Origin of the sequence: Pseudomonas sp. B37(2017) (assembly GCF_002112885.1) — a bacterium.
Taxonomy (GTDB): domain Bacteria; phylum Pseudomonadota; class Gammaproteobacteria; order Pseudomonadales; family Pseudomonadaceae; genus Aquipseudomonas; species Aquipseudomonas paraglycinae.
The window spans coordinates 57672-173014 of record NZ_NEIX01000007.1 but is presented as its reverse complement, the minus strand read 5'-3'; the positions used below and the strand labels follow the sequence as shown (position 1 = coordinate 173014).

The following is a 115343-nucleotide window of genomic DNA, read 5'->3' as shown; positions in this document are numbered from 1 at the left end:
ATCGACAAACCGGCGATCATCAAGGCGGTTTACCAAAGTGCCGGGCAGCTGGCGCAAAACGCTTTGCCGCCAGCGCAATGGTCGTTCGATCCGAACATAAAAGACGCGCCGCACGACCCGGTAAAAGCCAAGGCGCTACTCAAGGAAGCCGGGGTTGCACCCGGTACAACCATCAACCTCTGGGCCATGACCGTGCAACGCGCCTCGAACCCGAATGCGCGAATGTCGGCACAGATGATCCAGCAGGATTGGGAGAAGATCGGCATCAAGGCCAACATCGTCAGCTATGAATGGGGCGAGTACATCAAGCGCGCCAAAAACGGCGAACACGACGCGATGATCTACGGCTGGACCGGCGACAACGGCGACCCGGACAACTGGCTGGGCGTGCTTTACAGCTGCGCGGCGGTGAACGGCAGCAACTACGCCAAATGGTGCGACCCGGCCTACGACAAGCTGATACAGCAGGCCAAGGTGTCCACCGATAAATCGCAACGGGTAAAACTGTATCAACAGGCGCAACTGATCCTTAAACAGCAGGTGCCAATCACGCCGATCGCCAACTCCACGGTGTTCCAGCCGCTGCGCAAGGAAGTCACCGACTTCAAGATCAGCCCGTTCGGTCTAACCCCCTTCTATGGCGTGGGTATAAATAAGTAACACCCGGCCCCAATCCGGCGCGTACAACGTGACCAATGCACCGTTTTGGGGCTTCGTTTGCACCGTAAAAACCGTCCGCAAACGGTCAAATGCGTCAGAAGTTATACGGATGCGACATTAAGGTACGTTCGTGCCACGCTTTGACGCCGCCGAGCGCTCTGGATCTTGCATTGGGTATGGGCCCTGCATAAGTATCCGCAGGCACGACTCACGAGGTCGTACCTCACAACTAAAAAATGACAACAAATCATGAGGCCAACATGCTTAAACACGCGGTCATTCCGTTTTTAGTCGGCGCAGGCTTGTTAGCCTCCGCACCTTTCGCCACCGCTGCGACTAACCTGGTGTTCTGCTCCGAAGGCAGCCCGGCCGGTTTCGATCCAGGCCAATACACCACCGGAACCGACTTCGACGCCTCAGCCGAAACCATGTTCAACCGTCTGACCCAGTTCGAGCGTGGCGGTACCGCCGTGATTCCTGGTCTGGCGACCAAGTGGGACATCTCGGATGACGGCCTGACTTACACCTTCCACCTGCGTGAAGGCGTCAAGTTCCACACCACCCCGTATTTCAAGCCGACTCGTGAGTTCAACGCCGACGACGTGCTGTTCACCTTTAATCGCATGATTAACAAGGATGACCCGTTCCGTAAGGCGTACCCGACCGAATTCCCGTACTTCACCGACATGGGGATGGATACCAACATCACCAAGATCGATAAAGTCGACGACCACACCGTCAAGTTCACCCTGAAAGAAGTCGACGCCGCGTTCATCCAGAACATGGCCATGAGCTTCGCTTCGGTACAGTCCGCCGAGTACGCAGCCCAGCTGCTGAAGCAAGGCAAGGCTGCCGACATCAACCAGAAGCCGATCGGCACTGGTCCGTTCGTGTTCAAGAGCTACCAGAAAGACTCCAACATCCGCTACACCGGGAACAAGGACTACTGGAAGCCTGAAGACGTGAAGATCGACAACCTGATCTTCGCCATCACCACCGACCCGTCGGTACGTATCCAGAAGCTGAAAAAGAACGAATGCCAGGTCACCCTGTTCCCTCGTCCGGCCGACCTCGCGGCACTGAAAGCCGATCCTACGCTGAAGATGCCTGACCAGGCTGGTTTCAACCTGGGCTACATCGCCTACAACGTGATGGACAAGGTCAAGGGCAGCAACGAGCCTAACCCGTTGGCCGACCTGCGCGTTCGCCAGGCGCTGGACATGGCTGTGAACAAACCACAGATCATCGACTCGGTTTACCAGGGCGCAGGCCAACTGGCTGTCAACGCCATGCCGCCGACCCAGTGGTCCTACGACACCACCATCAAGGACGCCAAGTACGATCCTGAGAAAGCCAAGCAGCTGCTCAAGGAAGCCGGCGTCAAGGAAGGTACCGAGATCGTCCTGTGGGCGATGCCGGTTCAACGTCCGTACAACCCGAACGCCAAACTGATGGCTGAAATGCTTCAGTCCGACTGGGCGAAGATCGGCCTGAAAGTGAAGATTCAAAGCTACGAATGGGGCGAGTACATCAAGCGCTCCAAAGGTGGCGAGAACCAGGGCATGCTGATTGGCTGGAGCGGTGACAATGGTGATCCGGACAACTGGCTCAACGTGTTGTTTGGTTGCGACTCCCTGAGTGGCAACAACTTCTCCAAATGGTGCGACAAGAAATTCGACGGCCTCGTGAAAGAAGCCAAGCGCACCACTGACCAGGCCAAGCGCACCGAACTCTACAAAGAGGCGCAACACGTCCTCAAAGATGCAGTCCCTATGACACCTATCGCTCACTCGACGGTGTATCAACCCATGCGCGCCAACGTGCAGGACTTCAAGATCAGCCCATTCGGCTTGAACTCCTTCTACGGCGTCAGCGTCAGCAAATAAAGAAGCAGCGGCGACGTTTTCAGCGTCGCCGCTGTTTTTTTGCCGAGAAGTCAGGAATTTGCCTACAGCCTTTTCCAACCGGTCTTACCAGGTTGGTTTAGGACGTGTTGCCTTTTCCTACGAGTCTTTAGGACTCAGCGCATTTACTGCCAGACCCACGGCCCCTACCGTCGGGTTCTGACCAGTGACTGCGTGGGCTATCGGTTTTGCTGCCGTATTGGTTTGAGCTCAATGTCGCCACAACTTCCCTGGACGGGATCGCGGCGCATTGAAAAACACTAAGAAAAGAGGGAGCGTCATGCGCCATACCTTGGTTTTTTCCGCATTGCTGGGCGCCGGCCTGTTGGCCGCCACGTCCGCCAGTTACGCCGCCAGCAACAGCCTGGTGTTCTGCTCCGAAGGCAGTCCGGCCGGTTTCGATACCGCGCAGTACACGACGGCGACCGATAACGACGCCGCCGAGCCGCTGTACAACCGACTGGCCGAGTTCGAAAAAGGCGCGACCAATGTCGTACCGGGCCTGGCAACCAGCTGGGATATTTCCGAGGATGGTCTCAAGTACACCTTTCACCTGCGTGAAGGTGTGAAGTTTCATACCACGCCGTACTTCAAACCTACGCGCGATCTCAACGCCGACGACGTGCTGTTCACGTTTAACCGCATGCTCGATCCGCAACAGCCTTTCCGTAAGGCTTACCCGACCGAGTTTCCGTATTTCAACGGGATGAGCCTCAACAAGAACATCGCCAAGGTCGAAAAGACCGGGCCGCTGACCGTGCAGTTCACGCTCAACAGCGTCGACGCCGCGTTCATCCAGAACATCGCCATGAGCTTCGCCGCCATCCTGTCTGCCGAATACGCCGACAAGCTGCTGGCCGAAGGCAAGCCGAGCGACATCAACCAGAAGCCGATCGGCACTGGTCCGTTCGTGTTCAAGAGCTACCAGAAAGACTCGAACATCCGTTACACCGGCAACCCGCACTACTGGGATCAGAGCCGGGTGAAGCTGAAGAACCTGATTTTCGCGATCAATACCGACGCTTCGGTACGTGTGCAGAAGCTCAAGGCCGGCGAATGCCAGATCACCCTGCACCCGCGCCCTGCCGATGTGCCGGCACTGAAGAACGATCCGACACTGCAATTGATCGAGAAGCCGGGCTTCAACCTCGGCTACATCGCCTACAACGTGCGCCACAAGCCGTTCGATCAGCTCGAAGTGCGTCAGGCGCTGGACATGGCAGTGAATAAACAGGGGATTCTCAACGCTGTTTATCAAGGCGCCGGCCAACTGGCCGTCAACGCCATGCCGCCAACCCAATGGTCCTACGACGACACGATCAAGGACGCCGCCTACAACCCGGAAAAAGCCAAAGAGCTGCTCAAGGCTGCCGGCGTCAAGGAAGGCACCGAGATCACCCTGTGGGCGATGCCGGTACAACGGCCGTACAACCCGAACGCCAAACTGATGGCCGAGATGCTCCAGGCGGACTGGGCCAAGATCGGTCTGAAAGTGAAGATCGTCAGCTACGAATGGGGCGAGTACATCAAGCGCACCAAAAATGGCGAGCACGACATCAGCCTGATCGGCTGGACCGGTGACAACGGGGATCCGGACAACTGGCTCGGCACGCTGTACAGCTGCGACGCCATCGGCGGCAACAACTACTCCATGTGGTGCGATCCGGCTTACGACAAGCTGATCAAACAGGCCAAGGTCGTCACCGACCGTGACCAGCGCACCGTGCTCTACAAACAGGCCCAGCAACTGCTCAAGCAGCAAGTGCCGATCACGCCTGTCGCTCACTCGACGGTCAACCAGCCACTGAGCACCAAAGTCGAAGGGTTCAAAGTGAGCCCGTTTGGTCGCAACGTGTTTTCGGGTGTCAGCATCGATTAAACACAAAACCGATTAGCCGCAATGCTGAGGGGGCCGTCTACCCCCTCACGCAAGCGCTTTGCCGAAATTCGCCAATCAGGCCTTTTGCAAACGTTTGCGATGTGTGAATGAGTTCTAAACCAATAACCGGCCAACCCAAAAAAGCCGGCATAAAAAGAAAGTAAAGGAGCTTCACCCATGAAACTGAGCAATACCGCGATATTGGCCTTGGCCATCAGCAGCATCACCGCCACGGCTTACGCGGAAACCCAAAGCCAGGCGTTCACCCCGGTGACCGTCAACGAGAAGAGCGCCCAGGCTGAAGCCACCGGCTTCCTCGAAGGTCAGTCGATCAGCGGCTCGACCCGTAACTGGTACGCCAACGAACAACTGAAACGCGGCGGCAAGTTCACCTATCGCAAGGATGGCGTGGCCACCCCGACCGACCGCCGTATCAACTGGGTGCAAGGCACCATCGTCAAGTACAACTCGGGCTTCACCGAAGGCACCGTCGGTTTCAGCACCGAAGTGGCGGCGTACAATGCCATCGCGCTGGAGCGTGATCGCGAGAACCTGGCGTCCAACAACGGTGGCGCACCGGGCACCCGTCCAGGCGCGGGCAACAACCGTACCCTGACCCGTGAAGGCGGCGAAGCCCAGGGCCAGTGGAGCAAAGTCGGCTTGGCCAACGTCAAGGCGCGCATCTCCAACACCACCCTGACCGCCGGCCGCATGAACTTCAGCAGCCCGCAGGTCGACGTGATCGGCAACCGTCCGCTGCCATCGAGCTTCGAAGGTGTTGCGATCCACAGCGAAGAGCTGAACAACCTGTCCTTCGACCTGGCCTCGTTCGACCGCGTTTCGCCGCGTACCGAAGAAAGCCTGAGCAAGTTCCGCTCCGAATACGGCGCGATCGATGCCGAAGCCGACCACGTCCACACCGGCGGCATCTCGTACCAGCCGTTCGCCAGCCTGACCACCAGCCTGTGGGGCACCCAGGCCGAAGACCTGTGGAACCAGTACTACTTCGGCGCCACCCACGTGCTGGGTGACAGCTCGGTTCTGGCTCTGACCACCGGTCTGAACTACTACAAGACCGTGGACGAAGGTAAGAAAAAACTGGGTGAAATCGACAACGATACCTACTCCCTGTCGTTCGGTCTGACCCACCAGGCTCACACCCTGACCTTCTCCTACCAGGAAGTGAACGGTAACGAGTACTTCGACTACCTGCACGAAACCAACGGTATCTACCTGGCCAACTCCCTGCTGTCGGACTTCAACGGCCCGAACGAGAAATCCTTCCAGGTGGCCTACGGTCTGAACATGGCCGAATACGGCGTGCCAGGCCTGAAGTTCAACATCTACCAGGCCCGCGGCTGGGGCATCGACGGCACTCACTACAAGGGTGGCGGCTACGACGGCGTGCAGTCGATGGACGGCGAGCACCACTATGAATACGGCATCGGTGCCGCTTATGCGGTACAGAGCGGTCCTCTGAAAGCCACCACCGTTCGTGCGACCTACACCGCGCACCGTGCGAGCGAGAACCAGGCTGACGGCAGCATCAACGAGTTCCGTCTCGTAACCACCGTTCCATTCAACATCCTGTAAAAACGCCAGCCGACGGCTGACTCAGTGACGAGTCGGCCGTTCGGCTTTTTGTCTTCAACCGATTGCAGAGGGTTCTTGATGAAAATGCTTCCCCTACGTGCGGCCATCGCGGCTGCGTTGCTGAGTGTCGCTGTCGGCGTCTCGGCCAAACCCTTGGTGGTCTGCACCGAAGCCAGCCCGGAAGGCTTCGATATGGTCCAGTACACGACTGCAGTCACTGCCGACGCGGTGGCCGAAACCATCTTCAACCGTCTGGCGGACTTCAAGCCCGGCACCACCGAAGTGATTCCGGCGCTGGCCGAGTCCTGGGACATCAGCGAAGACGGCCTGACCTACACGTTCCACCTGCGCAAAGGCGTCAAGTTTCACACCACCGAATATTTCAAGCCGACCCGCGACATGAATGCCGACGACGTGGTCTGGAGTTTCCAGCGTCAGCTGGACCCGAATCACCCGTGGCACAAGCTGTCGAGCGTGGGCTTCCCGTACTTTGAAAGCATGGGCTTCAAGGAACTGCTGAAAAGCGTCGAGAAAGTCGACGACAATACCGTCAAGTTCACCCTGACCCGTCGCGAAGCTCCGTTCCTGGCCGACATCGCCATGGCGTTCTCCTCGATCTACCCGGCCGAATACGCCGACCAGTTGCTCAAGGCCAACAAGACCGGCGACCTGAACAACAAACCGGTCGGCACCGGCCCGTTCATCTTCCAGCGTTACGCCAAGGACGCCCAGGTACGCTTCAAGGCCAACCCGGACTACTTCCGTGGCAAGGCGCCAGCTGACGCGCTGATCCTGGCGATAGCCACCGACAACAACGTGCGTTTGCAGAAGCTCAAGGCCAATGAGTGCCAGATCGCGTTGTATCCGAAACCGGATGACATCCCGAGCATCAAGAAAGACAGCAACCTGAAAGTCGATGAAATGGACGCAATGACCGTCTCGTACATCGCCATGAACACCACGCACAAGTACATCAGCGACGTGCGGGTGCGCAAAGCGATCGACATCGCCTTCGACAAGGAAGCCTACGTCAACGCCCTGTTCGGCAAAGGCAACGCCTCGGTCGCGGTCAACCCGTACCCGCCGACCCTGCTGGGCTACAACCACGACCTGAAGAACCCGCCACGTGACCTCGACGCCGCCCGCAAGCTGCTCAAGGAAGCCGGCGTACCGGAAGGCACCGTGTTTACCCTGTTTACCCGCAACGGCGGCGGCCCGACCAACCCGAACCCGATGCTCGGCGCGCAGATGATGCAGGCTGACCTGGCGAAAGTCGGGATCAAGATCGACATCCGCGTCATGGAATGGGGCGAGATGCTTAAACGCGCCAAGGCCGGCGAACACGACATGGTTTCGGCCGGATGGGCGGGCGACAACGGCGACCCGGATAACTTCCTGACGCCTATGCTCAGTTGCGAAGCCGCCAAGAACGGCGAAAACTACGCTCGCTGGTGCAACGAGAAATTCCAGGCCCTGCTCGACGAAGCACGGGCTAAAGTAGATCCGGCCGAACGCGCCAAACTGTATGAAGAAGCGCAAGTCATCTTCAATCAGGACCAACCGTGGATCAGCATGGCCCACACCCGCATGTTCACCGCAATGCGCAACAACGTAGAGGGTTATCACATCAGCCCTCTGACAACCAATAACTTCGCCACCACCCAGGTGAAGTAGATAAGAAACTCCCGGCGCCCCTGACCCCAGGGTCGCCGGGCACGCCTAACCGGCTGATGAGGTACCACACACGATGTTTAGTTTTATTGCCCGCCGACTGGGGTTATTGATCCCCACGTTTTTCGGCATCACCTTGCTGACTTTCGCGTTGATTCGCATGATTCCCGGCGACCCCGTGGAAGTGATGATGGGCGAACGTCGGGTCGACCCCGAAATGCACGCTCAGGCAATGGAACGCCTCGGTCTGAACAAACCGCTGTACGCCCAGTACCTGGACTACATCGGCAAACTGGCCCATGGCGACCTCGGCGAATCCCTGCGCACCCGTGAGAGCGTATGGACCGAGTTCACCTCCCTCTTCCCGGCGACCCTGGAACTGTCCATGGCCGCCCTGCTGTTCGCCGGCATCCTGGGCCTTCTGGCCGGGGTGATCGCGGCACTCAAGCGAGGATCCCTGTTCGACCACGGGGTGATGGGCATCTCCCTCGCGGGTTATTCGATGCCGATCTTCTGGTGGGGCCTGATCCTCATCATGTTCTTCTCGGTGAGCCTGGGCTGGACCCCGGTGTCCGGGCGGATCGACCTGCTTTACGACATCGAGCCGCGCACCGGCTTCATGCTGATCGACACCCTGCTGGCCGATGACATGGGCGCGTTCCTCGATGCCCTGCACCACCTGATCCTGCCGGCCATCGTGCTCGGCACCATCCCGCTGGCGGTGATCGCGCGGATGACCCGGTCGTCGATGCTCGAAGTACTGCGTGAAGACTACATCCGCACCGCCAAGGCCAAAGGCCTGTCGCCGTCGCGCGTGGTGTTCGTACACGGCCTGCGCAACGCGCTGATCCCGGTACTGACCGTGGTCGGCCTGCAAGTCGGCACCCTGCTGGCCGGTGCGGTCCTGACCGAAACCATCTTCTCCTGGCCCGGCATCGGTAAATGGCTGATCGAAGCCATTGGCGCCCGGGACTACCCGGTTGTGCAAAACGGCATCCTGTTAATCGCCTGCCTGGTGATTCTGGTCAACTTCGTGGTGGATATCCTCTACGGCTTTGCCAACCCACGCATCCGTCATCAGCGCTGAGGTCAATACCCATGAGCACTCCAACTTCCTCAGTAGTCACCGCCGCCACCGCCGTGGATCAAAGTCTGCTGTACCCGTCACCGTACAAAGAGTTCTGGCAGGCTTTCGCCAAGAACAAGGGCGCCGTCGCCGGCCTGCTGTTCATGCTGCTGGTAATTTTCTGCGCGATCTTCGCGCCGTGGGTCGCCCCGCATAACCCGAGCGAGCAATACCGCGACTTCCTGCTGACGCCGCCGGCGTGGCTCGAAGGCGGGCAGATGCAATTCCTGCTCGGCACCGATGAACTGGGTCGCGACCTGCTGTCGCGTCTGATCCAGGGTTCGCGCCTGTCGCTGCTGATCGGTCTGTCGTCGGTGGTGATGTCGCTGATCCCGGGGATCCTGCTGGGTCTGTTTGCCGGTTTCTTCCCGAAAATGGTCGGCCCGACCATCATGCGTCTGATGGACATCATGCTGGCCCTGCCATCGCTGCTGCTGGCCGTGGCGATCGTCGCCATCCTCGGCCCTGGCCTGATCAACACCGTGATCGCGATTGCCGTGGTTTCGCTGCCGTCCTACGTGCGTCTGACCCGTGCCGCCGTGATGGGTGAGCTGAACCGCGACTACGTGACCGCCGCGCGCCTGGCCGGTGCCGGTCTGCCGCGCCTGATGTTCATCACCGTGCTGCCGAACTGCATGGCACCGCTGATCGTTCAGGCGACCCTGAGCTTCTCCTCGGCGATCCTCGATGCCGCCGCCCTGGGCTTCCTCGGCCTCGGCGTCCAGCCGCCAACCCCTGAGTGGGGCACCATGCTGGCTTCGGCCCGCGACTACATCGAACGCGCCTGGTGGGTGGTGAGTCTGCCTGGTTTGACCATTTTGCTCAGCGTGCTGGCAATCAACTTGATGGGCGACGGCCTGCGCGATGCGCTGGACCCGAAACTCAAGAACGCCGCCTGAGGAGATTCCCATGTCACTGTTAGAAATCAAGAATCTCAACGTTCGCTTCGGCGACAAGAACGCCACCCCGGTCGTCGACGGCCTCGACCTGAAAGTCGACAAGGGCGAAGTTCTGGCGATCGTGGGCGAGTCGGGTTCCGGCAAGTCCGTGACCATGATGGCGCTGATGGGCCTGATCGAGCACCCGGGGATCGTCACCGCCGACTCGCTGAGCTTCGACGGCAAGAACATGCTCAAGCTGAACAACCGCCAGCGTCGGCAGATCGTCGGCAAAGACCTGGCGATGGTGTTCCAGGACCCGATGACCGCGCTGAACCCGAGCTACACCGTCGGCTTCCAGATCGAAGAAGTGCTGCGCCTGCACCTGAAAATGTCCGGCAAGCAAGCGCGCAAGCGTGCAATCGAACTGCTGGAAAAAGTCGAAATCCCGGGCGCCGCCAGCCGTATGGACGCCTACCCGCACCAACTGTCCGGCGGCATGAGCCAGCGTGTGGCGATTGCCATGGCGATTGCCGGCGAACCGAAACTGCTGATCGCGGACGAGCCGACCACTGCACTCGACGTGACGATTCAGGCACAGATCATGGACCTGCTGCTGGCGTTGCAGAAAGAGCAGAACATGGGCCTGGTGCTGATCACCCACGACCTCGCCGTCGTGGCCGAAACCGCCCAGCGCGTGTGCGTGATGTACGCAGGTCAAGCCGTTGAAGTCGGTCAGGTGCCGCAACTGTTCGACATCCCGGCCCACCCGTACAGCGAAGCGCTGCTCAAGGCGATTCCGGAACACAGCCAGGGTGCCGAGCGTCTGGCCACTCTGCCGGGCATCGTTCCCGGCCGTTACGACCGCCCGCAAGGCTGTCTGCTGTCGCCGCGCTGCCCGTACGTGCAGGACAGCTGCCGCGCGCAGCGTCCGACCCTTGACCCGAAAAGCAACAGCCTCGCCCGCTGCTTCTATCCGTTGAACCAGGAGGTGGCGTAATGGCCGTCGTACTTACCGCCCGCGACCTGACCCGTCACTACGAAGTCTCCCGTGGCCTGTTCAAGGGCCATGCGACCGTACGCGCCCTGAACGGCGTGTCGTTCGAGCTGGAAGCCGGCAAGACCCTCGCCGTCGTCGGTGAATCGGGCTGCGGCAAATCCACCCTCGCCCGCGCCCTGACCCTGATCGAGGAGCCATCGTCCGGTTCCCTGAAAATCGCAGGCCAGGAAGTGGCCGGCGCCGACAAGGCTCAGCGCAAACAACTGCGCAAAGACGTGCAGATGGTGTTCCAGAGCCCGTACGCTTCGTTGAACCCACGGCAGAAAATCGGCGATCAACTGGCCGAACCGCTGTTGATCAACACCAACCTGTCGGCCGCCGAGCGTCGCGAGAAAGTCCAGGCGATGATGAAGCAGGTCGGCTTGCGTCCCGAGCACTACCAGCGTTATCCGCACATGTTCTCCGGCGGTCAGCGTCAGCGTATCGCGCTGGCCCGCGCCATGATGTTGCAACCGAAAGTGCTGGTGGCGGACGAACCTACTTCCGCACTGGACGTGTCGATCCAGGCGCAGGTGCTGAACCTGTTCATGGACATGCAGCAGGAGTTCAACACCGGTTACGTGTTCATCTCGCACAACCTGGCGGTGGTGCAGCACGTGGCGGATGACGTGATGGTGATGTACCTCGGTCGCCCGGTAGAAATCGGTCCGAAGCACGACATCTACGCCCGTCCTCTGCACCCGTACACCCAGGCGCTGCTGTCGGCGACTCCGACCATCCATCCGGATCCGGACAAGCCGAAAATCAAGATCGTCGGCGAGCTGCCCAACCCGCTGAACCCGCCGCCTGGCTGCGCGTTCCACAAGCGCTGCCCGTACGCCACCGCGCGTTGCAGCAGCGAAGAGCCGGCCCTGCGCCAGCTCGATACGCGTCAGGTCGCGTGCCACTACGCCGAGCAGTTCCTCGACGGCGCGGCATGAAAAAACCCGCCCCGTTTCCCGGGGCGGGTTGTTGATGAGTTGACCAAACCCCTTCTGCCCCGATTGCGCATCGATCGGGAAAGAAGGGGTTTTCTTTTGCCCGGAATCTACGTCTGGCTGTCGCCTTCGTCCGCATCGTCGGAGTCCGGCTCATCGGTGGTCGAATCGTCATCGTCGGCGCTGCCACCCTGGCCCTGATCGCCGGGCTCGGATTCGGACTTGGCCAGCATCAGCGCGCTGTGCCCCACCTGCCCGCTGGAGGCCTGGGTATCGTGATCCTCGCACTCGGCCCAGGCCGTCGCGGTGCCGAGGGACAGCATCACCATCACTTTCAACAGCAGCAAAACGCGTAGCAACCTGTTTTTCATAGCCGAGTCCATCCTGTTCCAGGTGAGAAATTCATGCTGACCTGACGCTGATTGAAATCTAGTTCCGATCCGCCGGGTTCACCAGATAGGACGCTAACCAATGCCCGGAAATGCCATGCGTGGACAGACCGCTTTCGAATAACGCTCATAACCGGATCGGCTAAGCGAGGTCGTCTATCTGGAGCGCTTGATGAGCAGCCACTAAAAAGCCCCCGAGGCTTACGCAACGGGGGCTTTGGAGGGAACAGCTCAATGCTTAGTGATGCTCACGGGTCGCACGGAATTTCACGTCCGGCCAGCGCTCTTCCATCAGGGCCAGGTTGACCCGGGTTGGCGCGAGGTAGGTCAGGTGACCGCCGCCGTCCAGTGCCAGGTTTTCCACGGCCTTGTTGGAGAATTCCTCGAGCTTCTTCTTGTCGCTGCATTCGATCCAGCGCGCGGAGTACACGGTGATCGGCTCGTAGGAGCACTCGACCTTGTATTCCTCTTTCAGGCGGCTGGCGACCACATCGAACTGCAGCACACCGACGGCGCCGAGGATGATGTCGTTGCTGCGCTCCGGGAAGAACACCTGGGTCGCGCCTTCTTCGGCCAGCTGTTGCAGGCCCTGGCGCAGTTGCTTGGATTTCAGCGGATCGCGCAGGCGTACGCGGCGGAACAGCTCCGGGGCGAAGTGCGGGATACCGGTGAAGCCCAGGGTTTCGCCTTCGCTGAAGGTGTCGCCGATCTGGATCGTGCCGTGGTTGTGCAGACCGATGATGTCGCCGGCGTACGCCTCTTCCAGCTGTTCACGCTCGGAGGAGAAGAACGTCAGGGCGTCGCCGATGCGCACGTCCTTGCCGGTACGTACGTGGCGCATCTTCATGCCTTTCTCGTACTTGCCGGAGCAGATACGCATGAAGGCGATGCGGTCGCGGTGTTTCGGGTCCATGTTCGCCTGGATCTTGAAGATGAAGCCCGAGAACTTCTCTTCCACCGGCTCCACGGTGCGCTCGTTGGCTACGCGCGGCAGCGGGCGCGGGGCCCAGTCGACCACGGCGTCGAGTACGTGATCGACACCGAAGTTGCCCAGTGCCGTACCGAAGAACACCGGAGTCAGTTGACCGTCGATGAATTCCTGCTGGTTGAACTCGTGGCAGGCGCCCTGCACCAGTTCCAGCTGCTCGAGGAATCGGTCGTACTCGTCACCCAGGTGGGCGCGGGCTTCATCGGAATCGAGCTTCTCGATGATCTTGGTTTCGGTGCGTTCGTGACCGTGACCGGCGGTGTAGACAATGATGTAGTCGTCGGCCAGGTGGTACACGCCCTTGAAGTCGCGGTAGCAACCGATCGGCCAGGTGATCGGCGCAGCCTTGATCTTCAAGACGGCTTCGATTTCGTCGAGCAGTTCGATCGGGTCGCGGATGTCACGGTCGAGTTTGTTGATGAAGCTGACGATCGGCGTATCACGCAGACGGCAGACGTCCATCAGCGCGATGGTACGTGGCTCAACACCTTTACCGCCGTCGAGAACCATCAATGCCGAGTCCACCGCCGTCAGGGTGCGATAGGTATCTTCGGAGAAGTCTTCGTGGCCCGGGGTGTCGAGCAGGTTGATCATGTGTTCGCGATACGGGAACTGCATGACCGACGTTGTAATCGAGATGCCCCGCTGCTTTTCCATCTCCATCCAGTCGGATGTCGCGTGGCGGTCGGATTTACGGGATTTCACCGTACCGGCCACGGCAATCGCCTTGCCCATCAGCAAGAGCTTTTCGGTGATGGTGGTTTTACCGGCATCGGGGTGGGAAATAATGGCGAAAGTGCGGCGTTTCGCGACTTCGGCGGCCTGTCTGGTCATGGGAAATCGCCTGGCGGTGATTCAAAAAAGGGCGGCGATTATAGCCCAACTCGATTCAATAACCGAACCGTTGAGCACATTAAGGGTGGCCAAATGCTGCCTCAGATGGGAACCTTTTAAAGCACGGAGACGTCCATCCCCTGTTACGACAATTCGTCAGGGGCTGAAAAATCAGCAAGTTAGCCTGACGAGGCTGCGCTCATGGCTCGCTTTCAGACCGCTTTTGCCGGGCTGAAAAAAAGCTGCTTCTCGCGAACGCTGACTTCGGCAGCCAGGAATGGCCTTGCCACACGGAGCAGCGCTCGCCGACTAAAAAAAAGGAGTCCGCCTGTGGCTATCCGCTATGGCAAAGGGCTGTTGGGAGGTGCGGTGGTGATCGCGCTCCTGGCCCTGCTGGTCCACTGGATCGGCATCAACACGATCGAACACTACCGCGACGATTTGTTGTTTTACCTGCAAGCTCATCTGATTCTCGTCCTCGCTTCAATGCTGGCCGCCCTGGTCGTGGGCATTCCCGCCGGTATCTTCCTGAGCCGTCCGACCATGGTCGGCCGCGCCGAACGCTTCATGCAGATCTTCAACATCGGCAACACTGTGCCGCCGCTGGCCGTGCTCGCAATTGCCCTGGGGATTCTCGGCATCGGCAGCGGTCCGGCGATCTTCGCTTTGTTCCTCGCCTCGCTTTTGCCGATTGTGCGCAACACCTATGAAGGCCTGAAAAACGTCCAGGGTTCGCTGAAAGAAGCCGCCGTCGGCATCGGCATGACCCCGCGTCAGGTGCTGTGGAAAGTCGAATTGCCCAACGCCGTGCCGATCATCGTCGGCGGTGTGCGGGTGGCGCTGGCGATCAACGTCGGTACGGCGCCGCTGGCCTTCCTGATCGGCGCCAACAGCCTCGGCAGCCTGATTTTCCCCGGCATCGCCCTGAACAATCAGCCGCAACTGCTGCTCGGCGCCGCGTGCACCGCGCTGCTGGCCCTGCTGCTCGATGGCGTGGTCACCCTCGCCAGCCGCCTCTGGCTGGAACGCGGTTTGCGCCCGTCTTAAGGCTTTTGCGAAGGAATGAACATGAAACGACTTAGCTTGATCTTAGGCTGCGCCCTGCTTTTCGCAGGATTGGCCCAGGCGGCGGAAAAGCCGCTCATTCGTCTCGGCGCCCGGGTGTTCACCGAGCAGACCCTGCTCGCGGAAATTACCGCGCAATACCTGCGCAGCAAAGGCTACGACGCGCAAATCACCGGCGGTCTGGGCAGCAACCTGGCCCGCAGCGCCCACGAAAGCGGGCAGCTGGACATGCTCTGGGAATACACCGGCGTGTCGCTGGTGGCCTACAACCATGTCACTGAAAAACTCGACAGCGAACAGTCCTACGCCCGGGTGAAAGAACTCGACGCGAAAAAAGGCCTGGTCTGGCTCACACCGTCGAAATTCAGCAACACCTACGCCCTCGCCCTGCCGAAAAAAGTGGCCGAGGAATATCCGCAGATCAGCAACATCAGCCAGTTGAACGACGTGCTGAAGGCTGAAGCCAAGACCAATCACCTGGTGGCGCTGGACACCGAGTTCGCCAACCGCTCCGACGGCCTGGACGGCATGGTCAAGCTCTACGACATGAACCTGACCCGCAAGAACATCCGGCAGATGGACGCAGGTTTGGTCTACACCGCCCTGCGCAACGGTCAGGTGTTTGCCGGTCTGGTCTACACCACCGACGGTCGCCTCAACGCGTTCGGGCTGAAGCTGCTGCAAGACGACAAGCATTACTTCCCGGACTACACCGCCGCGCCGGTGGTGCGTCAGGCCTATCTCGACGCGCACCCGCAACTGGCGGAGCAACTCAAGCCACTGGCCGAACTGTTCGACGACGAAACCATGCGCCAGCTCAACGCGCGGGTCGATGTCGATCACGAAAGCCCGTCGAAAGTCGCTGCCGATTTCCTGCGCCAGCATCCACTGAATTAAAGGAGGAAAAGTCATGGAATTTTTGAACGCCTTTTCCCACCTCGACTGGCAGCAGGTGATGCACCTGACCTGGCAGCACATCACGCTGGTCGGCATTGCCGTCAGCCTGGCGATTCTCATCGGCGTGCCGCTGGGCATCCTGATGACGCGCTTCCCGAGCCTCGCCGGTCCCTTGCAGGCCAGTGCCACGGTGCTGCTGACCGTGCCGTCGATTGCGCTGTTCGGCCTGCTGCTGCCGTTCTACTCGAAATTCGGCCAGGGCCTCGGCCCGATGCCGGCGATCACCGCCGTGTTCCTTTATTCACTGCTGCCGATCATGCGTAACACCTACCTCGCCCTGACCGGCGTCGAACCGGGCATCCGTGAAGCCGCACGCGGCATCGGCATGACCTTCGGCCAGCGCCTGCGCATGGTCGAGTTGCCGATTGCAGTGCCGGTGATCCTCGCCGGCGTGCGCACCGCCGTGGTGATGAACATCGGCGTGATGACCATCGCCGCGACCATCGGCGCCGGCGGCCTCGGTGTGCTGATCCTCGCCTCCATCAGCCGCAGTGACATGTCGATGCTCATTGTCGGCGCGCTGCTGGTCAGTCTTCTGGCGATCTTCGCCGACCTCATTTTGCAGTGGCTGCAACGTTCGCTGACTCCAAAAGGACTCCTCAAATGATCGAACTTCAAAACCTCAGCAAGACCTTCCAAAGCAACGGCAAAGATGTGAAAGCCGTGGACTCGGTAAGCCTGACCGTCAATGAAGGCGAAATCTGTGTGTTCCTCGGGCCATCGGGTTGCGGCAAAAGCACCACGCTGAAAATGATCAACCGCCTGATCAAGCCGACCTCGGGCAAGATCCTGATCAACGGCGAAGACACCACCGACCTCGACGAAGTGACCCTGCGCCGCAACATCGGTTACGTGATCCAGCAGATCGGTCTGTTCCCGAACATGACCATCGAAGAAAACATCGTCGTGGTGCCGAAACTGCTCGGCTGGGACAAACAGAAATGCCACGACCGCGCCCGCGAACTGATGAGCATGATCAAGCTTGAACCCAAGCAGTATCTGCATCGTTACCCGCGTGAACTGTCCGGCGGCCAGCAGCAACGGATCGGCGTGATCCGCGCGCTGGCGGCAGATGCACCGCTGCTGCTGATGGACGAGCCGTTCGGCGCGGTCGACCCGATCAACCGCGAGATGATCCAGAACGAATTCTTCGAGATGCAGCGTGCGCTGAACAAGACCGTGATCATGGTCAGCCACGACATCGACGAAGCGATCAAGCTGGGCGACAAGATCGCAATCTTCCGCGCCGGCAAACTGTTGCAGATCGACCATCCGGACACCCTGCTCGCCCATCCGGCGGACGATTTTGTCAGCAACTTCGTCGGCCAGGACAGCACCCTCAAACGCCTGTTGCTGGTAAAAGCCGAAGACGCCGCGGACAACGCGCCGTCGGTGAGCCCGGAAACCCCGGTGGCCGATGCGCTGGAGTTGATGGACGAGCATGACCGCCGTTATGTCGTGGTGACTGACGCTGAGAACAAGGCACTGGGTTATGTGCGCCGTCGTGACCTGCATCGTCAGACCGGCACCTGTGCGCAATTCCTGCGCGAGTTCAACGCCACGGCGGCGTACGACGAGCATTTGCGCATTCTGTTGTCGCGCATGTACGAGTTCAATCGGGCATGGTTGCCGGTGATGGATGCCGAGCGAGTGTTCCTCGGCGAGGTCACGCAAGAGTCGATTGCGGCGTACCTGAGTTCGGGTCGTTCACGCGGAATGAAGACCAATATTGTGTCGCCAGCCGAGGCGGTGGCCTGATCAAAAGCAAAAGGGCTGTTCGACAGCCCTTTTTTTCGACCGCCGGAACCTGAAAGTCGTGATTTTTTTGCCGACGATGAGCCGGCAAGAAATATCAACACATCAGAAGGCTGAATCCGTCCGAAGATATCAGCCTTGACCGGCAACTTCCCCCTCACCTCCCCTTCTCGCCGCCAACGTCGCCGATGTTGAAGTGATCGTACTTATCTGAGACTTGGCACACATCAGCGTCGAACGTGCAGGTATTTTTAACACCTGAAAATTATTGCGGAACATCTGACCGTCATCTCGGTCGGCTACAAAGAGTGATATCCGCGACGCACGTCAGAAGCGTGCAAAAACGCGACATTTTTAGTTGATCTCAGGCCCCTCACGCCCTAAAGTTCGCGCCGAACGTCCATGCTGGAAACGATCCATCCGGCTCAAGTACTGACGACGAGACAGCAAGGCCAAGGGAAAGAAAGCTTCATTTCCCATGGCCTTTTTGCTTTCGGCGACATGCCTTGGGAAGTAGGCGAACCAAAGTGGGGATACGGAGGGCGTTCAGGAGGGTGTGTCATCAATGAATTCACGAGTGCGCCGGGTCTGCTTTTGCGCAGGGCAAGGCGCGAGGCCCGCAGTTTGGTTGTTCCAAATAAGGGACGAGCAACGCAGCCCTGCGCAAAAGCAGGCCCGGCCCTTCGGGTTGTGCCTGAGCGCGCGCCATGCTGCGTTGCAGGCCTTGCGAAGGGAGCGACCATTAGCGGCGGCCTGCGCCTTGCCTGGCACGCGCTCAGGCGCAACGCACTCGCGAATTCATTGATGACACACCCTCGCACCCATTGATTTCACGAGTTTGCCCATAGGAGCTCCCAGCATGTCGATCCAGGTCGAAGACTATTTCGCGCGCGAAACCTTTCAGAAAATGAAGGCGTTCGCCGACAAACAGGAAACCCCGTTCGTGGTGATCGACACCGCGATGATCGCCCAGGCCTACGATGACCTGCGCGCCGGTTTCGAATTCGCCAAGGTCTACTACGCGGTCAAGGCCAACCCGGCCGTCGAGATCATCGACCTGCTCAAAGAGAAAGGTTCGAGCTTCGACATCGCCTCGATCTATGAGCTGGACAAAGTGCTGAGCCGTGGCGTCAGCGCGGACCAGATCAGCTACGGCAACACCATCAAGAAATCCAAGGACATTCGCTACTTCTACGAGAAGGGCGTGCGTCTGTTTGCCACCGACTCGGAAGCCGACCTGCGCAACATCGCCAAGGCCGCACCGGGCGCCAAAGTCTATGTGCGCATCCTGACCGAAGGCTCGACCACGGCCGACTGGCCACTGTCGCGCAAATTTGGCTGCCAGACCGACATGGCCATGGACCTGCTGATCCTCGCCCGCGACCTGGGCCTGGTGCCATACGGCATCTCGTTCCACGTCGGGTCGCAACAGCGCGACATCAGTGTCTGGGACGCGGCGATCGCCAAGGTCAAAGTGATTTTCGAACGTCTGAAGGAAGAAGACGGCATCCACCTCAAGCTGATCAACATGGGCGGTGGCTTCCCGGCCAACTACATCACCCGTACCAACAGCCTGGAAACTTACGCCGAAGAAATCATCCGCTTCCTGAAGGAAGACTTCGGTGATGACCTGCCGGAAATCATTCTGGAGCCGGGCCGTTCGCTGATCGCCAATGCCGGCATCCTGGTCAGTGAAGTGGTGCTGGTTGCGCGTAAATCCCGCACCGCCGTCGAGCGTTGGGTTTATACCGATGTGGGCAAATTCTCGGGCCTGATCGAAACCATGGACGAAGCGATCAAGTTCCCGATCTGGACCGAGAAGAAAGGCGAGATGGAAGAAGTCGTGATCGCCGGCCCGACCTGCGACAGCGCCGACATCATGTACGAAAACTACAAGTACGGCCTGCCGCTGAACCTGGCGATCGGTGATCGTCTGTACTGGCTGTCGACCGGTGCGTACACCACCAGTTACAGCGCCGTAGAGTTCAACGGCTTCCCGCCGCTGAAATCGTTCTACGTGTAAGCGACGCTTCAACTGAAAAGGCCCATGCGTGCATGGGCCTTTTTTATTTGCGCAGCCAGATCTCAAGATGGTTGAGCATTGTCATGAATTCATCGGCGCCCTCTTGCGTGGCGGCCAGGTGGAAATTCAACTCGCCGAGTTTCGACGCGCGCTCTGCCCTCAATAAGTCATTGAACAGCACGTCGATGCGCAAGCCGGTTTCTTCGAGAAACACGCTGATGGACGAACTCACGGAAGCCAATCCGCTAAACAACCCGGCAATATCAACTTTGTATTCTGCGGCTCTGACAAGCGGATCCGCTGACGAATAAGCCACGTCCCAAACCGGCGTCGTGCGCACTTCACGAAACAACTCCTCGACCACCGTCGGCTGGGTATGACACTGGCACGAGCGATGATCCATTGCTCTGCCAAATACCGACTTGAGACCGAACGACTCGTCATGCACCTCGGCGATGGTGTATTTCAATTGGCGAACCACCGCCCTCAGCGAGGAAAAACGAAGCGCCAGTTCGTGAACGAGGTCCGGGACATCGGTTGGGGGAAACAACTTCCAGGTCGGCGACCTGGATAAGCTGTACAACTTGAAATCCACCTGACTGAGAGGCTCGTTCCTTGAAGTATTGCGGGTGATTTCCAGCGTTTCGGCGGTGAACGTAGCGAGATCCGCGACGTAAGTACTGCACAGGCGCCGAGCCTCTTCGGTGCGCTGCCAGAACGCCTGCAAGTAGCGTGCATTGAAACTGGCGTTGTTCAAACGCGAATCACTGGCCAGTACCGCCAATTGATGACCGCTGGCTCTGCGACGCTCAAACACCAAAGGAATATTGTTGAAGGTGGGGTGAAGAGAACCAAGGAAACTTGTGTATCGATCCAGCACGCGTCGTTGCGCTGTGGAGAATTCATAGGCAAGTGTTTTCATGAGTGGCAGGGAAGCGGTGGACATGTCGTCCACCGCCTCGACTCCTTATTGCTGAACAGTTTTCAGGTACTGCCTGAAGTCGGCAATTCGGGTGATTGCTTCAGCTGTTCGCTGCTCGACCGGCTGCGACATGTCTTGCTTGAAGTCCCGGGCGAGAGACTCAATCCGGGTTACCAGATTCGAGAACTCATTCACGTATCCCCAGCGCTCGTCGTCGAGTTGGTCGAGGACTCGCACCAGCTGAATCTTTCCATCGATCTGTTCAATCTCGTTGATGAGCTTCTTCAACTGCGCCCTTAGATCAGCCGCTTTTTCCTTGAGCTTGTTGTAAGCCGCCAGCATGTTCAGATAGGAAATGGCCTCACCGATGCCAGAGATCATTTTTTTCAAGGTATCAATGGCGAACAGTGCAATCTGGACCTGCGGTGGCGCCAGCCCCAGGGCTTTCAGGTTATCCAGGGTCAATCGGGCCTCCTGACCGATTTTCTCTACCCCGGCTTTCGCGATCAGCTCAAGCGCTTCAGACACCGATTTCATCTGCTTCTCGAAATCGACGACTTTTTCTTCAGACTTTACCTTCAGTGCCTCCGTGAAAGCCCGATCCTGTTGCAGGGTTACGATCCATTGCGCCGAAGCCGACCGGTCATAGGCGGTACTCAAGCCGTTGTGGGTCATCTTCAAATCGGCCGAGTATTCGGCGACTTTCATCGAAACATTCTTGAGGTCGCTTTCCATTTCCTCGTGGATTTCATTCGCGTCTTCCGGGTAATCGATCAGTTCGATTTGAGCTGTCTTCAGTTTGTTCTGCGCACGTTCCAGATTGATCCCTGTCGTCTGGGCCTGATTACGAATTTCAAATGTGGCTTTCTGGATAGCGACTGTCAGCCCATTCATTGTGCGGACGGTACCCGGCAGATAATTGAACTGTTCGCCCAGCATTTGAGCAGTGACATTACTTGTTTGAACAGCCGCAGCGTAAGCGCGTAACGCAGCGCCATCAAAATCCGAAACGGCTGGATTATTATTTAGCGAGAACATCACTGCTTTACTCCTGAACATCGTGAAACTGCTTCCATACTCTTTATCTGCCGCCGCGAACACGCCCAGCAGTTGATCGGAACTCGCCCTGATCTGCTCCCACGGATCAATAATGCCGAGAATCTGGTTCTTGAACCTCCTCAGGGACGTTGCCTCCTGAAGCAGATCAACTTCTTTGACAGAGGCATATATATAGGTGCTCAGCGCATTCCATACCAGCATCAGGTTTTGCGTAGCGACTTCAGCCTCGATCGCTACATAGCTGAGGTTCTGCAAATCATCGCGCACTTTGTTCAGGGAACTCAGCGTCTGGTTTTTGCTGGCCATTACCTGGTTGGAGGTCTGTTGTTCCGCCTTCAACCGGTTTCGCTCCTTACGGATCTTTTCAGCCTTGACTCCCTGATAAATACCGAGAATCAAACCACCGATATTCAGGGTCGCTGCCGACCTGATCGCTTCTTGAACCAACTGATCATATTGTTTGTTCAGTTCATCGATTTCTTTCGAGCGCTGATCGATTTCGCCCTGCAGGACCTGGATGTCTGCCTGATAGGTATTGCGCGACACGAACTCCAGTCGCAGCTTGATTTCCGGCAACACGATCTCGCGCATGTCAGCGCCGAAACTGTCGATTTCTGACCTGACATCCTCGGCCTTCGCGTGGCACTTCATGACTTTGTCCAGCATGTCATTGAGGTAGGCCTTGATTTCCGGAACATCGCCGGACGGCAAGCCCAGGTCGGGAAGCCCCGGAATCGTGCGCTTCAGCTGCAGATACTCTTCCGGCGTATTGATATCGAATTCTTCCAGGTATCTGGAGGCTTTCAGGTCATCGTAGATTGCTACGATGCCCTTACCCGTACGAATGATGTTGCCGGCAAAAATCTTCAGATCGGTACCCGTGAGCATGATTTTTTCACGCAGCGGGGACCAGCGCTTCGCGTGGTCGTAGGTGTAGGTGAATGTCCGCAGGAAGTCTGTTGCCTTGAGACCAACGCCCCCTGCATCCCCGGCGCCATAGTTCAGATAAGCAACGACGTCCGCCAGCCGAACCGGAAGCGACAGCCCCAGAACCTCATACTTGCGCAGGCTGATAATCTGCTCTTTGGTTAATTGAATACCGGTTTCCCGATTGTATTCTTCACCCTCGCCGAGCGAAGCACTTACAAACATCCGAGGCGCTTTTGCGGCGGCCTCGACAATCTTGCTGTCCATCCTGAATTCCATAAGAGACTCCTTGTCTTCTTCGGATATTTAATAAAAGTCATTTTAGATACGACATCATCGTTCGACTCATTTCAACTTGAGCGCCGACATCGCAAAACAACCTTAGGACAGCAAGACAACAATCAACAAGCATTCAAATATTAGCAATCAAGACAAACAAGCCACTCACCCGAATACTTATCCGAGAACAGCCATATCAACTTGATAAAACCAACTAACCGCAGAATAAATAATTACAAAGCAACTAACTCTGCCAGTCGAAATTTATAAGCGTCGGCCATGGCGCGGATTTGCGGATGTTGTGCATTCAACAAGGACACACTGGCGACTCGCAGGAAATTCACATTGCCCGCGTCCAGTGCCTTGCGTAGCCAGCCAAGTGCGTCATCGATGCGCCCCTCGTCGGCAAGCACCGCGGCGTGGCTGAACTGCCCCCGGAAATCGCCGCCCTCGGCCGAGCGACGATACCAGTCACGTGCCGTTGGCAGATCTTGCGGACAGTGACGCCCCTCTTCCAGATACCGGCCCAACAGGTTCATCGACTTGGCATGTCCCGACTCGGCAGCGCGGCGGTACAGGGCGAGGGCCTGCGCCTGATTCTCGGGTATTCCACGCCCGGTGGCATGCAGGTTTGCCAGGTTGTACATCGCCCAATCCAGCCCTGCTTCGGCGGCCGTCTGGTAATGGCGCGCAGCAAGTTCGGCGCTGGCCACACAGCCCCATCCGTGCTCATGGCAGCGACCGAGCATGTTGCGCGCCATCAGATGACCTTGCCCTGCGGCGATTTCAAACCAGCGCAATGCCAACGGCTGATCCTGAGCGATCCCGTGACCATCGAGCAGGATCTGCCCGAGCAGCGCCTGCGCTTCCAGCACGCCCTCACCCGCTGCCAGCAGAATTGCCTGAGCCGCGCGAGCCGGGCTTTCTTCGAGCATGGCGGTGAGGCGTTCACCGTCGAGGACTTCTTCGCGGCGTAACCGAAAGTCCGCCACTTACACCTCGACCCAGCGACGCAACAAGTTGTGATAGGTGCCGGTGAGGCGGATCAGCGACGAGTGATCGGGCATGTCGTGGGTGAGTTGCTGGATCGCACCGTCCATCTCGAACAGCAAGGCACGCTGGCTGTCTTCGCGCACCAGACTTTGCGTCCAGAAGAACGAGGCATAACGCGCCCCGCGAGTGACCGCATTGACCTTGTGCAGGCTGGTGCCGGGGTACAGCACCATGTCGCCGGCGGGCAGTTTCACCCGTTGGGTGCCGAAGGTGTCCTGGATTTCCAACTCGCCGCCGTCGTAGTCCTCCGGCTCGCTGAAAAACAGCGTGGCCGACAGATCCGTACGTACGCGCTCGATGCTGCCCTTTGGCTGGCGCACCGCGTTGTCGATGTGGAAATCGAAACTGCCGCCCGCCGTGTAGCAGTTGAGTAACGGCGGGAACACTTTGTGTGGCAGCGCGGCCGACATGAACAGCGGATTTTTCCACAGGCGTTCAAGCATCGCGGCGCCGATTTCCTTGGCCAGCGGATGGCCTTCCGGAAGCTGCAGATTGTGCTTGGCCTTGGCCGATTGATAGCCGGCGGTGATCTTGCCATCGGCCCAGTCAGCCTGTTCCAGAGCCTCGCGGATGCGCTGCACTTCTTCTTTCGCGAACAGCCCGGGGATGTGCAGCAGCATGGCAATGTCACCTGATGGCAAAGAGGCGGCAATGGTATTGATTCTTATTGGCTGTGTAAAACCCGCTAGACGAATGAACTGGCAAAAACCGTAAGGTTAAATTGTAAAGAATGTAAATTCAGTGCGAATAACAATGTTTCGCAATTGATACGAATACCTGTTTACCCTATATTCCGCCGCCTCAAATCCTTGGGGAGGGGAATAAAAATGGCACGTCAACAAGCACAATTACCGGTCAGCTCACCACGTCTGCTCGCTTCCGCCATCGGCGTGGCAATCACCGCCGGCTCCGCAGGCCACATGGTGTTCGCCGCCGAAAAAACCGACAGCAAAGCCACCGGCAATGCCATCGCCCTGGACGCCACCGCCATCACCGGCGAAGCCCAGGACTCGACGTCCTACCAGGTCGAGAAAGCCTCCTCGCCCAAGTACACCGCACCGCTGGTTGATACGCCGCGCTCGGTCACCGTTATCCCGCAACAAGTTCTGAAAGACACCGGCGCCCTGAACATGCAGGACGCGCTGCGCACCGTACCGGGCATCACCTTCGGTGCCGGTGAAGGCGGCAACCCGCAGGGCGACCGTCCGTTCATCCGTGGTTTCGACGCCCAGGGCGACACCTACCTCGACGGCGTGCGCGACACCGGTTCGCAGAGCCGCGAAATCTTCGCCGTGGAAAACATCGAAGTCAGCAAGGGCCCGAACTCCGCCATCGGCGGTCGCGGCGCGGCTGGCGGCAGCATCAACCTGGTGAGCAAGAAAGCCCACCTGGGCAACTCCTTCGACGGTGGCTTCACCTGGGGCTCCGACCAGACCCAGCGCTACACCATGGATGGCAACTACCAGTTCAGCGACACCGCTGCCGGCCGTCTGAACCTGATGAGCCACGAGAGCAACGTCGCCGGTCGCGACAAGGTTGATTACGACCGTTGGGGCATCGCGCCGTCCCTGGCCTTCGGCCTGGGCACCGACACCCGCGTCAACCTCGACTACTACCATCTCGAAAGCAACGACACCCCGGATTCGGGCATCCCTTACACCATTCCGGCCGGTGGCTCGGCGGCGCGTACCAAGTCCAACCCGGACAAGCCGTACGCCGGCGGCGATCACAGCAACTTCTACGGTCTGGACCGCGACTTCCGCAAGGGCCGCACCGACACCGCGACCTTCGCCATCGAGCATGACCTGAGCGACTCGCTGACGATCAAGAACACCCTGCGTCACGGCACCAGCATGCAGGATTACATCCTGACCCAGCCGGACGACAGCAAGGGCAACGTGAACAACGGCAGCGTCTGGCGTCGTGCGAACACTCGCGTGAGCAACACCGAGACCACCACCAACCAGACCGACCTGTTCGGCAACTTCTACGTCGCCGGCTTCAAGAACAGCTTCTCCACCGGTGTCGAATACACCCGTGAGGAAAGCAGCAAATCCTCGTACAACGTCAACACCGACACCACGCCGCGTACCTCGGCCGTGACCACCAACTGCAACCCGGGCCTGATCGGCGCCGCCAGCGGCTACAACTGCACCTCGCTGTCGAACCCGACCCCGAACGATCCGTGGAACGGTGCGATTTCGCGCAACTACGCCGGCACCGACACCCAGTCCGATACCTACGCGCTGTATGCTTTCGACACCCTGGAGCTGTCCGAGCAATGGCTGGTGAACATGGGCCTGCGTTACGACCACTTCGAAACCGGCTACAAGACGTACACCAACGCTGGCCGCACCACCTCCAAGGGTTCGGACACCAGCGAGTTCGTCACCGGCCAGTTCGGCGTCGTCTACAAACCGGCAGAGAACGGCAGCATCTATGCGTCCTACGCCACCTCCGCCACACCGCCGGGCAACACCCTGGGTGAAGGTCAGGAAGGCAACCCGCTGGGCGGCACGCCAGATCGTAACGGCAACCTGCTCAAGAGCGACATGGAGCCGGAAACCACCAAGAACTACGAAATCGGTACCAAGTGGGATCTGCTGAACGATCGCCTGTCGCTGACCGCCGATATCTTCCGCACCGAGAAAGAAAACGCGCGTGTCCAGGTTGATACCACCTCGTACGAAAACGCCGGCAAGACTCGTGTACAAGGTATCGAGTTGTCCGCCAGCGGCAAGATCACCGACAAGTGGCAAGTGTTCGCCGGTTACGCCTACATGGACAGCGAACAGGTTGACGGCGGTGACCTGCCGGCCAACAAGGCCAACAACGGCAACGAGCTGCCTAACACGCCGAAAAACAGCGCCAGCCTGTGGACCACTTACCAGGTCACGCCGAAGCTGACCATCGGTGGCGGTGCGTTCTACGTGGATGACGTGTTCGGCAGCGTGGCCAACACCACCATGGTCGATTCCTATGTTCGCTACGACGCGATGGCGGCGTACAAGCTGAGCAAGAACGTCGACCTGCAACTGAACGTGCAGAACCTGACCAACGAGACCTACTACGACAAGGCCTTCTCGACTCACTTCGCCAACCAGGCGGCGGGCCGTACGGCATTGCTGAGCACCAACTTCCACTTCTGACAGAAGCCGGAAGCACCGGGCCCCGTTCATTCATTTGAGCGGGGCTTTTGTGCGTAATAAAGAACGTTTCTCGATAAGCCACGGCATAATGCACGCCGTGAACACAATTTCCGAACGGACAAGGCAAGCGACGTGTTGAAGAAAACCCTGTTCCAGTTGCACTGGTTTTTTGGCATCACTGCCGGGCTGGTGCTGGCCCTGATGGGCATCACCGGCGCTGCCTATTCGTTTCAGGACGAAATTCTCAAAGCCCTCAACCCCTCCGTGTTGCAGGTGGAGAAACAGGTCGCCGGCGTCCTGCCGCCCGCCGATCTGGTGGCGCAGATCGAAGCAGCCTCGGGCAAGAAAGTCTCGATGCTCTCGGTCGAGACCGAAAGCGGCAGCGCCGGGCGCGTCTGGTTCACCCCACCGAAAGGTGAACGCCGTGGCGAGATGCGCTACTTCGATCCCTACACCGCCGAGTTCAAGGGCGACGCTACCGGCCAGGACTTCTTCGGCCTGATGCTGCAACTGCACCGGTTCCTCGCCATGGGCGATACCGGCCGCAACATCACCGGTGCCTGCACCCTGATGCTGCTGTTCTTCTGCCTGTCCGGCCTGTACCTGCGCTGGCCACGTCAGTGGAACAGCTGGCGCGTATGGCTGACCCTCGACTGGAAGAAAAAGGGCCGCAGCTTCAACTGGGACCTGCACTCGGTGTTCGGCACCTGGTGCATGCTGGTTTACCTGCTGCTGGCACTGACCGGACTGTCCTGGTCCTACGAGTGGTACAACAAGGGCCTGACCAGATTGCTTTCCGATGCGCCGCAAAACGAACGCGTGCGCGGCGGTCGCGGCCCGGCCCCTGAAGGTCCGGCGCCGACCGCCGATTACGCCGCCATGTGGGTCAGCATCTACAGCGCCGCAGGCCCGGGCCTCGCCTCCTACAACATTCGCATGCCGCCAGTGGCCGGCCAACCGGCGACCGTGTTCTATCTGCTCGACAGCTCGCCCCACGACCGCGCGCTGAACCAGATCACCCTCGACCCGGCCACCGGCGTCGTCAAACGCGTCGACCGCTACGCCGACAAAAGCTTCAAGGCGCAATTGCTGACCAGCATTTATGCGTTGCACGTAGGCAGCTATTTCGGACTGGTCGGGCGGATCATCGTCACCGTCGCGGCCGTCTTGATGCCGCTGTTCTTCATCACCGGCTGGTTGCTGTACCTGGATCGCCGACGCAAGAAAAAGCAGATCAAGGATGCCCGCAAAGGCCTCGACCAACCGGCCGGCGATACACCGGCGTGGCTGATTGGTTTCGCCAGTCAGAGCGGTTTTGCCGAGCAACTGGCGTGGCAGACCGCCGGCCAGTTGCAGGCAGCCGGATTGCCGGTGAAGGTGCAGCCGCTGGCGAATGTCAGCGAGCAGGATCTGCGCGAATCGAACAACGCGTTGTTCGTGGTCAGCACCTTCGGCGACGGCGAAGCGCCGGACAGCGCTCGCGGTTTCGAGCGCAAGGTATTGAAGAACGCGTCGACCCTCGACAGCCTCAACTACGCCGTACTCGGCCTCGGCGATCGTCAGTATCAACACTTCTGCGGTTTCGCCCGACGCCTGCATCAATGGCTGGGCGAGCACGGCGGCAAAACCCTGTTCGCCCCGGTGGAAGTCGACAGCGGCGATCCTTACGCCCTGCGTCACTGGCAGACCCAACTCGGCCTGATCACCGGGCAAGCGCCGGTCGATACCTGGCAGGCGCCGAGCTACGAGAACTGGACACTGGTGCGCCGCGAGCTGATGAACCCGGAAAGCAGCGGCTCTCCGGTCTTCCTGCTCGGCCTGACCGCGCCGACCTCCCGCAGCTGGCTGGCCGGCGATCTGGTGGAAGTGCTGCCACGCAACTGCCCGTGGGCGATCGAGCATTTCCTCGACGGCCTCGGCATCCGTGGCGAAACCAGCGTCAAGGTCAACGGCCTGGAAGAGTCGCTGGAAGTCGCCCTCGCCACCCGCCAGTTGCCCGAGCATCGCGCCCATCTGGTGGGCCTGCACGCCCAGGCGCTGGTCGATGCGATGGTGCCGCTGGCGATGCGCGAATACTCGATCGCCTCGATTGCCGCCGACGGCGTGCTGGAGCTGATCGTGCGTCAGGAACAGCATGCCGACGGTAGCCTCGGCATCGGCTCCGGCTGGCTGACCGAGCATGCTCCGGTCGGCGGCAGCATCAGCCTGCGGGTCCGCCGCAACAGCGGTTTCCATCTGCCGAACGCGCCGGTGCCGATGATCCTGCTGGGCAACGGCACCGGCCTCGCCGGGCTGCGCAGCTTGCTCAAGGCACGGATCGCCGACAATCAACAGCGTCACTGGCTGCTGTTTGGCGAACGCAATCGCGAGCACGATTTCCTCTGCCGTGCGGAGCTGGAAGAGTGGTTGATCAATGGCGATCTGGAACGCCTCGATCTGGCGTTCTCACGGGATCAGGCCGAGAAGATTTACGTGCAGGATCGCCTGCGCGAATCGGCCGGCGAGTTGAAGAAATGGCTGGCGGACGGTGCGGTAATCTACATCTGCGGCAGCCTTCAAGGCATGGCGTCAGGGGTGGATCAGGTGCTCAATGAAGTGCTGGGCGCCGCTGAAGTCGAACGCTTGATCGAACAGGGTCGCTATCGCCGCGACGTTTACTGACATCACAATCCCTGTAGGAGCGAGCCTGCTCGCGATTCGGTTTTACATTCAACACAATTGTTGCCTGTGACACCGTCATCGCGAGCAGGCTCGCTCCCACCGTTTGTTTCGCGGTGAACTCAAGTCGGTTGCAGCTTTTGCTCGAAAACCGCAACCCCCTCCAGATCCCGCAACACCACGCTCATCTCCCCGCTCTGCCCGTCAATGTTCACCTCACCGAAAAACTGAAACCCGGCAAACGGCGAGGCGTTCTGTACCGCCGGCGCCTTCTCGAATACCACCTGCGGGCCAAAGGTCTTGTCCAGCGGATTGGGGCCGAAACTGCCGGCGTTCAACGGCCCCGCGACAAACTCCCAGAACGGTTCGAAATCCTGGAACGCCGCGCGATCAGGGTGATAGTGATGCGCCGCGCAGTAATGCACGTCCGCCGTCAGGAACACGAAATTGCGCACCTGCTGCGCGCGCAAAAAGCCCAGCAGTTCGGCGATTTCCAGTTCACGTCCCTGCGCCGGGCCTGGGTCGCCGTTGGCCACCGCTTCCCAGCGCGCAACACCGGGACTGACCTCGCCATCCGGCACGCCGAGACCGATCGGCATGTCGGCGGCGATGACTTTCCACTGGGCTTTCGAGGCCTTCAATCCGCGCTTGAGCCAGTTCAATTGCTCCCGCCCGAGGAACGGTTTTTCCGCCCCGAGATTGTCGTCGTTGGCGCCGCGATAACTGCGCATGTCGAGCACGAACACGTCGAGCATCGGCCCGTAGCTCAGCTTGCGATAGATGCGCCCGCCGCCATCGGCGGCCTGCAAACGCATCGGCGAATATTCGAGCCAGGCCTGACGCGCTCGGCCGACCAGGGTGTGGATATTTTTTTCCTGATAGCGCTCGTCGAGCTGCTTGCCCGGCGACCAGTTGTTGACCACCTCATGGTCGTCCCACTGCCAGATCTGCGGCACTTCGGCGTTGAAGCGGCGGACGTTTTCGTCCATCAGGTTGTAGCGATAATTGCCGCGATAATCGTCGAGGGTCTGGGCGACCTTGCTCTTGGCTTCGGTGGTGAGGTTGCGCCAGATCCGGCCACCTTCCGTGGTCAGTTGCGCCGGCACTGGGCCGTCGGCGTAGATGGTGTCGCCGCTGTGGATAAAGAAGTCCGGCAGGCGCATGCGCATGGCTTCATAGATGCGCATGCCGCCGATATCGGGGTTGATGCCGAAGCCCTGGCCGACGGTGTCACCGCTCCACACGAAGCGGATATTGCGCCGCGCCGTCGGTGCGCTGCGCAAATGGCCAAGCCACGGTTCACTGGCGACACCGGTGCGGGCGTCCTTGAAATACACACGGTAGAAAATCGCCTGATCGGCGGGCAAACCAGTGAGTTCGACGCGGGCGGTGAAATCGCTGCGGGCATCGGCCAGCGCCGAGACGACCCGGCGCGGATGGCGGAACTGACTGCGGGTGTCCCACTCCACCACCATCTGCGCCGGGCGGTCGGCACGGCTCCAGATCATCGCGCGGTCGCCCTGCAAGTCGCCGGATTGCACGCCGTCAGTCAGTTGCGGTCGATCCTTGACCGACGCGATCACGGCCGGCGCCAGCCCCGGCATCAGCAGTCCGGCGCCGACGGCTTGCATCACGCGCCGGCGACCGGGATTGAAATCGCTCATGGTGTTCTCCCTGAAAAAAGGAAAACTTAAGCACGGGATCATGAATTGGGGATGACAACCTGTTTCCTGTGGGAGCGGGCTTGCTCGCGAAAGCGTCGTGTCAGCCGACATCGACTGCGCAGATACACCGCATTCGCGAGCAAGCTCGCTCCCACAAGTTTTCGCAGTGTCACGCTTTCGCGGGCTCCAACGCCAGTTCCACGGCCTCCGGCCGCTTGACCAGCGCATACGCCACCGCGGTCAGCAGACTGCCCGCGACAATCGCCAGCAGGTACAACAGCGCATGGTTGATCGCGTTCGGAATCGCCAGCACGAACAGCCCACCGTGCGGCGCCATCAGCTTGCAGCCGAAGTACATCGACAACGCACCGGTCAGCGCACCGCCGGCAATGCTTGCCGGGATCACCCGCAACGGGTCTTTCGCAGCAAACGGAATCGCCCCTTCAGAGATGAAGCACAACCCGAGCACCAGCGCCGCTTTACCCGCCTCGCGTTCAGTCTGGGCGAACTTGCGTCGCGCGATGAACGTGGCGATGCCCAGACCAATCGGCGGCACCATGCCGGCGGCCATGGTCGCGGCCATCGGTGCATAACTCTGCGAGGCCAGCAGCCCCACCGAGAACGCATAAGCAGCCTTGTTGATCGGCCCGCCGAGGTCGACGCACATCATGCCGCCCAGCAGCACACCGAGCAGGATCGCGTTGGTGGTCCCCATGCTGTCGAGGAAATGCGTCAGCGCCGCAAGCATCCCGGCCACCGGTTTGCCGACCACGTAAATCATCACCAGCCCGGTGAACAGACTGGCGAACAACGGAATGATCAGAATCGGTTTCAGTGCTTCCAGACTTTGCGGCAGCGCCACATACCGACTGATCGCCTTGGCCGCGTAGCCTGCGATAAAACCGGCAACGATCCCGCCGATGAAGCCGGCGCCCAGGGTGCTCGCCAGCAAACCGCCGATCATGCCCGGCGCGAGTCCGGGGCGGTCGGCAATCGACCAGGCGATGTAACCGGCCAGCAGCGGCACCATCAATTTGAACGCAGTCTCGCCACCGATCTGCATCAGCGCCGCCGCCAGCGTGCCTTCTTCCTTGAACGCAGTGATACCGAACACGAACGACAAGGCGATCATCAGACCGCCCGCCACCACCATCGGCAGCATGAACGACACACCGGTCAGCAGGTGTTTGTAGACGCCGCTTTTCTCCTGCTTGGCCGGCGCTTTGCCGTCGCTCGCAGCACTTTCCTGCTTGCCTTCGGCCAGGGCTTTTTTCAGCGTGGCTTCGGACTGTTTCAACGCAATCCCGGTGCCGCAGCGGTAGATTTTCTTGCCGGCGAAACGCTCGGTGGCGACTTCGATATCGGCCGCCAGCAGCACCACGTCAGCTTCGGCGATGGCTGCCGCACTCAGCGGATTTCGCGCGCCGACCGAGCCCTGGGTTTCGACTTGCAGGTCGTAGCCCAGCCGCTTGGCAGCTTGCTGCAACGCTTCGGCGGCCATGAAGGTGTGGGCGACACCGGTCGGGCAGGCGGTGACCGCGACCAGTCGCGGCGCTTGAGCACTGGCAACCACGGGCGGCGTTTCGTCAGCGACGTAAACTTCCGCCTCGACGGCGCCACGCCGCAGTACTTCTTCGACATCCTGAAGGGCTTGCGCCGGCGCGATCCGAAAGACTTTCTTGCCGATGAACCGGGTCATGTCCACAGATCCAGTGGCGACCAGCAATACCCACTCGGCGGCCTCGATGGTGGCTGCCGACAACTCGCGTTCCGGGTGCGCCGCATCCACCACTTCGACGCTGGTGCTCCAGCCCTGACGCTGGGCCGCGGCATCCAGCAGCCGGGCGCACAGCACACTGGTGACCATGCCGTTCGGGCAGGCCGTGACAATGGCTAACTTCATGACAAACCCTCTTATTGTTCTGTCAGGGGGCGCACGCGCACGCCCTGTTCGAGCTGCGCCAGTTGCGCGGCATCGTGAATACCGAAACCGATCTGGGTCACCGCCTGCGCCGCAATCGCGGTGGCCGTGCGCAGGGTTTGTTCCGGCGTGTCGGCGCTGAGCAGACCGTGCAGCATGCCGGCCAGCAACGAATCGCCGGCACCGACCGTGCTGGCGACGCTGACCTTCGGCGGCGTCGCATGCAGCGCCGAGCCGACGCTGAACCAGTTCACACCGTCGGCACCGTGGGAGATCACCACATGCTCGATGCCTTGGGCGTGCAGCCGATTGGCTGCCTCGGCCTGAGACGCATGGGACACCACTTCACAGCCCAGCGCATCGGCCAGCTCTTCGGTATTCGGCTTGATCAGCCACGGGCCGGCCTTGAGCGCCGCGCGCAAGGCGTCGCCGCTGGTGTCCAGGGCGACTTTCAGGCCCAACGCCTTCAAGCGCTCGACCAGTTCGCGCAACCACTGTGCAGTGACTCCGCGCGGCAAACTGCCGGCGACCACCACCGCGTCATGCCCCGGCGCGATCTGCACCAGACGCTCCAGCAACGCCTGTTGCGCCACCGCGCCGACCACCGGCCCCGGGCCGTTGATGTCGGTGATGCGTCCATCCTGTTCCGCAACCTTGATGTTGCTGCGGGTCTCGCCGGGCACCCGGATAAACGCATCGGTGAAGCCACGTTTGGCGAACAGGGTTTGGAAGGCTTGCAGATTGTCTTCGCCGAGAAAGCCGCTGACCGTCAGTTGATGACCGAGGTCGGCCAGCACCTGTGCGACGTTGACGCCCTTGCCGGCGGCGTGGGTGTGCATTTCGTCGCTGCGGTTGACCTGACCGGCCTCAAGACGTGGCAACTGCACCGTAAGGTCCAGCGCCGGGTTGAGGGTCAGGGTGAGAATCTTGGCCATTACAGGGCCTCCACTAATGCGCGCACTTCGTTGGCGCTGCCCACGGCCAGGGCTTGTTGAGCAAGGTTTTGCGTTTGCGTCAGGCTGAGTTCGCGGATGCGCGCCTTGACCTCGGCGATGCTGCGCCCGGAGACGCTCAGTTCATCCACACCAAGGCCAACCAGCACCGGCACCGCCAGCGGATCCGCCGCCAGCTCGCCGCACACACCGACCCATTTGCCATGGGCATGGGCCGCGCGCACGGTGATGTCGATCAGTTGCAGCACTGCCGGGTGCAGGCCGTCAGCCTGGGCGGACAGGGTCGGATGACCACGGTCGATCGCCAGCGTGTACTGGGTCAGGTCGTTGGTGCCGACGCTGAAGAAGTCGACTTCCTTGGCCAGCACTGGCGCCAGCAAGGCAGCGGACGGCACTTCGATCATGATCCCCAGTTGCAGATCGGCCACCGGGATTTCCAGGCGCAGCCGTTCGGTCATGTCGCGAGCCTGACGCCACTCTTCGACGCTGCCGACCATCGGGAACATGATCCGCAATGGACGGTTGTCCGCCGAACGCAGCAAGGCGCGCAACTGCGCTTCCATGATCTGCGGTCTCTGCAAGGTTAAGCGAATGCCGCGCACGCCGAGGAACGGGTTTTCTTCCTTGGCGATCGGCCAATACGGCAGAGGTTTGTCGCCGCCGACATCGAGGGTGCGCACCACCAGCGGCCGACCGGCGAGGCCGTCGAGGACGCGGCGGTATTCGGCTTCCTGAGTCGCCTCGTCCGGCGCTTGCGGATGGGCCATGAAAATCAGTTCGGTGCGCAGCAGGCCGATGCCTTCGGCGCCCTGCTCCACCGCGCTGATCACACCGGCGCTTTCGCCGATGTTGGCGAACACTTCCACCGCGTGGCCGTCGGTGGTGTGCGCCGGTTGATGGCGTTGTTCGGCGGCGGCTTTCAGGCGTTGTTCGCGGGTGTCACGTTCTTCGCTGGCGCGTTGCAGGGTCGCGGCATCCGCGTCCACATGCAGGCGACCGCGCTGGCCGTCAAGCAGCAACGGCGTGCCCGGTTTCAGCATCAACACCGCAGCGCCCGCGCCGACCAGCGCCGGAATCCCCAGTGCGCGAGCCACAATTGCGCTGTGTGCGGTGGCGCCACCACGGGCGGTGAGAATCCCCGCGACCCGCGCCGGATCCAGCCGCGCCACGTCGGACGGACCGACCTCGTCCATCACCAGAATGTACGGTTGCTCAGGCTCGGCGGGCGTCTGCACGCCACACAGTTGCGCCAGCACCCGACGACCGATGTCGCGCAGGTCGGCGGCACGTTCAGCGAGCAACGCGTCCTGCAACGATTCCTGTTGTTTTGCGGCGGCTTCGATCACGGCCATCCAGGCTGCTTCGGCGCTTTCGCCCTGCTTGAGACGGGTATCGACTTCGTCGGTGAGTTCCGGGTCGTCGAGCATTTCCTGGTGAGTGATGAAAATCTCGCGGATCGCCTTGGCCTTGCTGCGTTCGATCAGGCCCTGAATGTCCTGACGCACGTCGGCCAGCGCTTGCTTGAGACGCTCGCGCTCGATGGCGGCAGACTCGCCGCGCAACGGGTAATCGATGGCTTGCTGGACCTGAATGTGCGCCGGGCCGATGGCGATGCCGGGGGCAGCGGGAATCGCTTGCAGCAGGCTGCCGGAGGCCGGCGCGGTCAGCACTTCGGCGATGTCGGCGATCACTTCACGCTGCTGACTGACTGCTGGCAGCGGCTCGACTTCTTCGCCAAGGCCTTCTTCGATGGCGGCCAGCAAGGCCGGCAACGCATCGGCGGCGATGCTCGGTTCGGCGATGATTTCCAGCACCTGGCCGCGACGGGCGCCGAGGCTCAGCAGTTTGCTCAGGCTCTTCACCGATACGGCGCTGTCCTGACCGTCGACGATGCGCACACGGATTTCACCGTCAAAACTTTTCGCCAGTTGCGCGAGGATTTTCGCCGGCCGCGCGTGCAGACCATGGGCGTTGGCCAATGCGATACGTGCGCTTGGCCAGTCGGCCGGCAACTCACCGCCAAGCACTTCGAGGACTTTGCGGCTGCTGGTGGCGCGGCCCAGTTCATTGCCGCGACCTTCGATCAGCAACGCGCACAAACGCTCGAGCAGCGCCTGATGCGCTTCACCGAGGCTGGCCAGACAGAACAGACCGCTGAGCGGCTGGCCGAGGTAGCGCATCGGTTTGTCCGGCGTGACGAACGCCAGGCCCGGACGCTTCACGGTCTGCTCGCTGTGCAGCCACCACAGGCCATCGCCCAGCGGCAGCGCTTCGACCTGCTGCAATACACCGGCGAAACCATTGCTCACGCAATCGGCCTGGCGCAGCAGACGCGCACCGCGCCAGACCAGCTCTTCGAAATCGTCGGCGGAAACCCCGAGGCCGATCATCTGCGCATCCAGCGCCAGCTCTTGCGGCGCACCTTGCAGCAGTTTCAGCAGCGCTTCGGGCGAACTCGCGCGGCGCAGGGCCTGGCCCAGATCGGTCTCGCCGAGGGCGCGGGTCAGCAGTTGCAGCAGGCGCAAATGTTCGTCGGATTTGGCGGCGATGCCGATGGCCAGATAAACGATCTGGCCGTCGCCCCAGTCCACGCCGTCGGGAAACTGCATCAGGCGCACGCCGGTGGCGAACACCTGATCGCGGGTTTCGGGCGTGCCGTGGGGGATCGCAATGCCTTGCCCGAGGAAGGTCGAGCCCTGAGCCTCCCGGGCCTGCAGGCCAGCGAGGTAGCCGTCGGCGACCAGACCATCGGCGACCAGATGACTGGCCAGCAATTGCAAAGCGGCGGGTTTATCCACAGCCGACTGGCCCATGGATATCTGCTCTACAGTGAGCTCGAGCATGCGATCTCCTTTTTGGCGCGGTGGCGCGCCAGGTATTGTTTTGAATGGTTGCAGCTTAGGCGCTATGGGCCATCCTTTTCAGGAGGCAGTTTTGGCGGTTTCACGGCAGAACCGGCCAAAGGCGTCTAAAGCGTAGAAAATACGCTTGCTGAAACGTTTAATCTAGATTGATCGGCACGTTACTCGATAATGTCCCATCCTTGAAGTCCAACTTGTCGGATGCGCTGAGACAATGGTCGCCTGCCTGAATCGGGTAGGATTGGCGAAAATGTCGCGGCAAGCTCGAAAAAACAAGGAAATCCCGGGTTGAAACTCAGTGATATCGCGCGGTTGGCCGGAGTGTCCGTGACCACCGCCAGCTACGTCATCAACGGCAAGGCCGAACAGCAACGCATCAGCACCGCGACCGTCGAGCGAGTGCGGGCGGTGGTTGATCTGCACGGCTTTACCCCCAATCCACAGGCGGCCGGGCTGCGCAGTCGGCACACCCGGACCCTGGGTTTTATCCTGCCGGATCTGGAAAACCCCAGTTACGCGCGGATCGCAAAACTGCTGGAGCAAGGCGCCCGGGCACGCGGCTATCAATTGCTGATCGCCAGCTCCGACGATGCACCGGACAGCGAGCGGCAACTGCTGCAACTGTTCCGCGCCCGGCGCTGCGATGCGTTGATCGTCGCCAGTTGCCTGCCGGCCGGCGACGACAGTTATCGTCAGTTGCAGGCCAAGGGTTTGCCGATCATTGCCATCGACCGGGTGATGGATGCCGAGCATTTCTGCTCGGTGGTCAGCGACGACCGCGAAGCCAGCCTGCACCTGACCGAAAGCCTGCTCGACCCGCAGCCGAAACAGATCGTGCTGCTGGGCGCCCGCCCGGAACTGAGCATCAGCCAGGAACGTGCGGCCGGTTTCAAGCAGGCCTTGGCCGGGTTCAAGGGCGAAGTGCTGATCGAGCACGCCGAGTCCTTCAGCCGCGAGTGCGGCAAGCAGTTGATGGAAGAACTCCTGCAACGCCTCGGACATTTACCGGACGCGCTGGTGACCACGTCCTACGTGCTGTTGCAGGGCGTGTTTGACGCGCTGCATGACTTCCCGCTCAAAAACCGCCCGTTGCGCCTCGGCACATTCGGCGACACCCAGTTGCTGGACTTCCTGCCGCTGCCGGTCAACGCCATGGCCCAGCAGCACCAGTTGATCGCCGACAAGGCGCTGGAACTGGCGCTGGCCGCGGTCGAACAATCGGATTACCAGCCTGGCGTGCAGGCCATCGCCCGTACCTTCAAGCAGCGTATTCACCGGGACTGAGCCGTGGAGCTGATCGACAGCCACACCCATCTGGACTTCCCCGACTTCGACGCCGACCGCGCGGCGCTGCTGAGCGAAAGCCGCGCCCTCGGGGTGCGGCGAATGGTGGTGCTCGGGGTCTACGAGGGGAACTGGCAACGGGTGTGGGATCTGGTGCAAAGCGACGCCGATCTGTACGCGGCGTTCGGTTTGCACCCGGTCTACCTCGATCAGCATCGGCCTGAAGACCTGAATGCACTGGGCGATTGGCTGACACGGCTAAAAGGTCATCGGCAGCTGTGCGCGGTCGGCGAAATCGGCCTGGATTACTTCATCGAAACCCTCGACCGCGAGCGCCAGCAAGCGCTGTTCGAAGCGCAACTGCAACTGGCGGCGGACTTCCAGTTGCCGGCGCTGATCCACGTGCGGCGCAGCCATGCGGCGGTGATTGCCACGCTCAAGCGCTTCAAGCTCAAGCGTGCCGGGATCATCCATGCGTTCGCCGGCAGCCGTGAAGAAGCGCGGGAATACATCAAGCTCGGTTTCAAACTGGGTCTTGGCGGTGCGCCAACCTGGCCGCAGGCGTTGCGCATGCACCGGGTGCTGGCCGATTTGCCGCTGGACGCGGTGGTGCTGGAAACCGACTCTCCGGACATGGCGCCCGCCATGTACCCCGGCATTCGCAATACGCCGGCGCATCTGCCGGCGATTTGCACATCACTCGCCGCATTGATGAACATCGATCAGGAACAACTGGCCGCCGCCAGTACCGCTAACGCTTGCCAACTGTTTCACTGGTAAACAGTCGGCAGGACACGTCAAACCCGGAACGCGCTGATCAACTGCTTCAACTCGACCACCTGCGCCGACAACGCGCGACTGGCATCTTCGGTCTGATGCGCGCCTTCTGCGGTGCGCTCGCCGGCACGGTTGATCTCGACGATGTTCTGGTCGATATCGTGGGCGACGGCGGTCTGCTGCTCGACGGCGGCGGCAATCTGCTGGTTCTGGTCGACGATCATGCCGACAGCACCGAGGATGTTTTCCAGCGCCTGCTGGACTTTTTCCGACTGCCCCACCGTGCCGTTGGCCATCTGATGGCTGACGCCCATGGCCTTCACTGCCGCGCCGACGCCACCGTGGAGTTTGGCGATCATCTGCTCGATTTCTTCGGTCGATTGCTGAGTGCGTTTGGCTAGCGTGCGGACTTCGTCAGCGACCACGGCAAAACCACGCCCCTGCTCACCGGCCCGCGCGGCCTCGATCGCGGCGTTGAGCGCCAGCAGATTGGTCTGTTCGGCAATGCTCTTGATCACTTCCAGAACGCGGCTGATCGACTGGCTGTCACTGGCCAACTGGTTGATCACCAGCACCGATTGATCAATTTCGCTCGCCAGCGCCGCGATGCTGCCCTGCTGCGATTCCACCAGTCCGCGACCACTGATGGTTTCGTCGTTCACGCTGTGGGCGCTGCTGACCGCTGCCGCTGCACTGCGTGCCACCTCCAGTGAGGTCGCCGACATCTGGTTCATCGCGGTGGCCACTTGCTCGATCTGCGTACGTTGCCCGGCGACCGCCTGATTGCTTTGCGCCGAGACGTTTTCCACCTGCCCCGCCTGCCGCTCGACCTCGCCAACGGTGTGGCCGACCCGCTCGATCAGATCATGGATTTTCCTCACCGTACCGTTGAACACTTCGCCCAACTCGCCGAGTTCATCACGGCTGTTGGCTCGGAAATTCACCGTCATGTCGCCCGCCGCGACTTTATCCATCATGGCGCCGAGGTTTTTCAGGGTGGCGCGGGTCGACGCGTAGAAGCCGCCGTAGAGATAGAAAATCAACACGAACACCACCGACAACGCCACGGCTTGCAGCACCATGTGCGTGCGGTTTTGCCCCAGACGCTGCTGCAACTGGGTGTCGAGGAATTTCAGGGTGGCGTCGTTGAGCTGATAGGTCTGGTCCATCAGCCCGGTGACCTGGTCATAAAACGCCTGCCACGGGGCGTCGAGCGTTTCGGCCATCACCACTTGTTCTTCGATCAGGGTGCTGGCCTGTTTCAGCGTGGCCTTGCTGGCCTCCGCCGGGGTGCTCAGGGAGTCACGGGCAGCTTTGCTGGAGCCCAGCGCATCCTGCAATTTCAGGCCATATTCGGCCTGAAGTTTTTCGATCTGCACCAACAACTCGTCGAAGCGGGTGCTCGACGAACTGTTGAGAAAGCCCTGGCCCAATGAATACGAGCCCATCGCCCGACCTTCGCCCAAGGCCTGGGTGACGGCCGGCGTAGTCGCAGTGATCAGCTCGCTGAGCTGGCGTATGTCGCCCTGATTGTCGCGACTCAACCCGGCCTGGCTGGCCACGATCTGGCTGAAAACCTGCGCATTGCCCAGCAGTTTGCCGATCAGCGCACTTTTGCTTTGCAGGGAGTTTTCCGCTTGCTGGTTCTTGAACGCAGCGATCATTTCATCGCGCTTGGTCTCGAAGAATTTGATCTGCTCAGGATCCTCGGTCATGGGCGTCAGCCCTTGCAGGCGGGCCAGGACGTTTTGCTCAAGGCTGGTGATCTGCGCCTCGACATTGCCGGCCTTGCCGGACTGACCGAGGGTGACGTTGATCTGCACCAGATTGTTGAGGGTTTCCAGATCCCGGCGCAGGGTCAGGCTGCTGCCCAGCAGGTCGAGGCTCTGCAGCTCCACCCGGGTGCCCTGGAATTCGCGATAGGAATCGCGCACCAGGTAGAAATTGGTCACCAGCATCGGCACCAGGAACAGCACGCTGATCAGGCTGAACTTCATGCCGAAGCTCAAGCGGTTCATCAGCGAGACGGCGGGATAGAGCAAGCTCTTCACTGGAAGTCTCCCTTGGTTTTTTCTTGTTTTTATTGGCAGGCGCGGGGCGACAGCAGATAGCCACTATCGGGCGCCATCTCTGTATAGCTCAAATCGAAGGGAGGTTTTGTAACTTAAGGTTAACGAGGGGGATTGCCCCCCTCGTCACGCGTTCGGCCTATGCGAGTACCGTCCACAGGGCAAAGCCGGCATACCACAGCACCGCCGCCCGCAGCAGCAATTCCCAGAGGCAGTCGAGGGTGTTGATGCCTTCGGGACCGACAGCGGCCGGCGGGATTTCCCCGGCAGCCAGCCCGACCTTGTTGATCAGTTGCGCAGCGCTGATGTTCCAGTTCAGCAGCTCGTGCAGCATCACCCGGCTGACCGCGACGAAATTGCCGACCAGGGCAAGGCTCGCCGCCAGCAGCCGCACCGGCACCCAGTCGAAGGCATGACGCAATTGCCCGGCGCGTTCGGCCACCGCCGGGTTCTGGGCGTTTTCTTCCGCCAGCGCCAGCAGGCGATAGCTCAGCGCCGCGACCGGGCCGAGCAGGAAGTACCAGAAAATCACCGCAAAGAAACTCTGGTAGGCCTGCCACAACAGATGCCGTTGCACTTGCTCCAGCAATTGTTCGCCGCTTTCAGCGCAGATGTTCAGATCACGCTTGGCCACATGGGCGGCGGCCTGTAGATCCTCACGGCGCCAGGCGTCGCGAAACGGCCCGAGTTCGCCGAGCAGATCACCGCGCCCCAGGCTGTAAATCACCACCAGCAAATGCACCGGCAACGCCAGCAGACCGTAGGCCACCGGGTCCAGCACCACCAGCAGCAATCCCAGCAGCGCCACCGGAAGCAACACCAGGACGGTCAGCACCAGCCACGGCTGTTTGGCCAGCCCGCCGGTTTCCAGCTTGTGCAGTTCGCGGATCCATCCGCCATCGCGTTGAACCCGTTGGCGCAGGGCCGAGAACTTCTCGATCCATACCGCCAGCAGTAACACCAGAAAACTCATTGTCCTTCCTCTTGTGCCAGGGCGGCGCGGTAGCGTGCCCAGTCGAATGCGGGTCCGGGGTCGGTCTTGCGTCCGGGGGCGATGTCGCTGTGCCCGCAGATGCGCTCGACAGTGATCGCCGGAAACGCTTTTTGCAAATGGCGGGTCAGCAGGATCAACGCCTGATACTGCGCATCGGTGAACGGCAGATCATCGGTGCCTTCCAGCTCGATGCCCACGGAAAAATCGTTACAGGTTTCCCGTCCCTCGAACACCGAAACACCGGCATGCCAGGCACGCTCAAGACAGGAGACAAACTGGGTGACCTTGCCGTCACGTTCGATCAGAAAATGCGCAGACACGCGCAGGTCGGCGATCCCGGCAAAGTAGGGATGTTCCGTGACATCCAGACGATTCTGGAAAAATTCCTGCACCTTGCCGGTGGCGAACTGCGCCGGTGGCAGGCTGATGTTGTGGATGACCAACAGGGAGACTTCGCCCGCCGGGCGTTCATTGAAGTTGGGCGAAGGGCAGACCTGCACCCCATGACACCACCCGCTTGCGGGATCCAACTGCATACCGATTCCTTCAACGCCGACTGTGTTGGCGACCAGTATGCCGTGATCGGCCCCCGGCGCGCGATCACTTGCCGCGATTGAGCCGTCGCAGATTGCCGATTACCGACTCCAGCGCACGGTCGAACAGCAAGGTGTCGTCCAGCGTCCGCACCGCGCCGCGACGGAACGCCAGGGCCAGTTCCGTGCGGTCGCGCTCCAGCACTTTCATCCCGGTGCGGTCGACAAACACGTACTTGTTGGTGGCCTCGATGATCGCCGCCAGTTTGCAGCGCAGCGTGTGTTCTTCGTCTTCTTCGAACGCCACCCAACTGCCCAGGCGCAGCTGATCGACCTGACGCAAACCTGCGTCGTCGGCCGGCAAACGCGCCGGCGTGCGAGACTGAAGGCCGTCGTCGGCCATCTGCAAGACAATCGCCTGCGATACTTCGATCATTTCCGGCAGCGCGGTCTGATCCGGCTCGCTGGACGGTTCGAGCAGGCGCACATGCAGCGCTTCCAGCTCACTGAAAAAGCCGCTGGTGGCAAACGGATCGAAGGCCGAACTGCTCAGGCCGTCGCGCAATGACTTGAGCAACCCCGGCACCAGCGCCAGCAGACGCAGGCCGGCTTCTGCGTCGTCGTGGCGCTGCACGCTCCAGATCAATTGCTCCATGGTCTGCACGTCGGCCTGCCATTCGGCAGACTGATCGCCGTGCTTGAGGCAGGTCAGCAGCAACACCTTGCTCCAGGCCTCCTGCACGAACGTCACCACCGACGGTGGCAGGACTTTGCCCAGCAACGCCTGATTCAGCGCCTGCTCGACCCGCTGGCGGGCCAGTTCGGTTTTCGCCCGACCCTCTTCGGCATCGCGCAAACGCTGTTCAAGCAATTCGCTGCGACGGCGCTCGTCACTGGTGAACGCGAGAAAGTCCGCCAGCAATTCGGAAAAAATCGCCGGGTCATCGACGAAGTCTGTCAGCAGGCGCTGCACCACTTGCTCGATGCGCAAGTACAGGCTGTCGCGTGCATTGCCGTCGCACTCGCCCCAGCCCATCGCCGCTTCGGCGATTTCATTGAGCAGGCGACGCGCCGGGTGGCTGCTGCGGCTGAAGAAGCTTTTGTCGATCACCGCGACCTTCAACATCGGGATCTGCAACCGGGCGATCAGCGCCTTGAGCGAATCCGGCAGGTTGCGATCATCGAGGATGCAGTCGAAGACCATGGCCACCAGATTGATCACGTCCTCGTCGGCCCCGCCGACGATTCGTGATTTGCCGCTGCGCACGCTCACTCGGGTCAACAGCTGTTCAAGTTGATGGCGCAGATCGAAGTCGTCCTGCACCGCCAGCGCCGGTACATATTGCTGCAAGTGCGAGAGCAGGCGCAGCAAGTCGCGGGTGGAAATCGGCTGCGCCGGGGCGCTGGGTTCAAGGGTCGGCGCAACGGTGCCGCGCACGTGCAGCAGCAACTCCTGCAACGCGGCGAAGACCTCCTGCACGCCGGCATCGGTCTGGGTTTTGTCGACGCCCTCGAATTCGCTCTGCACGCTGGCCACGGCCTGATCGATGGCGCGACGGGCCGGTGCCGGCTTGAGCTCGGGCAACACGCCCGTGGCGATCAGCAGTTGATTGGCTTCGGCGTAGAGTTGATCGGTATCGGCCAGCACATAGCGCTCGAACAGTTTGAGCAGGATCAGTTTGACCTTGATCTCCACCCCCAGATTGCGCCCCGCCTGCAGGAAGTATTCGCAAAGCATCGCCGGGCCCAGCGGGTTGTATTGATCGTCCAGGGTCTTGCCCAACAGCGCATTGAATCGCGCGGTCAGTTGGTCGAGGGCGAACCCGTCGCGATTCAGCACGCGGCCGACCATGGTTTCGACCGCGACATTGCGCTCCATGTCATCGGTTCGCGCGGTTGTGTCCTCATGCTGCAAGGCGTGAGAAAGCACGGTGGGGACGGGATCGAATTGAGTGAGGCCGACAAAGGCTTCAAAGAATTGCTCGAGAAACCCGCGCTCGATGTTCTTGCGCTTGAGGCGCAGGTCGCGCATGGCTTCGAAAAAGATGTTCTGCTCGACGTCGTTACGCGCCCGGTCGGCCATTTCGAACAGGGTGTCGTCGGCGTTATCGAACAGCTCCTGCAAACCGTTGCGCAGGCGCTGGGCAGCCTTGTCGCGAACCTGAAGCAGAATCACAGGCAGGCGGGCGAGCGGCGAGTGAGTCGCCTGATCGGTAGTGGCCTTGTGCAGAGGCACTACATTCCCGTCGTTGTGCATCCAAGCCTCCTGAAACGGTGATTTGCCGACGTCAAACTCATGGCGTCAAATGCAAGGCGGATTATCTTGCAAAAGATGTCCCCGGCGCCAGAGCCGTCAGGGTTTCCCCTATGCGCCGACACCTTGCAGTGACCACGACAGAAACGGGTTTGCTCAAAGAAAATCGACCGGATGCAGCGCTGCGTGGCTGTTCTCGCCTTGGGTTGGCCGACGCCATGCCCCTATAATCGGGCCACTTAGTTTGTGGAGCCCGTTATGCCGAATCTACGTCTCGCCGATTTGACCGCCGAAATCGAAGCCAACGTGCGCCGTGCGTTGCTCGAAGACATCGGCAGCGGCGACATCACCGCGCAACTGATCCCGGCCGAACGCCTGGCCAAAGCCACCATCATCACCCGCGACGCCGCCGTCATCAGTGGCACGGCGTGGGTCGATGCGGTGTTCCGCCAGCTCGATCCACGGGTGGCGGTGCATTGGCAGGTGCGCGATGGCGAACGGGTTTCGCCGAACCAGCCGCTGTTTCATCTGGAAGGCCCTGCCCGTTCACTGCTGACCGGTGAACGCAGCGCACTGAACTTCCTGCAATTGCTGTCGGGCGTGGCGACCCGCGCGCAGTACCTGGCGGACTTCGTTGCCGAGACTTCGGTGAAACTGCTCGACACCCGCAAGACCCTGCCGGGCCTGCGTCTGGCGCAGAAATACGCGGTCACCTGCGGCGGTTGCCATAACCATCGCATCGGTCTCTACGACGCGTTCCTGATCAAGGAAAACCACATCGCTGCCAGCGGCGGCATCCCGCAGGCCATTGCCGCTGCACACAAGATCGCCCCGGGCAAACCGGTGGAAATCGAAGTGGAAAGTCTGGAGGAGTTGAAAGAAGCGCTGGCCGCCGGTGCCGACATCATCATGCTCGACGAACTGAGCCTCGATGACATGCGCGAAGCCGTACGCCTGAACGGCGGCAAGGCGAAACTGGAAGCCAGTGGTGGCATCAACGAAAGCACGCTGCTGCCGATCGCCCAGACCGGGGTGGATTACATCTCGATCGGCGCGATGACCAAGGATGTGAAAGCCGTGGACCTGTCGATGCGCCTGAGCATCTGAGTCGTCCACACAATAAAAAACGCCAGCCCTTTCGAGGCTGGCGTTTTTGTTTCAGACCACCAGATTGTTCATCTCGCAGTATTCATCCCACTCGACGCCCAACACTTCGGCCGCTTCCTTGTGCAGATCCAGGCGCTTGGCCTCGAACTCCTCAGGCGTGCTGGTGTACTTGAGGGTCAACTCCCAAGGTTGCAGGCCCTGGGCTTCGGCTTCGTCTTCGAACGCCCACTGGATCTGGTCTTTCTGATCATCGGGACTCAGGTCCTTGATCTCTTCCTTCAGATCCGGAACATCCAGGATGTATTTTCTAAGCGCTTCTTCGTGACGTTGCTCTTGAGTTAATTCGGTCATGGCGTTCTCGCTGATCATAGGAATGGAGGATGGATCTGGATCATCAAGGATCTCTCTGACGCGGACTGTCCGGCCTTCGGAACCATTCGGGATCATCTGAAAACTGCTGGGCGATGCTCATGCAGACAACGAATATAGGACGTTTGGCGAGCGAATTACACGGGACTTTACATCTCTCCCACAAAAAGTTGACCTGCGGAACATAAACCGGATTTTCAAGTCATAGCGATGTGCCATATCGGCACTCACCTTCGCTGTTCACAAGGAAACCCAGTGATGCGCAGCTTTTCGAAGATTTCTTCTGTTGTGTCCGCCACCACTTTGACCGCCCTGCTGGGCACCCTGGCCCTGCCGGCCAGCGCAATGGCAGTTGAATTGAGTAGCAGCAGCCCTTCCTATGGCGACCAGATCTCCGCCATTCACAACGATTTCGGCAAAGACGTCGTGATCAAGAGCGGCATCGGAGTCGAGGAGCTGAAAAAGATGCGCGACACCATCAACGAGCAGTCGCGTCAGATTGAAGAATTCAAGCGCAGCAGCGGTTCCAGTTCGAGCTCGAGTGGCAGGGAGATTGAAGATCTGAAGAACAAGGTCAAGGAACAGGATCGTCAGCTCGATACGCTCGGCCGTCAGGTTGAAGACCTCAAACGCAATAGCGGTTCCAGCTCCAGCTCGAACAACAGCGAAATCTCCAGCCTGAAGCAGAAACTCAACGATCAGGATCGCGCGATGGATCAACTCAAGCGCACCGTCGAGGAGTTGAGCCGCAAGGTGAAATAAGGGAAGTGGTGCCCGAGACAGGAATCGAACCTGCGACCTTCGCGTTACGAGTGCGCTGCTCTACCGGCTGAGCTACACGGGCGGTGGGCTAAACCTAGCACCGGTCTTGAAGGTCGGCAACTTTGCAGAATGACTCGATATTTCACGGACAAAAAAATGCCCCGCCGTTTTCACGGCGGGGCATTTTTATTGGGCTAACGCTGCGGGGTGATTAAACGCCCGAAGCCTTGGCCGCTGCCACGTCTTTGATGGACAGCTTGATACGGCCGCGGTTGTCCACGTCCAGTACCAGCACTTCCACTTCCTGGCCTTCTTTCAGGATGTCGGTCACTTTCTCTACGCGAGCGTCGCTCAGCATCGAGATGTGAACCAGACCGTCCTTGCCCGGCAGGATGTTGACGAATGCGCCGAAGTCGACGATGCGCTCAACCTTGCCGACGTAGATCTTGCCGATCTCGGCCTCTGCGGTGATGCCCAGAACGCGCTGACGTGCTGCTTCAGCCGCTTCCTTGGTTTCGCCGAAGATCTTGATCGAACCGTCGTCTTCGATGTCGATCGAAGCCTTGGTTTCTTCGCAGATCGCACGGATGGTCGCGCCACCTTTACCGATAACGTCACGGATCTTGTCGGTGTCGATCTTCATCGCGATCATGGTCGGAGCGTTGGCCGACAGTTCGGTACGCGACTGGCCGATGATCTGGTTCATCTGGCCGAGGATGTTCAGGCGCGCTTCCAGGGCTTGGCCCAGAGCGATTTCCATGATCTCTTCGGTGATGCCCTTGATCTTGATGTCCATCTGCAGCGCGGTCACACCTTTGGCGGTACCGGCAACTTTGAAGTCCATGTCGCCCAGGTGGTCTTCGTCACCCAAGATGTCGGTCAGAACAGCGAATTTCTCGCCTTCTTTAACCAGACCCATGGCGATACCGGCAACCGGCGCCTTCATCGGAACGCCAGCGTCCATCAGGGCCAGGGAAGCGCCGCAAACGGAAGCCATCGAGCTCGAACCGTTGGATTCGGTGATTTCCGATACCACACGGATGGTGTAAGGGAACACGTCAGCGGCTGGCAGCATGGCCGAAACCGAACGACGGGCCAGACGGCCGTGACCGATTTCACGACGACCGGCGCCACCCATGCGACCACACTCGCCCACCGAGAACGGAGGGAAGTTGTAGTGCAGCATGAACGGGTCTTTTTTCTCGCCTTCCAGAGTGTCCAGCAGTTGTGCGTCACGGGCGGTGCCCAGAGTCGCGACTACCAGAGCCTGGGTTTCGCCACGGGTGAACAGTGCCGAACCGTGGGTCTTCGGCAGAACGCCGACTTCGATGTTCAGCGGACGTACGGTGCGGGTGTCGCGACCGTCGATACGTGGCTTGCCGTTAACGATGTTTTCGCGAACGGTGCGGTATTCGATTTCGCCGAAAGCAGCTTTGACGTCGGCAGCCGAAGGTTGGCCTTCTTCACCGGACAGCTTGGCAACAACCTGATCACGCAGCTCGCCCAGACGCGCATAACGGTCGGCCTTGATGGTGATGGTGTAAGCCTGGGAGATCGCTTCGCCGAACTCGGAACGGATAGCAGCCAGCAGCTCGGTGGCTTCTGGAGCAGGTGCCCAGGTCCAGGTTGGCTTGGCAGCTTCGGCAGCCAGTTCTTTAACGGCGTTGATTACGACCTGGAACTCGTCGTGAGCAAACAGTACTGCGCCCAGCATCTGGTCTTCGGTCAGCTCTTTGGCTTCCGATTCAACCATCAGCACGGCGTCCGAAGTACCGGCAACAACCATGTCCAGGCTCGAGGCAGCTTGCTGCTCGTAGGTCGGGTTCAGCAGGTAGCCGGTGCTTTCGTGGAAAGCAACGCGAGCGGCGCCGATCGGGCCGTCGAAAGGAATGCCGGAGATCGCCAGGGCTGCCGAGGTACCGATCATCGCAGCGATGTCCGGATCGGTCTTTTTGCTGGTGGAAACGACGGTGCAGACAACCTGCACTTCGTTCATGAAACCTTCCGGGAACAGCGGACGGATCGGACGGTCGATCAGTCGGGAAGTCAGGGTTTCTTTCTCGGAAGGACGGCCTTCACGCTTGAAGAAACCGCCAGGGATCTTACCGGCAGCGTAAGTCTTTTCCTGGTAGTGAACGGACAGAGGGAAGAAGCCCTTGCCCGGATCGGCTTGCTTGGCACCGACTACGGTCACCAATACGCTGACGTCGTCGTCAACGGTGACCAATACTGCGCCGGAGGCCTGACGGGCGATACGGCCAGTCTCGAGGGTAACGGTCGACTGACCGAACTGGAATTTTTTGATTACCGGGTTCACGGTGTCCTACCTTCTTTGTGGCTCTTGGGGGAACTGGTTTCTTGCGAAATTCTTGGGCAATGTCGGGAATCGGCCCAACGCCTGTCCAGGGTAAAACGTGTATCCAGATAAAACTTGAGGCTGGGAGCCTGCCGGACGCCGGCGGAAACCCGCTGACGTCTGACAGACAACCAACCTCATAGCGCAATCGCTGATTAGCGACGCAGACCCAGGCGAGCGATCAGAGCGCTGTAACGGCTCACGTCCTTGCCTTTCAGGTAGTCCAGCAGCTTGCGACGCTGGTTAACCATGCGGATCAGACCACGACGGGAGTGGTGGTCTTTACCGTTGGCCTTGAAGTGACCTTGCAGTTTGTTGATGTTGGCGGTCAGCAGTGCAACTTGCACTTCTGGCGAACCAGTGTCACCAACAGCTTGCTGGTAGTCGGCAACGATTTGAGCTTTTTCTTGAACGTCGAGAGCCATGAGGCAATCCTTTTATCAGGAAACTGTTTCAAAAACAGTTTCAACAGGCCAGGGACAAATCCCTGTATCTATAAATGAGTAGTGACCGTGCCTGTTGACAGCCACACTCGCCGGCCTGCTGTTACACAGACCGGTTTCCGGTCATTCTGACCGAATCAGTCGACGCGGCGCGATGCGCCCGTCTTCGCTCACTTCACCGATTCCGATGAAGCGACCGTTGTGATCCTGTACCCGCACCATGCCAAACTTCGGAGCATCCGGGGCACGTACCGGCTGGCCGTTGAGCCAGTAGAACGCGCTCGCTTCCGAGAACTGCAGCAACGGCCAATCCTGCAGGCCGCTGTCCGATGGCATCAGGAAGCGGTCGACCGCTTCGTTGCCGCCTTCGGCATGTACCGCTTCCAGCTCTTCGAGGGTCACGGTCTGCGCCAGGGTGAAAGGCCCGGCCTGGGTACGACGCAGTTCAGCGACGTACGCACCACAACCGAGTTGCTCACCGATATCCTCCACCAGGGTGCGAATATAGGTGCCCTTGCTGCAATCCACCGCAAGACGCGCAGTATCGCCTTCGAAGGCCAGCAATTCCAAGCGCGCAATAGTAACAGAACGCGGTTCGCGCTCCACTACTTCGCCTGCACGGGCCAACTTGTACAGTGGCTGGCCATCACGCTTGAGAGCGGAGTACATCGGCGGTATCTGACTGATTTGCCCACGAAATTTCGGCAGAACCGCTTCAATGTCGGCCTGACCAACGGTCACCGTACGCTCCTGCAAAACCTCACCTTCGGCGTCCGCCGTGGTGGTGGTCTTGCCCAGTTGCGCCAGGGTTTCGTAACCCTTGTCGGAATCGAGCAGATACTGCGAGAACTTGGTCGCCTCGCCAAAGCACAGCGGCAGAACGCCGGTGGCCAGGGGATCGAGACTGCCGGTGTGACCGGCCTTCTCGGCGTTGAGCAACCAGCGGACCTTCTGCAACGCGGCGTTGGAGGTGAACCCCAGCGGCTTGTCGAGCAGGATGATGCCGCTGACGTTACGACGGATACGTTTGACCTGAGCCACCGAGTTACTCCTTGGTGTCTTCGGGTTCTGCCGCAGCCACGTGCTGATTGTCCTCAGCCACGGCGCGCTCGATCAGGGCCGACAGGTGCGCACCCCGCACGACGCTTTCGTCGTAGTGGAAGTGCAATTGCGGCACGCTGCGCAGCTTCATTTCGCGGGCCAGCTGCATGCGCAGGAAACCGGCGGCAGCGTTGAGCACCTTGATGCTTTGCGCGATGTCTTCGGCGTTGTCCTGTCCCATCACAGTGATGAAGATCTTCGCGTGACCGACGTCACGGCTGACTTCCACAGCGGTAATGGTGACCAGGCCGACGCGCGGGTCTTTGACTTCACGACGGATCAGTTGGGCCAGCTCACGCTGCATCTGATCGCCGATACGTTGGGTACGGCTGTATTCTTTTGCCATGATTTGTTACCTGTTACTGCCCCGCGGTGAAACCCGCAAGGTCTGAAAGCGGCAAACGCCCGGCCTGACAAAAGCCAGACCGGGCGTTGCGTTTAGAGTCCTGACGCCGTGCCGCGCACTTGCATGCGGCGGCCCGACGTGGCCCTTGAAGTGCGCGAGTCAGAGGCTGCGAGCAACCTGAACCTTCTCGAAGACTTCGATCTTGTCGCCGACTTTGACGTCGTTGTAGCTCTTCACGCCGATACCGCATTCCATGCCGGCACGTACTTCGGAAGCGTCATCCTTGAAGCGGCGCAGGGATTCCAGCTCGCCTTCAAAGATAACGATGTCTTCACGCAGTACACGGATCGGACGGTTACGGTGAACAGTACCCTCGATCACCATGCAGCCGGCGATGGCGCCGAACTTAGGCGAACGGAATACGTCACGGACTTCGGCCACACCGAGGATGTTCTCGCGAACATCGCTGCCAAGCATACCGGTCAGGGCTTTCTTGACGTCTTCGATGATGTCGTAGATCACGTTGTAGTAACGCATGTCCAGACCTTCCTGCTCGACGATCTTCCGTGCGCCGGCATCGGCACGCACGTTGAAGCCGAACAGTACAGCGTTGGAAGCCAGTGCCAGGTTGGCATCGGATTCGGTGATACCACCGACGCCGCCACCGACCACGCGCACTTGCACTTCGTCGTTGCCCAGGCCGTTTAGAGCGCCCTGCAAAGCTTCCAGCGAACCACGGACGTCGGATTTGAGGACGATGTTGAGCGTCTTCTTCTCTTCCTGACCCATGCTTTCGAAGATGTTTTCCAGCTTGCCGGCGTGAGCGCGAGCCAGTTTGACTTCGCGGAACTTGCCTTGACGGAACAGAGCCACTTCACGGGCTTTCTTCTCGTCGGCAACCACGCTCATCTCGTCGCCAGCGTCAGGCGTACCGTCCAGGCCGAGGATCTCGACCGGAATGGCCGGGCCCGCTTCCTTGATCGGCTTGCCGTTCTCGTCGAGCATGGCGCGCACGCGGCCATAGTTCGAGCCGACCAGCACCATGTCGCCTTGACGCAGCGTACCGTCCTGAACCAGAACAGTCGCCACCGGGCCACGGCCCTTGTCCAGACGCGATTCAACCACGACACCACGGCCAGGAGCCGAAGGAGTGGCGGTCAGTTCGAGAACTTCAGCCTGCAGCAATACAGCTTCAAGCAGTTCGTCGACGCCGGTACCCATCTTCGCGGAGACCGGAACGAATGGAGTGTCGCCACCCCAGTCTTCAGAGGTCACGCCGTGGGCCGACAGTTCGCTACGGATGCGATCGAGATCTGCACCCGGCTTGTCGATCTTGTTCACCGCAACCACCAGCGGAACGCCAGCAGCAACAGCGTGCTGAACGGCTTCGATGGTTTGTGGCATCACACCGTCGTCCGCCGCAACCACGAGGATCACGATGTCGGTCGCCTTGGCACCACGGGCACGCATGGCGGTAAACGCGGCGTGACCAGGGGTGTCGAGGAAGGTGACCATGCCGCGTTCGGTTTCAACGTGGTATGCACCGATGTGCTGGGTGATACCGCCGGCTTCGCCAGCAGCTACCTTGGCACGACGGATGTAGTCGAGCAGCGAGGTCTTACCGTGGTCAACGTGGCCCATTACGGTCACAACCGGCGCACGAGGAACCGCTTCACCTTCGAACTTCAGGGATTCGGCCAGGGAATCTTCCAGGGCGGTGTCGCTGACCAGGGTCACTTTGTGGCCCAGTTCTTCGGCTACCAGTTGAGCAGTTTCCTGATCAAGCACCTGGTTGATGGTCGCTGGAGTACCCAGTTTGAACATGAACTTGATGATTTCGGCAGCCTTCACCGACATCTGCTGAGCGAGATCGCCAACAGTGATGGTTTCGCCGATCTTCACTTCACGCACGACAGGGCCGGTAGGGCTCTGGAAACCGTGGGCGTTGCGTTTTTTCAGCTTGGCCTTGCCGCGACCGCCGCGACGGAAGCCATCGCTTTCTTCGTCGGTAGTGCGTGGCGCCACACGTGGAGCCGGAGCCTTTTCCTTGACCGATGCGCGATGCGGAGCGTTTTTGCGCTCGCCATCACCACCGCCACGACGGTTGTTGTCGTCGGCACGTGGTTTGTCCGGACGGCGCTGTTCGTCACGCTTGCGAGTGTCGGCAGCTGGGGCAGCAGCCACAACCGGCGCGGCTTCGCGCACAGGTTCGGCCACTGGCGCAGGTGCAGCGACGGCTTCGGCAGGAGCGGACGGCGCAGCAGGCTGGCGACGCGCTTCTTCTTCGGCGCGAACGCGAGCTTCTTCTTCAGCCTTCTGACGGGCAGCATTTTCTACTGCGCGACGTTCATCCAGTTCACGCTTGCGCTCGGCTTCGATTTCTTCCGGGCTACGCTGTACGAAAACTTTCTTCTTGCGGACTTCAACGCTGATGCTTTTGCTGCCAGCCACACGCAGGGTGCTGGTGGTTTTACGCTGCAGCGTGATCTTGCGTGGTTCTTCCACTTTCGCCTTGTGGCTGCTTTTCAAGTGGGTCAGCAGGGATTGCTTCTCACTGTCAGTCACATTTTCTTCGGCGGCGGTGTGCGGCAGACCTGCCTCACGCATCTGCTGCAACAGGCGCTCTACCGGTGTTTTGACCTCATCGGCCAGTTGTTTCACCGTGACTTGCGTCATGCACTTCTCTCCTCAGGCCGCGCCTAATTACTCGAACCAGTGGGCTCGGGCGGCCATGATCAACTTGCCGGCACGATCATCGTCAATGCCGTCGATGTCGAGCAGGTCGTCAATAGACTGCTCGGCCAGGTCTTCGCGGGTAATTACGCCGCGCACCGCCAGTTCCATCGCCAAATCCTTGTCCATACCCTCAAGCGAGAGCAGGTCTTCGGCCGGATGGGCGTCTGCCAGCTTTTCCTCAGTAGCGATGGCTTTGGTCAACAAGCGATCCTTGGCACGAGCGCGAAGCTCGTTGACGATGTCTTCGTCAAAGCCGTCGATGTTGAGCATTTCTTCCAACGGTACGTAGGCAATCTCTTCCAGGCTGGTGAAGCCTTCGTCTACCAGCACCTGAGCCAGTTCTTCGTCGACTTCCAGCTCGTCGATGAAGTTGCGCAGGATGTCGCCGGTTTCCGCTTGCTGCTTAGCCTGGATGTCCGATTCGGTCATCACGTTCAGGGTCCAGCCAGTCAGCTGGCTCGCCAGACGCACGTTCTGACCACCACGACCAATGGCCTGAGCCAGATTGTCTGCGCCAACGGCGATGTCCATGGCGTGGGCATCTTCGTCAACGATGATGGCCGCCACTTCTGCCGGCGACATGGCATTGATCACGAACTGGGCCGGGTTGTCGTCCCACAGGACGATGTCGACACGCTCGCCACCCAACTCGCCCGACACGGCCTGGACGCGCGAACCGCGCATACCGATACACGCGCCTTGCGGGTCGATGCGTTTGTCCTTGGAGCGGACAGCGATCTTGGCCCGCGAACCCGGATCACGGGATGCGGCCATGACTTCGATCAGGCCTTCAGCGATTTCCGGCACTTCGATACGGAACAGCTCGATCAGCATTTCCGGCGCGGTACGCGACAGGATCAGCTGAGGGCCGCGGTTCTCGGTGCGGATTTCCTTGAGCAGCGCACGCAGACGCACGCCAACACGGAAGGTTTCGCGAGAGATGATGTCTTCACGGGCCAGCAACGCTTCAGCGTTATTACCCAGGTCGACGATCACGTTGTCGCGGGTCACTTTCTTCACGGTGCCGGAGATGATTTCTCCCAGGCGCTCGCGATAAGCGTCAACCACTTGAGCGCGCTCGGCTTCGCGCACTTTCTGCACGATGACCTGCTTGGCGGTCTGCGCAGCGATGCGGCCGAACTCGATGGACTCGATCTTTTCTTCAACGACGTCGCCAACCTTGGCGCCAGGGTGCGTTTCAGCAACCTTGCTCGGCCAGGTTTCGATGGCCGGATCATCGAGATCATTCTCTTCGACGACCGTCCAGCGACGGAAAGTTTCGTAAGAACCGGTGTGGCGGTTGATTTCCACACGCAGATCAACTTCGTCTTCAAAACGCTTTTTGGTAGCAGTGGCCAGAGCCAGCTCCAGCGCTTCAAAAATTACGCTTGCCGGTACACCCTTTTCATTGGATACCGACTCAACAACCAGCAGTACTTCTTTGCTCATCGTACGCCTCGCCTTTCGCAAGCCATTGGATCCGCGGGATCCGCGTCTCAGTCAAAACTGGGAATAATGTTGGCCTTGTCGATCATATCGATCGGCAACAGGAACTCATGGTCATCTACCTGCACCACGACGTCCTGCTCTTCTACACCGCGCAGAAGGCCCTGAAAGTTGCGTCGACCTTCAAAAGGCGAGCGCAGCTTGATCTTCACTTGTTCACCGACATATTTGGCAAACTGCTCAAGAGTGAACAGTGGGCGTTCCATGCCTGGCGAGGAAACTTCAAGGGTGTATTCAACGGAGATCGGATCTTCAACATCCAGCACACCGCTGATCTGACGGCTGACGATGGCGCAATCGTCCACCAGTACGCCGCCTTCCTTATCGATATAAACGCGCAACATTGAGTGGCGACCTTGAGCCGAAAACTCAATACCCCAGCATTCATAGCCTAGGGCCACGACCACCGGGGCCAGCAAGGCCTGCAACTCTTCTAGCTTGCTCGACACCTGAACCCCCTCGTGCATGTATGTGCATGCTATGCAAAATAAAAAAATGGGCGAAACGCCCATCCTTGAAACGCCGTCGAATAGCGGCGTTGAAAGTGTCCAGCTAACAAAAAGCCCCTTAAAAGGGGCTCCTTAAACTGGTTGCGGGGGCCGGATTTGAACCGACGACCTTCGGGTTATGAGCCCGACGAGCTACCAGACTGCTCCACCCCGCGACAAAGCTGGGGCGGAAGTATACGACCGATCCCTTATAGGGTCAATGTAACCTTCCACCTGCAAGAAAGCCCGCAACAGCGGGCTCTCCTGACTAATTGGTACCGAGAAGGGGACTCGAACCCCTACACCCTATGGGCACAACCACCTCAAGGTTGCGTGTCTACCAATTCCACCACCTCGGCAATACTACGTTTGAAACCCTTCTTACTTCTGCTCTTGAGCTGGAGGTACGTCAGTCGCTGGAGTAGCCGACTTTTGCTCTTGAAGCACCGGGACATCATCAGAAGCCGGTTGTTGCTTTGGAACTTCCAACACTGCCGGGTTTGGCAAACCTGCCTGAGTCAGCTGATGAGCCTTCTCTTTAGCAAAGTAACCTAACCCCAAGCTGGTTATGAAGAAACCGGCGGCAAGTATAGCAGTAAACTTACTAAGAAAGGTAGAGGAACCTTGGCTTCCGAACACAGTATTTGAAGCACCTGCTCCGAAAGACGCGCCAGCGTCCGCACCCTTACCCTGCTGCAGCAAAACCAGAGCAACTACGCCCAATGCACCCAGCAGATGAAAAACGACTACGACTGTTTCCAGCATTTTTTCAGTTTCCCGCGGCGCGACAAATCGCACCGAACTCATCTGCATTCAGGGAAGCTCCACCAATGAGCCCCCCATCGATATCCGGCATGCCGAACAGTTCGACCGCATTGGCCGCCTTCACGCTGCCGCCGTATAGAAGCCGCACACCTCGTGCCACTTCAGAATTCTCTGCCGCCAACTGCTCGCGAATGGCCTTATGCACATCCTGAGCCTGTTGCGGCGTTGCAGTCAGCCCGGTGCCAATCGCCCAGACCGGCTCGTAAGCGATCACTGCGTTGGCAAAAGCACCGACACCCAGCTCCTCGATGATGCTGCCCAGCTGACGCCCGACAACTTCAAGAGTTTTTCCGGCTTCACGTTGCTCCAGGGTCTCCCCTACACACAACACCGGAATCAAGCCACACGCCTGTGCCGCTGCGAACTTGCGATTCAGCATTCCGTCTCGCTCGCCCATGATCTGGCGGCGCTCGGAGTGCCCGACAAGCACCAGGGAACAACCTGCATCCACCAACTGACTCGGCGCAATCTCGCCCGTCAACGCACCTTGCATGGATTCCACCGCAGAGTTCTGCGCACCGACCGAAATCGATTTACCTTTCAAGCCATCAATCACTTGATTGATATACAAGCAAGGCGGGAATACCGCGACATCAACACCGCTTGGCAAGGCCAGATGACGAAGGCCGTTGATCAGCTCAGCGACGCTGGCGCGGGTACCGTGCATCTTCCAGTTACCAGCTACCATAGGGCGACGCATGCTGTACCTCGTCGGTCAAAGTGGGCGCAGATGTTACCCAACACAATCATGGCTGGCAAGCCGAATCAGGCAGAAACTTCAGTTACCAGTTTTGCCAGTTCTTCGGCATAGCCACGAACCTGAGTTTCGTCCTCGCCTTCGACCATCACACGCACCAGAGGCTCTGTCCCGGACTTGCGCAAAAGCACACGACCACGACCCGCCATCGCCTCGGTCACACGCTTGCTGGCTTCCTTGACAGCCGGATGTTCAAGCGGGCTGTCGCCACCACCGAAACGCACATTGATAAGCACCTGAGGACACTTGCGCAGGGCCTGGCGAGTTTGCGCCAAACCTTCGTTACGGGTTTTCAACGCCATCAAAACCTGCAACGCCGCGATGATCGCATCGCCAGTCGTCGTGTGATTGAAGCAGACAACATGTCCGGAGTTCTCGCCCCCGATCAGCCAATCGCGCTCCAGCAATTCGGCAATCACATAGCGGTCGCCGACATTTGCCCGGACAAAAGGAATCCCCAGATCCGCAAGAGCCAGCTCCAGCCCCAGATTACTCATCAGCGTACCGACCACACCGCCCTGCAACTTGCCTCGCTCATGCAGATCGCGCGCAATAATGAAGATCAGCTCATCGCCGTCAACAATCGCACCCGTGTGATCAACCATCAACACCCGGTCGCCGTCGCCATCGAATGCGATCCCAAGGTCAGCGTGCTCGGACAGCACCGCCGCCTGCAACTGCCCCATATGAGTGGAGCCACAGTTATCGTTGATGTTCAGACCGTTAGGCTGCGCAGACAGCACCACGACTTCGGCGCCCAGCTCGCGAAAAACGCTAGGTGCGACCTTGTAGGTTGCTCCATGCGCACAGTCGATGACGATCTTGAGACCGGCAAAACTGGTGTTGGTCGGTACGCTGCTTTTGCAGAATTCAATATATCGACCGGAAGCATCGTTGATTCGCGAGACCTTGCCGATCTTGCTCGACTCGACGACCGTCATAGGGGTGTCGAGCAGCTCTTCGATCATCAACTCCAACTCATCCGGCAGCTTGGTACCTCTGCCGGAGAAAAACTTGATGCCGTTATCGTCATGCGGGTTGTGCGATGCGCTGATCACGATTCCGGCCTCGGCCTGAAATGTACGCGACAGGTAGGCAATTGCCGGAGTCGGCATCGGGCCCAACAGCATCACATCGGCACCTGCGGATGTCAGGCCAGCTTCAAGGGCCGATTCGAACATGTAGCCGGAAATCCGCGTGTCCTTCCCGACCAGCACCTTGCAGGCACCCATCTTGCGAAAGGCCATACCGGCAGCCCAGCCGAGTTTGAGCATGAAGTCAGGAGTAATCGGATATTCCCCGACGCGACCACGAATGCCGTCAGTACCAAAATATTTCTTGCTCATAAGTGCTCCATCATTCTTATTCGGCTGATTCCACGGCTGCGAGCATTCGCACCACGTCCACCGTTTCCGCCACATCATGGACGCGCAATATACGCGCACCTTTCACCGACGCCAGTGCAGCCAGTGCCAAACCACCGTATAGACGCTCACCCACCGGGCGATTCAATGCATGACCGATCATGCTTTTGCGCGAAACGCCCACCAACAGTGGCCGCCCCAGCGCATGCAGGGCTTCCATATGCTTGAACAAGCTTAGATTGTGCTGCAGGGTTTTGGCGAAGCCGAAACCCGGATCAAGAATGATCCGCTCGGTCGGAATACCTGCCAACTCACACTGAGCCATGCGTTCGGCAAGAAACTCACCCACTTCCCGGGTGACATCCTGGTAACGCGGATCATCCTGCATGTCGCCAGGCTCGCCGAGCATATGCATCAGGCATACAGGCAACCCGGTGGCAGCAGCAGCATCCAGCGCGCCATCCCGCCGTAGCGAACGAACGTCGTTGATCAAACCGGCACCCAACCGCGCCGTTTCGCGCATGACCGCCGGAGTGGACGTATCGACCGATATGACCACATCCAGTTCGCGGTTGATCAGCTCGACGACGGGAGCGACACGCTCCAGTTCCTCCAATGGAGAAACCGCCCGCGCGCCGGGCCGGGTTGACTCCCCGCCCACATCGATCAGCGTTGCACCCGCCGCAACCATGGCTTCGGCATGACGCAAGGCCGCATCGAGCTGGCTGTATCGGCCACCGTCGGAAAAAGAATCGGGAGTGACATTGAGAATGCCCATGACATGCGTCCGGGCCAAATCAAGAACCCGGTTGCCGCAAGGCAACCGGGTCAGGGACTGTACAGAAGTCATTTCAAACCTTAAACGTCGGCAGCCGGGCCGCCAATCGGTGTTTCCGGACGCTCGCCCTGAATGACAGGAGGCGTGCCAGTACCGGTACCGCCCGACCAGTCGCGAGGCTCGCGAGGTGTACGACCGGCCATGATGTCGTCGATCTGCTCGGCATCGATCGTCTCGTACTTCATCAGGGCATCCGCCATCGCATCGAGCTTGTCGCGATTGTCCGTAAGGATCTGCTTGGCGGTGCCGTAGCACTGATCGATGATGCTGCGTACTTCGGAGTCGATCAGCTTGGCTGTCTCACCGGAGAAGCTGGCATTCTGACCGCCACCACCGCGACCGAGGAATACTTCACCCTCTTCTTCGGCGTACATCAACGGACCGAGTTTTTCCGACAGGCCCCACTTGGTCACCATGTTCCGCGCAATCTGACTCGCACGCATGATGTCGTTGGAGGCACCAGTCGTCACACCATCAAAGCCCAAAGTCATTTCTTCGGCAATGCGGCCGCCGTACAGCGAGCAGATCTGACTGATCAACGCACGCTTGGACAGGCTGTAGCGATCTTCTTCCGGCAGGAACATGGTCACACCCAGCGCACGACCGCGCGGGATAATCGACACCTTGTAGACCGGATCATGCTCGGGCACGACGCGACCAACAATGGCGTGGCCAGCCTCGTGATAAGCGGTGTTCTGCTTTTCCTTCTCGGACATGACCATGGATTTGCGCTCGGCGCCCATCATAATCTTGTCTTTGGCCAGTTCGAATTCCTTCATTTCGACGATTCGCTTGCCGGCACGGGCAGCGAACAGCGAAGCCTCGTTGACCAGGTTCGCCAGATCGGCACCGGAGAAGCCCGGAGTACCACGCGCGATAACGGCCGGAGCAACATCGTCACCCATTGGCACCTTACGCATGTGAACCTTGAGGATCTGCTCGCGACCACGGATGTCCGGCAAGCCGACCACCACCTGACGGTCGAAACGACCCGGACGCAGCAGAGCCGGGTCCAGTACATCAGGACGGTTGGTTGCAGCGATGACGATGATGCCGTCATTCATTTCGAAACCGTCCATCTCGACCAGCAACTGGTTGAGAGTCTGTTCGCGCTCGTCGTGACCGCCACCCATGCCGGCGCCACGATGGCGACCAACGGCGTCGATCTCGTCGATGAAGATGATGCATGGAGCGTGTTTCTTGGCCTGTTCGAACATGTCACGAACGCGGCTGGCACCGACACCGACAAACATTTCGACGAAGTCGGAACCGGAAATGGTGAAGAACGGCACCTTGGCTTCGCCGGCAATCGCCTTGGCCAGCAAGGTTTTACCGGTACCCGGAGGACCGACCATCAGCACGCCGCGAGGAATACGACCGCCCAGACGCTGGAACTTGCCCGGATCACGCAGGAACTCGACCAACTCGCCCACTTCTTCCTTGGCTTCGTCGCAACCGGCAACGTCAGCCAGGGTGGTTTTCACCTGATCTTCGGACAGCAGACGCGCCTTGCTCTTGCCAAAGCTCATCGGCCCGCCCTTGCCGCCCGCACCGCCCTGCATCTGGCGCATGAAGAACATGAACACCGCGATGATCACCAGGATCGGGAAGCTGGCCACCAGAAGCTGGGTCCAGATGCTTTGCTGCTCAGGCTGCTTGCCTTCGACAACAACGTGGTTGTCGACCAGATCGCCGATCAGGCCATTGTCCTGGATTGCCGGACGAATGGTCTTGAAGCTGTCGCCATCGTTGCGTTTGCCGGTAATCACATAGCCGTCGACGGCCACGCGTTCGACCTTGCCATCCTTGACCTGCTGGATGAAGTCGGAATAGTTGAGGGTCTGCGGCTCGTTAGGGCTGGAGAAGTTGTTCATCACCGTCACCAGGACAGCCGCGATGATCAACCACAGGATCAGATTCTTTGCCATATCGTTCAATTAACTACCCTCTGAAGCAAGCTCCGCTACTGGCGCGCGCTTCGCATGATATTCACCGGCCTAACTTACTACATTACCTACAGCTCTGGCAGGCGCCGTCTGTAACCCTTTGTGAAACACTTTCTACACAATATTCGCTTATGCGCGCGGGGCGAAATACGAAAAACCTATCACCCCGCCAAAAAACCTCGTTTTACTCGCTACGACCGCGGTAGCCCCAAGCCAGCATGTACTGCTCGCGAGAGCTGCCACGAGAGGAGTCCGGCTTGATCATCTGGATCTTGTCGAACTTCTTGCGAGCGTCCTTCAGGTAAACATCGAACCCTTCGCCCTGAAAAATCTTGATCACGAAATTGCCACCCGGCTTGAGTATCCGCTCCGCCAGATCGAGCGCCAGCTCGCAAAGGAACATGGCTTTTGGCATGTCCACTTCAGGCGTACCACTCATATTGGGGGCCATATCGGAAATCACAAGGTCTACCTGCGAATTACCCACAGCCTCAAGGATCTGAGCGAGCACTGCATCCTCGGTGAAGTCACCCTGAATGAAAGTCACGTCCGGAATGCTGTCCATTTCCAGGATGTCCGAGGCGATCAATCGCCCCTGACCACCGATCAGCCGGCTGGTGACCTGCGACCAGCCGCCAGGCGCCGCGCCGAGGTCGACGACGTTCATGCCCGGACGGATCAGTTTGTATTTCTCCTGGATCTCCAGAAGCTTGTAACTCGCACGCGAGCGGTAGCCATCCTTCTGCGCTTGCTTCACATAGGGATCATTGACATGTCTTTTCAGCCAACCAAGGCTTGTCTTGGAACGCGCCATTGGGCACCTCGTTGATTAGGGTCGTGATTAATTGGGCGGATCCACGAGCCCTCGGGTAAAATGGCCGCCATTTTACAGAATCCAGACGAAAGGGTCAGATTATGCCGCTCACTCCAGAGCAGAAGAAACAGTACAAATCCATTGGCCACCACCTGAAACCAGTTCTGACTGTGGCTGACAACGGTTTGACTGAGGGTGTTTTAGCCGAACTCGAACGCGCATTGGCAGATCACGAACTGATCAAGATCAAGCTCAACATCCTCGATCGCGAGGCGCGCCTGGCGTCCGTTGCAGAGCTGTGCAAGACCGGCAAGGCCGATCTGGTTCAAGTCATCGGCAAGATGGCACTGATTTACCGCAAGAACTTCAGCGTCAACAAGCAGCTGTCGAACGTCCATCGCTTCAAGTGATGGCAAGGGTCAAGGGTGTGCTTCGCGCACCCTGCCACTCCATCCCGGCACCGGCTGCAATACCAGCACCAACCCGGAAAAACCCAACACAAGAAAGCTGAACACCTGCCAGCGCTGCGCATCCGGCCAGCCGACACGCACTGCGACAAACATCGCACACGCATACAACGCCATCAGCAACACCTGCCCGCGAAAATCCCGCCATAGACTGGCAAGGCCCTCGGCCTGTAACAGCACCAAAGCCTGAAATATCACGCACGCGACGGCAAAACCCACCACCGCCAGTTCAAACGTACTTGCAACCTCATCGATCAGCAGCGGCGCCAGGCCAATTTGACCCAGCACCGGCCGCAGACCGAGATGTACCAACCACAGGCCACCGACCCACAACATCTGGGCCAGTTGCCAGAGCATCGCGCCCGCATGCAGCGGGCGCCCACCCTCAGATGTGACGGACTTCGACAATCTCGTACTCGATATCGCCACCTGGCGTTTTCACGACGACCGTATCGCCCTCTTCCTTGGCAATCAAGGCGCGAGCGATCGGCGAGCCGACCGAAATCTTGCCGAGTTTGATGTCCGCCTCATCCTCACCCACGATCTGGTAAGTGACGCTTTCATCAGTCTCGACGTTGGCGATTTCGACGGTAGTGCCGAAAATCACTTTGCCGGTGTGCGGAATGGTCGTCACATCGATGATCACCGCGTTCTGCAGGCGACCTTCGATATCACGGATCCGCGCCTCGACCATGCCTTGCTGTTCGCGCGCGGCATGGTATTCAGCGTTTTCTTTCAAGTCACCCAACTCGCGGGCCGTACCGATGTCCTGGCTGAGCTTCGGACGAACGACCTTGGTCAGGTGAGCATGCTCTTCTTCCAGGGCTTTGGAGCCCTGGACGGTCATTGGGTATTTATTCATGCCTTCAATCCTGCGTGTAGATCCTGCAAGCGGCGCACGGTCTTCTCGGGACCGAACTTCAGCGCTTCACAGATAGCTTCGCCAGCAGCAATGGTGGTGGTGCAGTAAATCTTGTGCTGCAAGGCGTTACGGCGAATGGAATAGGAATCGGCGATCGACTGGCGACCTTCGGTGGTGTTGATGATCAGGGTGACTTCGTCATTCTTGATCATGTCGACCACGTGCGGACGACCCTCGGTCACCTTGTTCACGCGACGCACTTTCAGACCTGCGGCTTCGATCAGCTTGGCAGTGCCGGCAGTGGCGACGACTTCGAAGCCCAAGTTGATCAGATCACGAGCCACGCCTGCAACCAGCGGCTTGTCATCGTCGCGTACGCTGATGAATGCGGTACCGCCGGTCGGCAGCACTTCGCTGGCACCCATCTGGGCTTTGGCAAAGGCTTCGCCGAAGGTGTCGCCGACGCCCATCACTTCACCGGTGGACTTCATCTCTGGGCCGAGGATCGGGTCAACGCCAGGGAATTTGGCGAATGGGAACACCGCCTCTTTCACGCTGTAGAAGTTCGGAATGATTTCCTTGGTGAAGCCGATTTCCTTCAGGGTTTTACCGGCCATCACGCGAGCCGCGATCATCGCCAGGGAAACACCGATGCACTTCGACACGAACGGTACGGTACGGGAAGCACGCGGGTTGACTTCGATGACGTAGATGTCTTCGCCTTGCAGCGCCAACTGAACGTTCATCAGGCCGACCACGCCCAGTTCCAGGGCCATTTTCTTGACCTGTTCGCGCATCTCGTCCTGGATGTGCGCCGGCAGCGAGTACGGCGGCAGCGAGCACGCGGAGTCACCGGAGTGAACGCCCGCCTGTTCGATGTGCTGCATGATCGCGCCGATCACTACGTCCTTGCCGTCGCAGACCGCGTCCACGTCCATCTCGATGGCACAGTTGAGGAAGTGGTCGAGCAGCACCGGGCTGTCGTTCGACACTTGCACCGCGTCACGCAGGTAACGCTTGAGTTCTTCTTCCTTGTAGACGATTTCCATCGCCCGGCCGCCCAATACGTAGGACGGACGCACCACCAGCGGGTAACCGATCTTCGCGGCAGCGCGAACGGCTTCGTCTTCGCTGCGCACGGTGGCGTTTGGCGGCTGACGCAGGTTCAGGCGCTCAACCATTTGCTGGAAGCGCTCACGGTCTTCGGCACGGTCGATGGCGTCAGGGCTGGTGCCGATAATCGGCACGCCGGCTGCTTCCAGGGCGCGAGCCAGTTTCAGAGGAGTCTGGCCACCGTACTGCACGATCACGCCTTTCGGCTTCTCGACGCGGCAGATTTCCAGCACGTCTTCCAGGGTCACTGGTTCGAAGTACAGACGGTCGGAAGTGTCGTAGTCAGTGGAAACGGTTTCCGGGTTGCAGTTGACCATGATGGTCTCGTAACCGTCATCGCGCAGCGCCAGTGCCGCGTGTACGCAGCAGTAGTCGAACTCGATGCCCTGACCGATACGGTTCGGGCCACCGCCGAGGATGATGATCTTGTCGCGACCGGACGGCGCAGCTTCGCACTCTTCCTCGTAGGTCGAGTACAGGTAGGCGGTGTCGGTGGCGAACTCGGCCGCGCAGGTGTCGACGCGCTTGTAGACCGGGAACACTTCCAGCTTGTGGCGGTGAGTGCGCAGGTTTTTCTCGGTGACGCCCAGCAGCTTGGCCAGACGCTGGTCGGAGAAACCTTTGCGCTTGAGCTTGTACATCAGGTCGCGGTCGATAGCGGACAGACCCAGGGTCTTGACCTTCTCTTCGTCCTTGATCAGATCTTCGATCTGTACCAGGAACCACGGATCGATCATGTTCATGCCGAAGATTTCTTCGACGGTCATGCCGGCGCGGAAAGCGTCCGCCACGTACCAGATACGCTCGGCGCCCGGCACGGTCAGCTCGCGCTTGAGCACGCTCATGCTTTCCGGGTTGCTCAGGTCGACTTTCTCGTCCAGACCGCAAACGCCCACTTCCAGACCGCGCAGGGCTTTCTGCAGGGATTCCTGGAAGGTACGGCCGATGGCCATGACTTCACCGACCGACTTCATCTGAGTGGTCAGGCGCGCGTCAGCGTTGGCGAACTTCTCGAAAGCGAAGCGCGGGAGCTTGGTCACGACGTAGTCGATGGACGGCTCGAAGGACGCCGGGGTACGGCCGCCGGTGATGTCGTTCTGCAGTTCGTCGAGGGTGTAACCGACGGCCAGCTTGGCCGCGATCTTGGCGATCGGGAAACCGGTGGCTTTCGAGGCCAGAGCCGACGAGCGGGATACACGCGGGTTCATTTCGATCACGACCATGCGGCCGGTGTCCGGGCAGATACCGAACTGAACGTTGGAACCGCCGGTCTCGACGCCGATCTCGCGCAGTACCGCCAGCGAGGCGTTGCGCAGGATCTGGTATTCCTTGTCGGTCAGGGTCTGAGCCGGGGCAACAGTGATCGAGTCACCGGTGTGCACGCCCATCGGGTCGAAGTTTTCGATCGAGCAGACGATGATGCAGTTGTCCTTTTTGTCGCGGACAACTTCCATTTCATATTCTTTCCAGCCGATCAGGGATTCGTCGATCAGCAGTTCCTTGGTTGGCGACAGGTCCAGACCACGGGCACAGATTTCTTCGAACTCTTCACGGTTGTAAGCGATACCGCCACCGGTGCCGCCCATGGTGAAGGACGGACGGATGATGCATGGGAAGCCCAGGCGCTCGAGCACCGCGTTGGCTTCTTCCATGCTGTGGGCGATACCGGAACGCGGGCATTCCAGGCCGATGGCTTTCATCGCCTTGTCGAAACGCGAACGGTCTTCAGCCTTGTCGATGGTGTCGGCGTTAGCACCGATCATCTCTACGCCGAACTTCTCCAGAACGCCTTCGCGCTCCAGGTCCAGGGCGCAGTTCAGAGCAGTCTGGCCGCCCATGGTTGGCAGCACGGCATCCGGACGCTCTTTTTCGATGATCTTGGCAACGGTCTGCCACTTGATCGGCTCGATGTAGGTCGCGTCGGCCATGTCCGGGTCGGTCATGATGGTGGCCGGGTTGGAGTTCACCAGGATGACGCGGTAACCCTCTTCGCGCAGGGCTTTACAGGCCTGGGCGCCGGAGTAGTCGAATTCGCAGGCCTGGCCGATAACGATCGGGCCAGCGCCGAGAATCAGGATGCTTTTAATGTCTGTACGTTTTGGCATGGGTTTGTCACTCAAATCCGCAGGTCAGTCGGCAAGCCGTCTTGATCGATTTCTGAAGTCCCGAGGGGGCCGCCGGATCCGGGGCCGCCCTCGAGGGGCTTCTCGCTACAGTCTCAAGGCGAGCGCTTAGCGTCGCTTGGCCATCTCGTTGATGAAGCGGTCAAACAGAGGGGCCACATCGTTCGGGCCCGGGCTCGCTTCAGGGTGACCCTGGAAGCTGAACGCGCTCTTGTCGGTGCGTTCGATACCTTGCAGGGTGCCGTCGAACAGCGATTTGTGGATCGCGCGGACGTTGGCTGGCAGGGTTTCTTCGTCTACCGCAAAACCGTGGTTCTGGCTGGTGATCATCACGACGCCAGTGTCCAGATCCTGAACCGGGTGGTTGGCACCGTGGTGACCGTGGCCCATTTTCAGGGTCTTGGCGCCGGAGGCCAGAGCCAGCAGCTGGTGACCGAGGCAGATGCCGAAGACCGGAATTTCGGTTTCCAGCACTTCCTTGATTGCCTTGATCGCGTAGTCACATGGCTCCGGATCACCAGGGCCGTTGGACAGGAACACGCCGTCCGGTTTCAGAGCCAGTACGTCGGCAGCCGGGGTTTGTGCCGGAACGACAGTGACGCGGCAGCCGCGCTCGACCAGCATGCGCAGGATGTTGACCTTGACGCCGTAGTCGTAGGCAACCACGTGGTATGGCAGCTCGGAGGCTTCGATGGTCGCGTGGCTATCGGTTTTCAGATCCCAGACAGTGGAGCGCCATTCGTATTGGGTCTTGGTGCTGACGACTTTCGCCAGGTCCATGCCCTTCAGGCCCGGGAAGCCTTGCGCCGCGGCGATGGCCGCTTCTTCGGAGATGTTGTCGCCGGCCATGATGCAGCCGTTCTGTGCGCCTTTTTCACGCAGGATGCGGGTCAGGCGGCGGGTGTCGATACCGGCGATCGCCACAACATTGTTGGCTTTCAGGTAATCGGACAGGGACATCGTGTTACGCCAGTTGCTCGCTACCAGCGGCAGGTCACGGATGACCAGGCCAGCGGACCAGACGCGGTCGGACTCGGCGTCTTCCGGCGTGGTGCCGGTGTTGCCGATGTGCGGGTAAGTCAGGGTAACGATCTGTTGGGCGTAGGAAGGATCGGTAAGGATTTCCTGATAGCCGGTCATTGCGGTGTTGAACACCACCTCACCAACGGTCTGACCGTCGGCTCCAATGGCTTCGCCGCGAAAAATGCTGCCATCAGCAAGGGCGAGTATGGCTGGCTTAGTCAAGAAGACCTCCCGTAAATAACGCATGAAAGGGCAATCGCAGGTTGTAAAAAAGCGGAGTGACGTATGGACACGTCACCCCGCTTCTTCACTGAATTATTCTGCGCGCTTTTAGTGGACACACTAAAGCTGTAGCTTACAGAAAAAGGGATTTTTGGTCTACCGCCAATGAGGCCGAAAGGCCGGAGAATGCGACAGGGCGTCGCTCGGCGGAGCAAAACCGGCACAAACAGGGCGTTTGCGCCGGCTTCAGAACATCTCAATGCAGGTCGAGCACGTCCTGCATGTCGTACAAACCAGGCTCGCGAGCATCCAGCCACAACGCCGCACGCACCGCGCCCTTGGCGAACGTCATGCGGCTCGAAGCCTTGTGCGTGATCTCCAGACGCTCACCTTCACAGGCGAACAGCACCGTGTGATCGCCCACCACATCACCGCCGCGAACAGTGGCGAAGCCGATGGTTTCACGCTCACGAGCACCGGTGTGGCCTTCACGACCATAGACCGCGACTTTCTGCAGATCACGATCCAGCGCATTGGCGATCACTTCACCCATGCGCAGGGCCGTACCCGACGGCGCATCGATCTTGTGCCGGTGATGAGCTTCGATGATTTCGATGTCCGCATCTTCCGCCAACACCCGCGCCGCCATATCGAGCAGCTTCAGCGACAGGTTGACGCCGACACTGAAGTTGGCCGCGAACACGATCGGAATATCCTTGCCCGCCTCGGCCAGCAGCTGCTTCTGCGCAGCGTCCAGCCCGGTCGTGCCGATCACCATCGCCTTGCCGGCCTTGCGGCAGAAGGCCAGGTTTTTCAGCATGACTTCTGGCAGGGTGAAGTCGATCAACACATCGAACTCTTCCGCCACCGATTCCAGATTCCCGGACAGCGGCACGCCGATTCGACCCAGCGAAGCCAGCTCACCGGCATCCACACCGATCAGCGTACTGCCAGGGCGGACAATCGCGGCCGTCAGACCGGTCAGTGGCGCGCGTTGCTGCACCGCCTCGACCAGAATCTTGCCCATGCGCCCGGCAGCGCCCATCACAGCTATACGTCGCATGCCGTCTCCTTACAGATCGCCGAAGAAGCGTTTCACACCGTCGAACCAACCGGTGGTTTTCGGGGAATGGCTGTTGTCATCCGCCAGGGAGCTGCGGAACTCTTCCAGCAGTTCACGCTGACGACGGTTCAGATTGACCGGCGTCTCGACGGCCACACGGCACATCAGGTCGCCCGCGCCACCGCCACGCACTGGCGCAACGCCTTTGCCGCGTACGCGGAACTGCTTGCCGGTCTGAGTCCCTTCCGGAATCTTCAGTTTGACGCGACCGTCGAGGGTCGGAATTTCCAGCTCGCCACCCAGGGCTGCGTCGACGAAGCTGATCGGCACTTCGCAGAACAGGTGCTTACCGTCACGCTGAAAGATGTCGTGCTCGCGGACGTTGATAACCACGTACAGGTCGCCGGTCGGGCCACCCTGAGTGCCCGCTTCGCCCTCGCCGGACAGACGAATGCGGTCGCCAGTGTCGACACCGGCCGGCACTTTGACGGAAAGGGTTTTGTACTCTTCAACGCGACCGTCACCGCGGCAGGAATCGCACGGATCGGAAATGATCTTGCCCTGGCCATGGCAACGCGGGCAGGTCTGCTGCACCGAAAAGAAGCCTTGCTGCATGCGCACCTGACCGATGCCGCCGCAAGTCGGGCAAGTCGAAGGCGACGAGCCTTTCTTCGCGCCCGAGCCATCGCATGGCTTGCAGTTGACCAGTGTCGGAACGCGGATATTCACGGTAGTACCGCGCACCGCTTCTTCCAGGTTCAGCTCCAGGGTGTAGCGCAAATCGCTGCCACGCTGGGCGCCGCCACGGGAACCGCCGCGACCGCCACCGAAGAAGTCACTGAAGACATCACCGAAGATGTCGGAGAAGTTCTGACCGCCGAAGCCTGCACCGCCACCACCCATGCTCGGATCGACACCGGCATGACCGTACTGGTCGTACGCTGCACGCTTGCTGGAATCGGACAGCACTTCGTAGGCTTCGTTGGCCTCTTTGAACAGCTCTTCCGACGCTTTGTCATCGGGATTACGGTCCGGGTGATGCTTCATCGCCAGACGGCGATAGGCCTTTTTCAGGTCTGCTTCGCTTGAGCCGCGCTCAACACCCAACACTTCGTAATAGTCACGCTTAGCCATAAGTTCTTCATACTCTTGAGGACGTTCGGCAAACCCCTCCTGAGCTTCGCCAAACTCGTTGAGCCCCAATACAGGCCCGGACCCAACTCACGTCAATTCAACGATCCTGGTCTTTGATTCATGCGGTACTTTCGGCGCGAAAAGCAGGAGCATCTTCGGCCATACCACCAGCATCCGAACCTTGTCGCATGCTGTAAAAATTCGCGTATTCCAGATACGCCAACGCGGGAGCAAGCTCCCGCGCGGCGACATCCTACCAGTCAGTGCCCAAAGGCAGTCAACCGGCCGACCAACAACTTACTTGTGGTCTTTGACTTCTTCGAACTCGGCATCGACAACATCGTCAGCCTTTTCAGCTTTCTCGTCGTGCGGTGCCGCGCCTTCAGCAGGCTGAGCCTGTTCGGCGTACATCTTCTGGGCAACCGGCGCAGAGACTTTCGACAGCTCTTCAACCTTGGCGTCGATGGCAGCCTTGTCGTCGCCTTTGACGGCAGCTTCCAGGGCAACCACGGCCGCTTCGATTGCAGCCTTCTCTTCTGCAGTCACTTTGTCGCCAGCGTCAGCGATCATCTTGCGAGTCGAGTGAACCAGTGCATCACCCTGGTTACGGGCAGCGGCCAGCTCTTCGAACTTGCGGTCCTCTTCGGCGTTCAGCTCGGCGTCGCGCACCATCTTCTGGATTTCTTCATCCGACAGACCGGAGTTGGCCTTGATGGTGATCTTCTGCTCTTTACCGGTCGCCTTGTCTTTCGCGCCGACATGCAGGATGCCGTTGGCGTCGATGTCGAAGGTCACTTCGATCTGTGGCACACCGCGTGGAGCTGGTGGAATTTCGGCCAGGTCGAACTTGCCCAGGGACTTGTTCTGTGCGGCTTGCTTGCGCTCGCCTTGCAGGACGTGAATGGTCACGGCGCCCTGGTTGTCGTCGGCAGTCGAGAACACTTGCGATTTCTTGGTAGGAATCGTGGTGTTTTTCTCGATCAGCGCGGTCATCACACCACCCATGGTTTCGATACCCAGGGTCAGCGGGCTGACGTCGAGCAGCAGAACGTCTTTCACGTCACCGGCCAGAACGGCGCCCTGGATAGCAGCACCCATGGCAACGGCTTCGTCCGGGTTCACGTCTTTACGTGCTTCTTTACCGAAGAAATCGGTAACTGCCTTCTGCACCAGTGGCATACGAGTCTGACCACCAACCAGAATCACGTCGTCAATTTTGCTGGCGTCGATACCGGCGTCCTTCAGAGCAATACGGCATGGCTCGATGGTACGGTTCACCAGATCTTCGACCAGCGACTCGAGCTTGGCACGAGAGATCTTCACGTTCAGGTGCTTAGGACCAGTCGCATCTGCTGTGATGTACGGCAGGTTGACGTCGGTCGACTGAGAAGAAGACAGCTCGATCTTGGCTTTCTCAGCGGCTTCTTTCAGACGCTGCAGGGCCAGAGGGTCGTTCTTCAGGTCCATGCCGGACTCTTTCTTGAACTCGTCGACGAGGTAGTCGATCAGACGCATGTCGAAGTCTTCACCACCCAGGAAGGTATCACCGTTGGTGGCCAGTACTTCGAACTGGTGCTCGCCGTCAACTTCAGCGATTTCGATCACGGAAACGTCGAAGGTACCACCACCCAGGTCGTAAACGATCACGGTGTGATCGCCCTTGGCCTTGTCCATGCCGTAAGCCAGAGCAGCTGCGGTTGGTTCGTTGATAATACGTTTTACGTCCAGACCGGCGATGCGGCCAGCATCTTTAGTTGCCTGACGCTGACTGTCGTTGAAGTAGGCCGGAACGGTGATCACCGCTTCGGTCACCGCTTCGCCGAGGTAGTCTTCGGCGGTCTTCTTCATCTTCTTCAGGACTTCGGCGCTGATTTGCGGCGGAGCCATCTGCTTGCCGGAGGCCTCGACCCAAGCGTCACCATTGTTGGCCTTGACGATTTTGTAAGGCACCAGCTTGATGTCTTTCTGCACGACTTCTTCGTCGAAGCGGCGGCCGATCAGGCGCTTCACCGCGAACAGTGTGTTGTGCGGGTTGGTCACAGCCTGACGCTTGGCGGACTGACCCACCAGGATTTCACCATCGTTGGCGTAAGCGATGATTGACGGCGTGGTACGCGCGCCTTCAGCGTTCTCAATAACTTTGGCTACGCCGTTTTCCAGCACGGAGACGCAGGAGTTGGTAGTCCCCAGGTCGATACCGATAATTTTGCCCATGTTCACTCTCCCGAAACTTTGGATTTTTTTGCCGCAGCAGTGGTGGCTAACTGCGGTAATACTTAAACGCTTGACTTCTAAATGGGGGCCTTACGGCTAATTTCAAGCCTTCTCGTCAATCGAAGGCGAAACTGGCGCCGGCGCCTTGCTGACCACGACCATCGCCGGACGCAGCAAGCGACCGTTGAGCTGGTAGCCCTTCTGGAACACCTTCAGAATGCTGTTCGGTTCCAGGACATCACTTTCCTGCGTGGCCATTGCCTGATGTTCCACGGGGTTGAACTGCTCACCTTCCTGCGGGGCTACAGCGACAAGCTGATAGCGCGTGAGGGTGTCGTGAAACATTTTCAGGGTCAGCTCGATGCCTTCGCGCATCGGACGGATGCTCTCGTCATCCGGGTTCGACAGCTCGAGGCCGCGCTCCAGGCTGTCGACGATCGGCAGCAGGTCGCCGGCGAATTTTTCCAGCGCAAACTTGTGCGCCTTCTCGACATCCTGCTCGGCACGGCGGCGGACGTTCTGCAGATCGGCAGCTACGCGCAGCGATTGATCCTGCGCGGCGGCCAATTGCTCTTCGAGCACTTGTACACGGGTCGCCAGGTCATCACCCGAAGTCTCGGGCGCCTGATTGGCTTCTGGATTTTGCGTATCTACTGTCTGTTCGTCAGCCATAGAATTCTCCTTTCAATATCGTCCGCGAGTTCGATTCGCGCTTCTGCCCCGGTATATGGGGCCGCAAAATCAGGCTTCAAGGGCTGACAACGATTAACCCTACAAAAAAGTGCTGCATTGTCATTCCCGGGCGCGATAAGCATTTGATCGGATCATCCCCATCGACCTGAGCGAGGGCATTGTCAGTCCGAAACAAAACACTGTATAAATAACCAGACCTGAAGCCTGGGAGCGGCCTTTATGCTGGTGCACCTGTCCGTACACAACTACGCCATCGTTGAACATCTCGATCTCGAACTCGATCGCGGCATGAGCGTGATTACCGGGGAAACCGGCGCCGGCAAGTCGATCATGCTCGACGCCCTGGGCCTGACGCTCGGTGATCGCGCCGACAGCGGCGTGGTTCGACCGGGTGCCGACAAGGCCGACATCCTGGCGACCTTCGATCTGGCCGACATCCCCGAGGCCAGTGCCTGGCTGGCGGAACGCGACCTGGAAATCGACGGCCCGTGCATCCTGCGCCGGGTCATCACTTCCGAAGGTCGCTCACGTGGCTATATAAATGGCACGCCCTGCCCGCTCGGCGATCTCAAGGCGCTCGGCGAGCTGCTGATCGACATCCACAGTCAGCACGAACACCAATCCCTGCTCAAGACCGACACCCACCGGCGCCTGCTCGACGAGTACGCCGGGGCCACCGATCTGGCGCGACAGGTGCATCTGGCCGCCCAGCGCTGGCGCCAGACTCGTCAGGAGCTGGAACGCCTATCCAACTCCGGCGACGAACAGCGCGCGCGCCATCAACTGCTCAGCTACCAGCTCGAAGAACTGGAAAACCTTGGACTCGGTGAAAACGAGCTGGAAGAACTGGAGCAGGAACACAAGAACCTGACCAACGCCGAAACCCTGCTCGGTATTTGCCGACAAGTGGTCGAGCAATGCAGTGAAAGCGATTCCGGCAACGTGCTGAATGCCCTGACGGCCAGCCTCAATCGCCTGTCGAGCGTGAACAACTCGGTCGGCGCGCTGGGTGAGGCGAGCAGCCTGCTGACCAGCGCGCAGATCCAGGTCGAAGAAGCCGTTGGCGAACTCAATCGCTTTCTCGACAACTTCGATGCCGATCCGGCGCGCCTTCAATATTTGGAAGAACGTCTGGACTCCATCTACACACTGGCACGCAAACACCGTATTCAGCCGACCGAAGTGGCGGAGATGCAGCAGAAACTGCTCGACGAAATCGAAGCCCTGGACGCCAACGATGAATCCATCGAACGCCTCGCCGAAGAACTCGCATCCTATGCCCGCCACTATCAGGAAAAGGCCCGGGAGCTGAGCGAGCTGCGCCATCAGGCGGCCGGCAGTCTGGCCAGCGCGGTGGAGCAAGAGATTCAGCGTCTGGGCATGCCCGGCGGTCGTTTCACCATCGAATTGCGCGCCAACAACAGCAGCGAACTGCAACCCAATGGCCTGGAACAGGTCGAGCTGCTGGTCAGCGCCAACCCGGGTCAACCCTTGAAGGCACTGGCCAAAGTGGCGTCCGGCGGTGAGCTGTCACGGATCAGCCTGGCCATCCAGGTGATTACCGCCCAGACCTCTCGCGTACCGACGCTGGTGTTCGACGAAGTGGACGTGGGCATTGGCGGTCCGACGGCCGAAATCGTCGGCCAGTTGTTGCGTCGCCTCGGAGATCGCGGACAGGTACTGACGGTCACGCACTTGCCACAAGTCGCGGCTCAGGGGCATCAACATCTGTTCGTGCACAAGGTGCGAGGCGAGCAGGCGACTCACACAGCCGTTTCGAAGCTGAGCAAGAATGACCGTATAGAAGAAGTCGCGCGGATGCTTGGCGGCATCGATCTGACCAAAGAGTCCTTGGCGCACGCGAAAAAGATGGTCGTTACCGCAAAAGTTTAAGCACCGCAGAAAGCACGAAGGCGACCCTTGGGTCGCCTTCGCTCGTTTCGCGAACCTGAAATTCGCGCGACATGCTTACTTTTTCTTGCGTACGTACAGCACCAGGTTGTGATCCACCAACTCGACACCGTGCTCCTCGGCGATTGCCTTCTGGAGTTTTTCGATTTCGGTGCTGACGAATTCGATAACCTCACCGGATTCCACGTTGACCATATGGTCGTGGTGGCCACCGTCGGCCAATTCGAATACCGCGTGGCCGCCGTCGAAGTTGTGACGGACCACGAGGCCAGCCGCTTCGAACTGGGTCAGAACACGGTAAACCGTGGCCAGACCGACGTCCTCGCCAGCTTCCATCAACGCCTTGTAGACGTCCTCGGCACTCATGTGACGCTGCTCTGTAGAGTCGAGCATTTGCAGGATCTTGACCCGTGGCAGGGTCACTTTGAGGCCGGCTTTGCGTAGTTCGCTATTTTCAACCATGGTCAGCTTTCTCGCGATGCTGCTTCGCAGCTTCTCTTAATGCGGGTATGATCGGCGTTTACGTTGTCCCAGCCAAGATAGTGGAAGTCGCCCACCGATGCAAAACACCAAGCTCTTGCTAACCAGTTTCACCTTTGTGGGACTGCTCGCACTCGCCGGTTGTTCATTCCCCGGGGTTTACAAAATCGACATCCAGCAGGGCAATGTCGTCACGCAGGACATGATAGACCAGTTACGCCCGGGAATGACCCGGCCGCAAGTACGGTTTATCATGGGCAACCCTCTGCTTGCCGACACGTTCCATGCCAACCGCTGGGATTATCTGTACAGCCTGCAACCTGGTGGCGGTGAACGCCAGCAGGAACGCATGAGTGTCATTTTCGACTCGAATGACCGCCTTGTCAGCCTGTCCGGTGACTTCATGCCGGGCGTCAGCCGTGACGAAGCCATTCTCGGCAAGGACAGTGGCACCAGCGTGACCGCTCCTGCTGAAAACGTCGAGCAGCCGAAACCGGAAAAACCGGCCAAGCCAGGCTCCTTGCTGGATCAGATCCAGAAGGACGTCGATGGTGTGGAAACCGTTCCGGTTCCGACGCCAGAACCGCTGGACACCTCGCCGCAATAATTTGCGACGCAATAAAAAACCCGGAAATACCGGGTTTTTTATTGCCTGCCGTTTGGCCAGCTTACTGATTTCGCGCCTTGGCCTCGGCAGCTTTGGCGGCACGCAGACGGCGCACTTCTTTCGGATCAGCCAACAGTGGCCGATAGATCTCGATGCGATCGCCCTCCTGAACCCGTCGAGCATCCGGATCAGCAATCACTTTGCCGAAGATCCCCAAAGGACAGCTCTTCAGATCCAGCTCCGGAAATTCAGCATCAATCCCGGACGCCATCAGCGCCGCACGCACCGTCGTACCCTCGGCGACGCTGATTACACGCAACACCTGACGATCAACGGCGGCATACACCACTTCGATTTCGATCACCGGCTCAACCATGCATTTGCTTGGCACGCTGGCAGAACGCATCCACTAATGTATTGGCCGCCTGATTGAACAAAGGACCGAGCGTCGCGCGGACCAGCGGCCCGGCATAGTCGAAGGACAGATCCAGACTGATCTTGCAGGCCTTCTCGTTCAGCGCCTTGAACACCCAGACGCCGTGCAGCTGATTGAACGGCCCCTCCTCCAGGTTCATCTCGATCGACTGCCCCGGCACCAGCGTGTTGCGCGTCACGAAGTGCTGACTGAGGCCACCCTTGGCCACGCCGACACTGGCGCGCATATGCTCAGGCGAGCTTTCCAGGACTTCAGCAGACGAACACCACGGCAAAAACTCGGGGTAGCGCGCCACGTCATTGACCAGGTCGTAGAGAAATTGCGCCGGGTAAGGCAGCAGCGCCGATCGTTGAATATGTGTCGTCATGTAAGCGTCACTTCCAGAGCTGGGCGGCAAACACTACAAGAATGCCGATGGGCGCCACATAGCGCATCAAGAACAGAGACAGGGCGAACAGCGCCGGGCTGCGAATCGACAATTCGTCACGCACCGCTTCACGCCCCATCACCCAACCGGCAAACAGCACGAAGCACAGTCCGCCGAGTGGCAACATGATCCGCGAGGTGAAGAAGTCGATCACGCCAAAGAAGTCCAGGCCACCGGCCGCACCCCATTGGTAGAGATGGAACACCCCGCCATCGTTCACGAAAAATTTGGCTTCCTTCCAGATATTGAAGGAAAACACCGTGCCCAGGCCGACGAACCAGCAGGTGAACGCCAACCAGAATGTCACCCAGGCACGACTGATTTTAGTCCGCTCGACCAGATAGGCGACCATCGGCTCCAGCAGGGAAATCGCCGAGCTCCAGGCGGCAATGGCCACCAGAACGAAGAACACCACGCCCATCAACTGGCCGAAAAGCACGTTACCGAAAGCAAATGGCAGACTGACGAACATCAGCCCCGGGCCTTCGCTCGGGTTCAAACCGCCGGCGAACACAATCGGAAACAAGGCCAGACCGGCCACCAGCGAAACGAAGGTATCAAGCAGCGCCACTCCCACGACCGTGCCGGACAGCGAGGCTTCCTTGGTCATGTAGGCGCCGTAGATCATGATCGACCCCACGCCCACGCTCAGCGAGAAGAACGCGTGGCCCATGGCCGGCAGCAAGCCGTCGAGGACTTTTTCCGGGTGGAAGTCGAACATGAAGTGCACGCCTTCCATGAAATGCCCGGTGGTCATGCTGTAACCCAGCAGGACAAGGACCATCACGAACAGCAGCGGCATCATGATCCGCAAGCTGCGCTCGAGCCCGGCAACCACGCCTTTGGCGATCACCACCGCCGACAACAGCATGAAAACCGTGTGCCACAGCGTGATGCGCCAAGGATCGGCGATGACATTACCGAAGTACGCCCCGACCTGATCGGCCGTCGCGCCCTGGAAGTCCCCGCGCCCCATATCAATGATGTAATCCAGCGACCAGCCGCCGACCACACTATAGAAAGACAGGATCAGCAACGCCGTGATCATCCCGGCGAACGCGCCCCATGACCATTTGCCAGAGTGCCCGGCTTCCAGCGCCAGCACCTTCAGGGCATTCGCCGGACTCTGACGGGCACGCCGGCCGATCAGGGTTTCGGCGAGCATCACCGGGATGCCGATCAGCGCGATACACGCCAGAAACATCAGCACGAAGGCGCCGCCACCGTAGACCCCGACCATGTAGGGGAATTTCCAGATGCTGCCCAATCCCACGGCCGAACCGGTCGCGGCGAATATGAAAACCCAGCGGCTAGCCCAACTGCCGTGGACAGAAACCTTGTCTGTCGACATCGTTTATCACGCCCAAGCGTTAGAAAAAGAGGCCGCATTGTCCGGGATTCACTCAACCTGCTCAAGCACGCAGCATCACCGTAGCCGACAGCCGTTTATCTCCATATAATGCCGCCCCTATGGCTAAACAGAAGAAACACCCAACAGGGACCATCGCGCAAAACAAAAAGGCGCGACACGATTACTTCATCGAGCACAAGTTCGAGGCTGGTCTGGTCCTGGCCGGCTGGGAAGTAAAAAGTCTGCGGGCAAGCAAACTGCAACTGGTCGACAGTTACGTGTTGCTCAAGGATGGCGAAGCCTGGTTGCTCGGCAGCCACATCACGCCTCTGATGACCGCCAGCACCCACGTCATTGCCGACCCGGTGCGTACCCGCAAGCTGCTGCTCAACCGCCGCGAGCTGGACAAGCTCGCCGCCGCCGTGCAGCAAAAGGGTTACGCCTGCGTGTGCCTGTCCTGGTACTGGAGCAAGCACATGGTCAAGTGCGAGATCGCGCTGGGCAAGGGCAAGAAGGAATACGACAAGCGTGATACCGAACGCGAACGCGACGCCGGTCGCGAGTTGCAGCGTGCGGTGCGCAACAAGGGCAAGGAAGACTGATTCTTCTGCCCGAATGACCGTTCCCGCGCCCGGCACGGGAACGGTCATGCCTACATCCCTTTGCGCCGCTCGGCGCGAGCCATGCGTTGCACTTCCTGCCGCACCTCTTCCAGCACTTCCTGCACATACAGTATGTGTCGGCTGGACACCTCACGCGCCTGTTCCGCGCGCCCCTCGATAATCGCCAAATACAATTCCCGATGCTGCGTGATCAGCATGTCGCGGGTTTCCGTGCGCTGCTTGTACATGCCGCCGATGTTGGTCACCACATTGCGCTTGAGCAGGTCGAACAGCCCGCGAATGGTGTGCAGCAACACCGCGTTATGACTGGCTTCGGCAATCGCCAGATGGAATTTCGCATCCGCCGCGCCCTCTTCCGCCCGGCTCACTTCATCATGACGCGAATAGCAGTCCTGTAACTCTTCAAACGCAGCCGTCAGTCGTTCGCGATCCACATCCGTGGCGCGCAATGCTGCGTAATAGGCACACGATGCCTCCAGCGTGTGACGAAATTCCAGCAAATCGCGCTGCGCCTCGGGATTGCTTTCCAGCAATTGCAGCAGCGGATCACTGAACGTCGAGCCGAGGCTTTCCACGACATAGTTGCCGCCGCCCTGCTTGCTGACCAGCAAGCCCTTGGCCGCAAGCTTCTGAATCGCCTCACGCAACGAGGGCCGGGAAACGCCGAACTGCTCCGCCAGTGCCCGCTCGGCCGGCAGACGTTCGCCGGACTTCAGCGTGCCTTCGAGAATCATCCCCTCCAGTCGCTCGACAATGTCGTCAGACAAACGGCGCTGACGTATCTGATCAAACCCCATCACTCAACTCTCCACCATCCCGACCGCTCGCCGGGCTCTCTATTCTGGCCTATCGGCGCGTTGCCGACACCTGCCAGATGACACTTGGGCGACCGGATCAGATCGAACTCTGCACCGGTGATTCGACAAAAGTTTTAGGGCGGCAAATTGACACACCGATATCAAGGCTTTTACCCTAGCCAACAGCGATTGTAAATTGGTCTTACCAATTAACCAAGAACGCTGACAGTGCCTGACCAACAACAATTAGGGGCCACCCCATATGCAAACCTGGCAACAGCTCTACAGCCCGCTCGGCAGTCTCGGCGTGTCCGCACTCGCGGCCGTCATCCCCATCGTTTTCTTCTTCCTCGCCCTGGCGGTGTTCCGCCTCAAAGGTCATGTGGCCGGCAGCATCACGCTCGCCCTGGCCATCGCCGTAGCGATCTTCGCGTTCCAGATGCCGGTCGACATGGCGTTCGCCGCCGCCGGATATGGTTTCGCCTATGGTCTGTGGCCGATTGCCTGGATCATTGTGGCGGCGGTGTTCCTGTACAAACTGACGGTCAAGAGTGGTCAGTTCGAGGTCATCCGCAGCTCGGTGCTGTCGATCACTGACGACCAGCGCCTGCAGGTGCTGCTGATCGGTTTCTGCTTCGGTGCATTCCTGGAAGGTGCCGCCGGTTTCGGCGCGCCAGTGGCGATTACCGCTGCGCTGCTGGTAGGCCTGGGCTTCAACCCGCTGTACGCCGCCGGCCTGTGCCTGATTGCCAACACCGCACCGGTTGCGTTTGGCGCATTGGGGATTCCGATCATCGTGGCCGGGCAAGTCACCGGCATCGACGCGTTCAAGATCGGCGCCATGACCGGCCGCCAGCTGCCGCTGCTGTCGCTGTTCGTGCCGTTCTGGCTGGTGTTCATGATGGACGGCCTGCGTGGCGTCCGTGAAACCTGGCCAGCGGCGCTGGTCGCAGGCTTGAGCTTTGCCGTCACCCAATACTTCACCTCGAACTTCATCGGTCCGGAACTGCCGGACATCACGTCGGCCTTGGCCAGCCTGATTTCGCTGACTCTGTTCCTGAAAATCTGGCAGCCGAAACGTGCCGCCGGCCAGCACATTGCCGGCGCTGTTTCCGCTTCGGTGGTAACTGCCAGCGTCGGTGGTTTCGGCCAGAAGCGCACCACCGTCGCTTCGCCTTACAGCCTCGGGGAAATTTTCAAGGCGTGGTCGCCGTTCCTGATCCTCACCGTGCTGGTGACCATCTGGACCCTCAAGCCCTTCAAGGCCATGTTCGCCGCCGGCGGTTCGATGTACGCCTGGGTGTTCAACTTCGCGATTCCGCACCTCGATCAACTGGTGATCAAAACCGCACCGATTGTTGCTGCTCCGACCGCGATTCCGGCCGTGTTCAAACTCGACCCGATTTCCGCGACCGGCACGGCGATTTTCTTCTCCGCGCTGATCTCGATGCTGGTGCTGAAGATCAATTTCAAAACTGGTCTGACCACTTTGAAAGAGACCTTCTACGAACTGCGCTGGCCGATCCTGTCGATCGGCATGGTGCTGGCGTTTGCCTTCGTCACCAACTATTCCGGCATGTCCTCGACCATGGCTCTGGTGCTGGCCGGTACTGGCGCAGCGTTCCCGTTCTTCTCGCCGTTTCTCGGCTGGCTCGGCGTGTTCCTGACCGGCTCCGATACTTCGTCCAACGCCCTGTTCAGTTCGCTGCAAGCGACCACCGCGCACCAGATCGGGGTCAACGACACCTTGCTGGTGGCGGCCAATACCAGCGGCGGCGTGACCGGCAAGATGATCTCGCCACAATCGATCGCCGTGGCCTGCGCCGCGACCGGTCTGGTGGGCAAGGAATCCGATCTGTTCCGCTTCACCCTCAAGCACAGCCTATTCTTTGCCACGATCGTCGGCCTGATCACTTTGGCTCAGGCCTACTGGTTCACCGGCATGTTGGTGCATTAAGACTACAAGCGACATGGAAATAACCGACGCCGGTTCGTGATTCCGGCGTCAGCAATTCACAACCCGGTCTGTAAGGCTGCTGAAAGCAACGCGCTCTATATTCGGCAGCCTCAACAGACGGATAACCGGGCCCACCCGGAGACACGCCTGATGAGCGAGCTTTTTTACAACGCTGTGCCCAACGCCACTCGCGTCGCACCGCCACTGCCCGAACCCCGGCAATACCCCGGCGAGAAACCGTCGCGGGTCTACCTGTTCGGCACGTGCGTGGTCGACCTGTTCTACCCGGAAGCCGGGATGGACGCGATCCACTTGCTGGAACGCGAAGGCATCCGGGTCGACTACCCGCAAGGGCAGAGCTGCTGCGGACAACCGGCCTACACCTCGGGTTACACCGAGCAGGCACGGACGGTGGCGCGCTCGCAACTGGCGCTGTTTGCCGGGGATTATCCGGTGGTGGTGCCGTCGGGTTCCTGCGCCGGAATGATCCGCGAGCATTACGCCGACTTGTTCAAGGACGAGCCGGAAACGCTGAAACAGGTTCAGGCCCTCGCGGCCCGCACCTATGAATTGGCCGAGTTTCTGCTGTTCGTCTGCAAGGTGCAGCTCAAGGACAGCGGCGAGCCGGTAAAAGTGGCGCTGCACACCTCGTGTTCGGCGCGACGGGAAATGAACACCCACCTGCATGGCCGCGAGTTGTTGGCGCAGTTGAGCAACGTGGAACGGGTCAACCACGATCACGAAAGCGAATGCTGTGGCTTCGGTGGGACATTCAGCGTCCGTATGCCAGACATTTCCGGCGCGATGGTGGCTGACAAGACCCGGGCGTTGAAGGAATCCGGCGCGCATCAGGTACTCAGTGCCGACTGCGGCTGCTTGATGAACATCAACGGCTCGCTGGAAAAACAGAAGGAAGCGCTGCGCGGGCAACACCTGGCGAGCTTCCTCTGGCAACGAACCGGAGGTGCGCGATGAGCACTTCCACGATTATTCCTACGGTTGCCGTAGAAGAAGATTTCCGCATCCGGGCACACAACGCCCTGGGCGATTCGCAATTGCGGAACAACTTCCGCACCGCGATGGATTCATTGATGACCAAGCGGGCAGCGGCTTTCAGCGATGCCCACGAAAGAGAACACCTGCGTGAACTGGGCAATGCAATCCGTGCCCGCGCGCTCTCCAAGTTGCCCGACCTGCTCGAGCAACTGGAACAGAACCTGACCCGCAACGGTGTGACAGTGCACTGGGCGGAAACGGTGGACGAGGCCAATGGCATCGTCCTTTCGATCATCCGCGCTCACGAGGCGCGGCAAGTGATCAAGGGCAAATCGATGGTCAGCGAAGAGATGGAGATGAACCATTTCCTCGAGGCTCGGGACATTGAATGTCTGGAGTCCGACATGGGGGAGTACATCGTCCAGCTCGACCACGAGAAGCCTTCACACATAATCATGCCGGCAATCCACAAGAATGCCGGTCAGGTCGCGTCCTTGTTCCACGACAAACTTGGCGTGGAATACACCAAGGACGTTGACCAACTCATTCAGATCGGTCGCAGGGTCCTGCGGCAGAAATTCTTCGAAGCGGACATCGGCGTCTCCGGTGTCAACTTCGCCGTGGCCGAAACCGGCACCCTGCTGCTGGTGGAAAACGAAGGCAACGGGCGCATGACCACCACCGTGCCGCCGGTGCACATCGCCGTCACCGGCATCGAAAAAGTCGTGGAAAACCTGCGCGACGTGGTGCCGCTGCTGTCATTGCTGACCCGCTCGGCGCTGGGCATTCCGATCACCACCTACGTCAACATGATCTCCGGCCCGCGCAAGGAACACGAACTCGACGGCCCACAGGAAGTGCATCTGGTGTTGCTCGACAACGGTCGCAGCCAGGCCTTCGCCGACAGTGAATTGCGCCAGACGCTGAACTGCATCCGATGCGGCGCCTGCATGAATCATTGCCCGGTCTATACCCGCGTCGGCGGCCATACCTACGGCGAGGTTTACCCCGGCCCGATCGGCAAAATCATCACCCCGCACATGGTCGGTCTGGCGAAAGTCCCGGATCACCCGAGTGCGTCCTCGTTATGCGGCGCCTGCGGTGAAGTGTGCCCGGTAAAAATTCCTATCCCCGCACTGCTGCGCCGCCTACGCGAAGAGAACGTCAAAGCGCCGGACACACCGCATCAGGTGATGCGCGGCCAGGGCAGCAAATATTCGCGCAAGGAACGCTTCATCTGGAATGCCTGGGCGAAGCTCAACAGCTCGCCGACCCTGTATCGACTGTTTGCGTTTTTCGCCACGCGCCTGCGCGCATTGGCGCCTAACAATGTCGGCCCGTGGACGCAGAATCACAGCGCGCCGAAACCCGCCGCCCGCTCACTGCATGACATGGCTCGCGAACACCTGGCCAAACAAGGAGACCGTTGATGAGCGCCAAGCAAAACATCCTCGGCAAGTTACGGAAAAGTCTGACAGGCACCACACCGATTGCCGACAACTTCGATGTCGATCTGGTGACCCAGCCTTACACCTACAGTACCGAACAACGGATCCCGCAACTGCGCAAACTGATGGAAGCGGTGCACACCGAAATCCACCTGACTTCCGCTGATGCGTGGCCGGCGCTGCTGGCGCAATTGCTGCGTGACCGCCAGTTGCCGAGCTTGCTGATCGCACCGACTACACCTCACGGGCAGCGCATCACACAACACTGGGCGAACAATCCTGACCTGCCGGCGCTGAAGTCCTACGACCGGCCGATGGAAGAGTGGAAAGCCGAGTTGTTCAACGACACCCCGGCCAGCCTGACCGGCACCCTCGGCGCGATTGCCGCGACCGGCAGCCTGATTCTCTGGCCGACCCGCGAAGAACCACGGCTGATGAGCCTGGTACCGCCGGTGCATTTCGCCCTGCTCAAGGCCAGCCAGATCCGCGACAACTTCTATCAGGTGCAGCAGGAATTCGAGTGGGCGCAAGGTATGCCGACCAATGCATTGCTGGTGTCCGGCCCGTCGAAGACCGCCGACATCGAACAAGTCCTGGCTTACGGCGCCCACGGCCCGAAAGACCTGGTGGTGTTGATCCTGGAGGACCAATGACCTTACCGGCGACTTTCCTGCGCGATGCGCAGCAGCTGATTCCTTCCGAGCGCCGCTTCGACGATCCGCTGTCGACCCTAGCCTTCGGCACCGATGCCAGCTTCTACCGGTTGATTCCGCAACTGGTGATCCGCGTCGAGTCCGAAGATGAAGTGGTGGCTCTATTGAAGCTGGCACAGCGCGATCAGGTCCCGGTGACCTTCCGCGCCGCTGGCACCAGCCTGTCCGGCCAGGCGATCAGTGATTCGGTGCTGATCGTGCTTGGGGATAACTGGAACGCGCGGGAGATCCGCGGGCAAGGCACGCAAATCCGCCTGCAACCGGGCGTGATCGGCGCCCAGGCCAACGCATGGCTGGCGCCATTCGGACGCAAGATCGGCCCGGATCCGGCCTCGATCAACGCCTGCAAGATCGGCGGCATCGTCGCCAACAACGCCAGCGGCATGTGCTGCGGCACTGCGCAAAACACCTATCACACACTGGCGGGAATTCGTCTGGTGCTGGCCGACGGCACACGTCTGGATACCGAAGATGCTTCCAGCGTCGAGGCGTTTCGAGTCAGCCACGGTCAATTGCTGGAACGTCTGGCGACTTTGGGCCGCGAGACCCGCGCCAATGCCGAACTCGCCGCGCGAATCCGCCACAAATATCGTCTGAAAAATACCACCGGCCTGTCGCTCAACGCCTTGGTGGATTTCGATGAGCCTGTGGATATCTTGAGCCACTTGCTGGTCGGTTCCGAAGGCACCCTCGGCTTCATCAGCGCGGTGACCTACGACACGGTGATCGACCACCCGAACAAAGCCTCGGCGCTGATCGTTTTCCCGGATGTGGAAACCTGCTGCAACGCCGTCACCGTGCTGAAAAGCCAACCGGTCTCCGCCGTGGAACTGCTAGACCGCCGCAGCCTGCGCTCGGTGCAGGACAAACCCGGCATGCCGGCTTTCGTACAGCAGCTGTCGAACAATGCCTGCGCGTTGTTGATCGAATCCCGCGCCGCCTCTTCCACTTTGCTGCAGGAGCAACTGGCGCAAATCATGGCGTCGCTCAGCACCTTCCCGGTGGAAAAGCAGGTCGACTTCACCGAAGACCCGGTCGAAAACGCCCGCCTCTGGGCGATCCGCAAAGACACCTTCCCCGCCGTCGGCGCCGTGCGCAAGACCGGCACCACGGTGATCATCGAAGACGTCACCTTCCCGGTGGAGCAACTGGCCATCGGCGTGAACCGTCTGATCGAGCTGTTCGACAAACATCACTACGACGAAGCGATCCTTTTCGGACACGCGCTGGAAGGCAATCTGCACTTCGTCTTCACCCAAGGCTTCAACAGCGCGGAAGAAGTCGCACGCTATCAGGCGTTCATGGACGACGTGGCGCAACTGGTGGCCGTGGAGTTCGGCGGTTCGCTGAAGGCGGAACACGGCACCGGACGCAACATGGCGCCCTTCGTCGAACTCGAATGGGGCACCGACGCCTATCAATTGATGTGGCAGCTCAAACGCCTGCTCGACCCCAACGGCATTCTCAATCCGGACGTGGTGCTGAGCGAAGACCCGCAGATCCACCTCAAGCACCTGAAACCGCTGCCGGCGGCGGACGAAATTGTGGATAAATGCATCGAGTGCGGTTTCTGCGAGCCGGTCTGCCCCTCGAAAGGCCTGACCCTGAGCCCGCGCCAGCGCATCGTGATCTGGCGCGATATTCAGGCGCGAAAGCGCGCCGGAATCGACACCACCGAACTGGAAAAAGCCTACGACTACCAAGGCATCGATACCTGCGCCGCGACCGGCTTATGTGCGCAACGCTGCCCTGTAGGCATCAACACCGGCGAGCTGGTGAAAAAGCTTCGCGGCCGTCACGCCACCCATACGAAAACCGCCAACTTGATCGAAGGAAATTTCGCCACCACCCTGCAAGGTGCGCGTTTCACCCTGCATGTGGCCAACGGTGCGCGGATGCTGTTGGGTGCACCGCGTCTGGCGAAGCTGTCGGCCACCCTGACGAGGCTGTCCAAAGGTCAGGTGCCGCTGTGGACCCACGCGATGCCGCAGCCGGAAAAAGCCATTCGCTTCAGTCTGGCTGTGTCGGACGAACGCCCGCGCGTCGTGTATCTGGCGGCCTGTGTATCGCGGGTGATGGGGCCGGCGGCGGGCGACAAGGAGCAGATGTCGCTGTACGACAAAACCCGCGGTCTGCTGGAAAAGGCCGGTTATCAGGTGGTGTTCCCGGACAATCTGGACAACCTCTGCTGCGGTCAGCCCTTCGCGTCCAAGGGCTATGCCGAACAGGCCGAACACAAGCGTCAGGAGCTGATCGGCGCATTGCTCCAGGCCAGTCGTGGCGGGCTCGATCCGATCTATTGCGATACCAGCCCCTGCACGTTGCGGCTGTTGCAGGATGTGGGAAATGTTCGCCTGGATCTGTATGACCCTGTGCGATTCATCCGTACGCACCTGATGGATCGTCTGGATTTCACGCCGCAGGAAGCACCGATTGCCGTTCACGTGACCTGCAGCACTCAGCACCTTGGGGAAAGCCAGGCGCTGATCGACCTGGCGCGCAAATGCAGCAAGAACGTTGTGATCCCGGAAGGCATTCACTGCTGTGGTTTCGCCGGCGACAAGGGTTTCACCACGCCGGAGCTCAACAGCCACTCACTGCGAACGCTCAAGGATGCGGTGCAACAATGCAGCGAAGGGATTTCCACCAGCCGCACCTGCGAGATCGGTCTGACGCAACACGGCGGAATCGACTACCACGGCCTGGTATATCTGGTGGACCGGGTGACCCGGGCCAAAGCCCCCGCAACCGCCCTCTGAAGAAAAATAGAACCCTTGCGAGCGACCGCAGTCCACAGAACAGGCCCCGAACAATCGGGGCTTGTCCTCCATTCGGTTGCCCGTCCTGACGGCCAGCGAAGTCTGGATCCCTCAGTTCAAGGAGATTCATATGAAACGTTCTGTACTGTTAGGTCTGTTCGTTACTGCCTCGATGATGGCGTCTGCTTCGTTCGCCGCCGACAAGCCCGCCGATTTGTGCGATGCCAATCTGCAAACCATCAACAACGCCAAGGCCCAGGCAATGGCCTCACCCGACCTGAATCAACGGGTAGAAGCCAGTGTGCAAAAGGCCCAGGCACTCAAGGCCCAGGGCAAGATCGACGAATGCGTGGCGGAAACCCAGCAAACCATTCTGGAAATCCGCAAAACCAGCGGAACCAACAACTGATCGAAGCTCAGGCCAACCTTCGGGTTGGCCTTGTGAGCCGTTTGGCGTACACTGCGCAGGCTTGTTGCTCACAAGATACACAGAGCACCAGGCTCGGGGCCGTTTAGGATTCGACGCCGGTTGCGAAACTCTAGGTGCATGCCGACTTGGTAACAGAAGTCGTAAATCCACTGTTGCAACTTCTTATAGTTGCCAATGACGACCAATACGGTGCTGCTCTCGCTGCTTAATTGCAGCTGACATGCACTCCTGGTACCTTCGGGTCCAGCAATCATCAGGGGATGTCTGTAAACCCAAAATGATTGTCATATAGAACAGAATCGCCGTGCAGTACGTTGTGGACGAAGCGGCTAAAACTTACACAACTCGCCCAAAGCACCCTGCCCGTCGGGTCGCTGAGGGTTAACTTAATAGACACGGCTACGCATGTAGTACCGACAGCGGAGTACTGGCGGACGGGGGTTCAAATCCCCCCGGCTCCACCACTTCAACATCTAAAGACGTCCACGGACGTCTTTTTTTGTGTCTAAAATCCAGTAAATACAGGGGTTTCAGCGCTTTTGGGAGCTTTGCAGGGTTTCTGAGTTCCAGGCGCCTTGGTATCCCAGGTGGTATCCCGGACTGCCAAATGCTATTTTCAGGATACCAAAACGGTGCTGGAGGTAGCCCCCATGCCTACTAACGCAACCCGCCTTTCCGATCGCCAGCTGAAGGCAGTCAAGGCAACTGGTAAAGACTTCGTCCTCAGCGACGGCGATGGCTTGCAACTTCGAGTACGCCCAGCGGCTCGATGATGTGGAATTTCAATTACCGCGAGCCGTTGATCAGAAGCCGTATCAACATGGCGCTTGGTCCATACCCCGACCTATCGCTAGCCAACGCTCGAAAGAAAGCCGCAGAGGCGCGTGAGTTGCTCGCTTTGGGCATTGATCCCAAAACCCAGCGTGATGAGGTAAGGCGAGCCAAACTTGCTGAGAGTGAACACACTTTCGAGAAGGTGGCCACGGCCTGGTTCGAGCTGAAGAAAGACTCCGTAACCAAAGCCTACGCCGAAGACATTTGGAGATCGCTGACGCTTCATGTTTTCCCAAGCATGAAAACAACGCCACTCTCTCAAATCACTGCTCCGATGGTTATCAAGATCCTTCGTCCAATCGAGGCCAAAGGGAGCCTCGAAACCGTGAAACGATTGAGCCAACGACTCAACGAGATCATGACCTACGGGGTCAACTCCGGGCTGATACTTGCGAACCCCCTCAATGGAATTCGGGCGGTATTCAAGAAACCCAAGAAAGAGAACATGGCTGCGCTACCACCTGAGGAGCTTCCCGAGCTCATGATGGAAATCGCGAATGCCAGCATCAAGCGCACGACCCGCTGCCTGATCGAATGGCAACTGCACACGATGACCCGCCCTGCCGAAGCAGCCACCACACGATGGGCAGATATCGACTTCGACAAGCGCATTTGGACCATTCCGCCAGAGCGTATGAAAAAGCGTCGGCCGCACACAATCCCTCTTACCGATCAGGCACTTTCGTTACTGGAGACGCTCAAGCAACTCAGTAGTAACAGAGAGTACGTGTTCCCCTCAGATAGAAATCCCCGCACCCATGCCAATAGCCAGACCGCCAACATGGCGTTGAAGCGCATGGGCTTTCAGGACCGTCTAGTCAGCCACGGCTTGCGCTCGATGGCGAGCACCATCCTGAATGAGCATGGCTGGGATCCGGAGCTGATCGAGGTCGCACTGGCGCATGTCGACAAGGACGAAGTTCGTAGCGCCTACAACCGGACGGATTACATCGAACGCCGGCGTCCGATGATGGCTTGGTGGAGTGAACATATCCAGAAGGCGGCCACCGGCAGCCTGTCGGCATCGGCCATCAATCAAACTAGAGATCGCAACGTCGTACCGATTCGCTGAATATCCAAAAGGGGTGCGCCACCGGCTACGATCCGTGTCGTGTAGTAGGGCGAGAAGAGTGACGACAGTTGCCAGATCTCTGGTATGCCTGCGCTTTTTCAGCCAAGCCTCTGAGTATGGGAAGGCTCCGCATTCCCATACTCAGGGGCTCACGCTTAAAGATCTATCAGGCAACCACGACTTTTGCCTTTCTACGACGAATCAACCCTGCTGTTAACTCGTAGTAGTAGATGGTAGCTGGAGCTGAGCGCCGCAAATAGTGCTCCAGAAACCATCTCACGTGCTTTTCTCTCCAGGACCAGGGCGTCGCGCAACCCCAGCGTTCACGAATCACCTCGTGCATCCTTTCTGCTTGCCTGATGTGCCGCTGCCGCGTGGCATGCGCACCTTTGAGCACAGGGCTCAGAAACAACGCTATGTCGAACTCGGACGTCATCGCCGACCTCCGATGTAGGCACTCACTACATCGATGCGGTTATGTCCCAGCTCGTGGCTGATCTGCTGTCGTGCATGCTGATCAAGCTCTCGATCGTCTCGATGAACACGACCGCCATTGAGGGGTGTATTCAAGCCAGTCAGTTGCTCATAGCGCTCACAGGCGTAAGCCGCCCGCAGCTCATGAAAGCCTTTCAATCCATGCTCGTGCAAGATGTCCCGTGCCGGTCGCACAACTGACTGCATAAACTCTTTGTAGCTCTCATTGGGGGTCAACAGGTTCCGACTGCGACTGGGTGAAGCCTCCCAGGCCCTATCCAAGGCGCCACGGATTTGATCAGTGACCGCGATCCAACGCGGCGCTGACGCGCCTGATCGACCGCCTTTGGTGCCGTCCTGGATGTTGATCTTGCCCAGTTGCTCGGCCTCACGTTGCAGTCGGGGCAGGTCCGCCAAGATCGCTTCACGCAGACGCATACCAGTCTCCCGGGCCAGGTGCACAATTGCGGCCACTCGTTGCTGACCCCGCTCTGACAGTGCGCGTGCGATCAACTCAATCTGAGCACGATCTTGGCCTTGCGGGAACTCCCCGCGCACGCTTGAGCGCTGCAAACCCAGCGCCTTGCTCGGACTGGGGATTTTGACGTACTGATCACCGCGCAGCGCAGCCATCGTTCGGTTCACACTGGACAGTCGGTTCTGCGCGGTGGCGATGCCAACGTTGCCCTGGTCCACTTGCTCCCGCATATAGGCGGCGTACCGCATGAGGATCTCGCGGTCGATCTGTCGCGCGTCATTTAGCCTCGGCCCTTCCTCGAATCGACACCAATGCACGAATGCTTGCCAGCGATCGCTATGGGCTTTGACGGTAGCAAAATGGCCGTCGCCAAATAGATCTTTCAAGGCTTGCGGTCCGGCATAGCTGAGCTGGCGACCGAAGCCGAAATTGCGCCCCGCTCGCTTACCGACGCGAGCCATTTTTCTGTTCCTGATCGACTGCAGCGAGCTCATGTTGAAGCGCTCGCCAGTGTGCGCCTACGATGGCGAACTGGGCCCAATCAGTAGGGCGAAAACACAGCGTGTTGTCGACGACGTAGAGATGCGCCCCCTCCTTTTCTAACCACTGGATAATGGCTGTCGTCGAGGTGATAGTTTTACGATCGGTGGCGACATCGGCGACAGCGGCGACAACCCTTGTCCTACCTGGTTTTGAGCGTGGCGACAAAGTGGCGACACTCGCGGCGACAAACCGCACTTTCGGCTCATTGTGACGTTGAGCTAAGTGGTTGCGCAGTGCTTCATCAAGATTAAACATGGCGCACCTCGAAGGTGTGGCCGTCGGTGATCAGCCACTGATGATCAAGCAACTCGACTAACAGCTTGGTGGCATGGCGACTGCTTTTACGGGCAAAGCGGGGGCCGTTGCGGTTCAGGTCTCGAATACTAAAGCGCTTCCAATCTTTGACCTGCAGCCAGCGCAGCAGCCTGTCTGCCTCCTCTTTTACCCTGCACATCGGTTCCTGCTCGGTCAGGCGCTGGATCTCGGTGAGGTAGTAGCCGACTAAGGCCGAGGCCCGTTGGATATGATCGACCTCCACGACGCTGCTCTCCTCCACTACTGCCAGATTGCCGGCGACGCGCAGCAGGTTGTCGGCGGCCTTCGATCCGCTAGGCCGTACGCTTGCCAACTCGCCAAACTCACCCAACTGGGCCTCGATGGCATCATGCAGATCAATCCAGCGACGACGAGCCAATGGACTGAGGCTCAGCGGTGACAGCCGCAAGGCACCGTCAGCGGAAAGCGACCAAGGCTGATGAAACAGGGCCGAAAGACGGTGGTGATATCGCTTTAGAGCGGGGTCTTTTGACAAGTCGACAGCCTGGTAACTGCGTTGTCCGGCCAGGCTGGTGGGCCAGGTCATGAGGCAGCGACCGAGAATGCCTTGCCCCTGCAGCAACGGGTCACTGAGTAACTGCATGGCTAGATACGGTTGCAGCATCAGGTGCAGGCTTAAGCGTCGATCGTAAGCTCGCAAGCTTTCACCCACCATGGACCGCGCGCGATCTATCGGACTGCCGTCCCAGAGTGACGACAAGGTCGTAACCGCTTTCAAACGGTTATCCCGACTCATGGTGCTGCTACCGAGGAATTGTCCCCCCTCGTCACAGAACAGGCCCATGCTCGGCAAGTCATGGCAGAGTCCCTTGATCAGGGCCTCGATAGTCGGATCCGTGGTGATCAGCCTAGGTGCTGAGGGCTCCGCTTCAAGCGGTACGCCGTTTGTGGGGTTGGGATCGCCAGGGTTGATACGCTGCGCCTGTCGCTGCGCGACACGGTACCGGGCGAGTTGTTCGCGATAGCGCTGCCACTGCTCACGCTCCCATTGCCGTGCGGGCAGCAATGCAAATCGATCTGCCGCCGTTTTGCGATCGCCGGATGCGGCCACGGTGATCAGGTACAGCGACAGCGGATAATTTCTCCCATCGAGCTGTAAGCCCGCATGACCTTGAGTGGCCAGCGCCGAAGCAGCCAGCACCGATTGTGCAGCCAATGCCTGGGGCACCCCGATGACCTCAGCCATGCGTTCGACTGCAGGCCCAAGAATCCCACCCAGTGCCTGCACCGGATAAGGCTGGGCCACGGGATTCGACTCAATCAGCGGTCGAGGTAGTTGTGGTAGCTCAAGCTTCGGATCTAACTGCTGCATGGGCCGTCTCCTCGTCATTGCTGGTTGTCCTCACGTAGTCCCGCCACGGCTGTTGAGTGTTATCAGGGATCAAGGCCCCTGCGGCCTGTGAGGTGTTCACTGACGCGGAACGAACGGCTCATTACGACCGAGAGCAAGGGCATAAACCCATGAATCTGGCCTCCTAAACGCATCCGAAGATGCGGGCGGGTGGAGGCTGTGCCGACTGACGAGTTCGGCACCTGGATATCCTGGGTGAGAGAAGGCAACAACATCGACACCTGGGGCATGCCTGACTGTCAGTCAGGTGCAGCCTTTCCATAGGCTGCGGCACCGGTGCCTGTGTTGTTGTGGATGGCGACGAATCGGATTTGTCAGGCCGATTGTCACGCGGAGAGTTGCGGCAACGCCTTGTACGTCGTGGCTTGCAGCAGTGGTATGAGCGCCCGTCTCTTTCCTGGAGAAAGAGACGGGCGAGGTCTGGCGCAGCGAAGTGTGCCAAGAGGTGAGGTTGCTGCAATGCAGCGACGTAGGTCCATCGTCTGCCGCAGTGGGCAGATTGGTCGAGTAGGCATCCATCACTCTTGGGGAGTGACCGTGCGAGCCGCCGGACGCTAATCGCACTTGGGGAAGAACCACCACGCGAGTGGCGTAGCCTTCAAGGTTCTGGCTACCTGGGCTGGTGCTGTCAACGACAGCGATCCGTGCGCCAATTTTTATACCTACTCGAAAAGGCGGTCAAGCGTCACGGCCAATGCGCTCAGAAAGTGGCGACTGTCGCCACTTTTGTCGCCATGCTCCAGTCCGCGCTCTACGTGCGTTGTCGCCGTTGTCGCCGGTGTCGCCACCCCTATAGCCATAGCCGCACGAGAAGATCAGCTCTGACATTTGAGCAGCACTTCGATTACTAGAGATAGAGGACAATTGCTGACGGGAACTGAAGGCGCGGCGCTAATTAGACATGGGATGAGAACGTGGAACGCGGTGGCCCTGAGCAAATCAGTTGAACCCTCCGATCAGCGCGATCAAAGATCGCTTGATCGGAGGGTTTGGCGGGAAAAGCAAAATCCTAAACTTCAATAGTGCCTCAAGTATCAATGCCGGTTGATTGGGAAGAAGAAGCCTCACGCAGCATGATCAGCGTCTGCTGCAGCCGCAGTAAAAAACCGGCCTCGAACGCTTCTTGGGGATCCTCCGGGCGATGACGTTATCGGTTCTGCGCCAGGGCTCACCATAACGGTAGTGACGAGCATCGAGCTAAACCTCAGCACAATGAACGCCGTCCGCAATCATTGGGCCAAACTCGTTGCCCCAGGGCGTTCACATACCCGGACAACCTTTAGCGGAAGGCACTGCATAGTACTCAGTGATCGGCTGCAGACCTCGGTGGCGACGGACAGGATTCGGCCATTAGCTGAAGCTCGACCTACGACGCCAACCGGCCAAAAGACTGAGGCTGATAACTGTCTACGAAACCAGGAACGATTCACTTACTTTTTTGTTTCGTGGGCGATGAGCAGGGCACGACCAGTTGTGTAAAAGCTTTCTATTAAGCTCTTGATCATGGACGTACCAGTCCCCTGAGTCCCAATCCACCCCGCATGAACCAACGAGGAAAACTCAGTGTTGGTCAGGTACCTTGGGGCATTCTCGAAGGTGATCTGGCTTCCCCCTCGAGGACCTTTGGGGCCGGCAGTGCTGATCAAGAAGTTCATGTACTCTCGTGAGAGATACATCCCCTTTATAAGCTCGCCAGAAGCTGGCATCAGTCCCGTGTTGGGCACCATCTTCACCATGAAACCGTCGTCGCTTAGTCTATGGGCTTCATGAGACGCCAACGGGGCCGTATTTTTGGCCACATCCCTGAACGTATCCATTCGTGCCAACTCTTCCGAAAGTTGCCCATCGGGTCGGTAGACCATCACGCCGCCTTCGTCCTTCATGATCTTGTATTGAACGAGTACGAATAGGTCAAACAGCTCGTTGTAATAAATCAGGTCAACACCTAGCGTATGCTCGAGCGCATTCCGATTAGCGTAAATAACGGAAAGCTTTCGGCCTCCTTGCTCAAAGACCGAGATACCTCCGGCATGAACAGGCGCATCGCCTGGCCATGTGAAAAGATCGTGCTGGATCGCAGATTCTTCCTGAATATACCGGGTCGAAATTCCACTGAGGAACGACGGACTAGACGTGGGCAATGCCAACAAAATTGCCGACTGGTTTTCCTCGTCAAGATCAGACACCGCCTCGGCAGGCGGGGCCCACTCGCTGAGTACGCGATTTCGAAGCTTGTTGCTACCCGAGAAGATATCCAACGATATACCCAGCGCCTCTCGCTCCTGAATCTGGATCTCGGCGACGCTGCCATGAAAACGCATACCCGAAAACCGTTGCAGGGAAAGGATTCGCTCTATTTCTGGTACAAGGTGAGGCCGTAGCTCTTTCACGACGTCGATTGCTGCCCCCCACGTTTTGGGCGGTATCGCCCCACCGATGCCTTGGGAAGCCTTAATGAAATATCGATGTACGACCGTGGGTAAAACAGCTTCGATCTCTGAAATTCTTATCGACTCAAGATCCAGTACCGATGAAAACTCCACACGACTTTTCGAGGTGACAACCTGATTACCCTTTTTGGCCAGACATATGTAATCAATGGTGGCTTCCGAAAACGAAAGCAGCGCGGTGCTGAATTGGCCAACGTCCCAGTCAGTCACACTCAGCGCATCGGAGAATGATTCAAAGCCTTCTCCGATTTTCCATTTGATTACATCCGCCCGACGCGACTCATCGAAGCGAACCAGCAATCCGGTATTTTTTCGTGTCATTGAGAAACCATTAGCAGTTGGACTCATACGGAGCAGAGCGTCTTCCGTGATTGCGCGACGCAGCCTTCCCTACCCTACCGCACAAAACTGCAATATTCGATCTCTGTAATGGCGCATTGCCTCTGACCTTTGTATGCTCAGACGAGCATCACCCGTGCCCGGTCCAGAACATGCGGTACACCAATTAGAAGCTAGCACTACTGCTGACTCCCGAAAGCTTGTTATTGACATGGCAATGAGGTCGCGATGGATCGTGAGGAAAAGAACACCAAGAGCCAAACGAATGTGCGGTTGAATGAGATCGGCACCGCGCGATCCCTAATCGAACTGGACAACGTCTTAACCCAGAGCATGGCGCGGCAACAGATACAGGCCATGATCAAAGAGGGAGGGCTGGACCTCATTCTGCAGAAAGTTGAACAGCTCGCTAAAACTGAAGATGAAAGCCCGGAATCCGGTCTCCTTGTTCTGGCGTTACTCGGCAGACTTTCAGCTGTTGCCCGCGGCCGCGAGAGCAGTATCTTCAAGATGCTGGCAAGCACCATCCATGCAGCCACACTTCCTGCCCTTGAGTCATCCACCCTGGACGGCGATGGCAAGTTCTACGCAGCACACAGCCTCGCGCAACTTCGCACCTCTGATCGGGCAGACTATGTACTGGCCGAATCCGTTGCCCTGGAGACTGCTGAAAAGGCACGCAAGCAGCTCATCGAACTGGTGCTCAACAGCCATTCAACAGCAGCAAAAGCTCTAACGGCACACACCACCGCACTCGATAGCCTTATGGAAATTGCAAACTCGGAGTCGAGACTTCGCAAAGCCCGAAGGATCAGTTCCGGCTGGGTTGAGGTGATGCGTAGCAGAAGCTTCGAACTGGGCGACCAGCCCGGTGAAGCATTAGCCAAATGGATAAGTGCCCTTCTTATCGGTGACCTGAGAGAAGTCGAAGAGTCACTGCTGTTCAACATCGTCGATGACGGCGTAGACATCCTGCTCAGAATTATCGAGCTGCGCTTTTCTCACGCCATGCTAGCTGATACCTACCAACTACTGCCGCGTGCAAAAGCATTGCTGGGCCGCGCGCGCTGGATCCACTACCTGTCCTCATCCAGGATGCGCCCGGCATTGAACATGTGCTTGCGAGAAGCTGCTCTGGTCCTCGCCGGCCAAGGTAAAACCGACAGTACGCTTTTGGATCTGATCCACACGATGTACCAGTCGAAAGCTCAAATGCTCAAAGAGCTAACCAACCACTTTGGAGAAGCCTTAGAGCTGGACCCGGATGTACGCCAATGGTGGATCACCGGTGGCTCGGTCAGTAGCAGTCGCCGGACAGTTCACAAGGTCGGCAATACCGAAGACCAGATGATTGGTGAACTGCTCATTGAAGTCTTAAACACTGAACCTTCAATGCACGCATTGAGGCGCACTGTTGCGCCCATGTTGGAAATCTCTGACCCAGTTACTGCTTCCAATGTCATCAGCGCCGCCGCCGGCTACGCCGAAATCGCGCAAACGGCGTTGCTATTGGCGCGCATGCGAAAGCTAAAAAAGACTGAATTGAAGGGAATGGTTGTCGAATTCAATCCTTTGCAGCATGAGCTCCTCAGCGACACCAGCCAAGGGGTAAGAGAAGTGCGCGTGGTTCGTGACGGCGTGCAGAAAGATTTTGGTGGAAGCATCAAAACGCTAGTAAAGCCCAGGGTCGAGCCATTGGCCTAATCAACAGGAAGGGGAACATCGATGGACCGGATCGAAGCTAAGATTCTCATCAACAATCTATTAAAGCGCATCAAACAGATAGATGCTGAGCAGTATGAATTACCTGGAGTTTTAACGACCGGCGAACTCGACGCCCTCAATCTAGCACTGGCAGTTCTTGGAGGGGCAACTTCTCCTACTTTAAAACTTACGGCAACTCCTCCGCCTGCTGCTACTGTTTCCTCACCGCCTTCCATCGTCCTCAACCTCAGTATCTTCGAACTCCCACAACCCTCCCTCAAAGAGCGTCTTTGCCTCGATTTCGGCACGGCCATGTCCAAGGCAGCCCTTGTCTTGAGCGGCATAGACGAAGATGACGTCGAGGAAATTCATGTTCTTGAGCTGGGGAAACCTGGAGACCAGCGCGAAGTCAGCGACACCATGCTCATATCCTCTTTGTACATTGATAACAGCGGACTGATCTGGTTTGGGAAGAAAGCACTGGATCGCTCGTTAGTTGAAGGTGGTAACGGCGAAAGAATGCGCATCGACAACGTGAAACGATTTTTGTCTGAGCGCGCAATGCAGACGGATGTATCTGCAATCTACAACCCCACTCAGACACAACTGAAGATGGGAGACCTATTACTGGCATATCTGATGTTCATGACCTGGGCTGCCAACTCGGACGCTGCAAAATATGGTGTTCCCAGAAACATCAAACGCCGCTTCGCGATGCCTTGTTTCAGCGCTGAACAAAGTCGAGAGGTTGAGGGGACGCTTCGAACACTGCTGGGACAGGCTCAGGTTCTGGCCGACACCTTCGGGGATTCGCTGCATCAGGGGCTTCGCGTAGAAGACTTCGAGGAGGCTACGAAACAGCTTCGCTCGGTATCTCGCCAGTACGACTTCGTAACCGAAGCCCTCACTGAACCCTTGGGCGTTGCGAACGCGATATTGAGCACCGACAGCAATACCCGACGCCTTACCCTTATCGTTGACGTCGGAGCTGGCACGAGCGACGTGAGTCTGTATCGGTTGCATGTGGACTCTGACAGCGGAGTACGCCAGGCCTTGGAAGCCAAAGGCGCTGCCAGGGGAATTCCGCTGGCAGGCAACCATCTTGATCGAGCCCTTACTGAGCTGATCCTTAGAAAGGCAGGCGTGGGTTCAGACAATCCGCGGAACGTAAATATACGCAGCAACCTAGCGCTGAATATCCGCGACTACAAAGAGGCGCTGTTCATCGGTGAAACCCTCACCGTCAGATTACTGGATGGTCAGGTCGTTGATATCGAAATCAATGAGCTCATTGAGCTGGCAGCAGTCCAAACATTCCGAAATGAACTAAGACAATGCCTGGTGGACACGCTCGAAACAGTCGATGAGAGCTGGGTCGGTGTTGCCAGCAGAGAAGGCTTAGCCGTCATTCTCACTGGTGGGGGATCGAAACTGGCAATGGTTCAGGAGCTCACCTCCGGCCAACTTGAGGTCAAAGGAAGGACCATTCGCCTGCTGCCAACCGCCGCCTTTCCGGATTGGCTGAGAAGAGAATATCCCGCTCTAGAGGATGACTTCCCTCGAATTGCCGTCTCTCTCGGAGGAGGCCGTGAATCGCTAATTCATCATCAACTGGCGCAAGTCACCGCTGGTGATGTCCTCAGTGCTCCGGTGCTCGATAGATTCTGATTGAACCCGGGCAGCACTGAGTAGCTTCAACGAAGCAATCAATTGAAAGGCGGTATCAGGAAATCACATGGAAACGACTCAATACACGTTGCATGTCACAGCTCTGGAAGAGCGGCGCTTGGCGATAGCGCAACGAATCACAGAAGCGCTTGTTCGCAATAACGTGCGAAAAGAGTACAAATTCAGAAACGGCAACGAAGATTTACCAGTCATATCATTGCCTGAAGACTTTCTGATTTACCGCCTGGAGAACTATCGTACTCGCGATACCCAGTTGAGCTTGATCGCTGCCGGTGAGCAGGAAGTAGGATTTTTCGAACCTGCAAGACGGGAAGACCCATCAGTCCAAGCAAGGCAGCATCGGATCCTCTACCAGCAAGCGCAAACCGGAAGCGGCGAATCCGTAACCCCGATTCACTCAGAGTTGGGGCGAGTCGGAATTCAAACTGAAGATCTCATTATTTCATCTGACGGCATCGTGGTTAATGGCAACAGGCGCCTCAGCGCTATGCGCGAACTATGGACCAGCGATCCTGCGAAATTCGCGACGTTTCAAGAAATAAAATGTTCGGTTCTCCCGACGTCTGCCAGCCCAACAGAAATCCTCAAGCTGGAAATCGGGCTGCAAATGCAACCCGAAACAAAGCTACCTTACGAATGGACGGCTTTAGGTCGAGCCGTACGGGATTTGCGAGAATCACTGATACCCGACGATGAAATCGCAAACCTGATGAATCGCGACAGATCCGACATCGTCCGAGCAGCAAAGATGATCGACAACGCCGACCTGTACCTGGACGAGTGGCTTTCCAGGCCTCAGAGTTACGACCAATTAGGAGAAACCGAACAGGCATTCAAACAAATCGCATTAAAAAACAACGTCAAAGGAGATGACTCCGGCGTTCGGGATATCACCCGGCAATTCGACTTCTTGCTGATTGAGCAACGTAAAGACCTCACGGACCGGGCGTACGTTTTTATAAACGCAATCGAGCAGAATGCTGAACTCTTTCTAGAGAACCTGGCCAATGCTCTCGAGATTGAGTTGCCGGCGGCTGAGCCAAGAAAGCCTTCCCAAATCAAGATTTCGTTTGAACCGTCTGGACCAGCTGCAAAAAGCTATGAGCCGCTCGTGGATTATCTGCACGCTCAAAGAGAAAGCGTTGAGGCTGTGAAAAAACTGACTGCCACGATCCAACAAGTGAGCTTGATTGCAGCAGAGCAGGGCAAAAAGAAAGAGGCAGCCGCACTCGACTTCGCGATTCAGGCAGAGAAAAAGCTTGCTGCTGTAGATATACAAACGGCTGGGCCAGCCACGCACGAAGACCTAAGAAGCTGCCTGGAGCGCTGCATCAGCCGCAGCGAAATGCTGTTGACGGAGCTGTCTGATCGCCAAGCTCAAGGAAGAAGCAAATGACCCCAACCATCGTTCTTTCATACGAAGAACGTTCGTCTGCTGGAGTTTTCACGCGAGGAGCTGGCGTCAGCGATAACATCTGGATTCGTATGAAGCAGTACGCTCAAGACGCAGAATCCGCGCCACGCATTTCCTCTCACCGACTTGAACTTACTTGGCCGGCGGCTTTGAATGTGCTGCGCGAGTCTTCGTCACTACAGCACAAACACAATTTCATATTCGACGTTGACGAAAGCTCGGCCGAGCGGATTCAACGTTTTATGGAACAGTTTGCGAGCGTAAGTAGCGTTTCAGGCTCGATCGCTTTGCAGATGCCAGAAACGGATATCCTTACGCGCTTGGAAGCTGCTGGCTGGCAAATGGATAGCCATCAGTTGAAGGACTACCAGCTGACAAACTTGCGGCACCTCCTGTCACTGGCAAATGGAGCCAACTTCTCAGTTCCCGGGGCTGGCAAAACTACTGTCACCTTTGCACTACATCTACTTTCACGCGAAAAGATCGACGCGCTCATTGTCGTTGCGCCGAATAATGCCTTTCCAGCTTGGGAAGGTGTGGTAGATGAGTGCCTCTACTCTTCTGCCTCTCAGGACCTACGCGCTGATTTTGTTCCCCTGACTGGAGGAGAAAACAAGATTGCATCGCTCCTGGCGTCGGGTTCACGCCGCTTCATAATCTCTTATGAGCAACTCGTTCGGGTTGATCAACACATCAGCAATTTCATGGCGACGAACAAGGTGCATCTGATCCTGGATGAATCACATCGCATGAAATCTGGTCACTCCAGCCAGCGAGGCTCAGTCCTGCTTCGCATGGGTTACCTCGCTGTAAGGCGTGACATCTTGTCAGGTACCCCGATGCCTCAGGGTCGGCAGGACATCGCCTCACAACTCGATTTTTTATGGCCTGGCCATGGTTACGGATCAAAAATTTCTGCAGGCCATGAGCCACGCGACCTGATTGGTGACATCTACGTCCGCACCACAAAGAAAGACTTACAACTACCCAAGCGCACCATAAAGACCGTACCCGTCACATTGACCGATGCGCATCTGGCGCTTTACAGCATATTGAAAAGCGATTTGACCGCCCGCTCCAGTGAGCTTCGAAGCGGTAAAGGCGGTGTGGCACTGATCAACGCTCGTAAATGCGTTATGCGCATACTGCAAGCAGCCACAAACCCTCTTCTTGTGATACCTCACCTGCAGCAGCACCACGAAACAGGTGAGAACGCGGCAATCTTGGAGGCCGTTAAATCAGAAGGGCCTTCAGCAAGGATACATAAGACGGTAGCGCTCGCGCAGGAACTCATAGCAGCGGGCAAAAAAGTCCTTATCTGGACTATTTTCACAGAAACCCTTCACCAGCTTGCACACGCGCTAGCCGGCTACAACCCGGCCACTATTCACGGTGCCGTTTTACTGGGCGATGTTTCCGACACTGCATCCAGGCAAGGCCAGCTTAAACGCTTCAAGGATGACCCAAATTGCCACGTGATGATCGCAAACCCTGCGGCGGCATCTGAAGGCATCAGCCTACATACGCACTGCCACGATGCGATCTACGTAGATCGCAGTTATAACGCAACGCACTATCTTCAATCCATCGACAGGATTCATCGACTTGGCTTGAAGCCAGACGCTGTCACTACGATCTACATCATGCAAAACGCACTTCCTAGAGATGTCGGCTCAATCGATCGAGCGGTGGCCCGTCGGCTGATGACGAAAATTGGAAACATGCAGGAGTTGCTGGATGATCCCGATCTCCAGGAACTCACTCTTGATGAGGAAGAAGCAACCTCGGTAGAAAACTCCATTGATCGCAGGGACATCATAGAGTTGATCGAAGAGATCGAAAGACCGATGACATCTGCTCCAAATGAGCAAACAGATTGACCAGGCAAGTTTGGTAGCGGCGTTCCTGCGAATGCTAAAAAGACAGGGGTGGCTCATGGCCCCCCGATTCTTTGTACCTGCCTCGTTGAACAATCAAACGCGGCTTTGTCGCTCAGGCCAAAGATCAGGGCGCCTGGTGAAGGCTGAACGCTCATCCGGCTTGATCACTTCAGTATCAGCGCCAACACAGTAAAACATCCAGCGATAAAAACCTGACGCATTTCGCCCATTACTTGCTCTAACTTATAACGCGCGGTCTTAACCTTGTGTTAACAATTAATTCCTTACTCGCGGTCAAACTTATAAATAACGAGCGGAAAAAGATCTGTATATTTAATTGAGATCACTCTGCCAGACAAAGAAGAACCATCTACGCAATACTACTTGACGGAAAATATAAACCCAGAAAGAGCTCAACCATAACTTTAATAAATCCGATACCGACTAAAATAAAACAAAGAAAATAACAATGTAGACCCTCCGAAAACTATAATCCGTACAGAAAATTCACAGAGCAACACACAAGAGTGCATTTGACTACATACGGACACCAATATACAATAAATTGCACCCATCATTCAAAACACCATGAGCTCAGCTTAATGAAACTATTAAATACTTATGAAGACCATGATGACGCAAAACACGCCGAAGGTCTGCTGAGGGGGCAAAAGCGATTAGCAAGCGAGCGAGACGACACTAGCACCATTTATAACTTATTTGGCATACCCTCATGGAAGAATTTTCATGCTTTAAAAATGTACAATCTTGAAGAACTTCAAAATCTTTTACAAGAGAGAAACACTTGGGGTGAAACCCAACAGAGAAAACACAAAGAAATCATAGAAGCACTCAGCATAATTTCGAAAAACTATGAATTAGCAATACCCCCGCATTGGTTGTAGGAGAAGGCGTAAATACATCCGGACTGGTAACCATTACGCCTGAATCCAGTAATTAAAAGTCAATTAGAAAAAAACTTTTCGTACAAATCAGTTCCCAACTGATTCCAATGGCTAGACCTGTAAGGAGAAAAGTCAAAGTTCTTAACGCCAGTCAACTTACGTCTATACTGATCGAATCCTCGCGCATCACCTTCTTCCAAAATAATCCGAAGGCACTTTATAAATCCGTTAATAGCAGTCGGGGTAAGAATCTTGCTCTCGTGACCTATTTGCCAGCCATCAGGATATGAAGCTTTCACTGCATTTAGAAGGTCATTAATTTGTGCCACGCAATAATCAATATACGCTTCTAATGACAACCTACTTTTTTTCGCCAAAATTTCTGACTTTTTAGCAGCCTCAGGCCAAGCAGTAAACAGTGAATCCCCACCTTCCCATTTCACCAGAGGTTTCAACCCATAACTAACAATGGACGAGATCTTCAGCTTTTTCGCATCATCAAAGACATGCTCCTCCAACTTGTCCTTCAATGCGCCTTTCCGCGCGAGCTTGATTAGTATTGCTTTAGCAACAGCTGTACCTGAGAACGGATTAACTATAAGCTCAATTTCTTGAGTTAAAGCAGACTTAACTTTAGTTTGCCGACTATTTATCTCTAGAAATAGCTTAGCTTCAAAAAGCGTTTTATCTTCCTCTGATACACTCGCCGGATAAATAATGCCGGTAACTAATAAATTCTGTTTAACTCTCAGACGCCCAATTTGAGGCTCATAGCTGTCGACACCCTCATGATAGGAGTAAATTCTATGCTGGCCATCAATCAGACCTACAACGTTATATTCATCCGGCAATGATATGCTTACAGGCTTCACATTCAGCTGATCATTAGACGCTAGCTGATTGGCTGTTTTAATATCATTTATTTTGGTCGACGAGGGCAAAGTGGCGATTATATTGCCCAAATAAACTCTTCGATTTTCTGAAAGATACTGCCTCATAGATCTTATTTTTGGCATATCTAAAATTCGCTGATAGGACAAATTAGGTTCAACCCAACCATTTTTGCGCAACACAAAGCTTTTTTTCAAAAGTGACGCAGGATCCGCATAGAATGAAACAACTTTGTATCCATCCGGATAACTACTGTTAGCTTCAGGCAGTAAAAAACCCTGAAAAGAACTTAGCGCACCAGAGCTGCCACCTGATAACTTAGCAGCACCCAGATCTTTGTAATCAACTTTGAGAAATTTTAGGATTTCATATTTCGCGGAAACAGAAACATTTTTGACAAGAGCATGGAAATAATTCGTCAGCGCTCTCTCCACGACTTGAACACCTATACGCGCCGCACTTTCAACGTACTCGGACTCAACTGAATGCATACTGAAGTATACAATTCTAAGTTCATAGTCAACTGGCTCATAAGGCTGAGACGTAAAATACTTGTCAAAATCAGGAAGATTTTGCTTAAGACACTCTACAAAATCTACTTTATTTTTCAGGGCTAAATCGAACACGATTTGTTTTTTTGCTATATGGGGCCCTGGCGTTGCAATACATGTATCCTCAATAACCACCAAGACATTTTCATACACAAAGACCCCATCTAACTCGGTAGTCCTTGATCCTACTGAGGTATGCAAAACAAATTCTTTATTCTCAGAAGAAATGAATTCAAATCCTGACTTAGTAAATATCTCTTTAGCTGAATTACGAAACTTTGACTCATCTCTTTTTTTCTTAGCCAATGCCCGAACTACAATCTTTTCCGCCGCAGTCAATTTCTTGCGTACTTTTTTTGTCGCTCCTGGCTTGGCCACTTTCATCGAACACTCCTATAAATTTCTTCATTAATATTCAATGCAATCGAACTGAATATAAATTCATCCTTGCGAATTTGGCTCTTTACATCGGTTTTTTTGTATTGATGTGTATTGCTTGCGGTATAAGTGTACATTTCGGACGTCGGCAGAATATCAACAAAGTCTTTCAAATCAACTAATTGTTCAAAGTCAGCACAAATACCAAACTTTGATAAAGGCGGGTGTGAAATAATTTCTTTAACCGAACTTAAAAACCAATCCTCTGATACGGTCTTATCAGTTAAAAAGATATACTTTGCTGAAACAATGTCATATTTACCACGAACAGGACGACTGAGGGGTTCAACCCAAATTTTATCGACAATGATCCCCACAGACTTTAACTTTCTGGCAAGCAACCTTGCAAACTTTAGAACTCTCAACTGAATAATGGTTTCTCTAAAGACATCAGCGTCTATGGATACCTTCGAGGCCAAGTATGCGGCTGAACGCTGCTCTATATTATCGGAAAGATACGATTTAAACATATCCAGATAATCAGGATTCAATTCAAACCCAAAGTATTTTCTTGCCATGAACGCGGCTTGCGCAGGTACGGTACCCGACCCTGAAAATGGGTCGAAAACAGTATCCCCCTCATCAGTCGTGAGTGTCAAAATCCTCTTGACGAGATCCTCCGGAAGAGGACAGAAATGTTTAATATATCCCTCCCCCCAAGCCCCCTGAGTGGGAATACTAAACTCCCATATTTCCTCAAGAGCTTTCCCATGTGGGCTATAGCGCTCAGGATAACGCACCCACCATTCCTTCAAGTCTTTTATTTCTCTTGCTCGTTCAGAGTAATACTTAAAGTCTTGCCCCTTAGAGAAGAAGAGTACATATTCAAATATTTTTCTAGTGGCGCCCTTTTTACTCCACGGGACAGTCTTATCTTTTTTCCAAATAATAACGTCTTGAAGCTTCCAGCCTACCGAACTGATCTCTCTAGCGAAATCGAACGGGAGAGTAACGACTGCACCATCACGTTTAAAGGAGTCGATGACCACCCAAAGAGAACCTGTCTCTTTAGTAACGTGATAGACATCCTTGAATATCTTCCTTAGATCCGCCAGATAATTATCATACGTCTGACCAAATCCAATTTGCCCAGAATGGCCATAATCCTTCATATCAAAATATGGTGGCGATGTAACCGTAACGTCAACAGAGTTCTTCTTTACTCTTTTTCTTAAGTTTCGCGCGTCATCTAAAAAAACTTCGGACATCTTTTATTCTCTGGCGCTACCGCCATTCGGTAAATATTTTCATTATATACTCCTCCTTTGCAATTTTCCAGCACAACCTAACAGAAATATATTCATTAAAAACCAGATACAGCGGAAAAATTAACGAACATCTTAAAAGCTCGGCTTAAACAATATTGAAAATACATTCCGCTATTTTGTCTGCTCACGCAGCGCTAAAAACACGAGCCCGATATCTACCCTTCAGCTTTAAAATTAGAAGAAATTAAAACCCAACCCCTGTATTTGGAAGAGGCATGCAAATATGGGTTAGAAAGCTCCGCTGCCGCTAACTTTGCTATAGTACCGGAACCAGCCGCAGATTTACGGCATGATCACTCATTTCCGTCTGCAACCACAGCCCGACTGGATCAGTTTTCAATTACTGCGGGCAGCTATAAGAAGGTGAGTTAAACGACTAAACTGTACGCTATCAAAGCGTATCCATAGTTATCGCAATATTGGGGACTACGCTGACCAGCATCTTTAAATAAAAAATAAGTATCTGCCAACCCGTCTCCCGGAGATACGTATTTCTAATACTACCCGAAGAGGCAATGACTGTTTTCTATCTTGAAACTGAGGCAAGTTTTGGCACTTGTCGTCAACGCTTTCACCATTCAGCCGCGCGCTTGGCCACAGTTCGATTACTACTCAAAATGAAGATGACAGGGACATCGATAGACAGAGGAACCAACTCCTATCCGTGGCCGAATCAGATGCGCTCGGCACTATTGCGCCGGTCAAAAGTGGTGTAAGTGCGGACGTCCGTGGAAGATCTGGATCAACTAACTATGGATATCACATGGAGACATCCGCCGACGAGCTGCTCTCAATGGCGGAAAAGGTTTGCTTGAGCGGAACACCAACGCCGGAACGGACTACATTCGTGCGCGTGAGATCGAAACGTTGAGGAGGCTCGCAAGCCTGCAATAACGGAATTTTTTATCACATATTCTACAAAGCCTCATTCGGTCGATCGACCATTATTTTGCCGGGCATCGTTCTGCGTGATATCATGCGGCCACTCTCCGAGCATAAGCCACACGATGCAACTCATCGTGCTGCAACCGGCCAGTTGGGTATCTGCCGCCATCCTCCTGGAAATCCCGCGAGAGCGGAAAAAGGAAATGGGCAGAAATAGTCTGAACCTCCCTGCCAGCTGCTTTATGAGACTGGGAGAACAGCAAGGGAGGATTGCCATGGGCATTTCTGAACAAGCTGGTTCAGCAGCTCTACACCTTCGCCTCACGGCGTTAGGCAGCTTCGTCGGGGTGCTTTGCACCTACGGCGCCGCCCCGGTACTCGCTGTTGGACTAGGGCTTATCGCTGCTTTTGTTTTAACAAGGATGTAAAGCTAGGGTGGTCATGGGCGCGAACATGGCCATTCGAACCTTACTCCAAACCCATTCCCCGGCTTCCTGCCGCACGATCTCAATCCTGCGTTAGGTAACGAGTGTTAAGCTTTTCACTCCAAATAGCATTATCTCACCTGCTCCCCTCTCTGCAGTCCACCATCAATGAAAACCTGCTCGATATTTAAGCGGCAACTATTGAGTTTACCATCCAGTCGGTACTGAGATCGCCGACAACGCGCTGGGAGCTGTGGACACACTCTGACGGAAAAAAGAGTTCATCAACTCACATTGGCGTCTTTCATAACGTCTGAACGATCGAGCGTCAGCGAGCTACTGTCCCGAAATCTGCATGGCCTGCACATAGCGCAACAGATCCCTAGATCTAATTTAAAATAACCTTCAGCGCTTTCATAAAACTTCGAGCAGTGATCGGGCCGATTGATCCGGCCATAGGTCGGCTGATCATCTCGTCTAACAAGGTGATACTACGTTTTTCAGGCCCGACCTCGTTCAAAATAGTCGACCAGATGCTCGTTACTCAGATCGAGGGGCCCACCTCATCTTGGACAGGAAGCGAATGAGCAAAGCAAGGTTTTCACATTGAATACAAGCGGCGGATCAACGGAGCGCTATTTCATGCGGTATTCCAAATGGTATTCCAATCAAGATAAGAAATTAGTATTACTTATAATTATCAAAGAGATAAAAGACCAGTTCAGATTACCCCGGCTCAACGACAAGGCCCGCCAAGTGCAGTTTTTGTTGCATCTGGTAGATTGATAGCCGAAAAACAAGTCTCCCCCACCAACGTCCTAGGAAATTTCCCGCAACCCGCGTCGACTTTCATGAACTGGTTCAAGATGCTTCCAAACGCTAGTCTTCGCGCTCCGCTGCAACCCGGCAGATGGTTTACCAAAGGAATTCGCCGGGAGCCTGAAACCATGGAGCCTTGTCATGAAAAAAGACACCCGAAGCCTGCCTGATCAAACACCGCCTCACGAGTCCGAATCGAAGGAACCCGCTGTGCTTGCCCAGCCTCAGGAATACGTGAGAAAGCCGCGTCGCACCCTGCCGTTTAACGAGATTTTTTCCGTGCGCACCGACGTGGATACGGCCACTCTGCTGACCCATGCCTGCGAGACCTTGGCAGCGCTCAACATGGTGACGGCCAACATCGCCGATGATTTCACGGGCTCTCAACGCAGTCGGTTGCTGGCGATCCGGCAGCTGTCGATCATGACCGAAATGCTGGTCAATCGCGCCGTGGAAAACCTTGATCCGGTGAATCTGGTGCCTCGTACGACGGCGCCTGTCGTGCACTGACAATGACCGCTCGTCGATGACGCAAGTCGTTCATCGACATGAACTTTTCTTCACCCCGGCGGCGGTGATGGCCGTGTACATTGCCTTCGCTCATTCAAGAAACTACGGTTCGCCCGCGCTCCTGCGGGCTTTTTTTCGCCCGAAATCTGGCGGCGATTTGTGTTTTCCTGCCTGCCGGGCAATTCTGGTGATCAATCCCGAGACCCGGAGCACCCGATGCCGCTGCTGACCCTGCCCTGTCAACGCCTGACGCTCGCGGTGCTCGACCCGGATCAGGCGCCGCTGGAAAGCGCGTTCTACCAGCGCAATCAACGTCACCTCGCGCCGTGGTCGCCGATTCGTACCACCGATTACTTTTCCACTGAGCAGATCCGCCGACGCCTTGAAATACAAGCCAGCGCCTTCGAAGCCGGGCTCGCGGTGCATATGGCGTTACTGACCCAGGATGGCGAGCAGATGATCGGCGCCTGCAATTTCAGCGGAATAATCCGCGGTGCGTTCCAAGCCTGTTATCTGGGTTATCACATCGACGAAGCGCATCAGGGCAAGGGTTTGATGCAGGAAGCGCTGGAGGCGGCCATCGCCTACATGTTCGACATTCAGAACCTGCACCGGATCATGGCCAACTACATTCCCGGCAATGAACGCAGCGGCCGGTTGCTTGAGCGCCTTGGATTTGAACGTGAAGGTTATGCCAAGGCCTATCTGAACATTGCCGGGCGCTGGCAGGATCATGTGCTGACGGCGCGGGTCAATCCGCGTTTTGAAACGCCGGAGCAACGCTGGTCACGACCGCTGTCCTGACGTTCACAAATTATTAAGGATTGGCCGCGTAAGCTCGGGTTTCCGCTCACTTCCGGTTGCCTGAACCCATGTCGCGTGCCGCCTCTTCCCTGCTTCTGCTTGCCGCTCTGCTGTTCTTTTTCGCCCTTGGCAACCATCAACTGCAAGGTTCCACCGAGGCCCGGGTTGCGGGTATTGCGATGGAGATGCACCTGGACAACGACTGGGTGACGCCGCGTCTGTTCGGCGAACCCTTTCTGGAAAAACCGCCACTGAGCCTGTGGCTGGACGCCGGCGCCCTGCGTATTTTCGGCGTCTCGCCCTGGGCGGTGCGACTGGCGTCGGCGGTGGCCGGGTTGCTCAGCGTGATGCTGCTGTACGCCATGTTGCGCCGCTTCGAACGTCCGAAGGCCATCGCCTGGTCGGCGGGGATTCTGCTGGCGACCATGGCCAGTTACTGGAGCAACGTGCGTGGCGTCGGCGAGGATGCGTTGCTCGCACTTGGCGTGACTACAGCACTGTTGGCGTTCTTCCAGGCGCAGCGAGCACCGACTCCAGGCAATTCGTTGCTGTTTGTAGCCGGGATTGCCATCGCCACGCTGAGCAAAGGCGTGCTCGGGCTGGCGATGCCGGGCGTGGTGATTTTCGCTTTTCTGCTGGCTGACAACCTGATGGACAAGCGCTTCAAACTGTCGGACTGGCTGCGTCCGGGTTTGCTGACCCTTGTCGGTCTGATCCCGCTGATGATCTGGCTCGCCGTGCTCTATCAGCGCGGCGGCGTCCAGGCAGTCAGCGAAGTGTTGCTGACCAACAGCGTAGGACGTTTCAGCGGATCGTTCGTCGAAGCCGGCCACTACGAGCCGTTTTACTACTACCTCGCCAAGCTGCCGCAGGCGTTCCTGCCCTGGAACATTCTGGTGTACCTGGGCCTGTGGCATTTTCGCAAGGAGCTGAAGGCCAACCGTTACCTGCTGTTTTTCAGCCTGTGGATCATCGCGCAGTTCATTCTGCTGACCCTGGCTTCGAGCAAACGCACGGTTTACCTGATGTCGATGACGCCCGCAGCGGCAGTGATTGCAGCGGAATATGCGGGCGTGCTGTTCGACAGGTTGAAGGATCACAAGAATGGTTTTGTCGGACGAATCGCCCGTCACCGTCAGACAGTGGCGGCGGGGATATTGACGGTGATCATCGCCAGCTACCTGGGCGCCGCGCAATGGGCACTGCCAAATGCCGATAAACACCTGTCGTTCCTGCCGCTGACCGAACACATCCAGTCGCTGCAAGAGAGCGGCAGTCAGGTCGCACTGTTTCAAGCCAACGAACGGGTCGGCGGCGCCAGCGTGTTCTATACCCGGAGTGTCCTCAAGGGCCTGGATACCGATGCGCAGCTACGAGAATTTCTCAGTGCATCGCCATCGAACATCGCCGTGATGTCGGGAGACAGCGAACCCGCCGCGCCGCTGAAAGTCCACAAGACCATGATGGTCGGGCGCCAGGCGTATTACTTCGTGGGTTATTGAAGCCACGACAGCAAAAACAAAAAACCCGCCGGTGATGGCGGGTTTTTCATTTCAGCGGCGAGGACTCAGAGAGAAACCTCAGGCTGTGTGCCGAACACCTTCCGCTCACGCTTGCTCAATACCGGCAATTCCAGACGAGCCCGACCGTAGAACGCCAGCGCCGTCAGCAAACACGCCAGCCACACGAAGATCCCGGCCCAGAACGTATGGGACATGTAGTGCCAGCCCTGTAGGACTCGCGTAGTGCCGTAGACAAAACCGAGCAGCAGCGAGCCCCACAGCAACGCGCTGGAGAAACGCCACTGATAACGACGCGCCACGAAATACAGCGCCAACATGGTGAAGCCCCCGGAAGCATGGCCGCCCGGCCAGCAACGCCCTTCACCCGCTTCGTGGAACAGCTGGAAATTGTTGTACCACTCGATGTGCGGCATCTTTCCGCCGTACAGCGTGGTCTCGATCGGGCAGTAGACGCTGGTGTGCGCCTTGAGGAAATGGATTACCCCGGTGCAGACCGCAAAAGCCACCACCACAAACAGAAAATCCCTACGGTGATTGGCGGCAAAACGCAGCACCGGCGCGACTTTGCAGCGCTCGAGAAAACCGCCCAGACGCTGATGTTTTTGCGGCTTCACCAGCGGCCAGACAAACGACAACATCGCGCCGATCAAGGCGATTTCCGCCGTCCAGTTCGGAATGATCCGCGCCCACTTGTGGGTCAGTTTTTCGAAAAAGTGAATCTTGTCGAGCGGAAACGTCTGGCTCAGTGGATCGAACAGCAGATTGCTGAAGGCGATGTCGATACGGGTCATGTCGAACATCAGGAACACCAGCGCGGCACACAGCAGCGGGATGCCGAAGTTGTAAGCGTAAAAGCGTGATTTCATTGGGTCGTCACCGTGCGCCAGTCGGAGGCTTCAATGAAGCCGAGCATCTGTGGGGCCGCCGGGCTGGCGGCGGAAACAAACAGCGATGCGCCGTAGCCGAGGGTCGAGGCCGGCACCTTGAGGTCTTTTTCCAGCTGCGCCATGCATTCGCTGTGGGTCACCAGAATCAGGTTGCGCCCCGGGACTTTGTGCGCGAGCGCGTCCTGCAGCATCCGGCCCTTGCAACTGATCAGCCAGTCTTCGCCGGTCGCCGCCTTGTTGAACATGTAGCCGGCGGTCTGCACGGTGCGCATCATCGGGCTGTTGTAGACATCGGCCTTGTCTAGGCCCAACTGCTCGAACTGCGCGCCGACGCTCACCGCGACACTGCGCGAACGGTCGGTGATCCCATCATTGCCACTCAGGCACGGGGCTTTCGAGTGATCGCAGCGCTCGACATGGCGTACCAGCACGATCATCTCGCCCTTGTCCCAGCCGTCCTTCAGCGCCTGTGCCCCGGACACATTGCCGTGGGCAAGGTCAGGCACCGCCGCCGGGGCGAGCAGCCAGAGAGTCAGCGGAATCACCAGCGCCGACGCTGCCAAGACCACCCAGGTGTTTCGAAAACGGGCCAGACCGCTCAGATCAATCGAGCGCTTGACGCCGAACAGACTCAGTCGCAATTCCACAAAAAGCCGCCATCACTTGTCATTCGATGCGGCGAGGTTAAAGAGCACGGCGTGGGCAGGCAGTGAAACCCATGTGAAAAAAGTCTTGGGGGCGCTTGTTACAAATTCCGTAGGACAAAATCCTTTCAGCTATCGGATTTGCGGCCGATACAGTCCTGCTAACACCCTTGCTGGCTCAAAAAAACAACAATCTTCCAGCCTGACCGACGATCAAGACGCACAACGTTTCCTGGAGGATTTGTGATGAATAGCTGGTTCGGCAACATCAGCGTTAACCTGAAACTGGGGCTCGGATTCGGCCTCGTCCTGGCCCTGACCTGCATCCTGGCGCTCACCGGCTGGACCAGCCTGGGCGGCCTGATTGACCGCAGCAACTGGATGAGCGACATCACCCAGCTCAACGCTGGCCTGACCAAACTGCGCGTGGTGCGCCTGCAATACATGCTGACCAACGGCGACGAAACCGCCGCGCAGAACGTGCAGACCACCCTCGACGGTTTCGCCGCACAACAGCAAGCGCTGATCGGCAAATTCAAGAGCCCGGAAAACGTCAAACTGCTCAAGGAGCAGGCGGCGACCATCGCCGAATACCAGACGTCCCTGAACAAGATGCGTAACGCCTACCGCACCGGCAACACGGCGCGCGACACCATGGCCGCCAATGCCGAGACCGCCTACAACCTGATCGAATCGATCAGCGCCCGCGTCCAGCAGATGGACATGAGCGAACAGCGTTTCGAGCAGTTCCAGGCCATCACCGCCGCCAAGGAAGCCTTCATCCTGGCGCGTTACGAAGTGCGCGGCTACACCGCCACCACCAACGCCGAGACCGAGCAGAAAGCCGTCGGCCAACTGGACGTGGCCATCGCCAGCCTCAAGCAACTGAACGTGCATTTCGCCAGCTCGCAGCAGGACGCCCTGCGTCAGCTGGAGACCGCACTGACCAACTACCGCAGCGCCTTGCAGGCCTTCAAGAACGCCAACACCGATGCGGTGCAGGCGCGCAAGGAAATGACCGATCAGGGCGCGACCATCGTGACCCTGAGCGAGCAGCTGTATCAGATCCAGCTTGACCGTCGTGACGTGGAAAGCGCCCAGGCCCGCACCCTGCAACTGATCAGCACCCTGCTGGCCTTGCTGGTGGGTGTCATCGCAGCGTTCATCATCACCCGTCAGATCACCCGTCCGCTGCAGGAAACCATGGCCGTGGTCGACCGCATCGCCAGCGGCGACCTGAGCCACAACGTGATCGTCACCCGCCGCGACGAACTCGGCGTGCTGCAACAAGGCATCGCGCGCATGGGCGTGACCCTGCGCGACCTGATCAGCGGCATCCGCGACGGCGTGACTCAGATCGCCAGCGCCGCCGAAGAATTGTCGGCCGTGACCGAGCAAACCAGCGCCGGCGTGAACAGCCAGAAGGTCGAGACCGATCAGGTGGCTACCGCCATGCACGAGATGACCGCCACCGTGCAGGAAGTCGCGCACAACGCCGAAGAAGCTTCGCAAGCCGCAGCCGCCGCTGACGGCGAAGCCCGCGAAGGCGACAAAGTGGTGAACGAA

90 protein-coding genes, 3 tRNA genes, 1 other RNA gene and 2 pseudogenes (2 of these 96 cut by a window edge) are annotated in these 115343 nt (G+C 58.2%); 43 read left to right on the top strand and 53 right to left on the bottom strand.

Annotation, left to right across the window (positions count from 1 at the left end):
• From CAF90_RS18720 to CAF90_RS18680, 9 genes are all read left to right on the top strand, one after another.
• On the top strand, positions 1-660 hold the 3' portion of the coding sequence (locus CAF90_RS18720; RefSeq protein WP_085608060.1) for an ABC transporter substrate-binding protein. It extends 942 nt beyond the left edge of the window; 660 of the gene's 1602 nt are visible here — the last part of the coding sequence; its start codon lies beyond the left edge, outside the window; it ends in the stop codon at positions 658-660.
• A 260-nt stretch (positions 661-920) separates the two neighbouring features.
• Entirely contained in the window at positions 921-2546 is a 1626-nt protein-coding gene (locus CAF90_RS18715; RefSeq protein ID WP_085608059.1) for an ABC transporter substrate-binding protein, read from the top strand.
• Positions 2547-2844: 298 nt separating this feature from the next.
• On the top strand, positions 2845-4443 hold the full coding sequence (locus CAF90_RS18710) for an ABC transporter substrate-binding protein (RefSeq protein ID WP_085608058.1): 1599 nt from the start codon (positions 2845-2847) through the stop codon (positions 4441-4443).
• A 177-nt stretch (positions 4444-4620) separates the two neighbouring features.
• The gene (locus tag CAF90_RS18705) at positions 4621-6036 is read left to right on the top strand and encodes an OprD family porin (protein ID WP_007953663.1); all 1416 of its coding nucleotides are present in this window, start codon (positions 4621-4623) and stop codon (positions 6034-6036) included.
• A 78-nt stretch (positions 6037-6114) separates the two neighbouring features.
• Positions 6115-7710: an ABC transporter substrate-binding protein gene (locus CAF90_RS18700; protein ID WP_007953664.1), complete on the top strand. Its 1596-nt coding sequence runs from the start codon at positions 6115-6117 to the stop codon at positions 7708-7710.
• Positions 7711-7783: 73 nt separating this feature from the next.
• On the top strand, positions 7784-8794 hold the full coding sequence (locus tag CAF90_RS18695; RefSeq protein ID WP_007953665.1) for an ABC transporter permease subunit: 1011 nt from the start codon (positions 7784-7786) through the stop codon (positions 8792-8794).
• Between the two features lie 11 nt (positions 8795-8805).
• Positions 8806-9732, top strand: a complete 927-nt coding sequence (locus CAF90_RS18690; protein WP_085608057.1) for an ABC transporter permease subunit — start codon at positions 8806-8808, stop codon at positions 9730-9732.
• Between the two features lie 10 nt (positions 9733-9742).
• Positions 9743-10711, top strand: a complete 969-nt coding sequence (locus CAF90_RS18685) for an ABC transporter ATP-binding protein (protein ID WP_007953667.1) — start codon at positions 9743-9745, stop codon at positions 10709-10711.
• On the top strand, positions 10711-11691 hold the full coding sequence (locus CAF90_RS18680) for a peptide ABC transporter ATP-binding protein (protein WP_007953682.1): 981 nt from the start codon (positions 10711-10713) through the stop codon (positions 11689-11691). The genes CAF90_RS18685 and CAF90_RS18680 overlap by 1 nt, the downstream gene beginning before the upstream one ends.
• A 107-nt stretch (positions 11692-11798) precedes the next feature.
• Here the strand turns inward: CAF90_RS18680 and CAF90_RS18675 are convergent, their stop codons facing one another.
• Both CAF90_RS18675 and CAF90_RS18670 read right to left on the bottom strand, forming a co-directional pair.
• On the bottom strand, positions 11799-12059 hold the full coding sequence (locus CAF90_RS18675) for a hypothetical protein (RefSeq protein WP_085608056.1): 261 nt from the start codon (positions 12057-12059) through the stop codon (positions 11799-11801).
• A gap of 256 nt (positions 12060-12315) precedes the next feature.
• Positions 12316-13899 (bottom strand): peptide chain release factor 3, encoded by a 1584-nt coding sequence (locus tag CAF90_RS18670; RefSeq protein ID WP_085608055.1) that lies wholly within the window; start codon positions 13897-13899, stop codon positions 12316-12318.
• A 330-nt stretch (positions 13900-14229) separates the two neighbouring features.
• On the opposite strand from CAF90_RS18670, the gene CAF90_RS18665 reads away from it, so the two are divergent.
• The 5 genes from CAF90_RS18665 to CAF90_RS18645 all read left to right on the top strand — a co-directional run bounded on the left by CAF90_RS18665 (position 14230) and on the right by CAF90_RS18645 (position 19699).
• On the top strand, positions 14230-14946 hold the full coding sequence (locus CAF90_RS18665) for an ABC transporter permease (RefSeq protein WP_085608054.1): 717 nt from the start codon (positions 14230-14232) through the stop codon (positions 14944-14946).
• A gap of 21 nt (positions 14947-14967) precedes the next feature.
• Positions 14968-15861 carry a glycine betaine ABC transporter substrate-binding protein gene (locus CAF90_RS18660; protein WP_085608053.1) on the top strand — a complete coding sequence of 298 codons (894 nt, stop codon included), beginning with the start codon at positions 14968-14970 and terminating at the stop codon, positions 15859-15861.
• 13 nt (positions 15862-15874) lie between these two features.
• Positions 15875-16528: an ABC transporter permease gene (locus CAF90_RS18655; RefSeq protein ID WP_007953690.1), complete on the top strand. Its 654-nt coding sequence runs from the start codon at positions 15875-15877 to the stop codon at positions 16526-16528.
• A complete protein-coding gene (locus CAF90_RS18650) occupies positions 16525-17679 on the top strand; it encodes a betaine/proline/choline family ABC transporter ATP-binding protein (RefSeq protein ID WP_007953692.1) in 1155 nt (384 codons plus the stop codon). The genes CAF90_RS18655 and CAF90_RS18650 overlap by 4 nt, the downstream gene beginning before the upstream one ends.
• 856 nt (positions 17680-18535) lie before the next feature.
• Positions 18536-19699: a type III PLP-dependent enzyme gene (locus CAF90_RS18645; RefSeq protein ID WP_007953693.1), complete on the top strand. Its 1164-nt coding sequence runs from the start codon at positions 18536-18538 to the stop codon at positions 19697-19699.
• Between the two features lie 43 nt (positions 19700-19742).
• Here CAF90_RS18645 and CAF90_RS18640 read toward each other — a convergent pair whose 3' ends face one another.
• The 4 genes from CAF90_RS18640 to CAF90_RS18625 form a co-directional block, all read right to left on the bottom strand.
• Positions 19743-20645: a hypothetical protein gene (locus CAF90_RS18640; protein WP_256578445.1), complete on the bottom strand. Its 903-nt coding sequence runs from the start codon at positions 20643-20645 to the stop codon at positions 19743-19745.
• 21 nt (positions 20646-20666) lie between these two features.
• Positions 20667-22874: an alpha-xenorhabdolysin family binary toxin subunit A gene (locus CAF90_RS18635; RefSeq protein ID WP_256578889.1), complete on the bottom strand. Its 2208-nt coding sequence runs from the start codon at positions 22872-22874 to the stop codon at positions 20667-20669.
• Between the two features lie 245 nt (positions 22875-23119).
• Positions 23120-23878, bottom strand: coding sequence for a tetratricopeptide repeat protein (locus CAF90_RS18630; protein WP_085608050.1), 759 nt, complete (start codon positions 23876-23878; stop codon positions 23120-23122).
• Positions 23879-24559, bottom strand: coding sequence for a Fe2+-dependent dioxygenase (locus CAF90_RS18625; protein ID WP_085608049.1), 681 nt, complete (start codon positions 24557-24559; stop codon positions 23879-23881). It lies immediately after the preceding gene.
• A 207-nt stretch (positions 24560-24766) separates the two neighbouring features.
• Here CAF90_RS18625 and CAF90_RS18620 point away from each other — a divergent pair, with 207 nt between their 5' ends.
• Both CAF90_RS18620 and CAF90_RS18615 read left to right on the top strand, forming a co-directional pair.
• On the top strand, positions 24767-27088 hold the full coding sequence (locus tag CAF90_RS18620; RefSeq protein WP_085608048.1) for a TonB-dependent siderophore receptor: 2322 nt from the start codon (positions 24767-24769) through the stop codon (positions 27086-27088).
• A 132-nt stretch (positions 27089-27220) separates the two neighbouring features.
• Positions 27221-29749 carry a sulfite reductase flavoprotein subunit alpha gene (locus tag CAF90_RS18615; RefSeq protein WP_085608047.1) on the top strand — a complete coding sequence of 843 codons (2529 nt, stop codon included), beginning with the start codon at positions 27221-27223 and terminating at the stop codon, positions 29747-29749.
• A gap of 119 nt (positions 29750-29868) precedes the next feature.
• Here the strand turns inward: CAF90_RS18615 and CAF90_RS18610 are convergent, their stop codons facing one another.
• The 4 genes from CAF90_RS18610 to ptsP form a co-directional block, all read right to left on the bottom strand.
• Positions 29869-31410: an alkaline phosphatase gene (locus CAF90_RS18610; protein WP_085608046.1), complete on the bottom strand. Its 1542-nt coding sequence runs from the start codon at positions 31408-31410 to the stop codon at positions 29869-29871.
• Between the two features lie 169 nt (positions 31411-31579).
• Positions 31580-33313, bottom strand: coding sequence for a PTS fructose-like transporter subunit IIB (locus CAF90_RS18605; protein WP_085608045.1), 1734 nt, complete (start codon positions 33311-33313; stop codon positions 31580-31582).
• A gap of 11 nt (positions 33314-33324) precedes the next feature.
• Positions 33325-34266, bottom strand: a complete 942-nt coding sequence (pfkB, locus tag CAF90_RS18600) for a 1-phosphofructokinase (RefSeq protein WP_085608044.1) — start codon at positions 34264-34266, stop codon at positions 33325-33327.
• Entirely contained in the window at positions 34266-37127 is a 2862-nt protein-coding gene (ptsP, locus tag CAF90_RS18595; RefSeq protein WP_085608043.1) for a phosphoenolpyruvate--protein phosphotransferase, read from the bottom strand. Before ptsP ends, pfkB begins: the two co-directional genes overlap by 1 nt.
• A gap of 306 nt (positions 37128-37433) precedes the next feature.
• Between ptsP and cra the strand changes: the two genes are divergently transcribed.
• On the top strand, positions 37434-38429 hold the full coding sequence (cra, locus tag CAF90_RS18590; RefSeq protein ID WP_074691885.1) for a catabolite repressor/activator: 996 nt from the start codon (positions 37434-37436) through the stop codon (positions 38427-38429).
• Between the two features lie 3 nt (positions 38430-38432).
• A complete protein-coding gene (locus CAF90_RS18585; protein WP_085608042.1) occupies positions 38433-39209 on the top strand; it encodes a TatD family hydrolase in 777 nt (258 codons plus the stop codon).
• 17 nt (positions 39210-39226) lie between these two features.
• Here CAF90_RS18585 and CAF90_RS18580 read toward each other — a convergent pair whose 3' ends face one another.
• The 4 genes from CAF90_RS18580 to CAF90_RS18565 all read right to left on the bottom strand — a co-directional run bounded on the left by CAF90_RS18580 (position 39227) and on the right by CAF90_RS18565 (position 45059).
• Positions 39227-41257 (bottom strand): methyl-accepting chemotaxis protein, encoded by a 2031-nt coding sequence (locus CAF90_RS18580; RefSeq protein ID WP_085608041.1) that lies wholly within the window; start codon positions 41255-41257, stop codon positions 39227-39229.
• Between the two features lie 157 nt (positions 41258-41414).
• Entirely contained in the window at positions 41415-42248 is an 834-nt protein-coding gene (gene ampE / locus CAF90_RS18575; RefSeq protein ID WP_085608040.1) for a regulatory signaling modulator protein AmpE, read from the bottom strand.
• Entirely contained in the window at positions 42245-42805 is a 561-nt protein-coding gene (ampD, locus tag CAF90_RS18570; RefSeq protein ID WP_085608039.1) for a 1,6-anhydro-N-acetylmuramyl-L-alanine amidase AmpD, read from the bottom strand. The genes ampE and ampD overlap by 4 nt, the downstream gene beginning before the upstream one ends.
• Before the next feature lie 64 nt (positions 42806-42869).
• Positions 42870-45059, bottom strand: a complete 2190-nt coding sequence (locus CAF90_RS18565) for a DUF1631 domain-containing protein (RefSeq protein WP_085608038.1) — start codon at positions 45057-45059, stop codon at positions 42870-42872.
• A 255-nt stretch (positions 45060-45314) separates the two neighbouring features.
• On the opposite strand from CAF90_RS18565, the gene nadC reads away from it, so the two are divergent.
• The gene (nadC, locus tag CAF90_RS18560) at positions 45315-46163 is read left to right on the top strand and encodes a carboxylating nicotinate-nucleotide diphosphorylase (protein ID WP_007953729.1); all 849 of its coding nucleotides are present in this window, start codon (positions 45315-45317) and stop codon (positions 46161-46163) included.
• Between the two features lie 51 nt (positions 46164-46214).
• Here nadC and CAF90_RS18555 read toward each other — a convergent pair whose 3' ends face one another.
• Complete coding sequence (locus CAF90_RS18555) at positions 46215-46514, bottom strand: DUF6388 family protein (RefSeq protein WP_085608177.1); 300 nt, start codon at positions 46512-46514, stop codon at positions 46215-46217.
• A 276-nt stretch (positions 46515-46790) separates the two neighbouring features.
• Here CAF90_RS18555 and CAF90_RS18550 point away from each other — a divergent pair, with 276 nt between their 5' ends.
• Positions 46791-47294, top strand: a complete 504-nt coding sequence (locus tag CAF90_RS18550) for a hypothetical protein (protein WP_007953733.1) — start codon at positions 46791-46793, stop codon at positions 47292-47294.
• Between the two features lie 6 nt (positions 47295-47300).
• Here the strand turns inward: CAF90_RS18550 and CAF90_RS18545 are convergent.
• The 16 genes from CAF90_RS18545 to rlmE form a co-directional block, all read right to left on the bottom strand.
• Positions 47301-47376, bottom strand: a tRNA-Thr gene (locus CAF90_RS18545).
• A 129-nt stretch (positions 47377-47505) separates the two neighbouring features.
• The gene (pnp, locus tag CAF90_RS18540) at positions 47506-49611 is read right to left on the bottom strand and encodes a polyribonucleotide nucleotidyltransferase (RefSeq protein ID WP_011332410.1); all 2106 of its coding nucleotides are present in this window, start codon (positions 49609-49611) and stop codon (positions 47506-47508) included.
• 194 nt (positions 49612-49805) lie between these two features.
• Positions 49806-50075 (bottom strand): 30S ribosomal protein S15, encoded by a 270-nt coding sequence (gene rpsO, locus CAF90_RS18535; protein ID WP_011332409.1) that lies wholly within the window; start codon positions 50073-50075, stop codon positions 49806-49808.
• A gap of 141 nt (positions 50076-50216) precedes the next feature.
• The gene (truB, locus tag CAF90_RS18530) at positions 50217-51134 is read right to left on the bottom strand and encodes a tRNA pseudouridine(55) synthase TruB (RefSeq protein ID WP_085608037.1); all 918 of its coding nucleotides are present in this window, start codon (positions 51132-51134) and stop codon (positions 50217-50219) included.
• Positions 51135-51138: 4 nt separating this feature from the next.
• Positions 51139-51540 (bottom strand): 30S ribosome-binding factor RbfA, encoded by a 402-nt coding sequence (rbfA, locus tag CAF90_RS18525; protein WP_007953741.1) that lies wholly within the window; start codon positions 51538-51540, stop codon positions 51139-51141.
• A gap of 159 nt (positions 51541-51699) precedes the next feature.
• Complete coding sequence (gene infB / locus CAF90_RS18520; protein WP_007953742.1) at positions 51700-54216, bottom strand: translation initiation factor IF-2; 2517 nt, start codon at positions 54214-54216, stop codon at positions 51700-51702.
• Between the two features lie 27 nt (positions 54217-54243).
• Complete coding sequence (gene nusA / locus CAF90_RS18515; protein WP_003221546.1) at positions 54244-55725, bottom strand: transcription termination factor NusA; 1482 nt, start codon at positions 55723-55725, stop codon at positions 54244-54246.
• A 47-nt stretch (positions 55726-55772) separates the two neighbouring features.
• Entirely contained in the window at positions 55773-56231 is a 459-nt protein-coding gene (gene rimP / locus CAF90_RS18510; protein WP_039769696.1) for a ribosome maturation factor RimP, read from the bottom strand.
• Positions 56232-56369: 138 nt separating this feature from the next.
• Positions 56370-56446 (bottom strand) — tRNA-Met (locus CAF90_RS18505).
• Between the two features lie 97 nt (positions 56447-56543).
• Positions 56544-56629, bottom strand: a tRNA-Leu gene (locus CAF90_RS18500).
• Between the two features lie 22 nt (positions 56630-56651).
• Complete coding sequence (gene secG / locus CAF90_RS18495; protein ID WP_011332406.1) at positions 56652-57035, bottom strand: preprotein translocase subunit SecG; 384 nt, start codon at positions 57033-57035, stop codon at positions 56652-56654.
• Between the two features lie 4 nt (positions 57036-57039).
• Positions 57040-57795, bottom strand: coding sequence for a triose-phosphate isomerase (tpiA, locus tag CAF90_RS18490; RefSeq protein ID WP_007953744.1), 756 nt, complete (start codon positions 57793-57795; stop codon positions 57040-57042).
• 65 nt (positions 57796-57860) lie between these two features.
• A complete protein-coding gene (gene glmM, locus CAF90_RS18485; RefSeq protein WP_007953745.1) occupies positions 57861-59198 on the bottom strand; it encodes a phosphoglucosamine mutase in 1338 nt (445 codons plus the stop codon).
• A gap of 16 nt (positions 59199-59214) precedes the next feature.
• Positions 59215-60066, bottom strand: coding sequence for a dihydropteroate synthase (gene folP / locus CAF90_RS18480; protein WP_085608036.1), 852 nt, complete (start codon positions 60064-60066; stop codon positions 59215-59217).
• An 8-nt stretch (positions 60067-60074) separates the two neighbouring features.
• A complete protein-coding gene (gene ftsH / locus CAF90_RS18475; RefSeq protein ID WP_011332403.1) occupies positions 60075-61982 on the bottom strand; it encodes an ATP-dependent zinc metalloprotease FtsH in 1908 nt (635 codons plus the stop codon).
• 202 nt (positions 61983-62184) lie between these two features.
• Entirely contained in the window at positions 62185-62814 is a 630-nt protein-coding gene (gene rlmE, locus CAF90_RS18470; RefSeq protein WP_007953751.1) for a 23S rRNA (uridine(2552)-2'-O)-methyltransferase RlmE, read from the bottom strand.
• Positions 62815-62915: 101 nt separating this feature from the next.
• On the opposite strand from rlmE, the gene CAF90_RS18465 reads away from it, so the two are divergent.
• Positions 62916-63224 carry a YhbY family RNA-binding protein gene (locus CAF90_RS18465; RefSeq protein WP_007953753.1) on the top strand — a complete coding sequence of 103 codons (309 nt, stop codon included), beginning with the start codon at positions 62916-62918 and terminating at the stop codon, positions 63222-63224.
• Positions 63225-63233: 9 nt separating this feature from the next.
• Here CAF90_RS18465 and CAF90_RS18460 read toward each other — a convergent pair whose 3' ends face one another.
• The 8 genes from CAF90_RS18460 to grpE form a co-directional block, all read right to left on the bottom strand.
• Positions 63234-63638, bottom strand: coding sequence for an MFS transporter (locus tag CAF90_RS18460; protein ID WP_085608035.1), 405 nt, complete (start codon positions 63636-63638; stop codon positions 63234-63236).
• Between the two features lie 28 nt (positions 63639-63666).
• Positions 63667-64143 carry a transcription elongation factor GreA gene (gene greA / locus CAF90_RS18455; RefSeq protein WP_007953757.1) on the bottom strand — a complete coding sequence of 159 codons (477 nt, stop codon included), beginning with the start codon at positions 64141-64143 and terminating at the stop codon, positions 63667-63669.
• On the bottom strand, positions 64140-67361 hold the full coding sequence (gene carB, locus CAF90_RS18450; RefSeq protein ID WP_007953758.1) for a carbamoyl-phosphate synthase large subunit: 3222 nt from the start codon (positions 67359-67361) through the stop codon (positions 64140-64142). Before carB ends, greA begins: the two co-directional genes overlap by 4 nt.
• Positions 67362-67487: 126 nt before the next feature.
• Entirely contained in the window at positions 67488-68624 is a 1137-nt protein-coding gene (gene carA, locus CAF90_RS18445; protein ID WP_007953761.1) for a glutamine-hydrolyzing carbamoyl-phosphate synthase small subunit, read from the bottom strand.
• Positions 68625-68880: 256 nt separating this feature from the next.
• Positions 68881-69687 (bottom strand): 4-hydroxy-tetrahydrodipicolinate reductase, encoded by an 807-nt coding sequence (gene dapB, locus CAF90_RS18440; protein WP_007953764.1) that lies wholly within the window; start codon positions 69685-69687, stop codon positions 68881-68883.
• Positions 69688-69696: 9 nt separating this feature from the next.
• Entirely contained in the window at positions 69697-70821 is a 1125-nt protein-coding gene (dnaJ, locus tag CAF90_RS18435) for a molecular chaperone DnaJ (RefSeq protein ID WP_085608034.1), read from the bottom strand.
• A gap of 297 nt (positions 70822-71118) precedes the next feature.
• The gene (gene dnaK / locus CAF90_RS18430) at positions 71119-73035 is read right to left on the bottom strand and encodes a molecular chaperone DnaK (protein ID WP_085608033.1); all 1917 of its coding nucleotides are present in this window, start codon (positions 73033-73035) and stop codon (positions 71119-71121) included.
• A 102-nt stretch (positions 73036-73137) separates the two neighbouring features.
• Entirely contained in the window at positions 73138-73707 is a 570-nt protein-coding gene (grpE, locus tag CAF90_RS18425; RefSeq protein ID WP_085608032.1) for a nucleotide exchange factor GrpE, read from the bottom strand.
• Between the two features lie 240 nt (positions 73708-73947).
• Between grpE and recN the strand changes: the two genes are divergently transcribed.
• A complete protein-coding gene (gene recN, locus CAF90_RS18420; protein ID WP_085608031.1) occupies positions 73948-75621 on the top strand; it encodes a DNA repair protein RecN in 1674 nt (557 codons plus the stop codon).
• Between the two features lie 75 nt (positions 75622-75696).
• Here recN and fur read toward each other — a convergent pair whose 3' ends face one another.
• Positions 75697-76101, bottom strand: coding sequence for a ferric iron uptake transcriptional regulator (fur, locus tag CAF90_RS18415; protein WP_007953774.1), 405 nt, complete (start codon positions 76099-76101; stop codon positions 75697-75699).
• 97 nt (positions 76102-76198) lie between these two features.
• Between fur and CAF90_RS18410 the strand changes: the two genes are divergently transcribed.
• A complete protein-coding gene (locus tag CAF90_RS18410; RefSeq protein WP_007953775.1) occupies positions 76199-76726 on the top strand; it encodes an outer membrane protein assembly factor BamE in 528 nt (175 codons plus the stop codon).
• Between the two features lie 61 nt (positions 76727-76787).
• On the opposite strand, the gene CAF90_RS18405 is transcribed toward CAF90_RS18410, so the two are convergent.
• Genes CAF90_RS18405 through CAF90_RS18395 form a run of 3 tightly spaced genes read right to left on the bottom strand, consistent with a single transcriptional unit; the run spans position 76788 to position 78940 of the window.
• Positions 76788-77102 (bottom strand): RnfH family protein, encoded by a 315-nt coding sequence (locus CAF90_RS18405; RefSeq protein ID WP_085608030.1) that lies wholly within the window; start codon positions 77100-77102, stop codon positions 76788-76790.
• Positions 77095-77529, bottom strand: coding sequence for a type II toxin-antitoxin system RatA family toxin (locus tag CAF90_RS18400; RefSeq protein ID WP_003221509.1), 435 nt, complete (start codon positions 77527-77529; stop codon positions 77095-77097). Before CAF90_RS18400 ends, CAF90_RS18405 begins: the two co-directional genes overlap by 8 nt.
• Before the next feature lie 7 nt (positions 77530-77536).
• On the bottom strand, positions 77537-78940 hold the full coding sequence (locus CAF90_RS18395) for a sodium-dependent transporter (RefSeq protein ID WP_007953780.1): 1404 nt from the start codon (positions 78938-78940) through the stop codon (positions 77537-77539).
• Between the two features lie 119 nt (positions 78941-79059).
• Between CAF90_RS18395 and smpB the strand changes: the two genes are divergently transcribed.
• On the top strand, positions 79060-79542 hold the full coding sequence (smpB, locus tag CAF90_RS18390; RefSeq protein ID WP_007953781.1) for an SsrA-binding protein SmpB: 483 nt from the start codon (positions 79060-79062) through the stop codon (positions 79540-79542).
• A gap of 50 nt (positions 79543-79592) precedes the next feature.
• Here the strand turns inward: smpB and CAF90_RS18385 are convergent, their stop codons facing one another.
• Entirely contained in the window at positions 79593-80360 is a 768-nt protein-coding gene (locus CAF90_RS18385; RefSeq protein WP_007953782.1) for an FCD domain-containing protein, read from the bottom strand.
• Positions 80361-80622: 262 nt separating this feature from the next.
• Between CAF90_RS18385 and CAF90_RS18380 the strand changes: the two genes are divergently transcribed.
• The 8 genes and pseudogenes from CAF90_RS18380 to CAF90_RS18345 all read left to right on the top strand — a co-directional run bounded on the left by CAF90_RS18380 (position 80623) and on the right by CAF90_RS18345 (position 90569).
• Positions 80623-82317, top strand: coding sequence for a lactate permease LctP family transporter (locus tag CAF90_RS18380; RefSeq protein WP_085608029.1), 1695 nt, complete (start codon positions 80623-80625; stop codon positions 82315-82317).
• A 150-nt stretch (positions 82318-82467) separates the two neighbouring features.
• Positions 82468-83292, top strand: a complete 825-nt coding sequence (locus CAF90_RS18375; protein ID WP_085608028.1) for a (Fe-S)-binding protein — start codon at positions 82468-82470, stop codon at positions 83290-83292.
• Positions 83289-84743 carry a LutB/LldF family L-lactate oxidation iron-sulfur protein gene (locus CAF90_RS18370; RefSeq protein WP_085608027.1) on the top strand — a complete coding sequence of 485 codons (1455 nt, stop codon included), beginning with the start codon at positions 83289-83291 and terminating at the stop codon, positions 84741-84743. Before CAF90_RS18375 ends, CAF90_RS18370 begins: the two co-directional genes overlap by 4 nt.
• Positions 84743-85414, top strand: a complete 672-nt coding sequence (locus CAF90_RS18365; RefSeq protein ID WP_085608026.1) for a lactate utilization protein C — start codon at positions 84743-84745, stop codon at positions 85412-85414. Before CAF90_RS18370 ends, CAF90_RS18365 begins: the two co-directional genes overlap by 1 nt.
• Positions 85411-88233: an FAD-binding and (Fe-S)-binding domain-containing protein gene (locus CAF90_RS18360; RefSeq protein WP_085608025.1), complete on the top strand. Its 2823-nt coding sequence runs from the start codon at positions 85411-85413 to the stop codon at positions 88231-88233. The genes CAF90_RS18365 and CAF90_RS18360 overlap by 4 nt, the downstream gene beginning before the upstream one ends.
• Before the next feature lie 130 nt (positions 88234-88363).
• A complete protein-coding gene (locus tag CAF90_RS18355; protein WP_007953788.1) occupies positions 88364-88642 on the top strand; it encodes a hypothetical protein in 279 nt (92 codons plus the stop codon).
• A gap of 95 nt (positions 88643-88737) precedes the next feature.
• Positions 88738-89127, top strand: a transfer-messenger RNA (tmRNA) gene (ssrA, locus tag CAF90_RS18350).
• 186 nt (positions 89128-89313) lie between these two features.
• A pseudogene (locus CAF90_RS18345) lies at positions 89314-90569 on the top strand (integrase domain-containing protein).
• 166 nt (positions 90570-90735) lie between these two features.
• Here CAF90_RS18345 and CAF90_RS29760 read toward each other — a convergent pair.
• The 5 genes from CAF90_RS29760 to CAF90_RS18315 form a co-directional block, all read right to left on the bottom strand.
• Entirely contained in the window at positions 90736-91005 is a 270-nt protein-coding gene (locus tag CAF90_RS29760) for a hypothetical protein (protein ID WP_072451312.1), read from the bottom strand.
• Positions 91002-91982, bottom strand: a complete 981-nt coding sequence (locus CAF90_RS18335) for an integrase domain-containing protein (RefSeq protein ID WP_085608024.1) — start codon at positions 91980-91982, stop codon at positions 91002-91004. Before CAF90_RS18335 ends, CAF90_RS29760 begins: the two co-directional genes overlap by 4 nt.
• Complete coding sequence (locus CAF90_RS18330; RefSeq protein ID WP_085608023.1) at positions 91966-92319, bottom strand: hypothetical protein; 354 nt, start codon at positions 92317-92319, stop codon at positions 91966-91968. The genes CAF90_RS18335 and CAF90_RS18330 overlap by 17 nt, the downstream gene beginning before the upstream one ends.
• Positions 92312-93712, bottom strand: coding sequence for a YfjI family protein (locus tag CAF90_RS18325; protein ID WP_072451315.1), 1401 nt, complete (start codon positions 93710-93712; stop codon positions 92312-92314). Before CAF90_RS18325 ends, CAF90_RS18330 begins: the two co-directional genes overlap by 8 nt.
• A gap of 1469 nt (positions 93713-95181) precedes the next feature.
• Complete coding sequence (locus CAF90_RS18315; protein ID WP_014719969.1) at positions 95182-96522, bottom strand: hypothetical protein; 1341 nt, start codon at positions 96520-96522, stop codon at positions 95182-95184.
• A gap of 246 nt (positions 96523-96768) precedes the next feature.
• On the opposite strand from CAF90_RS18315, the gene CAF90_RS18310 reads away from it, so the two are divergent.
• From CAF90_RS18310 to CAF90_RS18290, 5 genes are all read left to right on the top strand, one after another.
• Complete coding sequence (locus CAF90_RS18310) at positions 96769-98244, top strand: hypothetical protein (RefSeq protein WP_072451316.1); 1476 nt, start codon at positions 96769-96771, stop codon at positions 98242-98244.
• Positions 98245-98265: 21 nt separating this feature from the next.
• Complete coding sequence (locus CAF90_RS18305; protein ID WP_085608022.1) at positions 98266-99912, top strand: hypothetical protein; 1647 nt, start codon at positions 98266-98268, stop codon at positions 99910-99912.
• Between the two features lie 67 nt (positions 99913-99979).
• Positions 99980-101329 (top strand): hypothetical protein, encoded by a 1350-nt coding sequence (locus CAF90_RS18300; protein ID WP_014719972.1) that lies wholly within the window; start codon positions 99980-99982, stop codon positions 101327-101329.
• Complete coding sequence (locus tag CAF90_RS18295; RefSeq protein WP_072451317.1) at positions 101326-103227, top strand: DEAD/DEAH box helicase; 1902 nt, start codon at positions 101326-101328, stop codon at positions 103225-103227. The genes CAF90_RS18300 and CAF90_RS18295 overlap by 4 nt, the downstream gene beginning before the upstream one ends.
• Positions 103228-103829: 602 nt before the next feature.
• Complete coding sequence (locus CAF90_RS18290) at positions 103830-104132, top strand: hypothetical protein (RefSeq protein WP_072451318.1); 303 nt, start codon at positions 103830-103832, stop codon at positions 104130-104132.
• Positions 104133-104191: 59 nt separating this feature from the next.
• Here CAF90_RS18290 and CAF90_RS18285 read toward each other — a convergent pair whose 3' ends face one another.
• Together CAF90_RS18285 and CAF90_RS18280 are read right to left on the bottom strand one after the other, a co-directional pair.
• A complete protein-coding gene (locus CAF90_RS18285; RefSeq protein ID WP_085608021.1) occupies positions 104192-105958 on the bottom strand; it encodes a DGQHR domain-containing protein in 1767 nt (588 codons plus the stop codon).
• Entirely contained in the window at positions 105955-107220 is a 1266-nt protein-coding gene (locus CAF90_RS18280) for a site-specific DNA-methyltransferase (RefSeq protein WP_085608020.1), read from the bottom strand. Before CAF90_RS18280 ends, CAF90_RS18285 begins: the two co-directional genes overlap by 4 nt.
• Before the next feature lie 1067 nt (positions 107221-108287).
• Between CAF90_RS18280 and CAF90_RS18275 the strand changes: the two genes are divergently transcribed.
• From CAF90_RS18275 to CAF90_RS18260, 4 genes are all read left to right on the top strand, one after another.
• On the top strand, positions 108288-108593 hold the full coding sequence (locus CAF90_RS18275) for a hypothetical protein (protein WP_030128116.1): 306 nt from the start codon (positions 108288-108290) through the stop codon (positions 108591-108593).
• Between the two features lie 957 nt (positions 108594-109550).
• Entirely contained in the window at positions 109551-109919 is a 369-nt protein-coding gene (locus tag CAF90_RS18270) for a DUF6124 family protein (RefSeq protein ID WP_085608019.1), read from the top strand.
• 216 nt (positions 109920-110135) lie between these two features.
• Positions 110136-110723, top strand: coding sequence for a ribosomal protein S5-alanine N-acetyltransferase (gene rimJ, locus CAF90_RS18265; RefSeq protein ID WP_085608018.1), 588 nt, complete (start codon positions 110136-110138; stop codon positions 110721-110723).
• Between the two features lie 68 nt (positions 110724-110791).
• Positions 110792-112225, top strand: a complete 1434-nt coding sequence (locus CAF90_RS18260) for a glycosyltransferase family 39 protein (RefSeq protein ID WP_085608017.1) — start codon at positions 110792-110794, stop codon at positions 112223-112225.
• A 65-nt stretch (positions 112226-112290) separates the two neighbouring features.
• Here CAF90_RS18260 and CAF90_RS18255 read toward each other — a convergent pair whose 3' ends face one another.
• Positions 112291-113112 (bottom strand): phosphatase PAP2 family protein, encoded by an 822-nt coding sequence (locus CAF90_RS18255; RefSeq protein WP_085608016.1) that lies wholly within the window; start codon positions 113110-113112, stop codon positions 112291-112293.
• The gene (locus tag CAF90_RS18250; RefSeq protein ID WP_085608015.1) at positions 113109-113780 is read right to left on the bottom strand and encodes a histidine phosphatase family protein; all 672 of its coding nucleotides are present in this window, start codon (positions 113778-113780) and stop codon (positions 113109-113111) included. The genes CAF90_RS18255 and CAF90_RS18250 overlap by 4 nt, the downstream gene beginning before the upstream one ends.
• A gap of 243 nt (positions 113781-114023) precedes the next feature.
• Here CAF90_RS18250 and CAF90_RS29945 point away from each other — a divergent pair.
• Together CAF90_RS29945 and CAF90_RS29940 are read left to right on the top strand one after the other, a co-directional pair.
• A pseudogene (locus tag CAF90_RS29945) lies at positions 114024-115085 on the top strand (methyl-accepting chemotaxis protein); the annotation flags it as partial.
• Positions 115080-115343, top strand: the start of a protein-coding gene (locus CAF90_RS29940) for a methyl-accepting chemotaxis protein (protein ID WP_371915863.1). It continues 600 nt past the right edge of the window; 264 of the gene's 864 nt are visible here — the first part of the coding sequence; its start codon is at positions 115080-115082; its stop codon lies off the right edge, out of view. The pseudogene CAF90_RS29945 and the gene CAF90_RS29940, both read left to right, overlap by 6 nt.

What these genes read in the sequence shown, in the direction of transcription:
- CAF90_RS18715 (WP_085608059.1), top strand. Translation starts at nt 921, where the DNA reads ATGCTTAAACACGCGGTCATTCCGTTTTTAGTCGGCGCAGGCTTGTTA.
- CAF90_RS18710 (WP_085608058.1), top strand. Translation starts at nt 2,845, where the DNA reads ATGCGCCATACCTTGGTTTTTTCCGCATTGCTGGGCGCCGGCCTGTTG.
- CAF90_RS18705 (WP_007953663.1), top strand. Translation starts at nt 4,621, where the DNA reads ATGAAACTGAGCAATACCGCGATATTGGCCTTGGCCATCAGCAGCATC.
- CAF90_RS18700 (WP_007953664.1), top strand. Translation starts at nt 6,115, where the DNA reads ATGAAAATGCTTCCCCTACGTGCGGCCATCGCGGCTGCGTTGCTGAGT.
- CAF90_RS18695 (WP_007953665.1), top strand. Translation starts at nt 7,784, where the DNA reads ATGTTTAGTTTTATTGCCCGCCGACTGGGGTTATTGATCCCCACGTTT.
- CAF90_RS18690 (WP_085608057.1), top strand. Translation starts at nt 8,806, where the DNA reads ATGAGCACTCCAACTTCCTCAGTAGTCACCGCCGCCACCGCCGTGGAT.
- CAF90_RS18685 (WP_007953667.1), top strand. Translation starts at nt 9,743, where the DNA reads ATGTCACTGTTAGAAATCAAGAATCTCAACGTTCGCTTCGGCGACAAG.
- CAF90_RS18680 (WP_007953682.1), top strand. Translation starts at nt 10,711, where the DNA reads ATGGCCGTCGTACTTACCGCCCGCGACCTGACCCGTCACTACGAAGTC.
- CAF90_RS18675 (WP_085608056.1), bottom strand. Translation starts at nt 12,059, where the DNA reads ATGAAAAACAGGTTGCTACGCGTTTTGCTGCTGTTGAAAGTGATGGTG.
- CAF90_RS18670 (WP_085608055.1), bottom strand. Translation starts at nt 13,899, where the DNA reads ATGACCAGACAGGCCGCCGAAGTCGCGAAACGCCGCACTTTCGCCATT.
- CAF90_RS18660 (WP_085608053.1), top strand. Translation starts at nt 14,968, where the DNA reads ATGAAACGACTTAGCTTGATCTTAGGCTGCGCCCTGCTTTTCGCAGGA.
- CAF90_RS18655 (WP_007953690.1), top strand. Translation starts at nt 15,875, where the DNA reads ATGGAATTTTTGAACGCCTTTTCCCACCTCGACTGGCAGCAGGTGATG.
- CAF90_RS18650 (WP_007953692.1), top strand. Translation starts at nt 16,525, where the DNA reads ATGATCGAACTTCAAAACCTCAGCAAGACCTTCCAAAGCAACGGCAAA.
- CAF90_RS18645 (WP_007953693.1), top strand. Translation starts at nt 18,536, where the DNA reads ATGTCGATCCAGGTCGAAGACTATTTCGCGCGCGAAACCTTTCAGAAA.
- CAF90_RS18640 (WP_256578445.1), bottom strand. Translation starts at nt 20,645, where the DNA reads ATGTCCACCGCTTCCCTGCCACTCATGAAAACACTTGCCTATGAATTC.
- CAF90_RS18635 (WP_256578889.1), bottom strand. Translation starts at nt 22,874, where the DNA reads ATGGACAGCAAGATTGTCGAGGCCGCCGCAAAAGCGCCTCGGATGTTT.
- CAF90_RS18625 (WP_085608049.1), bottom strand. Translation starts at nt 24,559, where the DNA reads ATGCTGCTGCACATCCCCGGGCTGTTCGCGAAAGAAGAAGTGCAGCGC.
- CAF90_RS18620 (WP_085608048.1), top strand. Translation starts at nt 24,767, where the DNA reads ATGGCACGTCAACAAGCACAATTACCGGTCAGCTCACCACGTCTGCTC.
- CAF90_RS18610 (WP_085608046.1), bottom strand. Translation starts at nt 31,410, where the DNA reads ATGAGCGATTTCAATCCCGGTCGCCGGCGCGTGATGCAAGCCGTCGGC.
- CAF90_RS18605 (WP_085608045.1), bottom strand. Translation starts at nt 33,313, where the DNA reads ATGAAGTTAGCCATTGTCACGGCCTGCCCGAACGGCATGGTCACCAGT.
- pfkB (WP_085608044.1), bottom strand. Translation starts at nt 34,266, where the DNA reads ATGGCCAAGATTCTCACCCTGACCCTCAACCCGGCGCTGGACCTTACG.
- ptsP (WP_085608043.1), bottom strand. Translation starts at nt 37,127, where the DNA reads ATGCTCGAGCTCACTGTAGAGCAGATATCCATGGGCCAGTCGGCTGTG.
- ampE (WP_085608040.1), bottom strand. Translation starts at nt 42,248, where the DNA reads ATGAGTTTTCTGGTGTTACTGCTGGCGGTATGGATCGAGAAGTTCTCG.
- ampD (WP_085608039.1), bottom strand. Translation starts at nt 42,805, where the DNA reads ATGCAGTTGGATCCCGCAAGCGGGTGGTGTCATGGGGTGCAGGTCTGC.
- CAF90_RS18565 (WP_085608038.1), bottom strand. Translation starts at nt 45,059, where the DNA reads ATGCACAACGACGGGAATGTAGTGCCTCTGCACAAGGCCACTACCGAT.
- nadC (WP_007953729.1), top strand. Translation starts at nt 45,315, where the DNA reads ATGCCGAATCTACGTCTCGCCGATTTGACCGCCGAAATCGAAGCCAAC.
- CAF90_RS18555 (WP_085608177.1), bottom strand. Translation starts at nt 46,514, where the DNA reads ATGACCGAATTAACTCAAGAGCAACGTCACGAAGAAGCGCTTAGAAAA.
- CAF90_RS18550 (WP_007953733.1), top strand. Translation starts at nt 46,791, where the DNA reads ATGCGCAGCTTTTCGAAGATTTCTTCTGTTGTGTCCGCCACCACTTTG.
- rpsO (WP_011332409.1), bottom strand. Translation starts at nt 50,075, where the DNA reads ATGGCTCTCGACGTTCAAGAAAAAGCTCAAATCGTTGCCGACTACCAG.
- rbfA (WP_007953741.1), bottom strand. Translation starts at nt 51,540, where the DNA reads ATGGCAAAAGAATACAGCCGTACCCAACGTATCGGCGATCAGATGCAG.
- infB (WP_007953742.1), bottom strand. Translation starts at nt 54,216, where the DNA reads ATGACGCAAGTCACGGTGAAACAACTGGCCGATGAGGTCAAAACACCG.
- nusA (WP_003221546.1), bottom strand. Translation starts at nt 55,725, where the DNA reads ATGAGCAAAGAAGTACTGCTGGTTGTTGAGTCGGTATCCAATGAAAAG.
- secG (WP_011332406.1), bottom strand. Translation starts at nt 57,035, where the DNA reads ATGCTGGAAACAGTCGTAGTCGTTTTTCATCTGCTGGGTGCATTGGGC.
- tpiA (WP_007953744.1), bottom strand. Translation starts at nt 57,795, where the DNA reads ATGCGTCGCCCTATGGTAGCTGGTAACTGGAAGATGCACGGTACCCGC.
- glmM (WP_007953745.1), bottom strand. Translation starts at nt 59,198, where the DNA reads ATGAGCAAGAAATATTTTGGTACTGACGGCATTCGTGGTCGCGTCGGG.
- folP (WP_085608036.1), bottom strand. Translation starts at nt 60,066, where the DNA reads ATGACTTCTGTACAGTCCCTGACCCGGTTGCCTTGCGGCAACCGGGTT.
- ftsH (WP_011332403.1), bottom strand. Translation starts at nt 61,982, where the DNA reads ATGGCAAAGAATCTGATCCTGTGGTTGATCATCGCGGCTGTCCTGGTG.
- rlmE (WP_007953751.1), bottom strand. Translation starts at nt 62,814, where the DNA reads ATGGCGCGTTCCAAGACAAGCCTTGGTTGGCTGAAAAGACATGTCAAT.
- CAF90_RS18465 (WP_007953753.1), top strand. Translation starts at nt 62,916, where the DNA reads ATGCCGCTCACTCCAGAGCAGAAGAAACAGTACAAATCCATTGGCCAC.
- CAF90_RS18460 (WP_085608035.1), bottom strand. Translation starts at nt 63,638, where the DNA reads ATGCTCTGGCAACTGGCCCAGATGTTGTGGGTCGGTGGCCTGTGGTTG.
- greA (WP_007953757.1), bottom strand. Translation starts at nt 64,143, where the DNA reads ATGAATAAATACCCAATGACCGTCCAGGGCTCCAAAGCCCTGGAAGAA.
- carB (WP_007953758.1), bottom strand. Translation starts at nt 67,361, where the DNA reads ATGCCAAAACGTACAGACATTAAAAGCATCCTGATTCTCGGCGCTGGC.
- dapB (WP_007953764.1), bottom strand. Translation starts at nt 69,687, where the DNA reads ATGCGACGTATAGCTGTGATGGGCGCTGCCGGGCGCATGGGCAAGATT.
- dnaJ (WP_085608034.1), bottom strand. Translation starts at nt 70,821, where the DNA reads ATGGCTAAGCGTGACTATTACGAAGTGTTGGGTGTTGAGCGCGGCTCA.
- dnaK (WP_085608033.1), bottom strand. Translation starts at nt 73,035, where the DNA reads ATGGGCAAAATTATCGGTATCGACCTGGGGACTACCAACTCCTGCGTC.
- grpE (WP_085608032.1), bottom strand. Translation starts at nt 73,707, where the DNA reads ATGGCTGACGAACAGACAGTAGATACGCAAAATCCAGAAGCCAATCAG.
- recN (WP_085608031.1), top strand. Translation starts at nt 73,948, where the DNA reads ATGCTGGTGCACCTGTCCGTACACAACTACGCCATCGTTGAACATCTC.
- fur (WP_007953774.1), bottom strand. Translation starts at nt 76,101, where the DNA reads ATGGTTGAAAATAGCGAACTACGCAAAGCCGGCCTCAAAGTGACCCTG.
- CAF90_RS18410 (WP_007953775.1), top strand. Translation starts at nt 76,199, where the DNA reads ATGCAAAACACCAAGCTCTTGCTAACCAGTTTCACCTTTGTGGGACTG.
- CAF90_RS18405 (WP_085608030.1), bottom strand. Translation starts at nt 77,102, where the DNA reads ATGGTTGAGCCGGTGATCGAAATCGAAGTGGTGTATGCCGCCGTTGAT.
- CAF90_RS18400 (WP_003221509.1), bottom strand. Translation starts at nt 77,529, where the DNA reads ATGACGACACATATTCAACGATCGGCGCTGCTGCCTTACCCGGCGCAA.
- CAF90_RS18395 (WP_007953780.1), bottom strand. Translation starts at nt 78,940, where the DNA reads ATGTCGACAGACAAGGTTTCTGTCCACGGCAGTTGGGCTAGCCGCTGG.
- smpB (WP_007953781.1), top strand. Translation starts at nt 79,060, where the DNA reads ATGGCTAAACAGAAGAAACACCCAACAGGGACCATCGCGCAAAACAAA.
- CAF90_RS18385 (WP_007953782.1), bottom strand. Translation starts at nt 80,360, where the DNA reads ATGGGGTTTGATCAGATACGTCAGCGCCGTTTGTCTGACGACATTGTC.
- CAF90_RS18380 (WP_085608029.1), top strand. Translation starts at nt 80,623, where the DNA reads ATGCAAACCTGGCAACAGCTCTACAGCCCGCTCGGCAGTCTCGGCGTG.
- CAF90_RS18375 (WP_085608028.1), top strand. Translation starts at nt 82,468, where the DNA reads ATGAGCGAGCTTTTTTACAACGCTGTGCCCAACGCCACTCGCGTCGCA.
- CAF90_RS18370 (WP_085608027.1), top strand. Translation starts at nt 83,289, where the DNA reads ATGAGCACTTCCACGATTATTCCTACGGTTGCCGTAGAAGAAGATTTC.
- CAF90_RS18365 (WP_085608026.1), top strand. Translation starts at nt 84,743, where the DNA reads ATGAGCGCCAAGCAAAACATCCTCGGCAAGTTACGGAAAAGTCTGACA.
- CAF90_RS18360 (WP_085608025.1), top strand. Translation starts at nt 85,411, where the DNA reads ATGACCTTACCGGCGACTTTCCTGCGCGATGCGCAGCAGCTGATTCCT.
- CAF90_RS18355 (WP_007953788.1), top strand. Translation starts at nt 88,364, where the DNA reads ATGAAACGTTCTGTACTGTTAGGTCTGTTCGTTACTGCCTCGATGATG.
- CAF90_RS29760 (WP_072451312.1), bottom strand. Translation starts at nt 91,005, where the DNA reads ATGACGTCCGAGTTCGACATAGCGTTGTTTCTGAGCCCTGTGCTCAAA.
- CAF90_RS18335 (WP_085608024.1), bottom strand. Translation starts at nt 91,982, where the DNA reads ATGGCTCGCGTCGGTAAGCGAGCGGGGCGCAATTTCGGCTTCGGTCGC.
- CAF90_RS18330 (WP_085608023.1), bottom strand. Translation starts at nt 92,319, where the DNA reads ATGTTTAATCTTGATGAAGCACTGCGCAACCACTTAGCTCAACGTCAC.
- CAF90_RS18325 (WP_072451315.1), bottom strand. Translation starts at nt 93,712, where the DNA reads ATGCAGCAGTTAGATCCGAAGCTTGAGCTACCACAACTACCTCGACCG.
- CAF90_RS18315 (WP_014719969.1), bottom strand. Translation starts at nt 96,522, where the DNA reads ATGACACGAAAAAATACCGGATTGCTGGTTCGCTTCGATGAGTCGCGT.
- CAF90_RS18310 (WP_072451316.1), top strand. Translation starts at nt 96,769, where the DNA reads ATGGATCGTGAGGAAAAGAACACCAAGAGCCAAACGAATGTGCGGTTG.
- CAF90_RS18305 (WP_085608022.1), top strand. Translation starts at nt 98,266, where the DNA reads ATGGACCGGATCGAAGCTAAGATTCTCATCAACAATCTATTAAAGCGC.
- CAF90_RS18300 (WP_014719972.1), top strand. Translation starts at nt 99,980, where the DNA reads ATGGAAACGACTCAATACACGTTGCATGTCACAGCTCTGGAAGAGCGG.
- CAF90_RS18295 (WP_072451317.1), top strand. Translation starts at nt 101,326, where the DNA reads ATGACCCCAACCATCGTTCTTTCATACGAAGAACGTTCGTCTGCTGGA.
- CAF90_RS18290 (WP_072451318.1), top strand. Translation starts at nt 103,830, where the DNA reads ATGAAACTATTAAATACTTATGAAGACCATGATGACGCAAAACACGCC.
- CAF90_RS18285 (WP_085608021.1), bottom strand. Translation starts at nt 105,958, where the DNA reads ATGAAAGTGGCCAAGCCAGGAGCGACAAAAAAAGTACGCAAGAAATTG.
- CAF90_RS18280 (WP_085608020.1), bottom strand. Translation starts at nt 107,220, where the DNA reads ATGTCCGAAGTTTTTTTAGATGACGCGCGAAACTTAAGAAAAAGAGTA.
- CAF90_RS18275 (WP_030128116.1), top strand. Translation starts at nt 108,288, where the DNA reads ATGCAACTCATCGTGCTGCAACCGGCCAGTTGGGTATCTGCCGCCATC.
- CAF90_RS18270 (WP_085608019.1), top strand. Translation starts at nt 109,551, where the DNA reads ATGAAAAAAGACACCCGAAGCCTGCCTGATCAAACACCGCCTCACGAG.
- rimJ (WP_085608018.1), top strand. Translation starts at nt 110,136, where the DNA reads ATGCCGCTGCTGACCCTGCCCTGTCAACGCCTGACGCTCGCGGTGCTC.
- CAF90_RS18260 (WP_085608017.1), top strand. Translation starts at nt 110,792, where the DNA reads ATGTCGCGTGCCGCCTCTTCCCTGCTTCTGCTTGCCGCTCTGCTGTTC.
- CAF90_RS18255 (WP_085608016.1), bottom strand. Translation starts at nt 113,112, where the DNA reads ATGAAATCACGCTTTTACGCTTACAACTTCGGCATCCCGCTGCTGTGT.